Genomic DNA, 111318 nt, shown 5'->3' with positions numbered 1-111318 from the left:
TCTTGCCCTGCAGCGCCACCTTGCGGGTGTAGTCGCGCTCGGACAGGAAGCCCACCAGCCTGTCGCCCTCCATCACCATCAGCGCGCCGACCTCGAAGCGCGCCAGGGTGGCCAGCGCATCGAACACGCTGGTGTCGGGCGAGGTGCGCCAGGCCGCGGAATCGTGGCGCTTGAGCAGTTCGGAGACGGGTTTCATCGCGGTAACTCCATCAAAAAGTTTAGCTTCGACCGACGCGTCCATGCGCCGCACTCGGTCAAATGATAGGGGCGATAAGCGGTGGAACCGCCCCCCGCGATGCAAAAACCGCCAGGGAATTGCGCGCGTCGCGCCGGGATGTGTGCCGAGGCGAACTAAGGTGTTGGTGCGAGCACGCGGCTGAGCGCCACCGGGTCGCCCACCACGGTCTTGACCAGGCCCTTCCCGTCGAAGCTCACCTGGTACTCCGACCAGCTGTCGCGCCAGTAGCGCCAGGTGGGCGCATCGAGGCTGGGGTTCTCGCTGGCCACCGGGTAGCCGATGGCCATCAGCACCTGTTCGCGCGTCATGCCGGGCGCCACCTTTCCGGCGACGATGGCGTCGCGCACGGCGGGTGGGAAGGCCGCCATCTTCTGCTTCGGGTCTTCGGTCACCACATAGCGCTGCGCGAAGTCGATCAGGGCGATGTTGCGGCTGTAGTCGTTCTTGATGCGCTGGGGCTTGCCCGCGAGATCGAGGTTGAACCAGCGGAAGTCGTAGCCCGTGATGCGCGCCGGCGTGCCCACGGCCACGATGCTGGTGCCTTGCTCGTCGTAGTTGATGTCGCTGATCGAGTTGCCGTAGGTACGCATGTTGCAGCACAGGTAGCCGCTGAGCAGCGGGCCCGGCGGCGGCGAGGGACGCTGGGCGTGGACGACGGTCGCGGGAACGACGGTGGCTGCCAGCAGGGCGGCAGCGGCAAGGCGCTTGAACATGGATTTCCCTCGGTATTTATTGAAATTGGCTGCGGATGCAGCGCGCGGATTCTAGAGGGCGCGGTGCGCCCAGGCACAGGCAAAATGGACCTGTGCAGCTATGGAAAGCGTAGCGGCGTGATTTGGCGCACATCGCGGTCCACAATGCGCACCCGGCCCTTCAGGCCAGCACCTTCCCCCACAGAGCGAAAGAAAGAACATCCATCGATGGCGATCCAGTGGTTCCCCGGGCACATGTACACGACCCAGAAGGCCATCACCGAGCGGGTGAAGGACATCGACGTGGTCATCGAACTGCTCGACGCGCGCCTGCCGGGCTCCAGTGCCAACCCGATGCTGGCCGAACTCACGGCTGGCCGGCCCACGCTCAAGGTGCTCAACAAGCAGGACCTGGCCGACCCGGCGCGCACTGCGCTCTGGCTTGCGCACTACAACGCGCTGCCGGCCACGCGCGCCATTGCGCTCGACGCGAGCCTGACCACGCCCGCGCAGGCCATCGTGCGCGCCTGCCACGAGCTTTCGCCCAACCGCGGCGGCATGGCCAAGCCGATGCGCGTGCTGATCTGCGGCATTCCGAATGTCGGCAAGTCGACGCTCATCAACACGCTCACCGGCAGCCGCAAGGCCAAGACCGGCGACGAGGCCGGCATCACCAAGCTGGAGCAGCGCATCACGCTGGCCGACGACTTCTACCTGTGGGACACGCCCGGCATGCTGTGGCCGCGCATCCTGGTGCCCAAGAGTGGCTACAACCTGGCGGCCAGCGGCGCCGTGGGGCGCAACGCCTTCGACGAAGAAGAAGTGGCGCTGGAGCTGCTCAACTACCTGAAGACGCACTACGCGGCGGGCATCACCGAGCGCTTCAAGCTGGCCGAGCACGACGCCGCGGCCATCGCCGCCATGAAGGACGAGGAAGTGCTCGACGCCATCGGCCGCAAGCGCGGCGCGCTGCTGGGGAAGGGCCGCGTCAACCTGCAGAAGGCGGCCGAGATCGTGATGCACGAGTTCCGCGCGGGCAACCTCGGGCGCGTCACGCTCGAGACGCCCGAGGAGTTTGCAGGGTGGCTCGCCGAGGGGCTGCGCGCCGATGCGGAGCGTGCGGCAAAGAAGGCGGCACGCGGAAAGAAGCGCAAGCCGGCCGCCGAGTCCGCCGAGGGCGAAGGGCCACGGCCGGACTGACCCGCCGGAGGCCGCTCGCCCACTATCATCGAAACATGCAACGCCTCACGCGCCAACGCAACGCGGTCTTCTCCGCCTTCAGCGACACCGGTCTGGTGCTGACCGCGCCGGAAATCCTCGAGCGCGCCCGCGCCATCGTGCCCGAGATCAGCCTCTCCACCGTGTACCGCCAGGTCTCGATGCTGCTGGCCGACGGCGAGATCGCCAAGGTCGAGCTGCCGGGCGAGCCGGCGCGCTACGAAGTGGCATGCAAGCCCGATGCGCACCGCCATTCGCTCCCTCGGGGCGAAGAGGCCGACCACCACCATCACTACTTTCACTGCGGCAGCTGCGGGCAGGTCTTCATGCTGCATGCATGCCCCGGCCCCATGACCGACCTGGTGCCCAAGGGCTTCCAGGTGAAGAGCCATGAAGTGACGCTGCATGGCGTGTGCGCGGCCTGCGCCGGTGCCGCCCGCAAGGCGCGGTCGCCGAAGGCGCACTGACGCTCGGCGGCGGGTCAGCGCACCTGCAGGCGCGCGTCCTTCGGATAGCTGATGGTGTAGTCGGCCGCGACGCGCGCGGTCTTTCCGGGCTCCAGGTCGAAGCGCCACATGGCAAGCCCGGGCTGCTTGTTCCAGGCCAGTTCGCCGGGCTGCGGCGAGAACTGCGCGGCCACGCGCACCTGCTCGTCGACCGAGACGGGTGCGGCCTCGAGCACCTGCACCGCGATCGGCGTGCGGTGGCGGTTCTCCACCACGTAGGCGCGCTGCACCTTGCGCTCGGCGCGCGAGCCGGCGAAACCGCCCGTGCCCTGGCTGTCGCTCTCGGGCTCGGCCTGCACGCGCACCAGTTCGTCGCGGCCGAAGGAAAGCGTGAGCCTGGCGTCGCTCGGCGCGCTCCACCGGCCGCTGCCGACGAAGTTGCCGTCGCGATAGAGCTGCAGCGCACCGGCCGGCCATACGCCGGCCGGCTGCGCGAGCTCGGCCACCAGGAAGGCGCAGGCGTCCACGCGCGGGCTGGTGCGCGCGGCGAGCTTCGCCGTGTCCTCGTGCTGGCCCAGCGCCAGCGTCACGCGCTGGCCGCTGGAGGGCACGTCGATGCCCTGGGGCACCGCGAATTCGGTGGCAAAGCTGTTGTCGAACACGTTCACGTCGAACAGGGGCTCCGTGGCCTCGGCCATGGCGCGCCGGTCGGCGGATGCAGCGGGCGCGGCGGGCGCCGGCGCCATCATCGCGGCCATGCCCCCCTGAACACGCGGCGGCGGCTCGATGCCGATGCGCCACGCCGTGGGCATGCGGCCCGCGGTTTCGCGGCGCGGCTGGCCGGTAGAGAGCACCAGCTTCACGCCGCGCCAGTCTTCGCCCGTGGCCTGCGCCACCAGCGCCTGGCGCTCGATGCGCACCTTGCTCGTGGCGGTGTCGAGCAGCGCGCGGTAGCTGGGCGTCCAGCCGGGGCCGGCGACCTGGTAGCTCAGCTTCACGTCGGCATCGGCGCTGGCGGCCAGCGTCACGGTCACGGCCATCACCTGCGCGCCGTGGCCTTGCGAGCGCTTGCGTTCGGCCAGCAGCGGGTTCAGCTGCCGGTCGATGTCGGCCTGCTTGCGCTGGATCTGGTGCTGCTTGAGCAATGAGTCCTGCCCGGTGCGGCGCATCGCCTCGGCCATGGCGGCGAGGTTGCGCGCATCCATCGGCGCGCGGGCGCCCTGGGCCGATTCGCCGGCGCCGCCCGAGAGGCCTTTCAGGTAGCCCGTCACCATGCCCAGCGCATCGGTCTCGGCCTGCAGTGCGGCCTTCTGGTCTTCGAGTTCGCGGATGCGGCCGTCGAGCGCGCTGGTGGCGCAGCGGGGCGACAGTTCGCGCGCCTCGCTGAGCACCGAGGTCTCGCCCACGCGCACCGAGGCGCCGGCCGACACCTGCAGGCTCTGCACGTCGAGAGTCGCGGGCAGGCAGGCGAAGGTGACCGACCGGCTGCCGGCCGCCACCCGCGCCACGCGCTCCACCGTGGCGCTGCCGGGATAGACCTTGACCTGGGTGATGCGCGAATTGTCGGCTGCGGCTTGCGCATGGGCGCCGGCGCTCGCCGCCAGCCAGGCGGTGGCGGCGAAGCTGGCACGGAGAAGAAAGGCGGCGGAGGGTGCTTGCATGGAGAACCTTCGGAAGTGGGTGGATGGCTTGTCTCCACTCATACGGCCGGGCTCGCCCAACGGGGTCAAGGCATTGCGAATTTTTTTCAACGCGGGCGTTGCTGTCGCCAATGCAACCGCGGCGCCGGCGCCGGTCACGCGCGCGACGATGCGCAGCGGCTGCGCTTCATAAAGTGGGCCGTGCGCATCGCCCATGCATTTCCGCTCCAAGGAGACCTTTCATGCTCGACACCATCCAGGCCATCAACAAGACCGCTGCCTTCAACCGCTGGGCCGGCTTCGAGGTCACCCGCGCCGCTGCCGGCGAAGCCGAACTGCGCATGGAATGGCGCGAGGAAGACATGGGCCAGTACGCCGGCTTCCTGCATGCGGGGCTGATCGGCGCCATGCTCGACACGGCCTGCGGCTTTGCGGCCGCCACGGTGGCGGGCCGCGTGCTGGCCTCGCATTTCTCGGTGAACTGCTTGTCGCCTGCGCTGGGCCGTGCCTTCATCGCGCGCGGCAAGGTGGTGAAGGCGGGGCGAAAGCAGGTGTTCACCACCGCCGAGCTCTACGGCCAGGGCGATGGCGGCAGTCTCAAGCTCGTGGCGACGGGGAGTGCCATCCTGGTTCCGGTGGAAGAGCCTCCGCCGGCAAAGTGACAGCCGCCTCGGCACCTGCGCGCCGGCGCTTGAGCCCGAACAGCGGGCGCAGCCAGTTGAAGCGGCGAATCAACCCGTCGGTGAGCAGCCAGCAGCCCACGATGGTCAGCGCGACCAGCAAGGCCGGCTCCAGCACCGGCCCCAGCGCGAGCGGAGCCAGCAGCGCGACGCCCGCGATGATCAGCGTCTGGTGCAGCACGTACCACGGGTACACCGACTCGTTGGCCCAGCGCAGCCAGGGCCACGGGCGGTTCAGGTGGCGGTGGCCGTGGCCCAGGATGGTGGCGACCGCCAGCCACAGGTAGAGCATGCGCAAGCTGTCCATCAGCACGCCGGAGGGCGGCCCCTTGGCGCCGAGCCGCAGCAAGATGAAAGCGGTGATCGCCGCCGCGGCCAGCGCCAGCGACACCCGCCGCAGGCGCTCCAGTTCGCGCCACACGCCCGTGTCCACGCCCATCCAGTAGCCGTAGAGGAACACGGTGAAGTAGATGCTGTGCAGGTGAAAGTCGCGAATCAGGTTGTGCGTGGGCGGAAAGTGCCGGGCCAGCAGCATCGTCCAGACCAGCAGCGGAAGCGCCGGCAGCAACAGCAGCTTCCAGCCGCGCAGCCCGTTGAAGCGGCGGCGCATCCACAGGCCGGCCGGCGATTTCCACAGCGGCAGCGTCAGCGCGACGAGCGCCGTGTAGGTGAACAGGTAGGGCAGGTACCAGAGGTGGTTCCAGGTGATGCCGAACTCGGCACCGTCGAAAGCCGCCTTCGGCCACGGATCGCTCATGGAAAGATAGCGCAGCAGGAAAGCGCCGAAGCCCGGCGCCACCAGGCCGCTGGCCACGCCCTGGGCATAGGCCTGGTAAGGCACGATCACCGCCATGCCGAAGGCCAGCGGCAGCATCAGCCGCATGCCGCGGCCGCGCAGAAGGCCCCAGGTGCCCTGGCTGCGGCTCAGGAAGCCCAGCGACACGCCCGAGATCAGGAACACCAGGTCCATGCGCCAGAGGTTGAGCACGCGCATCGGCCATTGCAGCCATTCGGCCGCATGCGGACTCTTGAGGTGCCAGGGCCAGTCGGCCACGTAGTACATCGCCACGTGGTACAGGATGACCAGCAGGAAGGCCAGCGCGCGCAGCGCGTCGATGTCGTGCCGCCGGTCGGGCAGGGTGGCTGGGGTCGTGCTCATCGGGCGATGGTTGCGTCCATCCGCCGCGCGTGGCCTGCCCAAGGGATGGATCGCGGGCCTTTTGTGACGAGCGGTGCTCCCCAGGGACGAAATTCGCCCGTCCGGCCCGCGGATCGCGAGAATCCCGGGCATGGGAGATTCCCGAAAGAACCTGTACGAGCGCTACGAACCCATCCGCCGCCGCGTGGAAGTCGGCTTCTGGGTCGTCTTCATGGCGCTGCAGGCGGTGTTCAACACCATCGTGGCGCTGGTCGACGCGCGCGACCGCGCGGTGCCCCGCGCCGCTTGGGAAATCGTCACCTGGGAGGTGTCGAGCCACCTCGTGCTGTTGGCACTGGTGCCGGCCGTGGTGGCCGTCCAGCGCCGGCTTTCGCCGCTGGCGCGCTCCCATCTGCCGCGCTACCTGGGGTGGCACCTGGCCGCCAGCGTGGTCTTCAGCGTGGTGCACGTGGCGGCGATGTTCGCGCTGCGCGCCGCGGTCTATGCGGCGGTCGGCGAGCGCTACGACTTCGCGGGCTGGACCGGGCGCTGGGGCTACGAATACCTGAAGGACGTGCGCGCCTACCTGTCGATGGTGTTCGGCATCTGGGTCTACGGGGTATTCATGCTGCGGCTGCAGGGCGAGGCGCGCGTGCTCGACCAGCCCGAGGCGGCGGCAGCGCCCGCCGAGCCCACCGAAGCCCATCAGGCCGCACCGCCCGTGCGCCCCGAGCGCTTCCTGGTGCGCAAGCTGCGGCGCGAATTCCTCATTGCCGCCAGCGACATCGACTGGCTCCAGGCCGAAGGCAACTATGTCGGCCTGCACGTCAATGGCCACGACTACCTGCTGCGCGCCACGCTCACCGATTTTCTGGCGCAGCTCGACCCCGCCCACTTCGTGCGCGTGCACCGAAGCCATGCCGTCAACCTCGGCCGCATCAAGGAAATCGAGCCGCTCGACGGCGGCGATGCCCGGCTGCACATGCATGACGGCAGCACGGTGCCTTGCAGCCGGCGCTATCGCGATGCCTTGCGCGCCGGGGCGAGCTGACCCGGGCGGTGCGTCGATCTGTCCTATTCCGGTGCGGCCGCTGCACTTGTAACGCCCATTTTCGGCGGCAACGCACCACTAAAGAGCTTTCAGGCACCATTTTTGCTTTCTTGCGGTGCTGCCCCGAGCAATTCGGGTGCATGCACCAATTCAAACCAATAACTGCAAGAAGCTCCAATGGACGCACTCAAACAGGGCGCAGACGCGCTGTTCATCCTTCTCGGCGCGATCATGGTGCTGGCCATGCATGCCGGTTTCGCCTTTCTGGAACTGGGCACCGTGCGCAAGAAGAACCAGGTCAATGCGCTGGTCAAGATCCTGGTCGACTTCTCGGTTTCGACCATCGTGTACTTCCTGGTGGGCTATGGCGTGGCCTATGGCACCCACTTCTTCGTGGGCGCGACCGAGCTTGCGGCCAAGAGCGGCTACGAGCTCGTGAAGTTCTTCTTCCTGCTCACTTTTGCGGCGGCCATTCCGGCGATCATCTCGGGCGGCATTGCCGAACGCGCCAGGTTCTGGCCGCAACTGATTGCTACAGCGGTTATCGTCGGTTTTGTCTATCCGCTGTACGAGGGCATTGCCTGGAACAAGGCCTTTGGCATCCAGGCCTGGATCGCCTCGGCCACGGGCAGCGAGTTCCATGACTTTGCCGGCTCCGTCGTGGTGCACGCGGTGGGCGGCTGGCTGGCACTGCCGGCCGTGCTGCTGCTGGGGGCGCGCCGCAACCGCTACCGCGGCGACGGTTCGCTGAGCGCGCATCCGCCGTCGAGCATTCCTTTTCTGGCGCTGGGTGCCTGGGTGCTGTGCGTGGGCTGGTTCGGCTTCAACGTGATGAGCGCGCAGAGCATCGACAAGATCTCCGGCCTCGTGGCCGTCAACTCGCTCATGGCGATGGTCGGCGGCACGCTGGTGGCGCTGGCCCTGGGCAAGAACGACCCCGGCTTTGTCTACAACGGCCCGCTCGCCGGGCTGGTGGCCGTGTGCGCGGGTTCCGACCTGATGCATCCGCTGGGCGCGCTGGTGGTGGGCGGCGTGGCCGGCGCGATCTTCGTGGTGATGTTCACGCTCACGCAGAACAAGTGGAAGATCGACGACGTGCTCGGCGTGTGGCCGCTGCACGGCCTGTGCGGCACCTGGGGCGGCATCGCGGCCGGCATCTTCGGCACGCAGGCGCTGGGCGGCATCGGTGGCGTGAATGTCTGGGCGCAGCTCATCGGCACCTTGATGGGCGTGGCATGGGCGGCGCTGGCAGGGGCGCTGGTGTATGGGGCGCTCAAGGCGACGATGGGGCTGCGGCTGACGCAGGAAGAGGAATACGACGGCGCCGATCTGTCGATCCACCACATCTCGGCGACGCCGGAGCGTGAGGTGAACTGGTAGCGCGATCTGCTGAAGCGTTGCTGAAGCGTATTTGCTCCGAATACGCTTCAATTTTGAAGCGTATGCATCCGGCTTGCTCGAAAGAACGGGGCAGGGCAAGGCCACCCGGTATGCGCGCTCATCCGCTCGACGTAGCCGCGAGCGAGCAGCCCAAGAGCACAAAAGCGCGGCCTGTAGCAAACTCGCCCGACCGCTTCGCTTCCACTTTCAACCGACGCCAATGACCCAAGCTCCCCCCGCCCTCGAAGTCCTCCCCCGCGATCTCTCCGCCTACCGCAAGGGCAACGTCGGTATCGACTACGTGCACCGCTTCGAGTCCGGCAAGCCGGGCCCCCACGTGCTGATCAACGCGCTTACGCACGGCAACGAAATCTGCGGCATGACCGCCGCCACGCACCTGCTCGACACCAACGTGCGCCCGAAAATCGGCACGCTCACAGTGAGCTTTGCCAACGTCGAAGCGTATGAGTCCTTCGACCAGGCGCTACCTTTCGACAGCCGCCAGCTGGTGCACAACCTCAACCGCATCTGGTCGCCCGAATGGCTCGACGGCACCGAAGACAGCCCCGAGCTGCGACGGGCCCGCGTGCTGCGGCCGGTGGTGAGCGCGGCCGACCACATCCTGGACATCCACTCCACCAGCCAGCCGGTGATTCCGTTCTGGGTGTATCCCGCCTATGACCGCAATGCCGAGGCGGCGCTGGCCATCGGCCGCCCATCGGTGCACCTGGTGATGCCCGACGGCCTGGGCTCCGGCACGCCGCTGATCCAGCACGGCCGCCACGGCCAGACCGATGGCAAGGGCGTGGCGCTGGTGGCCGAGTGCGGCCAGCATTTCCTGCGCTCGGCTTCCGAGCTGGCCACCGCCATCTCGCTCGACTTCCTGGCGCACTTCGGCCTCATCGACAAGGAACCCACAGCGCCCGCGCCCGGCCCGCAGCGCCGCTTCGAGCTGCTGCAGACGCACGTCATCAAGTCGGAAGACTTCGCGTTCGTGCGCCCGCTGATCGGCTTCGAGACCTTTGCCAAGGGCGAACTGATCGCCACCAACGGCCCGGACGAGATCCGCGCGCCCTGCGACGAGTGCACGATCTTCATGCCCGCGCAGCGGGTGATCGTGGGGCGCGAGGCGGTGTACCTCACAAAGCCGATCTGAAGAGGGGGCCGGTTGGCAGACCCTGGCGGGCCGGTCTGTGTCTAGGCGGCAACGAACAGCGCCGGATCCACCATCGCCCGATTGAGCATCACGGACCAATGCAGATGCGGCCCCGTCACGCGCCCCGTGGCGCCCACGGCCGCCAGCTGCTCGCCGGTCTTCAGCACGTCGCCCGCCTTTGAATCGATGCGGCTCAGGTGGCAATACATCGTGAGCAAGCCGCCGCCGTGGTCGAGCCACACCGTGCCGCCGTTGAAGAAATAGTCGCCGGTGTCGATCACCCGCCCCGGCAGCGGCGCCAGCACGGGCGTGCCAGTGCCGGCTGCGATGTCCATGCCGCTGTGCGGATTGCGCGACTGGCCGTTGAACACGCGGCGCAGGCCGAACGAGCTGGAGCGGCGGCCCGGCACGGGGACGCGCATCTGCAGCGCGGCATCGGGCCGCAGGTCGGTGAAGGTGGCCATCACGGTGGCGAGGTGCGCGCGTTCGCGCTCGTAGCGCGCTTCGTCTTCCGGCGACAGATCGACGGTGCGCGGCGGCACCGTGAGGCGCTGCTCGCGGTATTGCTTGGGACTCACGGCGTAGGCGATCTGCTTTTCGTTGCCGCCCTCGGTGCGCACGACGATGCTCGCATCGCCCGGTACGGCCGCGAGCGGAATGCCTACGAGCGCCGTCCACTCGATGGCATCGCCCACCACCAGCAGCGGCACGCCGCCGGACAAGGCCTGGGGGCGCCTGGCCGATGGACCGAGCGACAGGCGGGCCACGCCGCCCGGCACCTGGGATGCATGCGGCCAGACCTCGGGCTGCTTCTTTTTGGTCGAGGAGGCCGCACCGGCGCGCGTCGAGGCCAATGCCATGAGGCCGAAGGTGCCGAGCAGGGCAGAGCGGCGGTCGAGGCCGGACGGGGCGGATTCGGAAAGCGGGGGATGCATGGCGTTGAACTCAAGGCTTGCGAAGCGAACAAACAAGGGCACAGCGAACACAGAGGAGCCGGAAATGAACATCCGAGCACTGGGCCGATGGGTCTTGATGGTAAGCGCGGGCGCGGTGGCTGTCGGGTGCAACAGCACCGCGATCCGTGTAGGCGGTGCGCCCGAGGCGAGCGTCAAGAACTGCGTGGCCGCGGCCTCGCGCGAATTTCGTGTGCCGGCGTCGAGCGTCGTTGCGGACAAGGGCACGACGCCGCGCGACGGCGTCTACGCAATCAACCTGAAGATCGGCCCGCAGGGACGCGCGGCGCTGTGCACGACGGATGAAAACAGCGCGGTGCTGGGCGTGGTCTACAAGCGGCCGGAATAAGCAATGAAAAAGCCGGCGCCATCGCGGCCGCCGGCTTTGCCCGAGCGGAGGGCTGCTACTTGCCCCAGCTGTCCCGCATGCCCGCAGCGCGATTGAACACGCGCTTGCCGCCGGCACTCGCCTTCGCATCGAGCACGAAGTACCCGTGCCGCTCGAACTGGAACGCCGCCCCGCCCTGCGCCTTGGCCAGCGACGGTTCGACGAACGCCGAGCAAACCTCCAGGCTCGCCTTGTTGAGCTCGTCGAGCAGCTCGCCACTGCCCGGATTCGCCGCCGCGAACAGCCGCTCGTACAGCCGCACCTCGGCCTCGACCGCATCGGCCGCGGCCACCCAGGTGATGTTGCCTTTTACCTTGATCGCATCCGCGCCCGGCGTGCCGCTCTTGGTGTCGGGAACCAGCGTCGCCTGCACTTCGACGAGCTTTCCGTTCGCGTCCTTGGTGCCGCCAGTGCACTCGATGACGTGGCCGTACTTGAGGCGCACCTTGTTGCCAGGGAACAGGCGGAAGAAGCCCTTGGGCTGCACTTCTTCGTAGTCGGTGCGCTCGATCCAGACCTCGCGGCCGAGCTTGAATTCGCGCTTGCCCATCTCGGGGTGGTGCGGATGCACGGGGGCGGAGCAGTCGTCGAGCACGTCGTCGCCGCCCATCAGTTCGCCCCAATTCGTGATCACCAGCCTGACCGGGTCGAGCACGGCCATGGCGCGCGGGGCGATGGGGTCGAGGGTGTCGCGCAGCGCGGCTTCCAGGCTCGCGTAGTCGATCCAGCCGCCGGACTTGGTGGTGCCGCTGCGTTCGCAGAACAGGCGCAGCGCCTCGGGCGTGTAGCCGCGGCGGCGCAGGCCCGCCAGGGTGGGCATGCGCGGGTCGTCCCAGCCGTCGACGTGCTTTTCCTCGACCAGCTGGCGCAGCTTGCGCTTGCTGGTGAGCACGTGGGTGACGTTGAGGCGGGCGAATTCGTACTGGCGCGGATGCGGGCTGGCGATGAGGCCGCCTTCGGCCAGGCGGTCGAGCAGCCAGTCGTAGAACGGACGCTGGTCTTCGAATTCGAGCGTACAGATGGAGTGGGTGATCTGCTCGAGCGCGTCTTCGATGGGATGCGCAAAGGTGTACATCGGATAGATGCACCACTTGTCGCCGGTGTTGTGGTGGGTGGCCCGGCGAATGCGGTAGAGCGCGGGGTCGCGCATGTTGATGTTGGGGCTCGCCATATCGATCCTGGCGCGCAGGATGGCGGCGCCGTCGGGCAGCTGGCCGTCGCGCATGGCGCGGAAGCGGGCGAGGTTTTCTTCCGCGCTGCGGCTGCGGAACGGGCTGTCGGTGCCGGGCGTGTTGAAGTCGCCGCGGTTGGCGCGGATTTCCTCGGCGCTTTGTTCGTCCACATAGGCCAGGCCGGCGCCGATCAGGTATTCGGCGGCGCGGTACATGAAGTCGAAGTAGTCGCTCGCGAAGTATTCATGCGGCTGCAGGGTGCCCGGTGCGCTCGGGCGGTCGGCCAGGCAGGTTTCGTAGCCGAGCCACTGGACGGCGTCGCGGATGGAGTCGACGAATTCCTGCTCTTCCTTCTCCGGGTTGGTGTCGTCGAAGCGCAGGTGGCAGACGCCGCCGTATTCCCTGGCCAGTTCGAAATTGAGCCAGATGCTCTTGGCGTGGCCGATGTGCAGATAGCCGTTGGGCTCGGGCGGAAAGCGCATGCGCACCTTGGCCGGGTCGGCCATGCCGTGGGCGTGATGGGCAGCGTCGCCGGGCGAGCCACCCCATTTGCGGCCAGAATAGGCCCCCTGCGCAAGGTCGTTTTCGATCACGTGACGCAGGAAATTGCTCGGTGCAGCGGCTGTTTTTGCGCTGTCTTTGTCGGTCGGGGAGGTCATTGCGGCATTCTAGAACGCACCCCCTGCCGGTTACCTTTGGCAACGTTCTTCACATTGCGGCGGGCAACCGCTTTGCATTTGGCGCGTTCAATACATACATGGGCGGGTAACGCCCCAACAAGGAGTCCAAAATCATGAGCCTCACACGTTCAACCTTCTTCAAATGGGTCGCTGCGGGTGTCGTGGCAGCCGGTGCATTGTTTGCGGCCACTTCGGCCAGCGCCCGCGGCGACGTGAGCTGGTCGATCGGCGTGGGTCTGCCAGGGGTGGCCGTGGGTGTGGGCGCTCCGGCCTACTACCCGGCACCGGTTTATTCGGCCCCCGCGCCGGTGTACTACGCACCGCCGCCCCCGGTGTACTACCGTCCGCCGCCGCCGGTCTACTACCGGCCGGCCCCGGTGTACTACGCCCCGCCGGCGTATTACGCGCCGCGCTACTACGGTCCGCGTGGCTACTATCGCGGCCATGGCCACGGTCACGGCCACTGGCGCTAAGCGGCACCTCGGCGGAATCCGCCATCTGAAAAAGCCGGTCCTGCTGGGGCCGGCCTTTTTTATGGTGTCGGCACCGCTCGATTTCACATGGCGCGAAACAGGTGGCCGTAAAGACGGCTGACGGGGATTTTTTCGGTCCGGCCGCGCAAGTCGAGGTGCAGCTTGCCGGCCTCGTCGCGGTGCACGGCCTCGATGGCCGAACTGCGCACCACCACGGCGCGATGCACCTGCCAGAAGGTCTCTGGGTCGAGCTGGGCCAGCAGCTGCTTGAGCGGCGTGCGGATCAGGTATTCGTGCGTGGCGGTGAGCACCCGGATGTATTTGTCGGCCGCCTCGAAATACAGCACCTCGCCGATCGGAACCATGCGCACGGTGCTACCGCCGGCTTCGCTGGCGGCAATCATCTTCAGCGGGGCGGTGGAAGCGGCGGGCGACGCCGACGCGCCGTTGCCTGCTGCGGCCGCAAGCACCTGGCGCCACTGCGCAAGGGTTCGCTCCAGCGCTTCGTCGGCGGCGGCGGCAGGGGCTGGCTTTGCCTGCTGCTGCGCAGCCAGCGCCTGCTGAAGCCGCAGCACGGTCTTGCGCAAACGCTCGGGCTGCACGGGCTTGAGCACGTAGTCGATGGCCTGCGTCTCGAAGGCGCGGGCGGCGTATTCGTCGTACGCGGTCACGAAGACCAGTTGCGGCATGGGCGCCTCGTCGGCGGGCCAGCGGTCGGCCAGTTCGGCGGCGGCGCCCAGGCCGTCGAGGCCGGGCATGCGGATGTCGAAGAACAGCACCTGCGGCAGCAGGCGCAGTGCTTCCCGCACGGCGCTGCGACCGTCGCCTGCGGTGGCGAGCACCTGCAGTCCGGGCCATGCGGCGGCGAGTTCGGCCTTGAGGGCCTGGGCGAGCAGCGGTTCGTCTTCAGCGATGAGGGCGGTGGAATTCATGGACGGGGCGGCAGGGGAAAGCTGAGTGTGGCAAGGGTTCCGCCCGAAGGCCCGGCGGCCAGGTTCATTCGGCCCTGGTCGCCATACACGGTGGCAAGCCGCTCGCGCACCTGCTCGAGCCCGAAGCCGCTGCCTTCGGAAGTTTGCGCCGCATCGAGGCCGACGCCGGTGTCGCTCACCTCGATGACGAGCCGGCCCGCGTCCTTGCGCGCGCGCACCGCGATCTGGCCGCCTTCGACCTTGGGCTCGAGCCCGTGGCGGATGCTGTTTTCGACCAGCGGCTGCAGCAGCAGCGGCGGCACCGGCGTGCCGCGCAGTTCATCGGGCAGATCGAGGGTGTAGCGCAGCCGCTCGCCCATGCGCACCGACATCAGCTCGAGGTAGTCGGCCAGCCGTTCGAACTCGGCCGACAGCGGATGCGCCAGGGCGCGCGAGCCGCTGAGCGTCATGCGCAGGTAGTTGTTGAGGCGGTCGAGCATGGCCACGGCGCGCGGCGGGTCGGCCGTGATCAGCACGCGCAGGTTGGCCAGCGTGTTGAACAGCATGTGCGGTTCGAGCTGGGTTTCGAGCAGCTTGAGCCGTGCCTCTGTGGCGTTGCGCTGCGCCAGGTCGATCTGGCGCCGCATGTGCTTGCTCCTGCCCAGGCTGTAGAAGAAGAAGCACATGCAGACGGTGGCCGTGACCGTGATGATGATCGTGGTCGCGAGCTTGCGTTCCGTGAAGCTGCCGAAGTCGAGCAGGGGCTGGTGGGTCCACGCGTCGCCGATGGCATTGCCCCCGAGGAAGCCCACCGTCACGCCGCCCGCCACCAGCAGATAGCCCCAGGGGCCGGACGACGGCCAGAGAATCTCCCGGTGGCCGCTGATCAGCAGCCGGCCCACGTCGATGAAGAGCCAGCTGATCAGCCCGATCGACAGCGAATACACCATCTGCGCGCCCCAGTCCCCGTGCTGCGTGATGGCCAGCGCCGCGGCGATGAAGCAGCAGAACACGACGGTGATCAGGCCATGCCGGAGCATGCCCCGGACGTTCTCTGCACGGAAACGGGGGAGCGCTTCGACGCTCATTGGTGCACCCTTGGCGCTGCGCGCCGTCCCGCCAAGCGGGAGCGAGCGGGCTTGGGGCGGCCCTGCGCTCCGCTCATCCGCGCTCCCCGGAGCGCAGCGCGCGCCGTTCGCGCTCCACCAGCCGGTCGTAGAGGCTGCCGCCGGGCGCGACGAACCAGATCACGGCGCCGTGGATCAAGAGGCCCAGGCCCCAGCCCATGAGCGGATAGACGGCCCAGGTGTGGCCGCGCGATGCGGAGAGCGCCACCAGGCCGAGGTTGACCAGCACGTAGACGAAGGCATGGATGTACCAGCCCATCTTGGCGCCGGCGCGGCGGCGGGCGAGCTTTTCGACGTCTGAGACGGAGGTGTTGGCTTGTGTGGAGTTCATGACGGTTGTCCGAATGGATGAATGATTGGAGGCGGTCGATGAAGCGGCCGGTGATCTTAGGCCGCGCGGGCGTCTGCGGCCATGGCGTTGGTGCTGATGGCCAGCCGCCAGAGCCGCACGGTGCGCGCCGCGAAGATGCCGCTGAAGGCGCCGTAAAGCATGGGAACCGCGACGGCGAAGCTGGCCTGCTGGCGCAGCTCGGGGTGCATGGCCAGGGACGCGCCCACTACGTACTTGGTGAAGAAGATGCCCATCATCAGCAGCAGCGGCACCGCGCTGCCGGCCACGTGGAACTCGCGCGCCGCACGGTCGTAGCGCGTGCTGGCGGGCAGCGGGCTCTGGAGCACCAGCAGCACCAGCGCGGCGGCCGCCACGGCCCAGCCGAGCAGGGCGCCAGGCGAGTCGCCGAAGGCCGAGATCACGCCGGCCAGCGAAAGGCCGGTCATGGCGATCGGTATCACGGTGACCTTGGTCAGGCTGACGCTGCCGGACAGCAGCTGCCTGCAGCCAAGCCACAGCAGGAGGGCGAAAACGGCGAAGACCCATTTCGGGGTGTGAAGAATGATCTGCAGCAGCACGGCGTTTCTCCGGTTGAAAGATGGTTCGATGGGCTGGACTGTGCCGGCGCCCCCGCGCCGCCGCCACGGCCCTGCGACGAAATGCGGATCGGCGGCGCCAGGCGCGGCGAGCCGGCGCGAAATGCAGCCCTTGTCCGCAGCTTTACCGGCGCTTTACGGTTCATAAGACAGGCGCGCTACGATCCGGCGCTCCACTAGCGGCTGTACTTGCGCATTGCCACACCCCATGGAATCTCCGAACTCCGAGCCCTCTTCCGGCGATTCGCCTGCTGTCCAACCGGCAACCCCACCTTCATCGTCTCCGCCTCCGCGGCCGCCTTCGCGCCGCAGGCTCTGGCTCGGCAGCCTGATCGCGCTCGTGCTGCTGCTGGTGCTGGGGGGCGGCGCCTGGTATCTCATCAACCGCAAGGGCAGCTCCGCCGGCGGGCCAGGCTTCGGCGGCGCGACTGTCACGGTCGGCAATGCGGCGGCGCGCGAGATCGAGCTGCCGGTGACCATCGATGCGCTCGGCACGGTCACACCGCTCGCGACCATCACGCTCAAGGCGCAGGTCGGCGGCGTGCTGACCGAGGTGCTGTTCACCGAAGGGCAGACCGTGGCAAAGAACCAGCTGCTCGCGCGCATCGATCCGCGGCCCTATGAGCAGGCGCTGATGCAGGCCCGCGGCACGCGCCAGCGCGACGAGGCGCAGCTCGAAGCCGCGCGTGTCACGCTGGCGCGCTACCGCACGCTGCTGGGGCAGGACTCCATCGCCCGGCAGGACGTCGACACCCAGGCCGCGCTGGTCCGGCAGCTCGAAGGCACGGTCACCACCGACCTGGCCGCCGAGGCCGCCGCCAAGCTGAACCTCGATTACACCCGCATCACCTCGCCGGTGGCCGGCCGCATTGGCCTGCGCGCGGTGGATGCGGGCAACACCGTGACGGCCAACGCGACCACGGGCATCGCGGTGATCACGCAGATGAACCCGATCGACGTGCAGTTCTCGGTGCCGCAGGACCGCGTGCCCGACATCCAGGCGCAGCTGGCCAAGGGCGAGCCGTTGCCGGTCACCGCCTTCGATCGGACCCGCGCCGCAACGCTCGACACCGGCACCTTCTCCACGCTCGACAACGTGATCGACACCACCACCGGCACGGTCAGGGCCAAGGCGCGTTTCGGCAATGCGCAGACCACGCTGTTCCCGAGCCAGTTCGTCAATGTGCAGATGCTGCTGCGCAAGGTGCGCGCGGTGGTGGTGCCGGTGACGGCGGTGCGCACCGGCCCGAACGGCGACTACGTCTATGTGATCAACGAAGACCGCACGGTGTCGATGCGCGCGGTGAAGCGCGGCGAGGCCAACGTCGAGGTGGTGGCCATCACCTCGGGCCTGAAGGCCGGCGAGAACGTGGTGACCGAGGGCGGCGACCGCATCAAGGACGGCGCGGTCGTGCAACTGCAGGGCGACCGGCCCGCGGCCGGCCCGCGCGCCGGGGCCTCGGGTCCGCGCGGACAGCGCGGCGAAGGCGGTGGAGAGCGGCGGCGCCAGCGTCCGCCGCAATGATGAAGAGCAACCGCCACAACAATCCACGGAACAAGCGAGCGCGTTCGCGATGAGCCCCTCCCGCCCCTTCATCGAACGGCCGGTGGCCACGGCGCTGCTGATGGTGGCCATCGTGCTGGCCGGCCTCGTGGGCCTGCGGCTCTTGCCGCTGGCCGCGCTGCCGCAGGTCGACTACCCGACCATTCAGGTGCAGACCCTCTACCCCGGCGCCAGCCCCGAGGTCATGAGCCGCACCGTCACGGCCCCGCTGGAGCGCCAGTTCGGCCAGATGTCGGGGCTCAACCGCATGAGTTCGGTGAGCTCGGCGGGCGTGTCGATCGTCACGCTGCAGTTCGCGCTCGACCAGACGCTCGACGTGGCCGAGCAGCAGGTGCAGGCCGCCATCAACGCCGGCGGTTCGCTGCTGCCGGCCGACCTTCCGGCGCCGCCCGTGTACGCCAAGGTGAACCCGGCCGACGCGCCCATCCTCACGCTGGCCGTGAGTTCCGGGACCATGCCGCTCACCGAGGTGCAGAACCTCGTGAACACGCGGCTCGCGCAGAAGATCAGCCAGGTCAGCGGCGTGGGGCTGGTGTCGCTCTCGGGCGGGCAGCGGCCGGCCGTGCGCATCCAGGCCGACACCAACGCGCTCGCGTCGGTGGGCATCGGGCTGGACACGCTGCGCAGCGCCATCACCGCGGCCAACGCCAACAGCGCCAAGGGCAGCTTCGACGGACCGCGGCGGGCCTACACCATCAACGCCAACGACCAGCTCGTGACGGCGGACGACTACAAGAACCTGATCGTCGCCTGGAAGAACGGCGCACCGGTGCGCATGACCGACGTGGCGCGCGTGGTCGACGGCGCCGAGAACACGCAGCTGGGCGCCTGGGCCGCGCTGCGCGCCGGCGACCACACCCCAACCCTCTATCCCGCGATCATCCTGAACGTGCAGCGGCAACCGGGCGCCAACGTGATCGGCACGGTCGATGCCATCAAGAAGCAGCTGCCCGAGCTGCAGGCCTCGCTGCCGGGCTCGCTCAAGGTGGAGGTGCTGAGCGACCGCACCACCGGCATCCGGGCCTCGGTCTCGCACGTGCAGCTCGAGCTCGGGCTGGCGGTGGTGATGGTGGTGCTGGTGATCTTCTTCTTCCTGCACAGCGTGCGCGCCACGATCATTGCCAGCCTGGCGGTGCCGATCTCGCTCGTGGGCGCCTGCGGGCTGATGTACCTGCTGGGCTACAGCCTGAACAACCTGAGCCTGATGGCGCTGACCATTGCCACCGGCTTCGTGGTGGACGACGCGATTGTGATGATCGAGAACATTGCGCGCTACCTGGAGGAGGGCGATCCGCCGTTCAAGGCCGCGCTCAAGGGTGCCACGCAGATCGGCTTCACCATCATCTCGCTCACGGTGTCGCTCATCGCGGTGCTGATTCCGCTGCTGTTCATGGGCGACGTGGTGGGGCGGCTGTTCCGCGAGTTCGCCGTCACCCTGGCCATCACCATCCTGATCTCCGCCGTGGTGTCGCTCACGCTGGTGCCGATGATGTCGGCGCGCTGGCTCAAGCCGCAGGCCGAGGAAGGTGGGCGCTTCGGCGCCAGCGTGCAGCGCTTCTTCGAACGTGTGATCGCCCGCTACGACGTGTGGCTGCAATGGGTGCTGCGCCACCAGCCGCTGACGCTCGTCGTGGCGGTGGCCACGCTGGCGCTCACCGTGCTGCTCTACGTGGTGATTCCGAAAGGGCTGTTCCCGACGCAGGACACCGGCCAGCTGCAGGCGCGCATCGAAGCCGCGCAGGATGTCTCGTACACGCGCATGGCCGAGCTGCAGCAGCAAGCCGCCAATGCGGTCCTGGAAGACCCCGAGGTGGCCAGCGTGAGTTCGGTGGTGGGCGTGGACGCCGCCAACAACACGGCGCTGAACACCGGCAGCATGCTCATCAACATGCGCGCCGACCGCGGCAACCAGGAAGCCGCGATGCAGCGCCTGCGCGAGCGGGTGCGGGCCGTGGCCGGCGTGACGCTGTACCTGCAGCCCACGCAGGACCTGACCATCGACGCCGAGACCGGCCCGACCGAATTCCGCGTCTCGCTCGAAGGGGTGGACACCAGCACCGTTGATGCCTGGGCGCAGAAGCTGGTGGAGCGCCTGCGTTCCGAGCCGCTGGTGCGCAACCCCACCACCACCGCGGGCGCGAAGGGCCTGGCCGCGTACGTGGACATCGACCGCAACACGGCCTCGCGCCTCTCGGTCACGGCCAGCTCGGTGGACGACACGCTCTACAGCGCGTTCGGCCAGCGCATCGTCTCGACCATCTTCACCGAGACCAACCAGTACCGCGTGATCCTGGAAGCGCAGCGCGAGGCCCTGGCCTCGCCGCAGCTGCTGGGCAACCTGCAATTGCGCACCGGCGGCGGCAGTGCGACCACGCTGTCGTCGATTGCCACGGTGCGCGAGCAGGCCGCGCCGCTGCAGGTGACGCACGTCGCGCAGTACCCGGCGGCCACGGTGGGCTTCGACACGGCCGAGAACGTGGCGCTCGGAAAGTCGGTGGCGGCCATTCGGGCGGCGGCCAAGGAAATCGGCATGCCGGCGAGCATGACGATGAGCTTCCTGGGTGCGGCGGGGGCCTACGAGAAATCGCTTTCCAACCAGCTGTGGCTCATTCTGGCGGCGGTGGTGTGCGTGTACATCGTGCTGGGCGTGCTGTATGAGAGCTACATCCATCCGCTGACCATTCTCTCGACGCTGCCCTCGGCCGGCGTGGGCGCGCTGCTGGCCTTGATGGTCACCGGCAACGACCTGGGCGTGATCGGCATCATCGGCATCATCCTGCTGATCGGCATCGTCAAGAAGAACGCGATCATGATGATCGACTTTGCCATCGACGCCGAGCGGCGCGAGGGCAAGTCGCCGCAGGAAGCCATTCACCAGGCGGCACTGCTGCGCTTCCGGCCCATCCTGATGACCACCCTGGCGGCGCTTTTTGCGGCACTGCCGCTGATGTTCGGCTGGGGCGAGGGCGCCGAGCTGCGCCGGCCGCTGGGCCTGGCCATCTTCGGCGGGCTGGTGGTGAGCCAGGTGCTCACGCTGTTCACCACGCCGGTGGTCTACCTGGCGTTCGACCGGATGGGCCGCCGATTCGGGCGCACGCGGGAGGCCGTGGCTGAATGAACCTGTCCAGGCCTTTCGTCGAGCGTCCGATAGCGACGGTCCTGCTGACCATCGGCATTGCCCTGGCCGGGATCGCGGCGTTCTTCGTGCTGCCTGTGTCGCCGCTGCCGCAGGTCGACTTTCCCACCATCTCGGTGACCGCCAGCCTCTCGGGTGCGAGCCCGAGCACCATGGCGTCGAGCGTGGCAACGCCGCTGGAGCGCCGGCTCGGGGTGATCGCCGGCGTCAACGAACTTACCTCGACCAGTTCCAACGGCTCGACCCGCATCAGCCTGCAGTTCGACCTCAAGCGCAACATCGACAGTGCCGCACGCGAGGTGCAGGCGGCCATCAACGCGGCGCGAGCCGATCTGCCGGCCACCCTGCGCAGCAACCCCATCTACCGCAAGCGCAACCCGACCGCCGCACCCATTGCGATCCTGGCGCTCACCTCCAAGACGCGCACGCCGGGCCAGATCTACGAGGCCGTGTCCAACATCGTGAGCCAGAAGGTCTCGCAGGTGGAGGGCGTGGGCGAGGTCGAGATCGGCGGCGGCTCGCTGCCGGCCGTGCGGGTGGAGCTGGAGCCGTTCTCGCTCAACCGCTTCGGCATCAGCAGCGAGGACGTGCGCGCCGCCATCCAGGCCAACAACGCCAACCGGCCCAAGGGCGCCATCGAGAACGACGAGCGCCGGCTGCAGATCTACACGCCCTCGCCGGGCCGCCACGCCGTGGAGTACCGCGACATGGTGATTGCCTGGCGCAACGGCGCGGCGGTGCGGCTGGGCGACGTCGCGCGGGTGATCGACAGTGTGGAGAACACGCGCACCCTGGGCCTCTTCAACGGCCAGCCCGCGGTGATTGTGCTGGTCACGCAGGAGCCGGGCGCCAACATCATCGAGACCGTGGACGGCCTGCGCGAACTGCTGCCCGAACTGCGCGCGCAGCTGCCGCAGGACATCGAGGTGCAGGTGGCCTCCGACCGCACCAACTCCATCCGCGCCTCGCTGCGCGAGATCGAGGCCACGCTCATGATCTCCATCGTGCTGGTGGTGCTCGTGGTCGGCCCGTTTTTGCGCCGCGCGCGCGCCACCATCATTCCCGCGGTGGCCACCGTGGTGTCGCTGCTGGGCACCTTCGGCGTGATGCACCTGCTCGGCTACAGCCTGAACAACCTGAGCCTGATGGCGCTCACGGTGGCCACGGGCTTCGTGGTGGACGACGCCATCGTGGTGCTGGAGAACACCAGCCGCCACATCGAGGCCGGCATGGGCCGCATCGAGGCGGCCTTGCGCGGCGCGCGCGAGGTGGGGTTCACCGTGCTGTCGATCAGCCTGTCGCTGGTGGCGGTGTTCATTCCGCTGCTGTTCATGGAGGGGCAGATCGGCCGGCTGTTCCGCGAATTCGCGGTCACGCTGTCGGCGTCGGTGCTGATATCGCTGGTCATCTCGCTCACCACCACGCCCATGATGTGCGCCATGCTGCTGCGGGCCGAGGAGCCCGGCGCCAAGCCGGCGGGGCGCCTGGCGCGCCTGGCGGAGAGCGTGTACCAGTGGAGCCTGCGCACCTATGCCCACAGCCTCGACTGGGCGCTGGCGAGCAAGGCCGTGGTCATGGTGGTGCTGCTGGCGGTGGTGGGCCTCAACGTGTACCTGTTCTCCGCCATTCCCAAGGGCTACTTCCCCGAGCAGGACAACGGCCAGCTCAACGCAGGCCTGCGCGCGGACCAGAGCATTTCGTCGGTGGCGCTGAGCGAGAAGCTGCGCCAAGCGGTCGACATCATCCACAAGGACCCGGCGGTCGACACCGTGGTGGGCTTCGCGGGCGGCAGCCGCTCGGGCGGCGGCTTCATGTTCGTCAATCTGAAGCCGCTGTCGCAGCGCACCGAGAAGACCGCCGCCGTCATCAACCGGCTGCGCCCGCAGCTCAACCAGCTCACCGGCCTGCGCGTGTTCCTGAGCCCGGTGCAGGACCTGCGCATGGGCGGGCGTTCGAGCAATTCCACCTACCAGTACACGCTCAAGGGCGACAATCTTGCCGACCTGCGCACCTGGACCGCCAAGCTGGCCGACAGGCTGCGCCAGGAAACTGCGCTGACCGACGTCGACAGCGACCAGGCCGACAACGGCGTGGAGACTTACGTCGATGTCGACCGCGAAAGCGCCGCGCGCCTTGGCGTGACGTCGAGCGCGGTCGACAACGCGCTCTACAACGCCTATGGCCAGCGCTCGGTGGCCACCATCTACGACGAACTCAACCAGTATTCCGTGATCATGGAGTGGGCGCCGCGCTACCAGCGCGCGCCCGTCGTGCTGAAGGACCTGTACGTGCCTTCGACGCTCACCACCAGCACCACCGCGAGCGGCGCCACCACGGTGAGTTCGCTGGCCAACACCACCGACGCGAGCACTGGAACCTCGACCACCACGTCGGCCAACCCCGGCCTGCGCACTGCTTCCACCGGCCAGGCGCTGGCGGCCAACAACACGCTCATGGTGCCGCTGTCGGCCATTGCCAAGGTGAGCGAGCGCGCGGTGCCAAGCTCCATCGACCACCAGGACACGGAGCTCGCAAGCACCGTCTCGTTCAACCTGGCCGAAGGCGCGACGCTGCAGGACGCGCGCCGTGTCGTCGCGCAGGCCGAGGCCGACATTGCGATGCCCGTCAACGTGCGCGGCAGCTTCCAGGGCACGGCGCTGGCGGCGCAGCAGTCGCAGGGGCAGCAGCTGGCGCTCATCCTGGCGGCGATCGTGGTGATCTACATCGTGCTCGGCGTGCTCTACGAAAGCCTGATCCACCCGATCACGGTGCTGACCACGCTGCCTTCGGCGGGCGTGGGCGCGGTGCTGGCGCTGCTGCTGTTCCGTATGGATTTCTCGATCATTGCGCTGATCGGGCTCTTCCTCCTGATCGGCATCGTGAAGAAGAACGCGATCCTGATCATCGACTTTGCGCTCGAGGCCGAGCGCGCACGCGGCATCTCGGCCGTGGAAGCGGTGCGCGAGGCCTGCATGCTGCGCTTCCGGCCGATCCTCATGACCACGCTGGCCGCCGCGCTGGGCGCGCTGCCGCTGGCCATCGGCTTCGGCCAGGGCGCCGAGCTGCGCCAGCCGCTGGGCGTGGCGATCATCGGCGGCCTGGTGGCGAGCCAGCTGCTCACGCTGCTGACGACGCCGGTGGTCTACGTGCTGCTCGACAAGCTGCGCCGGCGCTCGGGCAACGAGCGGCACCTGAGCCGCGCCGCCGGTTCGCCGACGTGAAGAGTAGAAGAATGAATGAAGCTGCCATGAAACACCGACAACGCATCCTTTCGCGTCTGCCCGGCAGGCTGTCCGCCTTCGCGTTGGCGGCCGCGCTGGCCGGCTGCGCCGTGGGCCCTGCCTACCAGGTGCCCACCGCGGCCATGCCCGCCGGCTGGAAGGAACAGAAGACCGCCGAAGGCTGGCTCCCGGCTGCGCCGGCCGATGCGCTCGACCGCGGCGAATGGTGGAAGCTTTTCGGTGATGCCACGCTCGACGAGCTGGCCTCCAGGGTGCAGGTGTCGAACCAGAACATTGCCGCCGCCGTGGCCAACTATGCGCAGGCCCAGGCGCTGGTGCGGGGCGAGCGCGCCGCGCTGTTCCCCACGGTTTCGCTCGACGGCAGCGGCCGGCGCAGCGGCAACATCGGCGGCACCAGCAATGCGGCCAACGCGTTTTCGGCAACGCTCGGCGTCGACTGGGCGCCCGACGTATGGGGGCGCCTGCGGCAGGCGGTGAGCAGTGCGCAGGCCAATGCGCAGGCCAGCGAGGCCGACCTGGCATCGGCACGCCTGTCGGCCGTCGGCGACCTGGCGACCAACTATTTTTCGCTGCGCGAAGCCGATGCCGAGATCGTGCTGCTCGACCAGACCATCGAGGGCTACCAGCGCGCCTTCGAGATCACGAGCAACCGCTACAAGGCCGGCATTGCCGCCCAGACCGACGTGCTGCAGGCACAGACCCAGCTCGTGAACGCGCAGGCGGAACGCGTGGGCCTGCAGCGCACCCGGGCCACGCTGGAGCATGCCATTGCCATGCTGGTGGGCGTGGCGCCTGCCGACTTCAACCTGCCCGCAGCGCAGTGGACGCCGACGGTGCCGGGCATTCCCGCAGGCGTGCCTTCCACGCTTTTGCAGCGCCGGCCGGACATTGCGGCGGCGGAGCGCGCGGTGGCTTCGGCCAACGCACAGATCGGCATTGCGCGTTCGGCGTACTTCCCCAACTTCGGGCTCAGCGCTTCGGTGGGCAGCAGCGCGAGCCGGGTGAAAGACCTGTTCAACGCATCCAATACGCTCTGGGCGCTCGGCCTGTCGGTGGCGCAGGTGGTGTTCGACGCGGGCGCCATCGGCGCGACCGTCGACTCTGCCAAGGCGGCCCACGAAGCCAGCGTGGCACGCTATCGCCAGACCGTGCTCACTGCCTTCCAGGCGGTGGAAGACCAGCTCACTGCCGGCGCCGCGCTGGCGCAGCAGGAGGGCCTGCGGCGCGAAGCCTCGGCCGCGGCCGACAAGACCGAGCAGCAGTTGCTCAATCGCTATCGCGCGGCCCAGGTGAGCTACACCGAGGTCGTCACGGCGCAGGCCGCCGCCCTCAGCGCGCGGCGCACGCTGGTGCAGCTGCAGGTGAATCGCCAGACTGCCGCGGTGGCGCTGATCCAGGCCCTGGGCGGCGGCTGGCAAGCCGGCTGGACGGGCGAGACGCCGCCCGCGGCACAGCCTGTCTCCCTCCGCTCGGCGGAGTGAAATAGCGGTCAGACGGGGATGGGCGGCTACCCATCCCCTCGGCCCCTCGGCGCGTTGCGTGCGGAGCCGCTTTTCACGACGCGATCGCCTGCGCGCTCAATGCGCGTGGCGATCCATGCTCCCGCCCAGGTAGTCCTTGTCGGTGACAAGCACCCACAGGGCGAGTACCAGGATGGCCGCAGCCACGAGCACCGCGTTGACCATCGCCTTCTCGACGGTGGCAAAGCCGAGCACCCAGGGTGACACGGCCAGCCAGATGGCGAGTGCGCCTTCGGTCCACTCTTCCCATGCACGCGGTACCAGGGTCGCCCCCAGCGCCACGGCGCCCAGCAAGACCCCTGTCGCCACTGCGCTCCACATCGCGGCTGTGACGCCCTGGAAGCCCAGGACCCAAGGCGAGATGATCAGCCACGCGCCCAGGGCGACGTTGACCGGATCTTGCCAATGCTTCACTTGCTTCATGGTCATTACCTCCTGTCGCGACACAAAACCGCGACAGTCGTTGGACCGTGCCGTTTCAGCGGGGTTCCGCGATGCGGCACTGCAGCATGCAATAGGACCTGCCGGGCCTAGCTTCCGCGCGCCACCGGCGCCACCAGATAGGCGCCCGACTCGAACAACTGCGCCTCGGCCTGGTCGATGCGCCGGATCACCGGCTTGCCCGCGCGGCTCGCGAGCAGCTCGACCAGTGCTTCGGTCACGGCCACGCCAGCCGCCACTGAAGGAAAGAACGAGGGGCTGTTGATCGTGAAGAGCAGCGTTTCGTCCGCCAGGAGCGACAGCGGCGAGGCCACGCTGTCGGTGATGGCGACGATGCGGCAGCCGGCCGCCCTGGCCGCCTCGGCCACCTGCAGCGCCTCGCGCGAGTAGGGCATGAAGCTGGCCACCACCAGTGCGTCGCCCTTGGCGAAGGCGCGCTGCTGCATCTCGAGCGAGCCGCCCTGGCCGTCGACCAGGTGCACGCTGGCGCGGAAGAGCCGGTACACGTAGACGAAAGAGAACGCGATCGGAAAGCAGGCCCTGAAACCCGCCGCATGCACCGCGGGCGCCTTCTCGATCAGCGCGCAGGCCTTTTGCAGCGCCTGCTCGCTCTGCTGGTGCGTGGCCTCGAGGTTGCGGCGCTGCACCTCGAACATCTCGGCCGTCAGGCTTCGGTCCTGCGCGCGGCCGATGAGCTGCTTGGCTCGCCCGCCGTAGGTTTCGCTGCCCAGGCCCATGTCGCCGGCAAAGGCTTCCTTCAGCTGCGGCCAGCCCGCATAGCCCAGGTGCTGCGCGAAGCGCACCAGCGTGGCGGGCGTGCTCTGCGCGCGCGTGCCCACGTTGCGCATCGACGCGGTCACCACTTCGTTGGGGTGGTCGAGCACATAGCGCGCCACCTGCTGCAGGGCAGGGCTCAGTTCGTTGAAACGCTGGCGGATCTGGTCTCTGGCGCCCATGGCGGTGTCTCTCTTCTGGCGGTCGTTGGAACGAATGTACCGGACATGGAACGACGGAACAGTTGACGGAACAAATGTTCCAAACAATAATCCATCGGAAACGTTAGTTCCAAGCCCGCATCCGCCATTCACCGCCGTCCGACCGCCATGACGCACGTCTTCCACCGCCATCTTCGCCACACCCCGCCCATTGCCGCCGGCTCCGGGGGCATGTTCATCCGCGACGCCGAAGGGCGCGACTACTTGGATGCCTCGGGCGGCGCAGCCGTGTCTTCGCTCGGCCACGCGCACCCCGAGGTGCTGGCCGCCATGCATGCGCAGCTCGACCGGCTGGCGTATGCGCACACCAGTTTCTTCACCAGCGAAGTGGCCGAGCAGCTGGCCGACGAGCTGATTGCTTCCGCGCCCGAGAGCATGAGCCATGTGTACCTGGTGAGCGGCGGCTCCGAGGCGGTGGAGGCGGCGCTCAAGATGGCGCGGCAGTATTTCGTCGAGACCGGCCAGCCGCAGCGCACGCACTTCATCGCGCGCCGCCAGAGCTACCACGGCAACACGCTGGGCGCGCTGGCCGTGGGTGGCAACGCATGGCGGCGCGAGCCATTCGCGCCCATCCTGGTGCCGGCCACCCATGTGGCGCCGTGCTACCCGTACCGCGAGCAGCGTGCCGATGAAAGTGCCGAGCAGTACGGCCTGCGTCTGGCGGCCGAGCTCGAGGCGGCCATCGTCGCGCAGGGCGCCGACCGCGTGATCGCCTTCGTGGCGGAAACGGTGGGCGGTGCCACGGCCGGCGTGCTCACGCCCGTGCCGGGCTACTTCAAGGCGGTGCGCGCGGTGTGCGACAAGTACGGCGTGCTGCTGATCCTCGACGAGGTGATGTGCGGCATGGGCCGCACCGGCTCGCTGCACGCCTGCGAGCAGGAGGGCGTGGTGCCCGACCTGATCACCATTGCCAAGGGCCTGGGCGGCGGCTACCAGCCGATCGGAGCGGTGCTGGCGCAGCGCAGGATCGTCGAGGCCATGTCCAGCGGCAGCGGCTTCTTCCAGCATGGCCACACCTACCTCGGCCATCCGATGGCCTGCGCGGCGGCGCTCGCGGTACAGCAGGTGATCCGGCGCGACGGCCTGGTCGCCAAGGTGCGCGAAGACGGGGCAGCCTTTGGCGCCATGCTGGCCGAGGCGCTCGGCGGTCACGCCCATGTGGGCGACATCCGCGGCCGCGGCTTCTTCTGGGGCATCGAACTGGTGGCCGATCGTGCGAGCAAGGCGCCGTTCGATCCGGCGCTGAAGGTCCATGCGCTGGTCAAGAAGGACGCCATGGCGCGCGGCCTGCTGTGCTACCCCTTCGGCGGCACGGTCGATGGCCGGCAGGGCGACCACGTGCTGCTCGCGCCGCCCTTCATTGCCACGCGGCAGGACCTGCAGGAGATCGCTGCCCGCCTCGCTGCTTCCATCGATGCGGTGACGCGCGCCGCCGCGCGCTGACCGCTTCGTTCCCGATTTTCTTTCGTCTGTTTTCTTCAACCGCCGTTCCGAGGAGCGCTTCCATGCCCAAGCTTCGTCTGCCGATCCCTTTCGGTGCTGCCGCTCTCGCGGTGGCCTTCGCCATCCTGTTGCCGCACGTGGCTGCGCAGGCCCAGGAGAACGACACGCTCGCCAAGATCAAGGCGAGCGGCGCCATCACCTTCGGCTACCGCGAGTCGTCGTTCGGCTTCTCGTACCTCGACGGCAACCTGAAGCCGGTGGGCTACAGCATCGAGATCTGCAACCGCATCGTCGAGGCGGTGAAGACCGAACTCAGGCTGCCGGCCGTCGAGATCAAGTACCAGGCCGTGACCTCGGCCAACCGCATTCCGCTGGTGCAGAACGGCACCGTGGACATCGAGTGCGGCTCCACCACCAACCTGGTCGAGCGCCAGAAGCAGGTGGCGTTCTCGCCCGACATCTTCCGCTACAACGTGCGCATGCTGGTGAAGGCCGATTCGGGCATCAGGAGCATTGCCGACCTGCAGGGAAAGACGGTGGTCACCACCACCGGCACCACCTCGTTCCGCCTGCTGCGCGAGGCCGACAAGGGCCGCAATCTCGAGGTGAACAACCTCGGCGGCAAGGACCACAGCGACTCCTTCCTGCTGGTCGAAAGCGGCCGTGCGCAGGCCTTCGTGCTGGACGACATCCTGCTGGCCGGCCAGATTGCGAATGCGCGTAATCCGAAAGATTTCATCATCACCGGCGAGAGCCTGCGCACCGAGAACCAGTCGCTCATGCTTCGCAAGGACGATCCGGCCTTCAAGGCGCTGGTGGACCGCGTGGTGTCGGGCATGATGAAGTCGGGCGAGATGGAGAAGCTCTACAACAAGTGGTTCATGTCGCCGATTCCGCCGAAGGGCATCAACATCAACTATCCGCTCAACGCCGAGACGAAGGAGGCCTTTGCCAACCCGTCGTCCAAGGGCATCTGACCATTCCTGCCGCATGACCCGCATCGCACTCATCCACGCGCTCTCGCACTCGGTCGCGCCCATCAACGCCGCCTTCGAGCGCGACTGGTCCGAGGCCGTGCGCATGAACCTGCTGGACGACAGCCTCTCGGCCGACCTGGCGCGCGGCGGCCGCGGGCTCGACGCCGCCATGCACGAGCGCTTTCAGCGGCTCGCGCAGTACGCGGTCGACACGGGTGCTGAGGGCATCCTCTTCACCTGCTCGGCCTTCGGGCCGTGCATCGAGGCGGTGGCGCGGCGGCATGCGGGCATTCCGGTGCTCAAGCCCAACGAGGCCATGGTGGCCGAGGCCGTGCAAGGGCAGCCGGGCCGCCTCGGGCTCATCGCCACCTTTGCGGCCACGCTGGTGTCGATGCCGCCGGAGTTTCCGCCCGGCATCGCGCTCGAGCCGGTGCTGGCCGAAGGCGCGCTCGACGCGCTGAACGCCGGCGACACGCAGCGGCACGACGCGTTGATCGCCGCCCAGGCGGTGGCGCTGCGCGAGCGCGGCTGCACGCGCATTGCGCTTGCGCAGTTCAGCATGGCGCGCGCGCGCGCCGCCTGCGAAGCGGCCAGCGGCCTGCCGATTCTCACTACTGTGGACAGTGCGGTGCGGGCCTTGCGGCTGCGCACGGATCAAGCTGCGCGATAAAGCCCGCGGATGCCAGGGGACAGCTGAACCCGGCCTGACTCGATGCCTCGCCATAATTGGTGCTCTTTAAAGGAGTAAGCGTGGACATCGTTTTGCTGGTGAAGGCCGCCGTCATGGGCATCGTCGAGGGGCTGACCGAGTTTCTGCCGATCTCGTCGACAGGGCATCTGATTCTTGCGGGCTCGCTGCTCGGTTTCGACGACGACAAGGCCAAGGTGTTCGACATTGCCATCCAGACCGGTGCGATCTTCGCGGTGATCCTGGTGTATTGGCAGAAGATCCACTCCACCGTGGTGGCGCTGCCGAGGCAGCCCAAGGCGAGACGCCTGGCCATCAACGTGGTGCTCGGATTCATCCCCGCCGTGGTGCTGGGGCTGGTGTTCGGCAAGATGATCAAGGCGCACCTCTTCACTCCCGTCGTCGTGGCAAGCACCTTCATCATCGGCGGCTTCATCATCCTGTGGGCCGAGAAGCGGCCGCCGGGCTCGGTGCGCATCGAGCATGTCGACGACATGACGATGTGGGACGCCCTCAAGGTCGGCCTGGTGCAGTGCTTCGCGATGATCCCGGGCACCAGCCGCAGCGGCTCGACCATCATCGGCGGCATGCTGCTCGGCCTGTCGCGCCAGGCGGCCACCGACTTTTCGTTCTTCCTGGCCATTCCGACGCTGATCGGCGCCGGTGCCTACAGCCTCTACAAGGAGCGCGCGCTGCTGTCGGTGGCCGACATTCCGCTGTTCTCCGTGGGGCTCGTGTTTTCCTTCATCAGTGCCTGGCTCTGCGTGCGCTGGCTGCTGAAGTACATCAGCACCCACGATTTCATTCCGTTCGCCTGGTACCGCATCGCCTTCGGCATCGTGGTGCTGGCCACGGCGTGGACCGGCACGGTGGTCTGGGCGGAGTGAGCATGATGGGCGGCGCTCAGGCGCCGCGCCCATCCCCGTGGCCCAGGATGGCACTGGCGGCACGGGCTTCCTGCCGCACCGCGGTGGCGATCGGGCCGTCGATCGCCGGGTCGAAGCCGCCTGTGGCGCCCAGCGCGGTCAGCACCGCGCACACCCGGCCCGCATAGTCGTAGACCGGCGCCGCCACGGCGCTGATGCCGCGCAGGTAGGTGTCCTTCACGCTCGCGCAGCGTGCCTCCTGCACCTCGCGCCGCAGCTGGCCGATGGGGTCCTTCGCGTCCAGCGTGGCCCGCATGTCTTCCGGTGATACGGCCAGTTCCTGCTCGGCCAGCGCCAGCACCCGCGACTCGTCGAGCAGGCCCAGGAACGCCCGTCCGGTGGCCGACCAGAGCATCGACATCACCGAGCCGGCGCGCACGTTCACCGTGACCGGCAGGCCCGGCTCCTCGAAGCGCACGATGGTCGGCCCCTTGTTGCCCATGACCGCGACGAAGCAGGTCACTTCCAGCGACTCGCGCAGCCGGATCAGGCTGGGCTCGGCCGCGCGGATCGGGTCGGCCTGGCGCATGGCGGCCAGGCCGATCTGGATGGCCTCCGTGCCCAGGTAGTAGTGCTGCGAGACGGCGTCCTGCAGCACCAGACCTTCCTCCATCAGGCTGGCGAGATAGCGGTGCACCTTGGCCGGACTCTCGGCGACGTGGGCCGAGAGGGCCGTGAGGCTGCTGCGGCCGCCCAGGTGGGCCAGGCCCTTGAGCACCGCCATGCCGGTTTCAGCCGATTGCACGCGCTGGCGACGTTCGCGGATGGCGGTGGGAATGGGGGAGGGCTCCGGAGCTTTGGTCATGTCGGCTTCATGTTAGGTGCTTGGGCTGGGTGCCGCGGCGCAGCGCGAGCCAAGGGTTAACCCGCAAATAGAGATTACGCAATGCGTATGATACTTACGCAATACGAAATCAATGCCGGAGACATCCATGAAAAACCGCCTTGCTCGGTGCCTTGCCGTTCTTTCCCTCGCTGCCGCGGCAAGCGCCAGTGCCCAGACCTTTCCCGCCAAGCCGATCCGCTGGCTCGTTCCGTACGCGGCGGGCGGCGGCTCCGACTTCCTGGCGCGCACGGTGGCGCAGACGCTCTCCACCCAGGTGGGGCAGCCGGTGCTGGTGGACAACAAGCCCGGCGGCAACACCGCGCTGGCCGCGGCCGAGACGGCGCGCGCGCCGGCCGACGGCTACACCGTGCTGTCGGCCGACAACGGCACGCTGGTGTTCAACCCGGCGCTCTACAAGTCGCTGTCGTACAGCCCGGCCAAGGACCTGGCACCCGTCACGCTGATGGGCAAGTTCCCGATGATCCTGGTGGTCGGCGCCAATTCCGGCATGGCCACGGCCAGGGATTTCATCGCCAGGGCCAAAGCCAAGCCGGGCGACGTGAGCTATGCCTCGGCCGGCGCGGGCAGCCCGCACCACCTGGCGATGGAACTGCTCAAGGTGGAGGCGGGCCTCTTCATGGTCCACGTGCCGTACCGCGGCGCGGCACCGGCGCTGGCCGACGTGGTGGGCGGACAGCTGCCGGCCATGATGGTCGACCTGGCGGCCGGCGCGGGCTTCATCAAGGGCGGCAAGGTCCGCGCGCTGGCGGTGGCCAACCCGACGCGCCTGCCGCAGCTGCCCGACGTGCCCACCTTCGCCGAGCTCGGCTACAAGAACGTCGAAGCCGCCGCGCTGGTCGGTGTGGTGGTGCCCTCGGCCACGCCGCCGGAGGTGGTGAACACGCTCAACCGCCAGCTCGTGGCCGCGATCAACGAACCCTCGGTGCGCACGCGCATGACCGACTTTGGCGTGGAGCCCGTGGGCAGCACGCCCGCGCAGTACGCCGCGCTGCTGAAGAGCGAGACAACCCGCTGGCACAAGCTGATCCGCGACCTGAAGATCACGCTGGATTGAGGACGCCCCCCGAAGCGCCTTCGGCGCCACCCCCCACTGGGGGGCGCACCCGGCGGCCCGGCGGAGCCGGTTCCGCGGGTACGCTGGGCTGGCGCATGTCGTTTTTAGAGATTGAAGGAAGCATCACCATGTCCGACACCGCCATTCCCCCGCACGCCTCCGGCTGTCCCGTCGCGCACGGGCCGCTGTCTTCCGAGCGCACGCCCACCGGCTGTCCCGTGAGCGAGCGCGCCGCGGGCTTCGATCCTTTCGAGGACGGCTACCAGCAGGACCCGCCCGAGTACGTGCGCTGGGCGCGCGAGAAGGAGCCGATCTTCTTCAGCCCGAAGCTCGGCTACTGGGTGATCACGCGCTACGACGACATCAAGGCGGTGTTCCGCGACAACATCACCTTCAGTCCTTCCAACGCCCTCGAGAAGATCACGGCCACCGGCGACGAGGCCAACGCCGTGCTCGCGTCCTATGGCTTCGCGCTGAACCGCACGCTGGTGAACGAGGACGAGCCCGCCCACATGCCGCGCCGCCGCGTGCTGATGGACCCGTTCACGCCCGAGGCGCTCAAGCACCACGAGCCGATGGTGCGCGAACTGGCGCGCAGTTATGTCGACCGCTTCATCGACGACGGCAAGGCCGACCTCGTCGACCAGATGCTGTGGGAAATTCCGCTGACCGTGGCGCTGCACTTCCTTGGCGTGCCCGAGGAAGACATGGACACGCTGCGCAAGTATTCGATTGCGCACACCGTCAACACCTGGGGCCGGCCGAAGCCCGAGGAGCAGGTGGCCGTGGCGCATGCAGTCGGCAATTTCTGGCAGTACGCAGGCAAGGTGCTCGAGAAGATGCGCCAGGACCCCGACGCGCCCGGCTGGATGCAGTACGGCATCCGCAAGCAGAAGCTGCATCCCGAGGTGGTGACCGATTCGTACCTGCACTCGATGATGATGGCCGGCATCGTGGCCGCGCACGAGACCACCGCCAACGCCACCGCCAACGCGATGAAGCTGCTGCTGCAGCATCCGCAGGTGTGGCGCGAGCTCTGCGAAGACCCGGGCCTCATTCCCAACGCGGTGGAAGAGTGCCTGCGGCACAACGGCTCGGTGGCCGCGTGGCGGCGCCTTGTCACCAGGGATACGCAGGTGGGCGGCGTGGACCTGCCGGCCGGCTCGCGGCTCTTGATCGTCACCTCGTCGGCCAACCATGACGAAGCGCATTTTTCCGATGCCGACCTGTTCGACATCCGCCGCGACAACGCCAGCGATCACCTGACCTTCGGCTACGGCTCACACCAGTGCATGGGCAAGAACCTGGCGCGCATGGAGATGCAGATCTTCCTCGAGGAGTTCACCCGGCGGCTGCCGCACATGCGGCTCTCGCAGCAGCGCTTCAGCTACGTGCCGAACACCTCGTTTCGCGGGCCCGAGCACCTGTGGGTCGAATGGGATCCTGCGGCCAATCCGGAACGCAGTAGTCCCAAGCTGCGCGATGTTCAGGTGCCGGTGCGCATCGGCGAGCCCTCACGGCACGCGATCGCGCGGCCCGTGGTGGTGGAGCGCGTGACGCCGGTGGCCGAGGGCATCGTGAAGCTGCGCCTGGTGTCGCCCGACGGCAAGCCGCTGCCGCGCTGGACCGCGGGCTCGCACATCGACGTGGAATGCGGCACGCCCGAACTGTCGCGCCAGTACTCGCTGTGCGGCGACCCCGACGAGGCCGGCGTGCTGGAGATCGCGGTGTTGCACGAGCCCGAGGGCCGTGGCGGTTCGGCCTGGGTGCATGCGCAGGTGAAGGCCGGCGACCGGCTGCGCATCCGCGGGCCGCGCAACCACTTCCGGCTCGACGAGTCGCTCCCGAAGGCGATCTTCGTTGCGGGCGGCATCGGCATCACGCCCGTGAGCGCCATGGCCCGCCGCGCGAAGGCGCTGGGCATGGATTACGAGCTGCACTACAGCGGCCGCAGCCGCAGGCGCATGGCCTTTCTCGACGAGCTCGCGGCGCTGCACGGCGAGCGGCTGCACGTCTATGCGCGCGACGAAGGCCGGCGCTGCGATCTGCCCGCGCTGCTCGCCGAACCGGTGGCTGGTGCGCAAGTCTATGCCTGCGGTCCGCTGCGCATGCTCGAGGCGCTCGAAGGCTGCTGCGCCGCCTGGCCCGAGGGTGCGTTGCGCGTCGAGCATTTCGAATCGACGCTCGCCACGCTCGATCCGGCCAGGGAGCATGCGTTCGAAGTCGAGCTGAAGGACTCCGGCCTGGTCGTCATCGTTCCTCCGGAGCAGACCCTGCTGTCCGCCTTGCGCGCCGCGAACGTCGACGTGCAGAGCGATTGCGAGGAGGGCCTCTGCGGTTCGTGCGAAGTGCGGGTGCTGTCCGGCCGGGTGGACCATCGCGACGTGGTGCTGACCCGCTCGGAACGCGAGGCCAACAACAAGATGATGGCCTGCTGTTCGCGCGCCTGCGAAAGCCGCCTGGTGCTCGAGCTCTAGCGTTCGTCAGCGCAGCAGCTCATGCCCGCCGGCCATGTGCGAGGCCTCGCCGCGCGAGCCGAGCGCGAGCTTTCTGTAGATGCCCTTGATGCGGCATTCCACCGCCAGCCGGGGCATGGCAAGCGCTTCGGCGATGTCGCGGTGGCCGAGGCCCTGTACCACGAGTTCGAGCGTCTTGCGTTCCTGCGGCGTCAGCGCCGCGTCGGAAACAGTCCCTGAATCGGCCGCGTGCCCCGCATGCCACGCGAGCACACGCCGTGCAATGGCCGGATCGACCGTTGCGCCGCCCTGCTCGATGCTGCGCAGGCCGATGCTGAGTTCGAGGTCGTCGCGCTCCTTCAGGAGATAGGCCACCGCGCCTGCACGAAGCGCCGAAAAAATGGACTCTTCGCTGCGGGACGAAGAAATGGCCACGGCCGGCACCTGCGGGTGGTGCGCCTGCAGCCACTCGATGAGTTCGATGCCGCTGTCGCCGGGCAGGCCGATGTCCACCAGCACGACGCCGAAGCTCGGCCTGTCGAGCAATTGCATGGCCGCCTCGCCATCGCCTGTCCAGGTGATTTGCGGCTCGTCGCATCCGAGGGTCGACAGGATGTAGCGCAAACGTTCCTGCATCGCCGTGTCGTTTTCGACCACGAGCGCCGGGCTCAGGGAGACGGCTTCCGAGGAGAACATTTGGGCGGCATTCTGGGGCTGTGGCCGGAATATTGGGACGTTTCGACTTATTTTGTACGAATGTTGCCGCAATTCACACTTATGTCCCTCGGTTTGCCCATGCCTTGGGCAGGGCCTTGCGCAGCTGGCTCGGCCCGGGCGCGCGCTGAGCTTCAGTTCGGCGCCGGCGCGTCACCGCCACATCCACCCGGTGGCTCGCGCTGTGCTTGCCTCTCGCCCTCCAAGGCTGGCAAAAAAAGAGCCGGTAGGCCGGGGGCTCAGCCCTTCGGGCGCAGCCTGCGCGCCTCCTGCGCCAGGAAGCGGTAGAGCTTCGGATCGTCGGCATAGCCCACGTTGAAGCGCAGCCAGGGCGTGGGCCGCAGGTCGGTGCGGAACAGGTCGCCCGGCGCGAGCAGGAAGCTCTCGGAGATGGCACGCTGCGCCAGCGCGCGCATGTCGACGTCATCGCGCTCGAAACGCGCCCACAGAAAAGGCCCGCCCGCGGGCCGCGTGAAGAGCTGCATGCCGGCGGCCTCCAGCCGGTCGCACACGGTGGCCTGCGCCGCCTGCAGCCGCTCGGCCAGGCGAGACAGATGCGCCCGGTAGCGGCCTTCCACCAGCACGCCGTGCAGCAGCCGCTCGGTGAGCTCCGACGTGGTCAGGCTGTTGACCATCTTCTGCAGGATGATCTTCTCGGCGAACTCCTCGTTGCAGGCCACGAAACCCACGCGCAGGCTGGGCGACACCGTCTTGGAAAAGCTGCCGACATGGATCACGCGCTGCAGCCGGTCGAGGCTCGCGAGCGAAGTGACGCCGGGCGGCTCGAGTCCGGCCATGGCGTCGTTGTCGACGATGCGGAAGTCGAGCTGCTCGGCCAGCCGCAACATCTGGTAGGCCACGGCCGGCGTGCACTGGCTGCCGGTGGGGTTGTGCAGGTTGGTGGTGGTGAAAAAGGCCTTGGCGCCATGGCGCTGCGCCAGCGCCTGCAGCGCCGCGAGGTCGGGACCGTTCACCGTGCGCTCCACGCCGATCAGCTTCAGGTCCATCGAGCGCAGCATCGCGAACAGGTTGGTCGACCCCGGCTCGTCCACCAGCACCACGTCGCGCGGCTGCAGCAGGCAGCGCGCCACCAGGTTCAGCGCCTGCGAGGCGCCGTGCGTCAGCACGATCTGGTGCGGCGCGGTCTCGATGCCCTTTTGCGCGAGCAGCGTCTGGATCTGCTGACGCAGCGGCAGGTAGCCGTAGGGCGTGCCGTAGTTCGCGAGCCCGGCGGCCTTGCGCGACAGCGCGGCCAGCGCGCGCCGCACGCCGTCTATATGCAGCATTTCGGGCGGAATCCAGCCGCAGCCCGCGTTGAGCAGGGTGCGGTCGTCTTCGTACACGTGCTTCAGCAGCCAGAGCGAGTCGACCGAGGTGCGCCCCAGGAAGGGCTTGCGCCGCGTGGCGGCGCGCTCCACCTCGGCGACGTAGTAGCCGCTGGCGCGCCGCGCCTCCACATGGCCCTCGGCGACCAGGCGCTGGTAGGCGTTGGTCACGGTCATGGTGCTCACCTCACAATCCTTGGCGAGTGCGCGCACCGAGGGCAGCTTGTCGCCGGGCTTCATCGCGCTCGATGCGATCTGCGCCAGCAGGGCGTCGTAGAGCTGGCGAACCAGGGGCATGGGCAGCGAAGGGTCGAGGGCGATCACGGCAAAGGCATGCACGGTTTGTGGGCGCAGAAAGCCCCAACAGGGGGACGGACGGCGACTGTTCTACTACAGAAGAATTCAACTGTATATATGCATTTTTCCTGCCGCCTGACCCAATGGAGCCCTCGCCGCCGCATGCCATCCGGGTGCCGGCACCGCGTTCCGTCACTTCAGGAAATTACATGCAACCGCAGTTCTTCTCGCACTCGCCCGCCCAGTCGGCCGGCTCCTTGTCGCGCCGCCTTGCCCGATGGGGCGCCGCCGCACTGCTGGCCGGCGCGGCCGCCGGAACCTTCGCTCCCGCGATGGCGCAGACCACCACCCTCAAGATCATTCCGAGCAGCAACATCACGGTGCTCGACCCGATCTGGACCACGGCCTATGTGACGCGCAACTTCGGCTACATGGTGTACGACACGCTCTTTGCCACCGACCTCGAAGGCCGCATCAAGCCGCAGATGGTCGACAAGTGGAAGGTGTCGCCCGACAACAAGACCTGGACCTTCACGCTGCGCGAGGGCCTGGAGTTCCACGACGGCAAGCCCGTCACCAGCGAGGACGTGGTGGCCTCCATCAAGCGCTGGGCCAGCCGCGACACCTTCGGCGCGCAGCTTTCCAAGGTGACCGAGCGCTACGAGACGCCCGACGCCAGGACCTTCTCCATCGTGCTGAAGGAGCCCTTCGGCCTGGTGCTCGAAGCGCTGGGCAAGCCTTCATCGAACGTGCCCTTCATCATGCCCAAGCGCGTGGCCGACACCTCGGGCGACACGCAGATCAAGGAGTCGATCGGCTCCGGCCCCTACGTCTTCAAGGCCGACGAGTTCCGCCCCGGCGAACGCGTGGTGTTCACGAAGAACACGCGCTACAAGCCGCGCGCCGAGGCACCCTCGGGCACGGCCGGCGGCAAGAACGTGTACGTGGACCGCGTCGAGTGGCTCATCATCCGCGACGCGCAGACGCAGATGAATGCGCTGCTCAACGGCGAGGCCGACATCCTGGAGCAACCCGCCTTCGAGCAGTACGCCACGCTGCGCACCAACCCCGACATCCAACTGGTCGACGCCCAGCCCGCGGGCAACCAGTTCATCCTGCGCTTCAACTTCCTGCAGCCGCCGTTCAACAACGAGAAGGTGCGCCGCGCCGCGCTGGTGGCGCTGGGGCAGGAAGCCTTCCTGCGCACGCAGGTCGGCACGCCCGGCCTCACGCGCTATTGCAAGAGCATGTTTCCCTGCGGCACGCTGTTCGAATCGGAGCAGACCGGCGACTACACCGGCGTCGCCAATCCGCAGAAGGCCAAGGCGCTGCTGCAGGAAGCCGGCTACAAGGGCGAGCCCGTGGTGCTGATGCGCCCGACCGACAACCCGACCATCGGCAAGCTGCCGATGGTGGCCAAGCAGCAACTGGAGCAGGCCGGCTTCAAGGTCGACATGCAGTCGATGGACTGGTCCACGCTGGTGGCGCGCCGTGCCAAGAAGGATGCGCCCTCGGCCGGTGGCTGGAGCGCGTTCATGACCTCGTGGACCGCGTCGGACATCCTCAACCCGATCACCATGGCCATGATGAACGCCACCGGCGACAAGGGTTGGTTCGGCTGGCAGACCGACGCGAAGCTGGAAGAAATCAAGGTTCAGTTCGCCCAGGCCAAGACCGACACCGAGAAGAAGAAGCTCGCGCAGGCCGCCCAGCTGCGCGCCTTCGAGACGGCCACGCACGTGCCCGTCGGCCAGTACAACCAGCCCGCCGCGGTGCGCAAGAACGTGAGCGGCCTGGTGCCGGCCGGTGCGCAGGTGTACTGGAACATCAAGAAGCAATAAGAGCGTCCGCCCATGCTGACCTTCCTCGGCAAACGCCTGCTCGCCACCATCCCCGTGCTGCTGGTCGTGGCGATCGCGATCTTCATGATCGTGCGCCTCACGCCCGGCGATCCCGCGGCCGTCATCGGCGGCAACAGCGCCACCAACGAAGACCTGGACCGCATCCGCGTGCAGCTCGGCCTCACCCGGCCGCTGTGGGAGCAGTTCGCGATCTGGGGCAAGGGCGTGCTGCACGGCGACCTGGGCTTCTCGTTCTTCCTGAACAAGCCGGTGCTGGAGCTCATCGGCCAGCGCATGGAGCCCACGCTCTCGCTTGCCGGCGGCACGCTGCTGCTGGCGGTGGCCATCGCGCTGCCCTTGGGCACGCTGGCCGCATGGCGCATGGGCGGCTGGCTCGACAAGGCCGTGATGGCCTTCTCGGTGGCCGGCTTTTCGGTGCCGGTGTTCGTGGTCGGCTATGTGCTGATCTACCTGCTCGCGATGAAGCTGCAGTGGTTTCCGGTGCAAGGCTACCGGCGCATTTCCGACGGCGTGGGGCCGTGGCTGAACCAGCTGGTGCTGCCGTGCCTCACACTCGCCATCACCTACGTGGCACTGCTCTCGCGGGTGACGCGTGCGGCGGTGAGCGAGGCGCTCACCGAGGACTTCATCCGAACCGCGCGCGCCAAGGGCATCACCGAGCTGGAAGTGCTCAAGCACCACGCGCTGCGCAATGCGGCCGTGCCGGTGGTCACGGTGATCGGTGTCAGCGCCGCACTGTTGCTGGGCGGCGTGGTCGTCACCGAGACGGTGTTCGCCATTCCGGGCCTGGGCCAGCTCACGGTCGATGCGGTGCTGAACCGCGACTTTCCGGTGCTGCAGGGCGTGGTGCTGTTCTTCGCCGTGGTCTACGTCGCGGTCAACCTGCTGGTCGACGTGAGCTATCTCTTCCTCGACCCCCGGATTCGCTACTGATTCCGCTACCGATCATGAGCACCCTCGAAAGACTCTGGCGCCACAGCGCCGTGCGCGGCGGCGTCGTCGTGCTGGCCGCGCTGGCGCTGATGGGCGTCCTCGCGCCCTGGCTCGGCACCTTCGATCCGTCCGCGATGGACCCAAGCTTCATCTCGGTTGGCGCGGGTACTGTGGGCCAGGTGACCATGCCCGACGGCGCACAGTTCGCCCACACCTTCTGGATGGGCAGCGACAGCGTCGGGCGCGACGTGTGGAGCCGCGTGCTCTACGGCACCCGCATCTCGATGACGGTGGGCCTGTTCACTGCGTTCGTCGCCATCGCCTTCGGCTGCCTGCTGGGCATGCTGGCGGGCTATTTCCGCGCGGTCGACGCCGTGCTGATGCGCGTGATGGACGGCGTGATGGCCATTCCCGCCGTGCTGCTCGCGATCACGCTGGTGGCGGTGCTCGGCGCGAGCCTGCCCACGGTGATCCTGGCCATCGCGGTGCCCGAGGTGCCGCGCGTCACGCGGCTGGTGCGGGCATTGGTGATGAGCCTGCGCGACGAGCCCTTCGTGGAAGCGGCCCGCGCGCTTGCCACCGCCGACGCCACCATCCTTTGGCGCGACATCCTGCCCAACGCGCTCGCACCGCTGATCGTGCAGGGCACCTTCATCGCGGCCTCGGCCGTGCTGACCGAGGCCATCCTGAGCTTCCTCGGCCTGGGCCTGCCGTCGGACGTGCCGACCTGGGGAAACATCATGGCCGAGGGGCGCGTGCAGTTCTCGCAAAGCCCCGGCAACGTGCTGTTCCCGGCGCTCTTCCTGGTGCCCACGGTGCTCGCGATCAACATGCTCGGCGACGGGCTGCGCGACGTGCTCGACCCCAAGTTTTCCAAACGCGTCTGAGGCGCCGAATTCCATGACCGATTCCAATCGAAGCGCCGCGATCCTCGAGGTGCGCGGCCTGCAGGTCGCGCTGCCTTCCGACGCCGACCGCCCGCATGCCATCGAAGGGCTGGACCTGCGCATCGAGGCCGGACGCACGCTGTGCATCGTGGGCGAATCCGGCTCCGGCAAGTCCGTGCTGGCCACGACCGTGATGGGGCTGCTGGCCAAGGGGCTGACGCTCAAGGCAGGCCAGGTGATCCTGTCCGGCGAAACGCTGGTCGAGCAGGGCCGCTTCGTCTCCGACAAGCGGCTGCGCCAGTTGCGCGGCACCGGCATGGGCATGGTGTTCCAGGAGCCGATGACCGCGCTGAACCCGGTGCTCACCTGCGGCGAGCAGGTCGACGAGCTGCTGCGTACGCACACCACCTGGAGCGCGGCCGAGCGCAAGGCGCATATCATCTCGATCTTCGAGCGCGTGCGGCTGCCCGAGCCGGCGCGCATCCATGCGAGCTACCCGCACCAGCTCTCGGGCGGGCAGCGCCAGCGCATCGTGATCGCGATGGCCATCATCCTGAAACCGCGCCTGCTGATCTGCGACGAGCCGACCACCGCGCTGGACGTGACCACGCAGGCCGAGATACTGAAGCTCATCGCCGAGCTGCAGGCAGAGCAGGGCAGCGCGGTGCTCTTCATCACGCACGACATGGGCGTGGTCGCCGAGATCGCCGACGACGTGATGGTGATGCACCGCGGCGCGCTGATCGAGCAAGGCCCCTGCGAACAGGTGCTGCGCAGCCCGCGTGAGGCCTACACGCGCATGCTGCTCGACGCCGTCCCGGGCATGACGCCGCCGCCCGCGCGTTCGCTGCCGGGCGGCAAGCCGCTGCTCAGCGGCACGGGTGTCGGCAAGGTCTACACGCGGCGCGACTGGATGGGGCGTGCAAAGCACAACACCGCGCTGCAGGACGCGAGCGTGTCGGTGCACCGCGGCGAGACGGTCGGCGTGGTGGGCGAGTCGGGCTCGGGCAAGTCGACCTTCGCGCGCTGCATGATCCGGCTGATTGCGCCCAGCGCGGGCAGCATCCTGTGGGGCGATGCCGAAGTGCGCGACCTGCCCGAAGGCCGCCTGCGGCCGCTGCGCTCGCGCGTGCAGGTGGTGTTCCAGGACCCGAACCGCTCGCTCAACCCGCGGCGCACCGTGGGCTCGTCGATGGTCGAGGGCGCGATGAACTTCGGCCTGAGCAAGCTGCATGCACGCCAGACTGCCGAGGAGCTGATGGACCGCATCCAGCTGCCGCGCACCGCACTGGAGCGCTATCCGCACCAGTTCTCCGGCGGCCAGCGGCAGCGCCTCGCGATTGCGCGCGCCATCGCGTGCCAACCGCAGGTGCTGGTGGCCGACGAGGCCGTGTCGGCGCTCGACGTCTCGGTGCAGGCGCAGATCCTCGACCTGCTGCGCGAGATCCAGCGCGACCTGGGGTTGGGCATCCTGTTCATCACGCACGACCTGCGCGTGGCCGCACAGCTGTGCGACCGCGTCATCGTGATGAGCCAGGGCCGCATCGTCGAGCAGGGGCCCACGGGGCAGGTGTTCAGCGCCCCGGCCAACGACTACACGCGGCGGCTGCTGGCGGCCGCGCCGCGCGCGGAACTGGCGAGCCGGCAGTGAGCGTGCGCAGTACCTGGCGCGCATCGATCGACGATCCGGCGTGGCGAGCCGCGTTCGCGCAGGGGCGGCGCGACATCGCCGGCGCCGCGCTCGGCACCATGGCCATGGGGCTCGTGGCCGGCGTGGCAATGGCCAAGAGCGGGGTCGGGCTGGGCGTGATCCTGGCCATGTCGCTGCTGGTGTTCGCCAGCGCCTCGCAGCTGGCCTGCCTGCCGCTGATTGCGGCCGGCGCGCCGCTGTGGGTGATCGTGGCGACCGCGTGCGTGCTGAACCTGCGATTCGTGGTGTTCAGCGCGAACTGGCGGCGCTACTTCGGCGGGCACCGCCGGCTGTCGCGCGTGCTGCTGTCGTACCTGGCGGGCGACCCGGTGTATGCGCAGTTCGTGCATCGGCATCCGCAGCCGTCGGCCACGGGGCGCGCCACGGCGCAGCAGCAGGGCTATTTTCTCGGCCTGGCACTGACCAACTGGGCGGCGTGGCACGTTGCGTCGCTGGCGGGCATCTTCCTGGCCGATGCCATTCCCGCGGCCTGGGGCCTGCGCTTCATCGGCGCGCTCGCCTTGCTGGCGCTCGCGCTGCCCATGCTCACCGACCGCGCCGTGCGCTGCTCGGCGCTGGCCGCGGGCGGCGTGGCGCTGGCAACGGCGTCGCTGCCGATGGGGCTCAACGTGGTCGCGGCCATTGCCACGGCCTTCGTGGCCGGCACCTGGGCCGACCGGCGGTGGAGCGCGCGTTGATGCACCTGGGGCATGAGGCGTACGTGTGGCTGGCGGTAGGCGCGCTGGTGGTGGTGACGGTGCTCACGCGCAGCTTCTTCCTGCTGCCCGACAGCGAACCGAAACTGCCGGGCTGGCTGTGGCGCGGACTGCGCCATGCACCTGTGGCAGCGCTGCTGGCGATGGTGGTGCCCGATGTCTTCCTGAGCAACGGGCGCCTGCTGGCCGACTGGCATGATGCGCGGCTCTTTGCAGTGGGCGCCGCATTGGCCTACTACCTTGTCCGGCGAAACGATGTCGCCGGGACGATCCTGGTCGGCACGGGTACCTTGATGTTGCTGCGGCTGGGCTTCGGCTGGCCGTGACTCGAATACTTTTGAAGCGAAATGGAGAACATGAGATGACGCTGGCAATGAGCTGGGACGAATGGGCCGCACACGACGGCATCGGTTTGGCCGAACGCGTGCGCAAGGGCGACGTGACGGCGGCGGAGCTGGCCGCGCAGGCCGCGGCCGGCATCGCGAAGGTCAACCCACGGCTGGACGCGGTGGTCGAGGTTTTCGACGACGTGGTGGCCGATCCGCTGAAGGACGGCATGAATCCCGAGGGCGTGTTCGCGGGCCTGCCCTACCTGATGAAGGATCTCGGGCCGACGCTGAAGGGCCGGCTGCAGGAGTTCGGCTCGATGATGATGCAGGGCCATCGTCCGGCGGCCGACAGCTTCCTGACCGGCAAGCTGCGGCAGGCGGGCCTGAACATCGTGGGCCGCAGCACCACGCCGGAGTTCGGCGTGTGCAGTTCGGCGGAGAACGCGCTCTACACCACGCGCAACCCGTGGGACCTCGAGTACACGACCTGTGGCTCCTCGGCCGGCACGGCGGCGGCGGTCGCGGCCGGCGTGCTGCCGCTGTCGCACGCCACCGACGGCGGCGGCTCCATCCGCATTCCGGCGGGCGTGAACGGCAACATCGGCCTGAAGGTGTCGCGCGGCGTGTTCTCGCTGGCGCCGGGCCTGTCGGACCTGTCCGGCCTCGTCTCGATCCAGGGCTGCCACAGTCGTACCGTGCGCGACACGGCCGCCTTCGTCGATCGCTGCCGCGGCGGTGCGCCCGGCGAGTTCATGCCCTTCTGGTCGCCGGCCGAGCCCTACAGCGAACTCATCCGGCGCGACCCGGGCCGCCTGCGCATCGCGCTGTCGCACGAGTGGGGCGACTTCCGCGCGACGCCGCATTTCGTGGCCGAGCTTGAGAAGGCGGGCAAGTTTCTCGAAGGGCTGGGCCATCACGTCGAGTGGGCCCTGCCGGAGGTGGACTTCCAGACGGCCTTCGACGCGCAGACCACCTGCTACATCAGCAACTTCGCGCAGGTCATCGACGGCCACCTGCACCGCCTGGGGCTGGAGCGCCCGCCGGCCGAGCTGCTGGAGCCGATCAACATCAAGATCTGGGAAGCCGGGCTGCACACCTCGTACACCGAGCGCTCGAAGATGCAGGCGGTGTTCAACACCACCTCGCGCGCCTTCGGCAATTTCTTCGAGCAGTGGGACATCATCCTGACGCCGGTCACCGCGCTGCCCACGCCCAGGGTGGGCACCAGCGAGTACCTCACGACCAGCACGAATCCTTCGGTCCAGGACTGGTTCGCCAACCTCTGGAAGAACTTCGCCTACACGCCGCTGGCCAACCTGTGCGGCATGCCGGGCATCTCGCTGCCGATGGCTGCGCAGGGAAACGGCCTGCCGCTGGGCATCCAGGCACAGGCTGCCCAGGCGAACGACGGGCTGCTGCTGCAACTGGCGGCGCAGATCGAGCGGGCGCTTGGGGGCCAATGGAATTCGGGCAAGCGGCCCGGGGTGCACGTCACTCAGGGGTGACGGCGCAGCGGCCGCTCAGAGCAGGTTGCGCAGCGCGGCCTCGACGGCCGCGGCCGTTGCCAGCGGCTTTTCCATCGGAAACAGGTGCGTGCCGTCGAGCATGGCGATGCGCCCCTTGGTGACCTGCTCGGTCATCGCCATGCCCACCTGCCTCATCTCCACCGACTGGCGCCCGCCGATGAATGCGACCTTGCACTTGAGCGGATGGCGTCGCAGCAGGGCACCGAGGTTGTGGGGCAGGGTGTTGTAGATGGCCGTTTCCACGTCGCGGTCGAAGCTCAGCTCGCGCGTGTCGTCGCGGTCGCTGGTGCCGTGGTCGATGTAGTCGTGCAGCACCTGCTCGTCCCACTTGGCAAAGGCCTTCTTGCTGCGGAAATGCTCGAACACCGCCTCGCGGTGCTCCCAGCTGTTGCGGCGTTTCCGGCTGATGGCGCCGGGCGAAATGCTCTTCATGAGCGGCGTGCGCTTGACGACGTTGAGCGTGTTCGCGCGCCAGCCGCTGAGGATCGGCGAGTCGAGCAGCACCACGCCGCAAGCGAGCGCCGGATGCAGCGCCGCGCACATCAGGCTCAGGATTCCGCCAAGCGAATGGCCGACCAGAAACACCGGCCTGCCGGCCCGGTCGGCATGCTGCTGCGCGAAGTCGGCCAACTGCTGCACCAGGTGCGGCCAGTTGTCGGTGACGGGGTACTTCGGGTCGTGCCCGAATTTCTCGATGGCGGCGACCTCGAAGCCGCGGTTGCGCAAGCTGTCGAGGACGACGCGGTAGGTGCTCGCAGGGAAGCTGTTGCCGTGCGAGAACACGACGGGAGGCATCGGCATGGCCGCGGTGGGCTTCAGATCAGCTTTTCGTCCGGCGTCGAGATCTTGCGCAGCGGGCTGTGCCGCGTGGCCGGCATCTTCAGCGGATGCTCGGTGGCGGAGTCGTCCCACACCGGGTCCTCGATGCTGTCGAACACCTCGCGCAGCTTCTGGCCCCAGCTGTTGTGCATCATGCGGTAGTAGGGGTTGTCGGCGTCGATGCAGATCACGCGGTCGGTCTCGAGCTTGTTGGCTTCGTACACCACCAGGTCGAGCGGCAGGCCCACCGAGAGGTTCGACTTCATGGTCGAGTCCATCGACACCAGCGCGCACTTGGCGGCTTCGTCGAGCGGGGTCTCGGGCGTGAGCACGCGGTCGAGCACCGGCTTGCCGTATTTCGATTCACCCACCTGGAAGTAGGGCGTCTCGGTGGTGGCCTCGATGAAGTTGCCGGCCGCATAGACCAGGAACAGGCGCATGCCTTCGCCCTTGACCTGCCCGCCGAAGATGAAGGAGACGTTGAAGTCCAGCCCCGCATGCTTGAGCGCCTCGGCGTCGCGGTCGTACACGTGGCGCACGGCCGAGCCGAGCACGCGCGCAGCATCGAACATGCTCTTGGCGTTCCAGATGGTGATGGGGTCGCCCTGGGAGCCGTCTTCGCGGGTCTCGCGCAGTTCCTCGATCTGCAGGATCTCGCGCACCGACTGCGAAATGCTCAGGTTGCCCGAGGACAGCAGCACCATGACGCGGTCGCCCGGCTGCTCGTAGACGATCATCTTGCGGAAGGTGCTGATGTGGTCCACGCCCGCATTGGTGCGCGAGTCGGAAAGAAACACCAGGCCGGCGTTGAGTTTGATGCCTACGCAATAAGTCATGAGTTCGTCTCGCATGAATCAGGCCCGCTCAGGCGGCACTGCGTTCACGCGTGTTCAGTTTTTGTAAGGCATAGAGCGCGTCGAGCGCCTCCCGTGGCGTCATCGCATCGGGGTCGAGCGCGGCCAGAGCGGATTCTACGGCGCTGGCCATGGGCGTTTCGGCCGCCGGGGGCGGGGCGAACAGGTCGACCTGCGCGCGTGTCTGGGCGTGCTGCGACTCCAGCGCCTCGAGCGCCTGCCGCGCATGGTTGACCACCGCCGCGGGCATGCCCGCGAGCCGCGCCACCTGGATGCCGTAGCTCTTGCTGGCCGGGCCGGGCTGCATTTCGTGCAGGAACACGATGTCGCGGCCCGCTTCGGTGGCGCTCACGTGCATGTTCACGGCGCCGTGGTGCGTGGCCGGGAATTCGGTCAGCTCGAAGTAGTGGGTGGCAAACAGCGTGAAGGCCTTGCTGCGGTCGTGCAACTGGGCCGCGATGCCCGCGGCCAGCGCCAGGCCGTCGAAGGTGCTGGTGCCGCGGCCGATTTCGTCCATCAGCACCAGCGACTGGGCGGTGGCGCTGTGCAGGATCTGCGCGGCCTCGGTCATCTCGAGCATGAAGGTCGACTGCGCGTTGGCCAGGTCGTCCGCGGCGCCGATGCGGGTGTGGATCGCGTCGATGGGCCCGAGCCGGCAGGCGGCCGCGGGCACGTGCGAGCCGATGGAGGCCAGCAGCACGATGATCGCCACCTGCCGCATGTAGGTCGATTTACCGCCCATGTTGGGGCCGGTGATCACCTGCATGCGCTGCTGGGGCCCGAGCTGCGTGTCGTTGGCGATGAAGCCACCCGACGATTTTTCGGCCAGCCGCGCCTCCACCACCGGATGGCGGCCCTGCTGGATCTCGATGCAGGGGTGCGACACGAAGCTCGGCGCGCGCCAGTGCAGCGTATGCGAGCGCTCGGCCAGCGCGCACAGCGCGTCGAGCGTGGCAATGGCGCCGGCCAGCTGCGTGAGCGCGGGCACCGAGGGCTGCAGCGCATCGAGCAATTGCTCGTAGAGCCACTTCTCGCGAGCCAGCGCGCGGTCCTGCGCGCTCAGTGCCTTGTCCTCGAAGGCCTTGAGTTCGGGCGTGATGAAGCGCTCGGCATTCTTCAGCGTCTGGCGGCGGCGGTAGTTGTCGGGCACCTTCGAGAGCGCGCTTTGCGTCACCTCGATGTAGAAGCCGTGCACGCGGTTGAACTGCACGCGCAGGTTGGAAATGCCGGTGCGCTCGCGCTCGCTGACTTCGAGCTTCAGCAGGAAGTCGTCGCAGTTCTCGCTGATGGCGCGCAGCTCGTCGAGCTCGGCGTCGTGGCCGATGGCGATCACGCCGCCGTCGCGCACCAGTGCCGACGGGTCGGGCTTGATCGCGCTCGCCAGCAGGTCGGCGCAGCCCGGCGGCGGCGCGAGCCGCTCGATGATGCGGCCCAGCAGCTCGCCGGACGCCGGAAGCGCCGGCGCCAGCTGCTCGGCCTTCGCGAGCGCGAGGCGCAGCGCCAGCAGTTCGCGCGGGCGCACCTGCCTGAGCGCGATGCGCGCCGCAATGCGTTCCACGTCGCTGGTGTTCTTGAGCTGCTCGCGCAGGGTGCGCCAGGGCGCAGCCGTGCCGCCCAGCACCGTGGACTGGAGCGCGGCAATGGCTTCGAGCCGGGCCTGCGCCTCGCTGCGGTCGCGCCGCGGCGAGAGCAGCCAGCGCTTCACGAGGCGGCTGCCCATGCCCGTCATGCAGGTGTCGAGCAGCGAGAACATCGTGGGCGAGTCTTCGCCGCGCAATGTCTGCACGAGTTCGAGATTGCGCCGCGTGGTGGGCGGCAGTTCGATCAGGTCGCCGTCGCGCTCCACCGAAAGGCGCTGCACGTGCGAGAGTGCGCGGCCCTGCGTGTGCTCGGCATAGCCCAGCAGCGCGGCGGCGGCGGCATGCGCGTTGGTGAGCGATTCGGCGTTCCAGGCGGCAAGGCTGTTGCTGCCCATCTGCTCGCTGAGCTTGCGCTCGCCCAGGCCGCCGTCGAACTGCCACGCGGGCCGGATCGAGAGCGTGAAAGGCGTGGCCGAACGCGCGGCCTTCAGGCGCTGCTCGAAGGCCGGCGTTACCTCGGCGCTGTAGAGCAGTTCGCTCGGCGCGATGCGTGCGATCCAGGCTTCGAGTGCGTCGGCCGGGCATTCGGCCAACCGCAGTTCCGCGCCGGTCACGCTGAGCCACGCCAGGCCGCAGAAATTGCGCGTGCCCGCATGCACCGCGAGCAGCAGCGATTCGCTCTTGTCGTTGAGCAGTTCCGAATCGGTCAGCGTGCCGGGCGTGACCACCCGCACCACCTTGCGTTCGACCGGCCCCTTGCTGGCACCGACTTCACCCACCTGCTCGCAGATGGCCACCGATTCGCCCAGCTTGATGAGCCGCGCGAGGTAGGTATCGACCGCATGGAAGGGCACCCCGCACATCACCACCGGCTGGCCGGCCGACTGGCCGCGCTGGGTGAGCGTGATGTCGAGCAGGCGGGCGGCCTTTTCGGCGTCGGCCCAGAACAGCTCGTAGAAATCGCCCATCCGGTAGAACAGCAGGGTGTCCGGATGGTTCGCCTTGAGGCCCAGGTACTGCGCCATCATGGGCGTGTGCCCGGAGAGGTCGCTGGTCGAGGGGGAGGTTTGCGCAGTCGTCATTTTCACTCGGACGATTATCGGGGACGGCGGCCGGCTCGGCCGGCGCTCACCCGCCGCTCTAAAATCCCCCGGCGCGAACCCCGCGTGAAGAACAAGGCGCCCATGGCCCACCCGGATGAATTCAAAGGCCCTGAAGCGGACGCGCTGCCCGACACCGCCACCTTGCCCGCCGAGCTCGCCGCGCTGTACCTCTGCATGTCGCCTGCCCAACTTGCGGACCTGCGCAAATCGAAACGGCCCGATGGGCGAGCAGGCAACGGCCCGCCCATCGTCAAGCCCGTGGAAAGCGGCGCAGCAGCCGGGCCGAAAGACCCGGTGCTCTACAAGCTCGGCGCCTTGCGCGACTTTGCGAAGTCGCACACCGCCCCGACTGCCTTCGACACCGCGTTGAACTCCGGGCTGCCGGGCTGGGTGTCCGCCAAGCTGCCTTTCTTCGCCGAGCGCGAACCCCGCGTCAAGCGCGGCCGGCGCGTGCTCATCGGCGGCGCCTGGGACCGGGCGGATCCCCTGCGGGAGAAGCGCTTCAACGACTTGGCGAAGGGGCGCATCCGCTTCACATCGCTGACATGCGCCGAAGCCGCCGCGAGCCTGTGGGCAGACGTTGCAAGCCACCGCGCATTCGCTGAAAAGGGCCTCGCCCTGCTCAGGGGCGTGACGCAGGCCATCGAGGCCGCGCTGGCCGACACCGGCCTGCTGGCCGCGGCTTCGGATCCGGATGCGGTGGCCTGACCCACCTCCTGCAAGATCGAACCTGGACGAGCACCGATGCTGATCAACTGCGTGGCCTACGAAAACGGCGCCAAGCTCGCCGACATTCCGGTCGAGGACATCAGCGAGTACATCTCTCGCCCCGGCTGCTTTGTCTGGGTGGCGCTGAGCGACGCCACGCCGCAGGAGCTGGCCCAGATGCAGGATGAGTTCAACCTGCATCCGCTGGCGGTGGAAGACGCCCAGCATGGCCACCAGCGGCCCAAGGTCGAGGAGTATGGCGATTCGCTCTTCGTGGTCATGCACCTCGTTGAGCCCTCCCCCGAGGGAGAGCACTGCGTGAACGTGGGCGAGGTCGATGTGTTCGTCGGCCGCAACTATGTGCTCTCGGTGCGCAACCGCAGCCAACGGGGCTTCCTGGGCGTGCGCGAGCGCTGCGAGCGCGAGCCCGAACTGCTGCGCAACGGCGCGGGCTTCGTGCTCTATGCGCTGATGGATGCGGTGGTGGACCGCTACTTTCCCGTCATCGATGCGCTCGAGGTGGAACTCGAATCCATCGAGCAGCAGATCTTCACCCAGGGCGGCGCAGCGCGCGACAAGATCAAGCAGCTGTACGACCTGAAGCGGCGCAGCTTGATCCTCAAGCGCGCCGTGGCGCCGCTGGTCGAGGCGGCGGGCAAGCTGCACGGCGGGCGGGTGCCGCAGATCTGCGTGACCTCGCAGGAATACTTTCGCGACGTGGCCGACCACCTGGGCCGCATCAACGGTTCGATCGATGCCATGCGCGACACCATCGGCACGGCCATTTCGGTGAACCTCTCGATGGTCACCATCGAGGAGAGCGAAGTCACCAAGCGGCTGGCGGCCTGGGCCAGCATCTTTGCAGTGTGCACCGCGTTCGCGGGCATCTGGGGCATGAACTTCGAGCACATGCCGGAGCTGAAATTCCGCTATGGGTATGCGGTGGCGCTGGGGCTGATTGCAACCACCTGCAGCTATCTCTACTACCGGTTCAGGCGTGCCGGCTGGCTCTGAGCAATACCAAAGGCGCTTACTCGTCGTGCGTATCGTGCGTGGCCGCCGCGCCGCGCCGCCAGTAGCCCGAGGCGCGGGTCCACTTGGGGTTTGCGTCGCGCTCGCTCACGAGGTGCGCACGCAGGGCCTTCGCAATCGCCGATTCGCAACCCACCCACGCGTGGAAGTCTCCGGGCGGCAGCTTCATTGCCTCGAGCGCATCGAGCAGCACCGGGCTCAGGCCCGGCTCGATGCCGTTGCGGTGCACCCACTTCAATGTGAGCTCCGCCTGCGTCTCGAACGGAATCCGGTCGGCTTCGCTGTCCACCTCGGCCAGCACCACCACTCGCGCACCGGCCGGCAGCTCGGCCAGGCGCCGCGCAATGGCGGGCAGGGCAGTGTCGTCGCCGATCAGCAGGTGCCAGTCGAACTCGGCCGGGACGATGAACGAGCCGCGTGGGCCACCCACGCCGAGCGTGTCGCCGGGCTTGGCCTGCTCGGCCCATTGCGTGGCGGGGCCAGCGTCGTGCAGCGCGAAGTCGAGTTCCAGCGTGTTGGCGCTGGCGTCGTAGCGGCGCGGCGTGTAGTCGCGCATGGTCGGCCGGCCGCTCGCGGGCCACACCGGACCGTCGGGCCCCACGGTCGGCAGCGTGAGCTGGCCGGTGGCCGTATCGGGGAAAAAGATCTTCGCGTGATCGTCGAATCCCAGGCTGGTGAAACCCGCGAGGTCGTCGCCCGTGAGCGTGATGCGGATCAGGTGCGGCGTCACGCGCTGCACGGTCTTCACCGTGAGCTGGCGAAAGCGAAGCTCGTGGCGCACGCGGCGCGGCGTGCGGTCGGGTGTGATGGAGGCAGAAGTGGTTGTGAAGTCGGTCATTTCAAAAGAAGAAGTTCAGATGCGCTCTAGCTGTTGTGCGGCACTGTCGAGCACCGCGGCGAAATCGTGGGCTTGTTGTTCGGTGAGGGGGGGGCCCGAGAGGCGCATGCGCATCGCGAGCTTCAGGTTCTCGATGGCGCGCGTGACCTGCGGCGGGCGTCCGCCGCGCGGGCCGGCGCCGTCGACGCCGCCGTTCATGCGGGCCATCATGGCGTCGGCCGTGTCGCGGTTGGCAGCCAGAAATTCCTGGCCGCTCGTGGTGATGCTGTAGCGTTTGCGCCCGCCCGTGTCGGCCGTTTCCACGCTCAGGTAGCCCATCTCCTCGAGCAGCGTGAGGGTGGGGTAGACCACGCCGGGGCTCGGCGCGTAGCTGCCGCCGAGGCGGTCTTCGATGGCCTTGATGAGCTCGTAGCCATGGGCAGGCTTGCCGGCGATGAGCCGCAGCAGCACGAAGCGCAGGCCGCCGTGGCCGAACACGCGCCCGCCGCCGCGTCCGCCGCGGCCTCCATGCATGCGCTCCTCGCCGCCGTGGCGGCCGCCCGACAGGCCGTCTTCGTGCTCGCCACGGGGGGCGTGGCAGTGGTGATGGTGGTGGCTGAAGTGGAAATGTCTCATGATTGGATAGCCTTTACGATGTGTATCTGAATTATTTTAGATATATCTAAATAAAAGTCAAACCGATAGGCATCCAGGCATCCAGAAGGCTGTCCTGTCGTCAGGGGCCCGGCGCTTCTGCGGCGGCCACGAAGCGCCGTTGCCGCATCCATTTGGTCGCCACCCATTTCTCTCCGCGCAGCACGGGCCCGCCCGCATGCAGCGATGCGTGGTCGACCTGTCCGAGGCTGTTGCAGTACTCGAAGTACACCGCGCTGCCGCGTTGCGGCGATACCGACCATCCCGTTTCCGGAAACACCGTTTCGCCGCCTTCTTCCACTTCGTTGAGGTAGCCCACGAGGGTGCTCACGCGCTGGCCGCTGCGTTCCAGCGAGGCCTGGTTGGCTGCGTTCGACGGCACCAGGAAGTCGAAGTGCGGCAGGCTCTGCGCGCCAGCGGGGTAGTGCAGCACCTGCAGGCCTTCGCCGTTTTCCACTGGCAGGTTCATGAGTTCGGACAGGCGCTCGTCGAGCCGCGCGATGAGGGCGTTTTCGCGCAGCCGGAAGAACATGCCCAGGCTGCTGCGCTGTGCGCCCACGCGGGCGCGTCCGGTCAGCGGATCGACGGTGGTCGAGGGCGCGAGCCGCGGCCCGGCCAGTGCGATCAGCGCTTCGCATTCCTGTGCGCTGAACACATCGTTCAGCACCGCCAGGGCCGGCTGCGCCGCGCGCGCCGCCACGCGCACGAGGCGGTCCGCCGTGCGGATCGACGTGCCCGGCGGCAACCGCGATGCTTCGTACCGGTACGCCGGCGCCACCGTGACCGAATCGGTCGGCACGGGGCTTCCGGTGCGCAGCGCGAACACGAAGGCATCGACGATGGCCCTGGCCGCATCAGGGGGCATGTCCTGGGCGCGCATGGCCTGCACCACCTGCGCGGCCGTGCACCCCTGGCGCAGGTTATGCAGCACCCAGTCGCTCAGCGCTGGCGAAAAGCGCAGCACGGCATCCATCGGCTCAGACGCCCTCCGGAACCCAGCCGGTCTGCGCGCGCCTGAAGTTCTGCTTCAGCTGCATCGTGCCGGCCCCGCGCACCACGCGGTCCACCATCGGAAAGACCTTCTGCACGTCGGCATCGCCGGTCCACGGCGCGGCGTCGATCTTGTAGGTGTAGGTGACGACGACGGCGGATGCGTCCTTCTCGTCCTTGCGCGCTTCCCAACCCACGATCTTGTCGAGCGCCAGGTGGGCGGCGCAGAAATCGCCCTGGGTCTCGCGCGGGTGGAAGTATTTCCTTCCTTCCTCGGTCAGCGCATAGCGCGTGACGGCGATCTCGGCGGGCTGTTCGCCTTCCTTGGCGTCCTGCACCTTGGCGGCGGATGCGCTCACGAGCCCCAGGTGCTCCAGCACCGGCATCTGCACCGCGTTGCGCGCGCGCGTGCCGGCTTCGCGTTGCGGCACGTCGATGGGCCATCGGGTCTTGCCCAGGCACAGGTCGCCCTTCTTCGCCAGGTAGGCATTCATTGCGGCCGTCAGGTTCTGCAGATTGGCCTCGGGCTGTTGCGGGCCGCAACCGGCGAGCACAGCCAGCGCGACCGCACCCAGTGCCTTGGAGATTTCTTTGTGGTTCATGAAAAGGGAAAGAGAAGGGATCAATTGACGCACGCACCCGGCTTTGCCGGCGTGGCGGGTTTCGTGTCCGCGTCGCTCAGGGTGTTCAGGAAGCAGACCAGGTCGGCCATGTCCTGCTCGGACATGGGGGGCGCTGAACCCGCGGCGCGGCCGTCCATCGGCAGTTGCGTGTCGATGTTCGGCGCGTAGGCCGTCGGGAGGTCGTCGTACTTCTGCACCTTGCCGCCCGTGTACTGCGTGGTGACGAGGCCGTAGCTGGGAAAACCGGGGTCGTTCTTCGCCTTCGGCGTGCCGCCCACGGTGGGATACCAGAGCTCGGGCTGCGTGTCGCGCGTGTTGTAGAAGCGGATGACCTGTTCCAGCGAATGCATCACGCCGTTGTGGAAGAAAGCCGTGCGCGTCGCCACGTTGCGCAGGGTCGGCGCCTTGAACATGCCGCAGAAGCCGTTCGCGGCATTGGGCGCGGCCGGCGCATGGTCGGTGCGCATCGGGCCGCACACGCCCATGTCGAAATACCGCAGGTCGTTGTCGGCGGGAATGCCGGCGTTGCGCGGCACGCCGATCGCCTCGTAGGAGAAATCGGTGAACAGCGCGGAGCTGCCGTTGAGGCCCGCGCCCTGGTAGTGGCACGACGCGCAGTTGCCCGTGTCCGGATTGGTGAACACCTTCAGGCCGCGCGTTTCCGCCGGCGTGAGCGCGCCGCCGATCTTGTTGCCCGCGTACAGGTCGAACTTGCTGCTGTACGGATGAAAGCTCTTGTCCTCGAGCTGGTAGGCCTGCAGGGCCAGCAGTGCATTGGCGAAGGCGGCGTCGCTGTCGTCGAAGGCCTTCGCACCGAAGGCCTTGGCGATGAGCGGCGCGTAGTCCGCGGCCTGGAGCTTCTTCACCACGTCGGCGCTGCTGGCGTTGGCCATCTCGACCGGGTCGAGCAGCGGAATGCGGGCCTGCGCGGCCAGCGTGTCGGCGCGGCCGTCCCAGGTGAGGCCGCCGCCGGGGCCCGGCACGCTGATGCCGTCGGGGTTGTCCAGCAGGTCGGCGTAGGCCGGGGTCACGTCCTTGTAGCGCAGCGAGGGCACTGCGCGCAGGCCGGCCTGGTCCATGCGGGCGCCGCCGAGCTGCACCGAAAGATCGTTGGCCGGCGCGTGCGCATGCGCCGGGTCGTGGCAGCTCGCGCAGGACATGGCGCCGGAGCCCGAGAGGTTCTTGTCGAAGAACATCTTCTGGCCCACCTGCGCCGCGAGGCTCAGCGTGCCGGACGGTGCGGGCGCCGCCGCAGGTGCGGCACCTGCAGCCGTGGCGGCCGAGCCGCTGCCGTTGCTGCCGCCACACGCGACGAGCATCGCGCCTGCGATGCCCGCCGCACCGAGCGCCGCCAGCGCGAGCCGGCCCGCGCGCGCCACCGCCGGCCCTCTCGGGTTCGAACGGTGAACCCTCATTGCTTCAGCGACCAGACATTGAGCTGGTTGGCATCCGGCCCGACCTGCGCCGTGGTCGACACGTCACCCGACTGCTTCTGCGTGTAGCCCGCCGGGAGCACGAAGGCATGGTTGATCGGCCGCACGCTGTCGAAGTGCGTGTCCGCGCTGCCTGCGTATTCCGGCAGGTTCATGATGTTCTGGGCGATGAAGGCCTCGGTGTACTTCGAGCGGTTCATGTACGTGCCGTCGACTGCAGGGTCGGCCAGCTGGAACATGTCCTGCAGCGTGCGCACGAACGAGAAGTGGCTGTAGGCATCGCTGTCTGATACGCCCTTGGGTGCGTTGGCCTGGTTGGTCAGGATGCCGAAGATGCTCTCGCCGTGGCCGCGGTTGCCCTTGGTGTAGTTGTTGATGCTCGCGTCCACCGACCAGGTGCCGTCCGCGTTCTGCTTGATCGGATTGGCGACCGTGCTGTTCGACACGTTCCAGCCGCAGCAGGAGTTGAAGCCGCTGGTGGCACTGCCTTCGTCGAACATCAGCACGATGGCCACGCGCTTTTGCGGGTTCTGCCACAGCGACGAAGCCTGGATGCGCTTCACCGTGTAGTCGACGTAGTTGTCGCCGCGCGTGATGATCGGCGAGACGGCGGTGGCCGACACGTTGTTGGCCACGCTGGCGCAGTCGCTCGCGGTGCCGATGCCGCCCGCGCCCTTCACGCTGATGCCGTGCATGTCGTCGCACTGGTCGGGCACCACGAAGTTCAGGTTGCCGACGTTGCCGCTCGCCAGGTCGGTGCCGAGCTGGTCGTAGTCGTAGTTCGCGGGAATGGCGTAGTCAGTGCTGTTCTTCAGCATCGCGTCCCACTGGCCGCCGCCCATGGTGCGGTTGCTGTACTTCCATTCGGGCGCGCTGCGCACGTTCTGGTAGGCCATGCCGGGGTGGTGCTTGGTCTTGTACAGGCCCGCGGGCAGCGGCAGCGTGAGCGTGGCGTCGCCAATGGCCGTGGTGTTGCCGCCCAGCGTGCCCGGCGCATAGACGTTGTCCTTCGCGGTGACGGCCGCATCGGCCACGCTGTCGGTGCGGAAGTCCTGGCCCGGGTTCATCGACTCGCTGTACGTGCGCCAGGTCAGGCCGGCGCTGGTGATCGCGTTGAAGAGATTGGGCTTGCCGACGATGTTGTGGTTCACCGCGGCTGCCTGCGTGCAGGTGGCTGCGAGCGGCGACTTGGCCAGGCCGGGCTGCGTGTTGTCGGGCACGGGCAGATCCTGCACGGCATTGGCGCCGGTGGCGTCGCAGTTCCACTGGCTGTCGTCGGTGATGCCCCAGTCGTCCGCGCCGCCGAGGGCCGTGTAGTTGGGCTCGCTCGGGTTGCCGGTGGCGTAGTAGCTCACCAGCTGATTGCCGGCCTTCAGGTAGCCGTTGATCTTGGGTGCGTAGGCCGAGTTCAGGATCGACATCGTGGCCTTGTTCTCGAGCATCACGATGAAGATGTTGTCGTAGCGCGGAATGCCTTCGACGTTGAAAGCCGCCTGCTGCGACTGCAGGAAGGTGATGGGCTTGCGGTTGTCCACGACGCTCGCCGTGGCCGTGGTCACGCCGGCCATGCTGGCGAGGCGCGGATCGCCGCCGGGGTTGGCCAGCGCGTCGGGGAACTTGTCGCCGCGGTCGAGCTTGGTGGTGGCGTAGGCGAAGCGGTTGTTCAGTGCATTGGCTTCGTTGAGCAAGGCGGTCTGCACGGCGCCGCTGGCGGCGTTGACGTCGCCGAGCAGGGAGCCGACAGGCATGCCCAGGCGCGTGGACAGGTTCTGCTTCTCGACGGCATAGCTCGTGCTGTTGGCCTCGACCAGTCGCGCCACTTCGGACGACAGCGGGCTGACCACCACGGCCGCGCCCTGTTCCTGCACCTGGTCGAGCATGGCGCGCAGCACTTCGCGCGTGGCCACGTTGGTGTTGGTCGCGGTGTTCCTGGCGTTGGTGCCGATGTCGGCAATGAGTGCCGACGCGCCGGACAGCGACAGGCTGAACTTGCCGTTGGCATCCGTGACCGCGGCAGGCTCGCCGGTGTCGCAGCGGCCGTTGCCGTTGCTGTCCACGCAGACGGTGGCGCCGGCGTAGTAGCCGGCGCCGATCACCGGGTCGGTGCTGCTGCCGGGCTTGAAGGCGCTGGCGGTGAGCACACCGCTGAAGGTGGTGTTGCCGGCGCCGGCGGGTTGGCTCGCGCCGGGCTGGTTCGCGGGCGGCAGGAATGCGATATGACCTGCGCCGTCGCTGCCGCCTCCGCACGCGGCCAGCAGCGAGGCTGCGAGCACGGTCAGGGTGGGGTACAGCAAGCCGGATCTGATGTTTGGAATGGCTTTCAATTTCTTCTTTCGACGTGGGGAGGGGCATGACGCAGCGCGGCGCAGGGTTGCGTCGGCACTGGGGACCGCGAACGAATCTAGGTTTGCCCTGTGTCAGTCGAAAGGCAGAAGACTTAGCTGCAAATGAGCGAGTGCAGCGGTCGGAGCGGGTGTTGCAAGACCCGCGCGAATCGAGCCCAACAGCGTCTGACCAACGCCTGACTGTGCCCCGTGCCGGGCGCTGGCCGAGACGGCAAGTCAACGGGCGGCAGGCGCCCGTCCGATGATCAGGCGATCATCGATTCCAGGTCGGATGCCAGCTCGCGCGGCGTTGGCATCTCCTGCACCACATCCTCGGAAATGCCGATCGCGTCCGCCGGCATGGCCGGCCAGACGTGCTGTGCGTCACCGATGCGCAGCCCTTCGTGCTCGAGGGCGACGCGCCAGACCGCCAGGTGCAGCACGTTGGCCAGCGGGTCGACGTGCTCGGTCTCCATCGGGTTGGCGAAGCAGGAGAGGGCGCTGACGAACTCGGGCGCGAATTCCCAGCGGGCGGCCAGCCGGGCGCCGACCTCGCCGTAGTGGAAGCCGAACTTCTGCCGTTCCACCTCGAGCCGCCCCATGCGGTCGAAGGGGTGCGCGGCGTTGAGCAGCGCCATCTGCTGCTTCATCGCGCCGGCCATGATCAGGTGGCCGATGGCGTGCATGCTGCCGACGGTGAATGCGAGGCTCTGGTCCACGCGACGGGTCTTGCCCGCCAGGTAGCGGGCCACCGCGGCCACGCGCAGGCTGTGCGACCAGAAGGCCGGCAGGTGCACGCCGTCGACCTTGCGGAACGTGCCGGTCAGGCCGGAGCTCACCACCAGGGAGCGGATCGAGGAGAAACCCAGCAACTGGATCGCGTCCTGGATCGACAGGATCTTGCGGCGCAGCCCGAAATACGGCGAGTTGGCCATGCGCAGCACCCGGGCCGTCAGCACCTGGTCGAGCTCGATCTTGCGTGCCACCACGGAAATGGCGGCGTCTTCGTTGCGAAGGAGCTCGATGAGATCGAACACCACCTTGGGCACCGTGGGAAGCAAATGGCTGTCGGCAAACAGTTCGTCCAGGGTCATGGCGATCTCGGGCTGTAGTTTTTCGCTGCCCGGGATTGTCCTGCAACCTTGGTGTTACATGTTGATGTCTTCGGAATCGGGCCTGTTCCCAGGGGCCCGGGTGCAGACTTCCAGCAACACCGATGAGGTTACGGGCGCGTCGTAAGCATATGTTTCATGACTGCTCGTGCTTGATCCATCTCAACACCGCCCGGAACCGCGCCGTGCAGCATCGCTCCCCAATGCCCTCACTCTCGCCGAGACAAATCGCGTGACGTTCTTGCACCGGCCATATATATTGCGCCAACGATACAACCTGTTGCGTTCTCTGCCGTGCCGCGCTGCTGCACACGGAGCCAACCGGCCTGTGCCGACGACAGGATCAAATCCGATGTCATCGTCCGTCTGGGTCAGGATTCGCTTGCCACTGGTAATTTTCGTGGTCGGCACGGCGCTATCGATCGCCCTCAGCGTCTCCGCGCGCCAGGAGATCGGGCGTAGTGCCCAAGCGCGCTTCGACGCAACTGCCTTCGATCTGGCACGCAAGGTCGAAGCCCGCTTCGACGACTACATTGCCGTCCTGATCGGACTGCGTGCGCTATTCAACACCTCCGAGACCGTGACGCGAAGCGATTTCAGGGACTACGTCGCGGGGCTGAACCTGGCGAGCGCCTACCCCGGTTTCCAGGCCGTCAACTATGCGCCCCGCATCGCGGTCAACGACAAGCAGGTCTTCGAGGAACAGGTCCGCGGTGATGCCAGCCTCGACGCTGGCGTTGCCTCCCGCTTCGCCATCAAGCCGCCCGGTGAGCGGGACACTTACTACCCGCTGGTGTACATCGAACCGCAGGCCGGCAACGAGAGGCTGCTCGGCAATGACCTGGGCGCGATGCCCGACAGAGGAGACGCGCTCGAGCAGGGGCGCGACACCGGCGGGCTCGTCACGTCAGGCCGCAAGGTCCGCATCGCGGGTCGCGAGTCCGACATTGGATTGGCGATGCGGCTGCCGGTCTATCGCCCGGGACAACCGCTCGATACGCTCGAGCAGCGGCGTAGCGCCTATATCGGTTCGGTCGGCTCGGGCTTCAGCGTCGCAGGGATGTTGAGCGATGTGGTGGGTACCGATGCCACGAGGACGTTCCGGTTGCGCTTGATCGATGCCGGGCCGAGTCGGGGGGCGATCGGGACACGCGTCGAGACCAGGTTTGTAACGACGACCTCGTTCGGCGAGCGGCAATTGCTGTTCGACAGCGCGGCCTTGGCCAAGCCCGCTGCTGCACCGGCGCGCAGCCTCGAGCGCATGCTCGGCTTCGAGTTGGGCGGTCACTCCTGGCTTGTGGAAGTCGGTCAAGACGAAAACCAGGTCTTCGGCCCGCTCGACAAGGCCATCCCGTGGTTCATTGTCCTCGGGGGGCTGGCCACCAGCATGCTGCTTGCCGGCATCGTCTTTTCGTTGACCACCGCACGCAGCCGGGCTCAGATCCTGGCGAACGAGATGACCCGCCACCTGCGCACCAGCGAACGGCAGTTGGAGGAGGCCCAGCACCTGGCAAGCCTGGGCAGCTGGATCCTCGATCCCGAAACCGGAGCCCTGCAATGCTCCGAAGAAGCCCGGCGCATCCTGGGCTTCGAGACTGGCCCCTTGCGGCCGGACCTGCCCGCGCTGCTCCTGCGTGTTCCGGCCGCAGAACGCCTCGCGGTCGAACAGCAGATCGCACTGGCCTCCCGGTCCATGGAGCGCAGCGAATTCGAGCATCGCCTGTGCCTGCCCGATGGCACCGAACGCTGGCTCCACGTCATCGCACAGTCGGCCGAAGAAGGCGGAAAGACGATGGTGCGCGGCACCGTGCGCGACGCCACGCGGCCGCGCAAGGATGCGTTGCGCCAGGGGCTCGAGTACAGGATCGCTCGGCTGCTTGCCGGCGATGGCAGGGCCGAGACGGTGATCACGCAAGCGCTGGAAGCCGTATGCACCGACCTGCGCTGGGAATGCGGCGCGTTGTGGAGCGTCGGCGAGGACGGCGTGGTTCGCTGCACCGCCGCCTGGCATGCCGACGACATTCCCCCGGCGGTGCGGCAATTCGTCGGCGACAGCCGGTCGTTCGAGTACCGGGCTGACGAAGGCTCGCTGGGCCGCGCCTGGAAAACCGGCGGCATCGTGCAAATCGACGTGCTGGCGGCTCCGAGCCATTTCGCGCGCGATGCGATGGCCCGCCAGGCCGGGCTGGCCGTTGGCGTCATCGTGCCGATGGTCGTTACCGGTTCGACCACGGCGCTGGAGCTCTTTGGCTCCAATCCGTACGCTGTCGACGCCGAGACGCGGGAGTCGCTGCGTGTGATCGCCTTGCAGATCGCCCAGTACAAGCAACGCAAGCTGGCGGAGAGAAGTCTTCGTTTCATGGCCAGTCATGACGAACTGACCGGGTTGTTCAACCGCGCCGCGCTGCAGCACGAGCTTGCTCGCGCCATCAAGCGCAGCAACCGCCATCAGAAGCAGTTCGCGGTGTTGTTCGTCGACCTGGATCGCTTCAAGCACATCAACGACACGCTGGGCCACGGTGTGGGCGACGAGATGATCAAGATCTGCGGCGAGCGCCTCACGGCGCTGCTGCGCGAGGCCGATGTCGTGGCGCGTTTCGGTGGCGATGAGTTCGTGCTGCTCCTGGAGAACCTGTCCAGCGCGAACGATGCCGCGGGGCTCGCCGCAAAAGTGCTGGCCTGTTGCGCCGAGCCTTTCTTCGTCGCGGGGCGCGAACTGCACGTCAGCGCCAGCGTCGGCGTGAGCGTCTACCCGGACAACGGCGGCGACGCCGAAGCGCTCTTGAAGAACGCTGATACGGCGATGTACCGGGCCAAGGAAAGAGGCCGCAACACCTACCGCTTCTACGCGGCGAAGATGAATGAGCAGAGTACCGAACAGCTGATGCTGGAAAGCGCGCTGCGCCATGCCCTAGAACGTGGCGAGCTGGAAATGCACTACCAGCCGAAGATGAATCTGCAGACCCAGCGCATCGTCGGTGTCGAGGCGCTGATGCGCTGGCACCATCCGGTTCTGGGCATGATTCCGCCGGTGCAGTTCATTCCGATCGCCGAAGAGCTCGGCTTGATCGTGTCCATGGGCAAGTGGGCGCTGGAGAGGGCTTGCGCCGATGCGCGTTCGTGGCAGAAACACGGTTTGCCGGAGGTGTTGGTGAGCGTCAATCTATCGCCGCGCCAATTCGAAAGCCGCACGCTCATCGATGACATACGGGCCGTCCTGGAAGACTCAGGCCTGGAGCCGTCGCTGCTGGAGTTGGAAATCACCGAAGGCGCGGTGATGGCGAACCCCGAGCACGCGGCGGAATTGCTCCGGACGATTCGAGGCATGGGCGTCGGACTCGCCATCGACGATTTCGGAACGGGCTATTCCTCGCTCTCTTACTTGAAGCACTTTCCGCTGTCGACGGTCAAGATCGACCGCTCCTTCATCAACGACCTTTCGCAAGACGCCGACGCACGAGCGCTCATCGACGGCATCATCACCCTGGCCCACGGATTGCGGATGAAGGTGGTGGCCGAGGGCATTGAGACCACGGCCCAGCTCGAGTACCTGCGCAGCCGCGGTTGCGACGAGGCCCAGGGCTATTGGCTGTGCAAGCCCGTGCCTGCCGACGAGGCGCGCAATTTCATGGCGCATCACCTGCGCAACCAGCTTGCTCCATCGGTGGCGGCTTGACGGCCGAACCTTTGAAGCATCGTCACCGGGCACGTTCGCTCGGACCTTCCCGCAACTTCACAGGAGCATTCATGATTCATTCCACCCAGCGCAAGACACCGGCGCAGACGATCGCCGCAATCGAGGGGCTCGACCTCACGCCGATCAAGTTCAAGGCCTGTCGCAAAGAGGATGGCTATGGCTGGTCGGCCGGCTACGCGGATCAGATGGAGGTGGCCTACAAGCGCTACTTGATACTGCACGCCAAGCACCCCGACCTGACGCTCGCTCCCGAGCAGGACGTCGACCGCTTCTGGCACATGCACATCCTCGACACGAGAAAGTACGCAGCTGATTGCGAAACCACTTTCGGCTACTTCCTGCACCACTTTCCGTACCTCGGCCTGCGCGGCGAGGAAGACGCCAAGGCGCTGCAAGCAGCCTTCCTGGAGATGGAGCGCTTGTCCGCCGAGGAATTCGGCGAGCCGACGCCCGCGCACCAACGCGAGCCGAGCAAGGATGCGGCCGCATGGTGCTCGCTCGAGGCAGGCAAACCCGCGGCCGCATGGTGCTCGCTCGAGGCGGACAAACCTGCAGCGGCATGGTGCTCGCTCGAAGCGGACAAACCTGCAGCGGCATGGTGCTCGCTCGAGGCGGGCAAACCTGCAGCGGCATGGTGTTCGCTGGAGGCGGGCAGTGCGGCCGATACTGCCTCCCGCGGCAGAGCCCCCGGCAGAGCCCCCGGCGAAGGCCAGCGCGTCTGAGCTGGCAGCTTCCGCGCGCAGGTTCGAGTTTGGCGTGAATAGATAAAGGATTGGCGCGGGGGCGAGGCGGGCCGCTCGTCCCCTCGCCCGGGTTCAGCGCTGCGGCATGTCCTTGACCGAGTAGCCCAGGCTCACCGTTGCATCCTCCGGAATCGCAGGCATCGTCGCATTCCAGGCCAGCCAGTCTTCCCGCATGGCCGCCAGCCGCTGCGGCTCCTTCTTCCCCAGGTTCGCCCGCTCGCGCTCGTCCGCCGGAATGTTGAACAGGTACTCGTTGCCGTCCACCTTCAGGTACTTCCAGTCGCCGTCGCGCATGGCCTGCTGGCCGCGGTGGTTCATGCGCCAGTGCAGCGGACGGCGGAAGCTGTGCCTGGCGTCCTTCAGCACGGGCATCAGCGACATGCCGTCCAGCGGGTAGTCCGCATCGGCCTTCACGCCGGCCGCGTCGAGCATGGTGGCGGACCAGTCCATGGTCATGCACAGCTGGCTGCTCTCGCCGCCCTTGGCAATCACCGCGGGCCAGTGCGCGATCCATGGCACGCGGATGCCGCCTTCGGTCAGGTCCATCTTGCCGCCGACCAGCGGCCAGTTGTCGGAGAAGCGCTCGCCGCCGTTGTCGCTGGTGAACACCACCAGCGTGTTGTCGGCCATGCCGTGCTTCTCGAGCGCGGCCATGATCCAGCCGATGCCTTCGTCCATGTGATGGATCATGCGGCGGTACACGTGGATGTTGCCGCCGGCCAGGTCGAACAGGTTGTCTTTCACCAGTGGCGCCTTCTCGGCGTCGTCGCGCGTTTCCCAGGGCCAGTGCGGGGCGGTGTAGTGCAGGCTCAGGAAGAAGGGCGCGTCCTGCCTTGCCATGCGCTCCACATAGTCGACGGCGCGCTTCGAGAGGATGTCGGTGAGGTAGCCCTCTTCCTGCTTGTCTTCCTCGCCGAACCACAGGTCATGGCGGCCGGTGGAGTCGCAGTGCGTGAAGTAGTCGACGCCGCCCGACATGGGCCCGAAGAATTCGTCGTAGCCCGAGCGCAGCGGCCCGAAGGTGGGCGGGTAGCCCAGGTGCCACTTGCCGATGAGCGCGGTCTGGTAGCCGTCGGCCTTCAGCAGCGAGGGCAGCGTGGGGTGCTCGGTCGGCAGGCCGAGCGTGGTGCTGCCGCGGCTCTTGCTGTTGATGGGCTCCTCGGCCGCGCCGCGCAGGCGGTACTGGTAGCGTGCGGTGATCATCGCGAAGCGCGTGGGCGAGCACACGGGCGAGTTCGAATAGCCCTGCGTGAGCTTCAGGCCGTTGGCCGCCAGGCCGTCGAGCACGGGCGACACGGGGCCGAAGGCGGCGTCGCGGCCGCCGTAGCAACCGAGGTCGGCATAGCCGAGGTCGTCGGCCACGATGAAGATGATGTTGGGTCTGGTCATGTCTCTGGAAAGGTTCAGGGCTGATAGCCGGATTTCTGCACGACGGGTGCCCATTGCGTGCGATAGGCCTTGAGCATTGCCATCGTCTGCGCCTGCGTGCTCACCACCGGCGTCATGCCGGCATCCTTGAACTTGCGCTGCGTGTCCGGGTCCTGCATGACTTCGCGGATGGTGATGGCCAGGCGCTCGACCTTGGCCTTGGGCATGCTGGCCGGCGCGAAGAAGGTGTTCCAGCCGGTGGCGGCCAGGTCGAGGCCGGCTTCCTTGAAGGTCGGAATGTTCGGCGCGAAGGGCGAGCGCTTTTCGCCCGACAGCGCCAGGATGCGCAGCTTGCCGGCGTTGTGCTGCGGCAGCACCACGTCCTCGGTATCGACGGAAATGGGCACCTGGCCGCCGATCAGGTCGTTCAGCAGCGGGGCCGAGCCGCGGTAGCCGATCACCTGCGTCTGCACCTTGGCCTTCTCGCCCACCATGAGGCCGAAGAAGTGCGGCAGGCTGCCGGTGGCCGGCACGCCCACGTTGGCCTGGTTGGGGTTGGCGCGCATCCACGCCAGCAGGTGGTTCAGTTCGCGCACCGGCAGCGTGGGCGACACCGACAGCGCGAAGTCGTAGCTGTTGACGTGCGACACGGGCACGAAGTCGCGCTCGGCATCGTAGTTGTTGTCCTTGAAGACGAGCGGCGCCACCACCATCACGGCCGGGTTGGCGAGCATCAGCACGTTCTGGCTGGCGGGCGTGTTCTTGACCTGCTGCGCGGCAAGGCGGCCGCCCGCGCCGGGCTTGTTGTCGACGACGACCGGCACGCCCAGCCTGGCGCCGAGCTTGTCGCCCACGATGCGCGCCACGCGGTCGGTGGCGCCGCCGGGGGCGTAGCCGACGATGATGTGCAGCGGGCTGTCGAGCGTCTGCGCGCCCGCGGTGGTGGCCATGGTGGCGATGGATGCCATGAAGCCGGCTGCGGCAAGCAGCGCGGCAAGGCGGCGGGTGATGGGGGTGGTCTTCAACATGTCGGGGTTCCTCCTCGTTCGATCGTTCGTTCGGTTGTTCAGTCGGTGGCCTGGAAATTCACGGCCTTCATGATGCCCGCCCAGCGTGCGGTGTCCTCGCGCATGGTCTTCAGTAGTGCCTCGCTGCCGTCGCCGACGGGGTACATGCCGTTCTGCAGCAGCAGCTGGCGCACCTCGCGCGCATTGACGGCCCGGGTGAACTCGGCGCGCAGCCTGTCGATGACGGGCTGCGGCGTCTTGAGCGGCGCATAGTAGGCGAACCACGCGGTGGCCACCACGTCCTTGTAGCCGGCTTCGACGAAGCATGGCAGGTTGGGCATGAGCGGCGAGCGCTTCTCGCCGCTGGTGGCCAGCACCTTCACGCGGCCCGTGGGCAGCATCTGCTGCGCGCCGCCGACGGTGTCGAAGTACACGGGCACGGTGCCGCCCATCAGGTCCTGCCGCGCGGGGGTGGAGCCGCGGTAGGGCACGTGCACCATCTTCAGCCCGGCCGTGCGGTTGAGCATTTCGCCGAGAAAGTGCGAGGGCGTGCCCGCGCCGTAGGAGCCGAAGCTCAGCTTGTCGCCCTGCGCCCTGGCCCAGGCGATGAATTCGGCCAGCGTGTTGGCGGGCACGTCCTTGTGCACGGTGAGCGCCAGCTCGAAGCGCGCCGCGTTGATGATCGGCACGAAATCCTTGACCGGGTCGTACGAGAGGCTGCGGTACGCGCTCGGGAACATGGTCATCATGCTGGCCGTGCCCAGCAGCAGCGTGTGGCCGTCGGGCGCGGCCGTCTTGACGGTTTCCGCCGCAATGCGGCCCGCCGCGCCCGCGCGGTTGTCGATGATGAGCGGGCCCAGCGTGGCGCGCACCTGCTGGGCGATGGCGCGCGTCAGCACGTCCTGCGTGCCGCCGGCGGGCACGCCGATCAGCACCTTGACCGGCTGGCCGGGCGTGAAGGCCTGGGCCCGCGCATCGAAGGCGAACGGCGCCAGGGCAAGCCCGCCCAGGGCGGCGAGTGCGCGGCGGCGGTCGAAGGCGGAAGGGGGCGTGGTGGGCATGGGGCGGTGTCTCCGGGTTCTTCTCGGGTTGGCGTTCGATCCCGAACGACTTTAGAGACGCTACATTCGATTGATCTAATCAACCATCCCCCGGACTAACCCCCAATGACCGCGCCGCCTCGCTCGCTGGACGACCTGCTGCTGTACCGGCTGTCGCGGCTGGTTGGGGTTGCGGGCGGCATGGTGATCCGGCTGTGCGAGGGCCGCTTCGGCATCACGCGGCGCGAATGGCGGCTGATCGCGGTGCTCGCGAGCCGCGGCGAACTGGGGTCCTCCCAGCTGGCCGAGCATGCCCAGCTCGACCGCGCCCGCACCTCGAAGGCCGTCGGTTCGCTGGTCCAAAAGCAGTTGGTCTCGCGCGTGGCCCGCGTGGGCGACCGGCGGCAGGTGCTGCTGGGCCTGACCGAAAGCGGGCAGGCGCTGTACGAGGAGCTTTTTCCGCTGGTCACGAAGATCAATGCCGAGCTGATGGGTGCGTTGAACAAGGAAGACGCGGCACGCCTCGACGAATCCCTGCATTGCCTGCAGGCGCGGGCCGAGCACATGGTGGAAGAGGCCGTGCTGCCCAAGGCGGACCGGGGGCGCCGCGGGGCGGGCGGTGTCAGTCCACCTTCATCCCGGTCGCCTTGACGATGCGGCCGTAGCGCGCCTGGTTGGTTGCCAGGTGCTCGACCGCGGGGCCGCCGGTCTCGCCGAGCGCCACCATGTCGAGCGAGGCCAGGCGCGCCTTGATCTCGGGCAGCGCCAGCGCCTTCTGCAGCGACTGGCGCAGCACCTGCATCACCGGCTCGGGCGTGGCGGCCGGCACCATCGCGAGGTAGAGCACCTCGAATTCCAGGTTCTTGAGGCCGAGCTCGCCCACCGTGGGCACCTCGGGCAGCAGCGGCGAGCGCTGGCGGCCGGTCACGGCCAGCGCGCGCAGCTTGCCGCTCTGCACCTGCGGCAGCAGGCCCGGCGTGGCAAGGATGCCGGCCTGCACCTCATTGCCCAGCAGCGCCATCACGGCCGGTGCATTGCCTTTGTAGGGCACGTGCGTGATCTTCGCTCCGCTCGCTCTGGAGAAGATCTCGGCCGCAAGATGCCCGGGGCTGCCGTTGCCGGCCGAGCTGAAGGTGGCGGCCTCGGTCCTGGCCTGCGCGATGAAATCGGGCAGCGTCTTCGCCTTCACGGCCGGCGCGACACCGAAGCTCAGGCCCGACGAGCTGAAGATCATCAGCGGCTTCAGTTCCTTGGCTGCAAAGGGCATCGACGCGTACAGGTGCGGGTTGATGGTGAAGGTGGTGTCGATGCTCAGCAGCACCGTGTAGCCGTCGGCCGGGCTCTTGGCCACGAGGTCGGCGCCGATGTTGCCGCCGGCGCCGGGCCGGTTGTCGACCACGAAGGGCTGCCTGAGCTCCTTCTGGAGCACGTCGCTCAGCGCGCGGCCGAGGATGTCGAGCGGGCCGCCGGCCGGGAAGTTGGTGATGAATTTCACCGGCTTCGCGGGGTAGGCCGCATCGGCATGTGCGGCCGGGCTGCCCAGGGCGAGGGAAAACGCCGCGCAGGCAGCGGCGGCAAGGGCCAGGCGGCGCGATGCGCCCGGGGCGTTCTTCTTCGAGAAACCGGTGGTCATGTCTTTGCTTGTCTCCGTATCGGAGGCCACTCTAGAAGGCAGAAGCCGCCCGCACAACTGAAAGCTCTTCTGCCAGCTATTCCATCTGGTTATATTTGAGCGGCCGCCTCACAGGGAAGACCCGCATGTCAGCCATGAACAACTTTACGCGCCTCAAGCTGCGCCACCTGCAATGCCTCGTGATGGTGGCGCAGGAGCGCAACCTCGTGCGTGCGGGCAAGGCCCTGGCGCTCACGCAGCCTGCGGTGTCCAAGACCATTGCCGAGCTTGAAGAAATCGTCGGCCGCCAGTTGCTGCTGCGCCGCCGCCGCGGCGTCGAGCTCACGCCGGCGGCCGAGGTGCTGGTGCGCCATGCGGTCTCCGCGCTGCGCGGGCTGCGCGAAGGCATGGGCCTGGCCATGGACCAGCCCGAAGCCGATCAGCTGCGCGTGGCCGTGGGCGTCCTGCCCAACATGGCGGCCAACCTGCTGCCTGAAGCCGTCGCACGTCTGAACGCATCGCACGCGGCGCTGCGCGTGCGCGTGGTGAGCGGCACCAATGCGCAGCTGATGACGCAACTGCGCCAGGGCGAGATCGACCTCGTGCTCGGCCGGCTCGCGCAAGCCTCGGCCATGGCCGACCTGGCGTTCGAGCAGCTCTACAGCGAACCGCTGCTGCTGGTGGTGCGCCCCGGTCATCCGCTTGCCGCGCGCCGCAAGCCGACGCTCGATGCATTGGCCGCCCATCCGCTGGTGCTGCCCGTTTCGGGCACCCTGATCCGGCACACGGCCGATGCCTTCCTGATCGCGCAGGGCATGGCGCTGCCCAACCGCCTGGTGGAGGCGACGGATACGAGCTTCGTGGTCGGGCTGCTGCAGCGCTGCGATGCGGTGTGGTTCGCCCCGCAGGGTGCCGTCGAGGGCTTCATTGCGCAGGGCGCGTTGAAGCGCGTGGCCATCGACACCTCCAGCACAGAAGGGCCGGTGGGCTTCACGGTGCGGCGCGGCGGCGAAGCGGGCGAGGGCGTGCGGCTGCTGGTCGAGGCGATCCGCGGAATCGTCGCGGCCGCGGTGCGCGGGGGACGGGCTGGTGCCAGACTCGGAAACACTGCATGAACACCGCTCCCAAAGACATGGCGCCCCATGACTCTCCCGTGCACAGCCCGGGCGGCGCCGCATCGAACGAACGCCAGCAGATGGTCGATGCGTTGCGCGGCTTCGCGCTGCTGGGCATCCTGGTGGTCAACATCGCGAGCTTCGCGTCGACCTACTACGGCCTGGGCGTTCCCGATCCGATGGGTGTCTCGCTGGCCGACCGCTGCGCGTCGTTCGTGCGGGCCTTCGTGTTCGAGAACAAGTTCTACCTGCTGTTCTCGTTCCTGTTCGGCTATAGCTTCACGCTGCAGATGCGGTCGGCGGAGCGCGACGGAAAAGCTTTCGTGCCGCGCATGGTGCGGCGGCACGTCGGCCTGTGGGTCATCGGCGTCGTGCATGCCGTGCTGCTCTACTACGGCGACATCCTCACCACCTATGCGGTGCTGGGCGCCGTGCTGCTCATGCTGCGCAGGCGCGGCGATGTGTTCCTGGCGTGCGCGGGCATCGCGCTGGTGCTGCTCACTTCATTGCTGTGGGCCGCCGTCGGCCAGATGTACACGCACATGGACATGCTGATGGCCACGCAGGCGGCGTACGCCGAAGCCGCCGCGGCGCTGGCCGCCTACCGCGCCACGCCCGCCATGGTGGTCGTGCAGCATTTGCGCGATCTCTCGCAGACGTGGTGGATCACGGGGCTGGTGCAGGCGCCGGAGGCGCTGGCCATGTTCTTCGCGGGCTTCATTGCCGGCAGGCGCGGGCTCCTGGCGCATGTCGAAGCGCATCGCGCCCTGCTGTGGCGCGTGCTGTTGTGGGGCCTCGTCATCGGCCTGCCGGGAGCGCTGGCCTACGCCTGGCCAACCCTCCGGCTGAACGACCCGGTGCGCGACATCCAGGGCCTCGCGGTCGCCCTGCTGACGGCGCCGTTCCTGTCTGCTGCGTACGCGGCCGGCATGCTGCTCGTTTTTCAGGCCGGGCGGGGTCGGTTGCTGGTGCAACTGCTGGCGCCGGCGGGCCGCATGGCACTGTCGAACTATCTGCTGCAATCGCTGGTCTGCGCGTGGATCTTCCTGGCCTACGGGCTGCGGTGGATCGGAACGATCGGGCCGCTGGCGACATTTGCGGTCGCGTTCGCGATCTTCGCGGGCAACCTGGCGCTGAGCTGGTGGTGGATGCACCGCTTCGCCTACGGCCCGGCGGAGTGGCTGCTGCGGGCGTTCACCAACCTCCAGCGCCCGCCGCTGCGCCGGCGCCGGCGTGCGGATCAGCGCGACAGCAGCGCCGAGAGCTGAAACACCGCAAAGCCCAGCAGCAGCGCGCCCGACAGCCGATTGATGGACTGCAGCACGCGCGCGCCGAGCTTGTGCCGCACCATCGACACGACGGTCGACAGGCCCATCCACCACAGTGCCGATCCGAGAAAAACGCCCACCACCATCGTCACGGCGGCGGCGGCGCCGCCGCTGCTGCCCGCATGTCCGGTGCCGATCGATGCGAACACCGCGACGAAGGACAGGATCGTCATCGGGTTCGCGAGCGTGAGCATGAACACCGACAGCATGGCTTTGAGCGGCGTGGCGGCGTCCTGCGCGGTCCGGGCCTGGGTGGCGGCCGGTGTGCGCAGCAGCTGCACGCCCATCCACGCCAGGAAGGCCGCGCCGCCGAGCGCCAGCGGCACGCGCGCCGCCACCATCGACGAGATGACTGCCGACACGCCGAACGCGCCGATGGCGCCGTAGCACGCATCCGCCAGCGCGGCTCCGAGGCCGCTGAGGAAACCGATGGCACGGCCGTGCGCGAGCGTGCGCTGGATGCAGAGCAGTCCGATGGGGCCCACGGGTGCGGCGATCGACAGCCCGATGACGAGGGCCTTGAGGAAAAGAGAAAAGTCCATGCCCGCAATTGTTCGGCGCGGCCTTCGTGGCGAGAATGACGAAATTCAGGCGCGCGGCGTGCCAAGCCTGAAATCGGAAGTGAAAATCCCAACTGCACCTTAGATTCATGGAAATCGACTCCAAGAACTGGCAAATCCTCGACGCGCTCCAGCAGGACGCGCGCACCTCGCTGACGGCGCTGGCGCGGCAGGTGGGCTTGTCCGTGCCCTCGACCTCGGAGCGCGTGAAGCGGCTCGAGGAGGCCGGCGTGATCGAGGGCTACCGTGCGGTGGTTCCGCCGCGCAAGGCGGGCTATACGGTGACGGCGCTGATCGGCATCACGACCGCGCAGCCCGACAAGGCCCGGCTGCTGAAGCTGCTCGTTGGCCGGCGCGAGGTGCTCGAGTGCTTTCACGTGACCGGGCAGGATTCCTATGTGCTGAAGGTGGTCGCCCGGGACATCGAGCATCTCGAGGCCTTCGTGAGCAGCATCAACCACCTGGGGGAGACGCGCACATCGATCGTCATGTCGGTGCCGATCCCGGCGCGCGCGGTGGCGGTGCCGGCGGGCACCGTGTCCGGATGATGCGCTGCCGTGCGCTTCTTCAGCCCGCCGCCGCGCCCTGAGGCGGATCGGCCTCGATGCGCATCCTCGGCAGGAACTGCGGGTACTCCCGCTGCATGAAGTCGAGGAGCCCTTCGCGCACGGTGCATCGCAGGTCGAAGGCCAGGCCCGAGGTGGCGGCGGTGCACAGCACGCGAACCTGCATGCTGCGCTCGGTCGCATCGGTCACGCGCATGTTGAAGAAGCGGCCGTCCCATTCGGGCGCCGCTTTCACGATGCGCTCGACCTCTTCGCGCAGCGGCGCCAGCGGCATGCCGTAGTCCACGTAGATGAAGACGGAGCCGAGCAGCTGCGACGAATGGCGCGTCCAGTTCTGGAACGGCTTCTCGATGAAGTAGCTGAGCGGCAGGATCAGGCGCCGGTCGTCCCAGATCTTGAGCACCACGAAGGTGCCCGTGATCTCCTCGACGCGGCCCCATTCGCCCTCGACCACCAGCACGTCGTCGATGCGGATCGGCTGGGCCAGCGCAATCTGCAGCCCGGCAATCAGGTTGCTGAACACCGGCTTGGCCGCCAGGCCGGCCACGATGCCGATCACGCCCGCGGAGGCCAGCAGGCTCGCGCCCACCTGGCGCGCGCCGGGAAAGGTCATGAGCATCATCGCGCCGCCGGCCACCAGCACCACCGACATGGCCGTGCGCGCGAGCACGCGCGTCTGCGTGAGCACGCGGCGCGCCTGGAGGTTGTCTGCAACGTCGGAGGGATGCTGCGCGAGCACGCCGTCGGCAAAGCCGCTGATGGCCCTCACCGCGAGCCAGGTGGTCGCGGCAATCAGCAGCAGCCCGTTGAAGTGCCGCACGCTGCCGAGGAAGCGCAGGTCCTCGGGTGCGGCCTGGAAGATGAGCAGCAGCGCCACCAGAGGCAGCACGAGCCGCGCCGGCGCGTTGCAGTTGACCACCATCGCGTGCACCGCGGGTGCGGGACGGGTGATCCGTTTCAGGATGAGGCCGCCGATGCGGTGGACCAGGAGAGCGAGCGGGACGGCGATGAGGACGGCAATCCAGGTGCCGAACCAGGGGTGGGCAAATATCTCTTGGGTCATCAGGCGGTGGTCGTCGTTGCTTCTGTTGTCTCGTTCAGATGTTGAAGAATGCGCGCCGCGTCGTCGCGCAGCTGCGTCGAAAGTGCCGTGGCCAGGTCGAGCCGGCGCAGCAGCCAGGGGCTGATGTCGTTGTCGAACGGGTCGGGCAGGGGAATCGGGCCGCCCACGGTCGTGGAGCCGGGGCTTTCGGGCAGCGAGGGGCCGGTGGTCGGCGCGGTGCCGATGGCGGCCTCGATGCGCTGCGCGGTGCGCGCGAGCGGGCCTTCGATCTCGGCGGCCGTGAGCCGGTCGCGCCGCAGCACGAGCATCGACTTGACGGCGCTGAGCTGCGCCAGCAACTGGTAGCTGTGCGCCTGCAGGTGTTCGAGCGGCTCCAGCGGCGGCTGCACCGCGCGCGGCTCCGACAGCGAGCGCTGCGTGGCCTGCACCAGCGCCGAGAGGCTGTCGTAGGCCTCGCGGCGCGCGAGCCGCCATTCGAGCTCGGGGCTGCTGTCGACGGCCTGCAGCTGGCCGAGGCCGAGCGCCAGGCGTGCGTGGCGCGCCTGCGCGGTGAGCGTGCGCGCCACCAGCGCCGGAATCTGCCCGCGCTCCCAGGAGGGCAGCACATAGCAGAAGCCCCAGGCCAGCGCGGCGCCGATCAGCGTGTCGGCAATGCGTTCGAACAGCGCGAAGATGGGCGCGGCGCCGGTGTTGAGCATGTGCGCCTGCACCAGGCCCAGCACCGTGGCGGCCACCGCCGTGATCAGGTAGCGCCGCACCGCAAAGCTGTGGGCGATGGCCTGCGCCACCGTGAGGATGATCAGCAGCATGAGCGGCGAAGGATGCGCGGAGAGCAAGCCCACCGCGAGCACGCTGCCCAGCAGCGTGCCGGCGACGCGGCTGTTGCGCCGCTCCAGCGTCTGCGAAAGGCTGCCGCGCAGCACCACCACGATGGTCAGCAGGATCCAGTAGTCGTGCGAACCCCAGGGCAGCGACACCGCAATCGTGTAGCCGGCCGCAATGGCCAGCGCCGCGCGAATGGCATGGCGCAAGGGCGGTGCGTCCCAGCGCCACAGCGTGAGAAAGGGCCGCAACGACCAGTCGGTCGGGCTCACGAACATCTGCCAGTTGGCGCGCACCACCGCAAGGTTGGGTTCGGCATCGCCGCGCGCCATGGCCGACAGGCGCAGCACCTCGTCGTTGATGTGGCCGATGCGGCTGGCCAGGCCGCGCGCGAGCATGGCGGCATTCGGGCCCGGCAGGCCGTGGCTCGCCAGATGGTCCTCGCCCGAAAGATGGATCGACGCGAGCCGCGGCCGCCGGTCGGCCACCACCTCGGGCTGGCGGCCCATCAGCAGCGCGTCGCCGAGCGCCGTGGTGTCGTCGGCCAGCTCCTCGAGCACGCGGCGCATCTCGATGAGCGCCTGCGCATGCGCGGGATGGCTCTTGAGCGCGTCCAGGTCGAGCTCGCTCGCGAGCAGCTGGTCGCGCATTTCGAGCACGATCACCAGCATGGCGGCCAGCCGCTGCCGGCGCGGCGTGCGTGGCGATTCGAGCACGATGTCGCGCGTGGCCTGCAGCTGATCGGCCAGCGCGGCCTGTTCACGCAGCAGCCGGCCCAGCAAAGGCGCGGGGGTTTCGCGGATGTCGTTGGTGTCGTCGCGCGGGGTGAACTGGCTGGCCTCGGTGCGCATCAGCGCGGCCAGCGAATACAGCACGTCCGAGATCGACTGCACGCGAAAGCGCGAATTCAGCGCATGGTTGGCGAGCGTGGCCCAGATCACGTAGAGCCCGGCGCCAAGCCCGAAGTGCCAGCTGCGTTCGAGCGCCTCGGCCATGCCGCTCGGCGCGGGCGTGGCCATCGAGAAGATCATCGAGAACATCACCGCGATGGCAATGGGAATGCCCCGCTTTCCCCATGCCATGGCCAGGAAGGCCACGAAGGTGGCGGGCACCAGCACCAGGCCGAGGCGGATCGGCGCGGCGTGCAGCAGCTGCACGAAGAAGAACAGCGGCAGCCCGATCAGCGGGGCCGGCAGCATCTGGAAGAACTTGCCGCGGCGCGGGCCGGGCAGGTCGGGCGGGGCCGTGACGATCACGCCCACCGCGGCGGCCGAGGCCGCGATGGCGCCGAGCCATAGGTGCACGCCGGCCGAGATGACGAGCAGGCCGAGCGCGACGGTGAGGCCGCTGGCGACGTACTGGCTCAGCGCGATGCGCAGCGCCGCACGGAAGCGGAGGGCAGCACCTGGCCCCTGCATCACTTGGCGGAAGCGCCGCCTTCGGAGGAGCCGCCGCCTGCAGGCGCGTCGCGGCGCACGCGCGTGAGCTTGCGCTGCACGGGGGCGGCCGGTGCGGCCGCGGGAGCGGGCGCCTCGCCGTCGAGCGGCGCGGCCGTCAGGTCGGTGACGGTGCTGCGGGCGTAGAGGTCGACCGAGGGGTCGGCGTCGGGCCGCGCGGCGGCCGACACGGCGCGCACGCGGTCGCTGGCGCGCATCTTGTCGTCGATGCCCGCGAACTTGGAGTACTTGGCGAGCAGCGGCACCAACTGGCCGTAGATGCGCGGTGCGCCGGCCAGGCATTCGCGCTGTTCGAGGAAGTCGGGCTCGCCCGTGAAGTTGCCGATCAGGCCGCCGGCCTCGGTGACCAGCAGCGAACCCGCGGCCACGTCCCAGGGGTTCAGGCCGGTCTCGAAGAAGCCGTCGGTGAAGCCGGCCGCCACGTAGGCCAGGTCGAGCGCCGCGGCGCCCGGGCGGCGCAGGCCCGCCATGCGGGGCATCATGTCGGCCATGATGGCCAGGTACTGCTTGAAGTTGTCGCCGCTGCGGAACGGAAAGCCCGTGGACACCAGGCATTCGCTGAGCCTGGTGCGCTTGGAAACGCGGATGCGGCGCTCGTTCATGTAGGCGCCGCGGCCCTTGGTGGCGGTGAACAGGTCGTTGCGGCTCGGGTCGTAGATGACCGCCTGCTCGATCTTGCCGCGCACCGACAGCGCGATGGACACGCAATAGACCGGGAAGCCGTGGATGAAGTTGGTGGTGCCGTCGAGCGGATCGATGATCCAGACGTAGTCGGAATCCTGGGCGCCATGCTGGGTGCCCGATTCCTCGGCCAGGATGCCGTGCCCCGGATACGCGCCAAGCAGCGTTTCGATGATGACCTGCTCGCTGGCGTGGTCGACTTCGGTGACGAAGTCGTTGACCTGCTTTTGCGAGATGCGCACGGCCTCGACGTCGAGGGCGGCGCGGTTGATGATGGCGCCGGCGGCGCGTGCGGCCTTGACGGCCACATTGAGCATGGGATGCAGGTTTGGGGACGACATTCTGGATTGTGAGAAGAACGGTGGGGTAGGTCCCCCGGAGGCGGTCCGGCGATGCGGGCGGCGAGAATCAGGCATTTTACCGGCTCCGCCCGTTAGTGTCTCCCAACCCGCCATGCGCACCCGTTTCATCCTGATCCAGACCAGCCACGCCGGCAATGTGGGCGCCGCCGCCCGCGCCATGAAAACCATGGGTTTCGACGACCTGGTGCTGGTCGCACCCCGATGGGCCAACGTGCTGCGGCGCGAGGAAACCATCCAGCGCGCGAGCGGCGCCCTCGACGTGCTGACCAATGCCCGCATCGTCGAGACGCTGGACGAGGCGCTCGACGGCGTGACCCACCTGTGCGCCACCGCCATGATCCCGCGCGACTTCGGGCCGCCCACGCGCACCCCGCGCGAGCACCTGGAGCCGCTGGCGAAGCAGGGCGACCAGCATGTGGCCTTCCTGTTCGGCTCCGAGCGCTTCGGCATGCGCAACGAGGATGTCTACCGCTGCAACGTGGCGCTCAGTATTCCGACCGATCCGAAGTTCGGCTCGCTCAACCTCGGCGCCGCGATCCAGGTGGTGGCCTACGAATGGCGGCTTGCGCTGGGCGGCTACGAGGTGCGCGACGCCACGGCGCCCATCGAGGCGGCCGATGCAAAGGCGGTGGCCGGCATGCTCGACCACTGGGAGCGTTCGCTGGTGGAGATCGGCTTTCTGGACCCGGCGGCGCCCAAGAAACTGATGCCGCGGCTGCAGCAGCTGTTCAACCGCGCTCAGCCCACGCCGGAGGAAATCCACATCCTTCGCGGCATCGCCAAGGCGATGGCCGATGCGGCCCGGGCGCCCCGGAACGGCTAAAACCCCCATCGTTCGTACGCGAAGAACCCGGGCTTTAGACTGCCGTCCCCATATCGATATAACGACAAAAGGCAGCGATGTTCTCTCGACTGCGCGCCGACATCCGGTGCATCCTCGAACGCGACCCGGCCGCGCGCAGCGCCTGGGAAGTGATCACGGTCTATCCCGGCTTCCATGCCGTGGTGCTGCACCGCTGGGCGCACGCCTGTTGGACGCATGGTTTCAAGTGGCCGGCCCGCTTCATCGCGCACGTGGCGCGCGGGCTCACGGGCATCGAGATCCACCCGGCGGCGAAGATCGGCGAGCGGGTGTTCTTCGACCATGCGATGGGCGTGGTGGTGGGCGAAACCGCCGAGATCGGCGACGGCTGCACCATCTACCAGGGCGTGACGCTGGGCGGCACTTCGCTCTACAAGGGCACCAAGCGGCATCCGACGCTGGGCAAGAACGTGGTGGTGAGCGCGGGCGCCAAGGTGCTGGGCGGCTTCCTCGTCGGCGACGGCGCCAAGATCGGCAGCAATGCGGTGGTCATCAAGCCGGTGCCGGCAGGGGCGACCGCGGTGGGCATTCCCGCACGCATCATCCCGTCGAAGGCCGGCGAGAGCGCCGATGTGGCCGCGCCGCAGAAGTTCTCCGCCTACGGCATCACGCAGGACGACGACCCGCTGAGCCAGGCGATGCGCGGGCTGATCGACAACGCCGCGGGCCAGGAACACCAGATCGCGCTGCTGTGGCAGGCCATCGAGAAGCTGTCGTCCCAGCCGGGCACCCAAGGACTGCGTGCCTTGCGACGCAGCGCTCGACGAGAGCTTCGAGGCGGAGAAGCTGACGCAGCTGATCGGCAAGTAGAGCGAGTTTTAGCACCCTGTTGTTCAGGGCGCGTGCACAGGCCACCGGGTACTCCCCTCCGCGAATGTCCCCCGGCCTTCGGCCTCCTCCTTGATTTCGCTGCGGGGAGCACCCGATGCCCTGTGCACGAGGGCACGCCTTGAATCAAACCTCAAGCCGAACGTTTCGCGGATGCGTTGTGCAGCGACCCATGTACATGCCCCGCGTGCTGCCCGAAGGGTTCGGTCGCGAGCGCAGCTGTGTCCAGCCCCTGCAGGATGCCGCAGTTCCGCGCCGATTCGGGGCCGCAGCATTGCTGGCGCAGCGCCTTCAGCTGCTTCTCCAGCGTCTTGAGTTCGGAGATGCGCGCGGCCACGTGGCCGATGTGGTCGTCGAGCAGCTGGTTGACTTCGCCGCAGTCTTCTCCCGGCGCATCACGAAACCGCAGCAGACTGCGAATCTCATCGAGCGTCATGTCCAGCGAACGGCAGCGGCGGATGAAGCCCAGGCGCTGCGCATGCTCGTCGTCGTAGATGCGGTAGTTGCCTTCGGTGCGCGCGGGCGCGGGCAGCAGCTGCTCGCGCTCGTAGTACCGGATGGTTTCGACCGGCGTGTTCGCGACCTTGGCCAGTTCTCCGATTTTCATGATGCGGCAAGAATGAAGTGGAGGAATCGTCGTTTGACTCTACACCTGCTTCAGGGTTTCCAATCGACCTCATGACGAACCAGAATGCCCTGAAACCGATGGCGCCGCATCCTCATCCCCATGCGCCAGCCGCTGCCGAAACGGCCTGCTGCGGCAGCACGGCCTGCGGATCGCCGGCCGCCTCCATCCACACCGCCGACATCCCGAAGGGCGCCTTGCTCTTCCGCATTCCGACGATGGATTGCGCAGTCGAAGAGTCTGAAATACGGCGCGCGCTCGAACCGGTCGCGGGTGTCCGGGGGCTGCGCTTTCGCCTCGGCGAACGCACGATGGCCATCACGGTCGACGACAGCGCCTTGTCCGGCGCGCTCGATGCCATCCGCAAGGCCGGCTTCAAGCCCGAACCGCTGAACGATTCGACAGGCAGTCCGGCTGCCGGTGCGCAGGCTGCACCCGCTCCCGCGGGCATCGCGGGCATGAGCAGCGGCCTCGTGCGCCTCATTGCCGCGCTGGTGCTGGCCATCGCGGCCGAGACGGTTTCCTTTCTCGCTCCGGAGGGCACCGGGCCCATGGTGGTGGAGATGGGGCTTGCGCTCGCGGCCATCGCGCTGGCCGGCCTCGACACCTACAAGAAGGGCTTTGCCGCGCTGCTGCGCGGGCGCCTGAACATCAACGCCCTGATGGCCGTGGCCGTCACGGGCGCATTCCTGATCGGGCAATGGCCCGAGGCCGCGATGGTGATGGCGCTCTATGCCATTGCCGAGCTGATCGAGGCGCGCGCCGTCGACCGCGCCCGCAACGCCATCCAGGGCCTCTTGGCGCTGGCCCCCGAACTGGCCGAGGTCAGGCAGCCCGACGGCAGCTGGAAGAGGGCCAAGGCCGATGCGGTGGCGCTCGGTGCCATCGTGCGCATCCGGCCCGGCGAACGCGTGCCGCTGGACGGCGTGGTGACCGAGGGGGCGAGCGCCATCGACCAGGCGCCGGTCACGGGCGAGAGCATCCCGGTCGACAAATCGGCCGGGGACCCGGTGTTCGCGGGCACCATCAACCAGACGGCCGCGCTCGAATTCCGCGTCACCGCCGTGGCGGCCAACACCACGCTCGCCCGCATCATCCATGCGGTCGAAGAAGCGCAAGGCACGCGCGCGCCCACGCAGCGCTTCGTCGACCGGTTCGCGGCCGTCTACACGCCTGCGGTCTTCGTGCTGGCGATCGCCATTGCGGCGCTCTCGCCCTGGCTCATGGGCTGGAGCTGGACCGAGGCCATCTACAAGGCGCTGGTGCTGCTGGTCATTGCGTGCCCATGCGCGCTCGTCATCTCGACGCCCGTCACGGTGGTGAGCGCGCTGGCCTCGGCTGCGCGGCGCGGCATCCTGATCAAGGGCGGCACCTACCTCGAAGAGGCGCGCAAGCTCAAGGCCGTGGCGCTCGACAAGACGGGCACCATCACGGAAGGCAAGCCGAAGCTGGTCGCATCGAGGTTGCTCGACCCCGCGGGCGACGAGGACGTGGTCTTTGCCATTGCCGCGAGCATCGCGGGCCGCTCGGATCATCCGGTGTCGAAGGCCATTGCCGAAGGCCTGAAGCGCGAGCGCCAGCCGGTCGGAGACTTCACGGCCTTGCCCGGACGCGGCGTGCAGGCCACGCACGAAGGCCGCAGCTATGTGCTTGGCAACCACCGCCTGATCGAAGAGCAGGGGCTGTGCAGTCCTGCGCTCGAAGCCGAACTGAAGCAGCATGAGGAAGCGGGGCGCACCGTCACGCTGCTGGCCTCCGGCCAGGCCGTGCTGGCGCTGTTCGCGGTGGCCGACACCATCAAGCCGTCCTCGCAGGCAGCCATGGCCGAACTGCGCGCGCTGGGCGTCACGCCCGTGATGCTGACCGGCGACAACGCCGCCACGGCCAGGGCGATCGGCATGCACGCGGGCATCGACGACGTGCGCGGCAACCTGCTGCCCGAGGAGAAGCTCGATGCCATCAAGGCGCTGCAGCAGCGCCATGGCATGGCCGGCATGGCGGGCGATGGCATCAACGATGCGCCCGCGCTCGCGCAGGCCGACATCGGCTTTGCGATGGGCGGCGCCGGCACCGACACGGCCATGGAAGCGGCCGACGTGGTCATCATGAACGACGACCTGCGGCGCCTGCCCGAAACCATCCGCCTTTCGCGCCGCGCGCATGCGGTGCTGTGGCAGAACATCACGCTGGCGCTCGGCATCAAGGCTGTGTTCTTCGTGCTCGCGGTGTTCGGCAGCGCCACGATGTGGATGGCCGTGTTTGCCGACATGGGTGCGAGCCTGCTGGTGGTGGCCAACGGATTGCGGCTGATGCGCTCCCCGAAGACCGACTGAGGAAATTCATCACCAGCGTGCCGCCCACTTCTCCAGCGGCACACGCGCGGCGTTGCACACATAGCTCACCGCGTGGTACCAGCCCGCGAGCATCATCAGCTCGATCAGCTGCGGCGGGCTCCAGTGGGCGCTCAGCGCCTCCCACAGCATGTCGTCCACGTGGCAGGTGTCGTGCAGCTGGTCCACCATCGACACCAGCAGCCGGTCGCGCGGGGCGAGCAGTTCCACGTCCTCGGCTGCCGACGCCATCACGCGCCGGTCGGTGGCGCTGAATCCGGCGGCATCGCCGAAGGCCGCCACGTGCACGCCCCATTCGTACTCGGCGCCGCAGCGGGCGCAGGCGCGCGTGATCACCACTTCGCGGTCGCGCAGGCCGATGGCTGCCTTTCGGCCCAGCAGGTAGCGGCCCAGGCCCAGCGTGCGCTCGGCCAGTTCGGGGTTGATGGCCAGCACGCGGAACAGCGCGAGGATGTCGGTGCGCCCAGGCGGATTCATCCGGTTCAGCAGGTCGGCGATGAGTTCGGGGAAAGGCGCTTCCAGCGGTGGGATGCGGGGCGCGGAGGCGCGGGGTGCAGCGAGGGTCGGCATGGGTCGGATCCTTCGTAGAATGCGATTGAAATCGCTACGCAATCCGTAGCGACCGAATCAGTTTATCGCTACGAAATACGTAGCGCAAGGGGCACGCGATCCTCCCAGGAAGACACAGGCATGAACGACGCTGAAACCTCGCAAGAACAGGAGGCCGCCGCCGCATCCCGCCGCCCGGTGATGCGCTTGCTGGAGCAACTGGGCCGCAAGGGCACGCTGCGAATCCTCTGGGAGCTGCGCGATGGCCTGCCGCAGAGCTTCAGGGCGCTGCGCACGAGCACGGGGGACATGTCGCCCTCGGTGCTGAACGACCGTCTCAAGGAGCTGCGCGCGGGCGGCATCGTCGCGCTGGCCGATGCGGGCTACGTGCTCACCGAATCGGGCAGCGAACTCGTCAAGCGCCTGAAGCCGCTCAATCAATGGGCCGACCGCTGGTTCGAGGCGCCCGAACAAAACTAACATCGAGTGCTTCGCTCATCCAGACCCTCGGTTTCATGTCCGCCACTTCGCTCCTGCTGCAACTCATCGTCATCCTGAGCACCGCGCGCATCTGCGGCTGGGTGCTGCGCCATGTCGGCCAGCCCGGCGTGGTCGGCGAAATGGCGGCGGGCCTCATGCTGGGGCCGGTGGTCATGGGGGCGCTGTTTCCTTCGCTGCATGCGCAGCTTTTCTCCAAGAGCCATCTCGAAGGCCTGTCTTCGCTCTCGACGGTGGGCCTGGTGCTCTTCATGTTCGTGGTGGGCCTGGAACTGCGGGCCACGCAGGGCGTGCGCGCGCAGCTGAAGGCGGCGGGCTATGTGGGTGCGCTCAGCGTCATCGTGCCGATGGTGCTGGGCCTTGCGATTTCGCCGGCGCTGCATCCGGCACTCGCGCCCGCGGGCGTGGGCTTCTGGCCGTTCGCGCTGTTCATGGCCGCGGCGCTGTCGATCACGGCCTTTCCGGTCATGGCACGTATCCTGAAGGACCGCGGCCTCACGCGCACGCCGTTCGGCCAGCTGGCGCTCGGCGCCGCGGCCGTGGTCGATGTGTTCGCCTGGATCCTGCTGGCGCTGGTGGTGGCGCTCGCGGGTGCGGGAGAGGGCTACACGGGCCTGCTCAAGACCACGGCCGGCGTGGCCGTGCTGCTGGCCGTGCTGTTCTTCGGCCTGAAGCCGGCCTTCGCATGGCTGCTGCGCACGCGCGCACCCGATGGCGAACCATCGACCACGGTCATGGCCTCGCTCATGATCGGCCTGCTGGCCTGCGCGATGGTGACCGAATGGCTGCATCTGCATGCCGTGTTCGGCGCCTTCCTGTTCGGCGCCTGCCTGCCGCGCGACGACCGCCTGCTGAGTTCGCTCACGGAGCGAATCGAGCCGATTTCCATCGTCGTGCTGATGCCGCTGTTCTTTGCGCTCGCGGGGCTCGGCACCACCACCAATGCCTTCTCGGGTGCGAGCATCGGCGCCATGCTGCTGATCGTCGCGGTGGCCACCATCGGCAAGTTGGCCGGCGGCGCCATCGGCGCGCGCATGGCGGGCTACGGATGGCGCGACAGCCTGGCCACCGGCTCGCTGATGAATGCGCGCGGACTGATGGAACTCATCGTGATGAAGATCGGGCTGGACGCCGGCCTGATCGGCCCCGAGCTCTTCACCATGCTGCTGGTGATGGCGCTCGTCACCACCGCGATGACGGGGCCGCTGATCAACCTGGTGATGGGGCGCGCCAAGGCTTCCACCGAGGCCGAAGAGGCCGAGGCACGCGCCAAGCCGTGATGCGCCGTCAGCGTGCGAGCGGCACCGCGAACCCGATGCGGGTCTCGCCGTTCGCGCTGGAGGCGAACACGCGGCCGCCATGCATGCGCGCAATGGCCTCCACGATCGAGAGCCCCAGGCCGTGGTGGCGCGCCGACCTGTCCCGTGCGGGGTCGGCGCGGTAGAAGCGCTCGAACAGGCGCAGCAGCGTCTCGGTCGCGATCGGTTCGCCGCGGTTCACGACGGTGAGCGTGGCTTCGTTCGGCCCCGTGCCGATCTCGATGCCGATGCGGGACGCCGGCGCCGCGAAGCGGATGGCATTGCCCAGCAGGTTGGAAAGCGCACGCCGCACCAGGGAGGCGTCGACGTCGGCCACAGCGTCGCCGGAGACCGCGGCCACGAGTCCGGCCTCCTCGAGCATGGCGTCGTGGAAGTCGATCACATCGCGCGCCTGCGCCGCCAGGCTCGTGCCGGCCTTCACGCGCAGGGGGGCGCCGCGCTCGGCCTGCGACAGAAAGAGCATATCGGTGACGATGCCCGAGAGCCTGCCGACTTCCTCGAGATTGGAGGCGAGAACGGCCTGCAGTTCCTCGTTCGGCCGTGGGCGCGACAGCGCAAGCTCGGTGGAGCCGATCAGGTTGGCAAGCGGTGTGCGCAGCTCGTGCGCGACGTCGGCATTGAACGATTCGAGCTGCACATAGGCCTTCTGCACGCGCAGGAGCAGGGCATTGAACTGCGTGATCCACGGGTGCAGTTCCTGCGCGAACGCCGATGCATCGATGGGCTGGTTGATGTGGTCCGGCGTCAATGCGGCGGTGCGCTCTGCCAGCGCCTCCAGCGGCCGCAGCCCGCGCCGCACCAGGTGCGCGCCGGTCAGCGACACCAGCAGCGTGCCCAGCACGGCGGCCGCAAGCAGTGTCCATGCAAGGCGGCGCAGCAGCACCACGTCCCTTGCCACGTCGATGCCGATGCGGATCGAAAGCGGCGTGCCGCCGCCCGCCTGGCTCCACGTGTGCACGAAGTCGCGCTGGATCCAGCGCCCGCCCGCGGGCGGTGCCGAGCGAAAGAGAACATTGCCGTCGGACTGCCGCGTGATCGACAGGCCGACGTCGTCCTGCAGCGAGAAGAAGTCCTCCAGCTTGTGGCGCAGGAAGGAAAGATCGCCGTCCTTCTCGCCTTCCTCGAGCAGGTGCCGCACCAGCTGCGCCTTGTGGTCGAGTTCGTCGTCCTGCTTTTCGCCGAAGCTCCATGCCGTCACCAGATAGACCGCGAGGCAGGCCACGCTGAGGCCGAAGAATGCCTGCGCGGCGAACCAGGATGTGAGCCGGTTGCGTATCGAGTGCGGCCTTGTGGGGCTCACGACCAGGAACGATCCTCGAGCACGTAGCCCATGCCGCGCACCGTGTGCAGCAGCTTGACGTCGAACGGATCGTCGATCTTGCTGCGCAGCCTGCGGATGGCCACCTCGACCACGTTGGTGTCGCTGTCGAAGTTCATCTCCCACACCTGCTCGGCGAGCGTGCTGCGCGAGAGTATCTGCCCGCGGCGGCGCAGCAGCACCACCAGCAGCGTGAACTCCTTCGCCGTGAGGTCCAGCCGCGTGCGGTTGCGAAAGCACTTGCGGCTGGCCAGGTCGAGCTCCAGGTCGGCCAGCCGGAGCACGGCGGACTCCTGGGGCTTGCCGCGGCGCAGCAGCGCCTGGATGCGCGCCAGCAGCTCGGAAAAGGAAAAGGGCTTGACGAGGTAGTCGTCGGCGCCTTGCTGCAGGCCGTTGACCCGATCCTCGACCTTGTCGCGGGCGGTGAGCACCAGCACGGGCACGTTGCTGGTGCGCCGGATCGCCTGCAGCACCGCGAATCCGTCGATGCCGGGAAGCATCACATCGAGCAGGATCAGCGCGTAGTCGCCCTCGGTGGCGAGGTAGCGGCCTTCGATGCCGTCGCGCGCAATGTCGACCACATACCCGTTCTCCTCCAGGCCCTTCTTCAGGTAGTCGCCAAGCTTGGGTTCGTCTTCAATGACCAGAATTCGCATCGATGGGATGTTAGCGATGGGGCAGGGGCCCGGAGGTTACGAATTCGTAATCGGTGCGACGGACAAAATCCCGCGCGCTTGTCGTACATTGCGCCGCAACCTGCAAACCGCAGGGGCATTGCAGAGCAGCATGCCACATGCCGTCGATATACTTTTTGGACCATGCGCCGCTGGCTTCTGATCTTCCTGCTGCTTCTGCTCCCGCTCCAGTCCAGCTGGGCGGCATCGGCCGCCTATTGCCAGCACGAACGCGATGTCCAGCCGCAGCACTGGGGCCATCACGAGCATGAACCGGACCGCAGCGCGGGCGGTTCCCGCACCGATGACGCGCAGAAGAGCCCCGGCACCCAGCCCAACGCCGTGCTCGGCGATTGCGCCGTCTGCCATCTGGGCCAGGCGCAGCACCTGCCGTCGGCGTCCGATCGAGTGAATGCGCTGCCGATGGCACGGGCGCTGCGCGCCGTGCCCGCTGAGCATTTCATCTCGCACATCTCGGAAGTGCCCGTGCCTCCCGCATGGCCTCTCGCCATTTGATTCGGCGAGAGAACCACCCATCCCCCTGATACCCGACATCAGCAGCTGAGCTCTCGCCGAATTCGTCCGTCCGTTGTTTTGCAACCCAGGAGAATTCGATGCGCACGCTCTTCGTGCCGCTGGCCTTGTTGGCCTTGGCGGCGCCCCCGGCTTTTTCACAACAGGTCGCAGTGTCGGCCGCTGCCGGCACGCCGTATTCACAGCAGTCCGGCGCGGCTGCCCGCACGCTGGAGCCTGCGGGCCCGCTGACCCTGCGCAACGCCATTGCGATGGCGTTGCAGGCCAACCCCGGCCTGTCTGCCGCATTCCGCGAGCAGGAGGCCACAGAGGCCGCCATCGTCCAGGCCGGCGCCTGGCCCAACCCCACGCTCGACGTGCAGGTGGAAGACTGGCGCCGCGACAACCGCACCACCACGCTGCAGCTGAGCCAGCCCCTCGAACTGGGTGGCAAGCGCGCGGCCCGCGTGACGGCGGCCGAACGCGCGCGTGACCAGGCCTCGTCGGCGCTGGCCGGCCGTCGCGCCGAGGTGCGTGCGGCGACCGTCACCGCCTTCTTCGACGTGCTCACCGCACAGGAGCGCCTGCGGCTCGCGCAGGATTCCGTGAGTCTTGCGCAGACGGCCACCCGCGCGGCGGCCAATCGAGTGGCCGCCGGCAAGGTCTCGCCGCTGGAAGAAACCAGGGCCCGCGTGGCCGAGGCTGGCATCCGCGTCGAGCTGATGCAGGCCGAAGGCACGCTGCGCTCGGCGCGCCAGCAATTGGCCGCGCTGTGGGGCAACCCGAATCCGCGCTTCATGCAGGTGGATGGCGCGGTCGACCAGTTGCCGGCAATGACGCAGGACGTGGCCAGCCGCCTGGGCGCGGCGCCCGTGGTGCAGCAGGCGCGGCTCGAAGTCGAGCGGCGCAAGGCGCTGTCCGACCTGGAGCAGGCCAAGCGTATCCCCGACGTGACTGTGTCGCTCGGCGCCAAGCGTGTGCCGGCATCCGAAGGCGAGACCGGCAGCAGCCGGCGCAACCAGGTGGTCGTGGGCCTGTCGATTCCGCTGCCGATCTTCGACACCAACCGCGGCAACGTGGCAGAGGCCCTGAGCCGCGAAGAAAAGGCGCGCGACGACCTCGCTGCCGCCGAGCTGCAGCTGGGCACCGATGTCGCGCAGGCTTCGGAGCGCCTGCGCTCCGCCCGCGCCACCGCCGAGACGCTGCAGCGCGACGCGCTGCCCGGCGCCGAGACCGCCTACAAGGCGGCCACCAAGGGCTTCGAGCTGGGCAAGTTCAGCTTCCTGGAAGCACTCGATGCGCAGCGCACGCTGTTCCAGGTGCGCGCGCAGTACCTGCTCGCGCTGGCCGACGCGCACCGCGCGGCCGGCGACCTCGACCGGCTGCTCGGAGCCGAAGGCAATGACATTTCTGCCGCGACAACGCCCGTCGCGCGCTGACAAGCAAGGAACTCCACAGATCATGAACACCGAAGAACGCAAACCTTTCGCCGAGCGCGTCGGCAAGAAGCAGTGGATCGCCATCGCGGCCGTGCTGGTACTGGGCCTGGGCGCCGGCGCGATGATCCTGCGCACATCACCCGCCAAGCCCGAAGCGGCCGGCCATTCGGAGGCTGCCGCGCATGGCGACGGCGAGCATCACGAAGAAGGTGGCAAGGAAGCCAAGGAAGAGGGCAAGGACCACGACCACGGTCACGGCGAAGCCAAGGGCCATGCCGACAACGAACACCACGAGAAAGGCAAGGAAAAGGACAAGGAAGAGGGCAAGAAAAAAGCCGCGACGTCGGAACACAAGGAAGACGAAGAAAAGATCGCCTTCACCGACGAGCAGATCAAGGCCGCCGACATGACCATCGAGAGCGCCGGCCCCGCGCGCATCAAGTCGTCGCTGCAGCTGCCCGGCGAGATCAAGTTCAATGAAGACCGCACGGCCCACGTGGTGCCGCGCGTGGCGGGTGTGGTCGACAGTGTGCCGGCCAACCTGGGCCAGGAGGTCAAGCGCGGGCAGGTGCTGGCGGTGCTGTCGAGTCCCTCGCTGTCGGAGCAGCGCAGCGAGCTGCAGTCGGCGCAGCGCCGGCTGGAGCTGGCCCGCACGACCTACGAGCGCGAGAAGAAACTGTGGGAAGAAAAGATCTCCCCGCAGCAGGACTACCTGCAAGCCCAGCAGGCGATGCAGGAAGCGCAGATCGCAGTGGCCAACGCCAACCAGAAGCTGCTGGCGCTCGGCGCCACGCCGGGTTCGTCGGCGCTGGGCCGCTACGAGCTGCGCGCACCCTTCGACGGCATGGTGGTCGAAAAGCACATCTCGCTCGGCGAATCGGTGGGCGAGGCCGTCAACGTCTTCACCATCTCCGATCTGTCGACCGTGTGGGCCGAGATCAGCGTGGCCGCCAACAACCTGAACCTGGTGCGCATCGGCGAGCCGGTGAGCATCCGCTCCAGCGCCTTCGACCAGACCGCGACCGGCAAGGTGTCCTACGTGGGCTCGCTGATCGGCGCGCAGACGCGCACCGCCACTGCACGCGTCACGCTGACGAACCCGCAGCGAATCTGGCGCCCGGGGCTGTTCGTGAACGTCGAGCTCGTGGCCTCCGAGATGGATGCGCCCGTGACCGTTTCGGCGGAGGCGGTGCAGACGGTGGAAGACAAGCCCACCGTGTTCCTGCGCGTGCCCGGCGGCTTTATGCCGCAGCACGTGCAGACCGGGCGCAGCGACGGCAAGCGCATCGAGATCGTGAGCGGCCTGAAGCCCGGTGCGGCCTATGCAGCCAGCGGCAGCTTCGTCGTGAAGTCGCAGCAGGGCAAGAGCTCGGCCACGCACACCCACTGAGGAAGCACGCATGTTCGAACGCATCATCCGCTTCTCCATCGAGCAGCGCTGGCTGATCCTGCTCGCCGTGCTCGGCATGGCGGCGCTCGGCATCTTCAGCTACCAGAAGCTGCCCATCGACGCCGTGCCCGACATCACCAACGTGCAGGTGCAGATCAACACCGCCGCGCCCGGCTACTCCCCGCTGGAGACCGAGCAGCGCGTGACCTACCCCATCGAGACCGTCATGGCCGGGCTGCCGGGCCTGCAGCAGACCCGCTCGCTGTCGCGCTACGGCCTTTCGCAGGTCACGGTGATCTTCAAGGACGGCACCGACATCTACTTTGCGCGGCAGCTCGTCAACGAGCGCATCCAGTCCGCGCGGGAGAGCATGCCCGGCGGCATCTCGCCGGTGATCGGGCCCATCTCGACCGGCCTGGGCGAAATCTACCTCTGGACCGTCGAGGCGGAAGAGGGCGCGAGGAAGCCCGACGGCAAGCCCTACTCGCCCACCGACCTGCGCGAGATACAGGATTGGATCATCAAGCCGCAGCTGCGCAACGTGGCGGGCGTGACCGAGATCAATTCCATCGGCGGCTACGCCAAGGAGTTCCACATCGCGCCCGATCCGGCCAAGCTGCTGGCCCACGGCCTCACGATGACCGACCTCGTCACCGCGCTGGAACGCAACAACGCCAACGTGGGCGCGGGCTACATCGAGAAGCGCGGCGAGCAGTACCTCATCCGCGCACCGGGGCAGGTGAAGTCGGCGGAAGACATCGCCAACGTCATCCTCGGCAACGCCAACGGCATTCCGCTGCGCGTGCAGGACGTGGCCGAGGTCGGCATCGGCAAGGAGCTGCGCACGGGCGCCGCCACCGACAACGGCCGCGAGGTGGTGCTGGGCACCGTGTTCATGCTGATCGGCGAGAACAGCCGCACCGTGTCGCAGGCTGTCGACAAGAAGATGCAGGAGATCAATCGCACGCTGCCCGCCGGCGTGAAGGCCGTGACGGTGTACGACCGCACCGTGCTGGTCGACAAGGCCATCGCCACGGTGAAGAAGAACCTGTTCGAGGGTGCGGTGCTGGTCATCGCGATCCTGTTCCTGTTCCTCGGCAACATCCGCGCGGCGCTGATCACCGCGCTGGTGATTCCGCTGTCGATGCTCTTCACCTTCACCGGCATGGTGAACCAGAAGGTCAGCGCCAACCTCATGAGCCTGGGCGCGCTGGACTTCGGCATCATCATCGACGGCGCGGTGGTGATCGTGGAGAACTGCGTGCGAAGGCTGGCCCATGCGCAGGCCCACAAGGGGCGGCCGCTGACGCGCAGCGAGCGCTTCCACGAAGTGTTCGCGGCCTCGCAGGAGGCGCGCCGGCCGCTGCTGTTCGGCCAGCTCATCATCATGATCGTGTACCTGCCGATCTTTGCGCTCACGGGTGTCGAGGGCAAGCTGTTCCACCCGATGGCCTTCACCGTGGTGATCGCGCTGCTGGGCGCGATGATCCTGTCGATCACCTTCATTCCCGCGGCCGTGGCGCTGTTCATCGGCAACAAGGTCAGCGAGAAGGAAAGCCGCCTGATGGTGTGGGCCAAGCGCGGCTACGAGCCGCTGCTGGCGCGCGTCATGGCGGCCAAGCCGCTGGTCATCACGCTGGCCGCGGTGGCGGTGGTGCTGTCGGGCCTGCTGGCCACGCGCCTGGGCACGGAGTTCGTGCCGAGCCTGAGCGAAGGCGACTTCGCCATTCAGGCGCTGCGCATTCCGGGCACCAGCCTCACGCAGTCGGTCGAGATGCAGAAGCAGCTCGAACGCACGCTGAAGGCGAAGTTTCCGGAGATCGAGCGCGTGTTTGCGCGCACCGGCACGGCCGAGATTGCATCCGACCCGATGCCGCCGAACATCTCCGACGGCTACATCATGCTCAAGCCCGAGAGCGAGTGGCCCCAGCCTCGTCGTACGCGCGACGAGCTCCTTGCGGCGGTGCAGGAAGAAGTGGAGAAGCTGCCAGGCAACAACTACGAGTTCTCGCAGCCGATCCAGCTGCGCTTCAACGAGCTGATCTCGGGCGTGCGCAGCGACGTGGCCGTGAAGATCTTCGGCGACGACATGGACGTGCTGAACAAGACGGCGGCCGAGGTGTCGGGCGTGCTGGGAAAGATCGCCGGCGCGGCCGAGGTGAAGGTCGAGCAGACCACCGGCCTGCCGATGCTCACCGTGAACATAGACCGCAACAAGACCGCGCGCTACGGCCTCAACGTGGGCGACGTGCAGGACGCGATCTCCATCGCGGTGGGCGGGCGCGAGGCCGGCACGCTGTTCGACGGCGACCGCCGCTTCGACATCATCGTGCGCCTGCCCGAGAACCTGCGCACCGACCTCGAAGCCATCAGGCGCCTGCCCGTGGCCCTGCCCAAGGGCACGGGCGCCGAAGGCCAGCGCACCAGCTTCATTCCGCTGGGCGAGGTGGCCACGCTCGACATCGCGCCCGGCCCCAACCAGGTGAGCCGCGAGGACGGCAAGCGCCGCATCGTGGTGAGCGCCAATGTGCGCGGGCGCGACCTCGGCTCCTTCGTGGCCGAGGCGGAGGAAGCGATGCGCAACGTGAAGATTCCCACCGGCTACTGGACCGTGTGGGGCGGCCAGTACGAGAACCTCGCTTCGGCCACGCAGCGGCTGCAGATCGTGGTGCCGGTGTCGCTGCTGCTGGTGTTCACGCTGCTGTTCGCGATGTTCGGCAACCTCAAGGACGGCCTGCTGGTGTTCACCGGCATTCCGTTTGCGCTTACGGGCGGCATCGTGGCGCTGTGGATGCGCGGCATTCCGCTGTCGATATCGGCGGCGGTGGGCTTCATTGCGCTGTCTGGCGTGGCGGTGCTCAACGGGCTGGTGATGATCTCGTTCATCCGCAACCTGCGCGAAGGCGGGCTGCCGCTCGACGCGGCGATCCGGGAAGGCGCGCTCACGCGCCTGCGGCCGGTGCTGATGACCGCATTGGTCGCATCGCTGGGCTTCGTGCCGATGGCCATTGCCACCGGCACCGGTGCCGAAGTGCAGCGGCCGCTGGCCACGGTGGTGATCGGCGGTATTCTTTCGTCGACCGCGCTGACGCTGCTGGTGCTTCCGCTGCTCTACCGCATCGCGCACCGGCGCGACGAAGAGGAGGAAGAAGTGCAGGAGCAGGTCCACGGCGCACCGCTGGATCCTGCACTGCAAGGTTCCCATGGCACATGAGCATTCACACGCTGTTGGCCCGCGCGCCCGAACCTGGCGATCGACGCTGGTCGGCGCATCCATCGGCTTCGGAATCGTGCTGGCATTTGCCATGAAGTGGCTCATGAGCTACCAGATCGACAGCGCGCAAGAGCGCCGCGTGCAGCAGAAAACCGTGCGGGCGGCTGCCGCGCGCTGCCATGAGCAGGCATCGAACGCGGCAATCAATGCCTGCCTGAAGGAGATCGAGGCCAGGAGCGCTCCGGCGCCGTGAAGGCGCGGGTAGTGCGCCAGCTCAGCGGGTGCGAATGGCCGACTTCGGCCGGAACGCCTTGCAGACCGTGTCGTCCGTTTCGAGGTACGGCCCGCCGATCAGGTCGATGCAGTAGGGCACCGCCGCGAAGATGCCGGGCACGACCTGCACGCCTTCGGTGTCTTTCAGCCCTTCGAGCGTTTCCGCGATCGACTTCGGCTGTCCCGGCAGGTTGATGATCAGGCTCTTGTCGCGGATCACCGCCACCTGGCGCGACAGGATCGCGGTGGGCACGAAGCACAGGCTGATCTGGCGCATCTGCTCGCCGAAGCCGGGCATTTCCTTGTGGGCCACGGCCAGGGTGGCCTCGGGCGTCACGTCGCGCAGGGCCGGGCCGGTGCCGCCGGTGGTCAGCACCAGAGAGCAGCCGGCGTTCACCAGCTCGATCAGCGTGGCGCTGATGAGGGCCGCTTCGTCGGGAATCAGCCGGGCCTCGAAATCGACCGGGTTCTTCAGCGCCCGGCCGAGCCAGGCCTGCAGCGAGGGCAGGCCCTTGTCCTCGTAGGTGCCGCTGGAGGCGCGGTCGCTGATGGAGACGATGCCGATGCGGACGGGGTCGGGTGCGCTCATGCGTCCTCTTCCCGGTCTTGCGCGGCAGCCTCCGCCGCGTGGTCCGCACCGCCGTGCACAGCGAGCTGCTCCCGCACCAGCTGGAAGATCTCGCGGTAGGCCTTGCCCTGGCGCGGCGCCTCGCCGGCCGGCCCGGCCTTCAGGTCCTTGCGGGCCTGGCGCACCAGGGCGCGCAGCTGCTGCGAATCGGTGGCGGGGTGGGTTTCGATCCAGCCGCCCAGCGCGTCGTCGTCGGCAATCAGCCGGTCGCGCCAGCGTTCGGCCTCGTGCAGCGCGGCGGTTTCGGCTGCGGGCACGCTGTTCTGCTCGGCGAGGGCGAGCCTCACGGCTTCGAGTACTTCGGGTTCGAGCTTGCGCATCAGCTTGCCGATGAACTGCATCTGGCGGCGCTTGCCCTCGAAATTGGTGATGCGCTTGGCTTCGGCGACGGCGTCGACCAGTTTTTCGCCCAGCGGGAGGGCATCGAACAGGCCGGCGCGCAGGCCGAGCAGTTCGGTGCCGAGCTTTTGCAGTTCATCGCTTTCGCGCTTGAGATCGGTGCGGCTGGCTTCGTCGGTGCCCTTGAGCTCGCGCTTGAGCTCCAGGTCGAGCTCGCTGCCTTCGGCAACGAACTGGCCACGGACGAAATAGCCTTTTTTGGGTTTGCGGGACATGGGGTGGATTCTGGGCCGCACCGTGCGGCGTTGCAACGCGTGCAATGCGCAACGGTAAGCCGGGGCAAAACGGGATATGGGGGGCGCAAGTATCATAGCCACCACATGACGACATCCTCCTCGCGCGCCGATTCCGGCTTCGCCTACAGCCGCTCCTTCTTCGAAAACCTGGTCGACACGGCCCTGGCCCACGCCAAAAAGCTCGGTGCCACCGATGCCGGCGCCGAGGCCTCCGAGGGCTGCGGCCTCAGCGTCTCGGTCCGCAAGGGCGAGCTCGAGAACGTGGAGCGCAACCGCGACAAGTCGCTGGGCATCACGGTCTACGTGGGCCACCGCCGCGGCAACGCCAGCACCTCCGACTTCTCCGAGGCCGCCATCGCCCAGACCGTGCAGGCCGCCTACGACATCGCCCGCTTCACTGCCGAAGACCCGGTCAGCGGCCTTCCCGACGAAGAGGATATTGCCAAGGAGCACCCCGAGCTCGACCTGTTCCATCCCTGGAGCGTGACCAGCGAGCAAGCGGCCAAGCTCGCGCTCGAATGCGAAGAGGCGGCGCTTTCGACCGACAAGCGCATCACCAACAGCGAAGGCGCGGGCGTCTCGGCCCAGCAGAGCCACTTCTTCAGCGCCCACACCCACGGTTTCCGCGGCGGCTATGCCAGCTCGCGGCATTCGATCTCGGTCGCGCCCATCGCCGGCAAGGGCGACGACATGCAGCGCGACTCCTGGTACAGCTCCATGCGCTCGGCCGACGAGCTGGCCAGCCCGCAGGCGGTGGGCCGCTATGCCGCCGAACGGGCGCTGAGCCGGCTCAAGTCGCGCAAGATCAAGACCACCGAGTGCCCGGTGCTGTTCGAGTCGCCGCTGGCCGTGGGCCTCCTGGGCGGGCTGGTGCAGGCCGTGAGCGGCGGGGCGCTGTACCGCAAGAGCAGCTTCCTGCTCGATTCGCTCGGCAAGCCGGTGCTGCCGAAGCATGTCGACGTGGCCGAAGACCCGCACATCCTGCGCGGCAAGGGCAGCTCGCCCTTCGACGACGAAGGCGTGGCGACCCGTGCGCGCAAGGTGGTGGACGCCGGCCGGCTCGAAGGCTACTTCCTGTCGACCTATTCCGCGCGCAAGCTCGGCATGAAGACCACCGGCAACGCCGGCGGCTCGCACAACCTGATCCTGAGCTCGCGCCTCACCAAGCACACCGACGACCTCGACGCCATGCTCGCCAAGCTCGGCACCGGCCTGTTCGTGATCGAGCTGATGGGTCAGGGCGTGAACTACGTCACCGGCGACTACTCGCGCGGCGCGAGCGGCTTCTGGGTCGAGAAGGGCAAGATCGCCTTCCCGGTGCACGAGATCACCATTGCCGGCAACCTCAAGGACATGCTGATGGGCATCGAGGCCATCGGCGCCGATGCCTACACCTTCGGCGCCAAGACCACGGGCTCGGTGCTGGTCAACCGCATGAAGGTGGCCGGCAGCTAGCTGGCCGGCGCATCCATCAGACGATGCGCACCGACAGGTTCGGCAGGCCGTCGATGTGGATCTCGATCAGGTCGCCGCGCACCACTGGACCCACGTTCTCGGGCGTGCCCGAGTAGATGATGTCGCCGGGCATCAGCTCGAAAGCCTGCGACAGGCGGCTGATCTGCTCCGCCACCGACCAGATCATGTACTTGAGCGTGGCGTTCTGCTTGGTCTGGCCATTCACCTTGAGCCAGATCGCGCCGTCGGTGTAGTGGCCGACCTTGGCCACGGGATGGATCGGCCCGATGGGTGCCGAATGGTCGAAGCTCTTGCCGATTTCCCAGGGCTTCTTCTGGTCGCCCATCTCGCGCTGCAGGTCGCGCCGGGTCATGTCCAGCCCGAGCGAGTAGCCGTAGACCAGGCCCAGCGCATCCGCTGCCGCGATGTTGCGCCCGCCCTTGCCGAGTGCGACCACCAGTTCCACCTCGTAGTGGTAGTTCTTCGTCAGCGAGGGATACGGATGGTCGGCCACGGTGCCGGGCGTGACCACCTGGATCGCGTCCGCCGGTTTCTGGAAGAAGAAGGGTGGTTCGCGGTTGGGGTCGGAGCCCATCTCGCGCGCATGGGCCGCATAGTTGCGGCCGATGCAGTAGATGCGGCGCACCGGAAACGCCTGCTCGCTGCCGACGATCGGCACCGTGGTCTGCGCCACCGTGAAGGGCGTTTGCACCGAGCGCGATGCGCCGGCAGGCAGCGCGCAGCCGGCCATGGCGCTGGCAGCCACGGCGGCGGAGCCGGCCAGCAGGCCGCGTCGTGAATTGGACATGGTCTTTGTCTCCTGGATCTTTTATGAAAGGCGATGAAGGCCGGCCGCAGCCAGCCGGGCCATTCTGGAGCGCGCGGCGGCGGCGCTTGCGTACGCATCTACGCAAAAACAGGACGCAAGCAACACCGGACCGCCTGCAGGGCCGCCCTGGGCAGGGGCTTACCATCGCGCCATGTCGGCCCTTCCATCCAGCAGCCTGCGCCTCTATGGCATGCAGGAGCGCGCGAACCACCTCGACTTCGACATCCGCTTCGAAGGCGCACGCGACGTGCTGGCGCGCCCGCACCGGCACGAGTATTTCCAGATCCAGGTCAGCATCGACGGCGGCTCGCAGCAGGTGATCGGCGGCGCGGTGCGGCCGTTCACCGCGAGGCACCTGAGCTTCGTGCTGCCTTACCGCGTGCACGTGGTGCCGCATCCGCCCGGCGCGCGCTATGCCATCGTGAACTTCGACCAGGGCTTTCTCTGGCCCGAACTGGCGGTTGAGGCGCTCGACCTGGAGGAGGTGCCGGCCGCGCGCCAGCCCGAGCTCGCGCCCTTCCTGTTCCAGGAGTGGGTGGACTTTCACTTCGGCGACGCCGATTTCGCGCGCATCCTCGGATGGCTCGATGAGCTCGCCGCGCTGAACCGGGAACGGCGCTTCGGCGCCGTGGGCGCGATCCGCGGCATCCTGCTGCAGCTGATGGCGCTGGCCTGCCGCCGGCACGAGGCGCCGCTGCTCGCCCAGGCGGCGCTGCAGAGCGGCCGCAGCGCGGGCCACGATGCGCTGCAGCGCGTGATGCGCTACGTGCGCGAGCACCTGGCCGAGGAGGTGTCGCTCAACGATGCCGCGGCGGCGGCCATGCTCTCGCCCAACTACCTCGCGCACCTGCTCAAGAAACAGACCCAGCGCACCTTCACCGAGCTGGTGACCGAACGGCGCCTGGAACGCGCGAAGGAACTGCTGGTGACCTCGAACGCCCGCATCGGCGACATCGCGCGGCAGTGCGGCTTCGGCGACTCGGTCTATTTCAGCCGCCGCTTCAGGCTGCAGAACGGCGTCACGCCGCGGCAGTTCCGCAGCCAGGCCGATGCCGGACTGGCCAAAGCGGCACAGGAGCTTTCCAGCCGCTAGGGCCGCGCGTTGCGAAGCGCTTCGGTCATTGCGTCCACGATGGTCGCGTTGGCCGCATCCTGCAGCCGCACCACACCCACGGGCGGCAGGTTCCACTGCAGGCGCTGGGGCATCACGCGGGCGCCGCTCGCATCGGCCACCTCCTGCGCAATGTCGTCGGGCAGGATGGTGATCGCGTCGGGCATGTGCCGCAGCACCGATACCAGCGTCTTGTGCGCGTAGGCCTCCAGCAGGGGCACCGGCACCGGCTGCCCGGCCGAGGCGAAGATCGAATGGATCATCTGGCGGATCGGCGTGTCCGCCGGCGGGAAGATCCAGTGCAGGGACACGAAGGCCTCCCAATCCAGTCCGCGCCGCAGCAGCCGCTGGGCGGCTGTGCGCGACACCACGAGGCGCGGCTCCTGCTCGTAGAGGAACTGCTGTGCCAGCCCGGCTTCGGCGCTGGCCGGTGTGAAGCGGCAGATCGCGCAGTCCAGCGTGCGCGCCTGCACGGCCTGTACGAGCGCATGGGTCGTGGCCTCTTCGACCACGAAGCCCAGGCGCGGCCGCACCGCCAGCAGGTGTTGCCAGACGGCGTCCTGCGTGACGCGCGAAAGAAAGGGAATGACGCCGATGCGCAGCCGCCCCTGCAGCCCCGTGCCAAGCGCTGCCAGGTCCTGCCCCAGCGATTGCGCATCGGCCAGCGCAACCCGTGCCCGCGCCAACACCAGCAGGCCCGCGGCCGTGGGCTCCAGCCCGCGTCGGCCGCGGGTGAACAGCGGCGTCATGAAGATGTTCTCGATCTCCCCCAGCGCACGCGTGACGGTGGGCTGGCTCAGACCGAGGTGCTGCGCCGCGCGGCTGACCGAGCGCTGGCGCTCGAGCTCCGCGAGAAGGGCGAAGTGGCGCAGCTTGAGCCGCGGCGTGAGGTGTTGCAGTGTCGGCGGCGGCATGCCGCCATCCTATGCGAGAGGTATAGCAGTCAATGCATGCATTCATAAGAAAATATGCGTTATTGGCTATTCGTTGTTTCTACACTCGGCCGGATGTTCACGACCCGTCCTGAAATCGCCGGTACCTTCGGCGTTGCCTCTTCGACCCACTGGCTGGCCTCGCAAACCGCGATGGGCGTGCTCGAACGCGGCGGCAACGCCTTCGACGCCGCCGTGGCCGCGGGCTTCGTGCTGCAGGTGGTCGAGCCGCACCTCAACGGCCCCGGCGGCGAGGCGCCGATCCTGCTGTGGAGCGAACGCGAGCGGCGCATGCATGCCATCCGTGGACAGGGCTGCGCGCCGGCCGAGGCCAGCGCCGCGGCGTTCCGCGCGCTCGGTTTCGAGCAGGTGCCGGGCATCGGCCTCCTGGCGGCCACGGTGCCGGGCGCGTTCTCCGCCTGGCTCACCCTGCTGCGCGAGCACGGCACCTGGTCGCTCGCCGGGGTGCTGGCACCGGCGATCGGCTATGCGCGCGACGGCTTTCCGCTGGTACCGCGCGTCGCCGAGGCAATTTTTGCCGTGCGCGGCCTGTTTCTCGAACATTGGCATTCGTCGGCCGAGGTGTGGCTGCCCGGCGGCAATCTGCCCCAGCCGGGTTCGCTGTTCCGGCTGCCGGCGCTGGCCGCCACCTACAGCCGCATCGTCGAAACCGCCGAGCGCGAAGGCAGCGGCCGCACCGGCGTGATCGATGCGGCGATCCGCACCTGGCAGCAGGGGTTCGTGGCGCGCGAGATCGACGGCTACTGCCGCGGCACGGCCGTGCGCGACAGCAGCGGCGAGGCGCACACCGGCCTGCTGCGCTACGAGGACATGGCCGCATGGCGCGTTGCCACCGAGGCGCCGCTCACGGCGCAGTTCGGCCGCTACACGGTCGCGAAGTGCGGCTTCTGGAGCCAGGGACCGGCGTTCCTGCAGCAGATTGGCATGCTGCGCCATGCGGGGCTCGAGCACCATGCGCCCGGCACGGCGGGCTTCGTGCACCGCATCACCGAAGCCGCCAAGCTGGCCTTGGCCGACCGGCTGGCGTGGTATGGCGCGGCGTCCGGCGCGCGTGCCGATGCGCAGCAGGCGCTGCTGTCGGATGCCTACCTGCGCGAACGCTGGGCCATGGTCGATCCAGGGCGCGCGTCCGACGTGCTGCGGCCCGGCGAGCCGCTCGGCCTTGCCCCGCGCCTGCCCGACCTGGACGCGAGTGCGCGGACCCTGCGCACGGCCGACACGCGCTTCGGCGTCGGCGAGCCCACCTTCGCCGCGCTGCCGCCGGTCGCCGAATGGGCGGAGCGCGAGATCTTCGTGGGCGACACCTGCCACATCGACGTGATCGACCGGCACGGCAACATGGTCGCGGCCACGCCTTCGGGCGGCTGGCTGTCCTCGAGCCCCGCGATTCCGGCGCTGGGCTTCGCGCTGAACACGCGGCTGCAGATGAGCTGGCTCGACGAGGGGCTGCCCAGCTCGCTCGAGCCGCGCGTCGCGCCCTGCACCACGCTGTCGCCGTCGATGGCGCTGCGCGACGGCGAGCCCTACATGGCGTTCGGAACACCCGGCGGCGACCAGCAGGACCAGTGGTCGGTCGGCTTCTTCCTGCGCCATGCGGTGCACGGCCTCAACCTGCAGCAGGCCATCGACGCGCCGGCCTGGCACGTCAAGCACGCCCCCGGCTCCTTCTGGCCGCGCCAGACCACGCTCAACACGCTCACGCTGGAATCGCGCTTCGACCCCGAGGCGCTCGAACAGCTGCGCGCAATGGGCCACCAGGTGCAGGTCGGCGATGCCTGGTCCGAAAGCCGCATGTCCGCCTGCAGCCGCGAACACGACGCGCAGGGCCGGCTGGTGCTGCGTGCCGGCGCCAACCCGCGCGGCATGCAGGGCTATGCCGTGGGCCGCTGATTTCCGTCGTCTTGCTTCAACTTCCTCACCTTCGTTCCAAGGACATCACCATGCTCCAACGTGCCTTCTGGGGCCTGCTTCTGCTGGCTCTCTCATGCGCCGCGCAGGCTGCCCTGGCTGCCTACCCCGAGAAGCCGATCACGCTGATCGTCCCCTGGGCCGCCGGCGGCTCGACCGACATCCTGGCGCGCGCCATTGCCGAGCAGCTCGGCAAGTCGATGGGCCAGCCGGTGGTGGTCGACAACCGCGTCGGCGCTTCCGGCAACATCGGCTCCAACTTCGTCGCCAAGGCCAGGCCGGACGGCTACACGCTCCTGATCGGCTCGATGAGCACGCACGCGATGAACCCCACGCTGATGCCTGGCATGCCCTTCAAGGGCGCGGATGACTTCACGCCCATTGCGCTGGTGGCCAACGTGATCAACACGATGGTGGTCAACCCCTCGGTGCCGGCGAAGGACCTGCGCGAGTTCATCGCCTACGCCAAGGCCAACCCCGGCAAGCTGGCGTACGCCTCGGCCGGCGGCGGCTCCACCAACCACCTGAGCGCCGAGATGTTCAAGAAGGCGGCCGGCATCGACATGCTGCACGTGCCGTACAAGGGCGGCGCGCCGGCCGTGCTCGACACGGTGGGCAACCAGACCCAGGTCCTGTTCTCCGCCGGCACGCAGACGCTGCCGCACGTCAAGGCGGGCAAGCTGCGCCTCCTGGCCGTGACGGAGCCCAGGCGCTCCGCGCTGCTGCCCGACACGCCCACCGTCGCCGAGACGCTGCCCGGCTATGAGATGAGCGTGTGGTACGCCGCATTCGGACCCGCGGGCATGCCCGCCGAGCTGGTCACGCGGCTCAATACCGAGATCAACAAGGCCCTGGCGGTGCCCGAAGTTCGCGCCCGCATGGATGCGATCGGCGTCGAGCTGGTGAAGAGCACGCCCGAGCAGCTGGCCGCCGCGCTCCGCAGGGACACCGAGCGCTATGGCAAGGTCATCAGGGATCTCGGGATCAAGCTTGACTGAGGTGCTGTCCCTCGAAGTGTGCGAACGGCTCTGCGACGCGCTGCCGCGGGCCGCCACGGTCGATGCCGCGCTGGGGCACATCGAGTCGGCGCGCCGGGCGCTACTCGGTCCGGGGCTGCTCACGGTGAACCTGAACGCGACGGCCCCGGACGATCCGCCCGACGAAGTGCAGCTGCAGCGCCTCTGGTCGTCCGACCCGCAGGCCTACCCGGTGGCCGGCCGCAAGCGCAAGAGGCTCACGCGCTGGACGCAGCAACTGCTGCTGCGTGCCGAGGTCTTCGTCGGTGAAGGCGAGACGGCGCTGGCCGAGGTGTTCGACGACCACGCGCTCATTGCCGCGCTGGGCCTGCGCGCGGTGGTGAATGTGCCGCTGCTGGAAGACGGCCGATGTGCGGCCACCTTCAACGTGCTGGGCACGCGCGCGCGCTGGACGCAGCAGGAGATTGCGCTGGTGCGGCTGCTGGCTCTGCTGGCCACGCCGTGGGTGTTGCGCGCGCGCCGCGATGCCTGGGCATCGCAGCCGGGGCCGCCGGGCTCCCGGCCTCCCTTCACCGTGGCGTAAGTCCTAAGTCCTATAAGCATTCGCCGCGCGCAGACTCGCTCTTGCCGGTCCCCCATGGCCGGCAAAGCACAAGGAGCGGCATGGCTACGCTGGACCGGATGGGCTGTCATCGCTGCGGGCGTGTACGCCTGCACACCGATGCGCCATGTCCGGCCTGCGGCGCAGCGCCGATCGCAAAAGCGGCCGTCGCGGGCGCGAGCGAGCCCTTCGTCGGCCGCCGCGGCGAGCTACAGCTGGCGCACGATGCGCTTGGCGGGGCGCTGGCCGGGCGTGGCCGCGTCGTCATGCTGAGCGGCGAGGCCGGCATCGGCAAGACGCGGCTGGCCCAGGAGGTGGCAACACTGGCCCTGCGGCGCGGCATGCTGACCCTGTGGGGCCGCTGCCTCGAGGAACCCGGCGCGCCGCCCTTCCTGCCGTGGACGCGCGCGATGCAGGCCTGCCTGCGGGCCTGCCGCGACGAGCGCCTACCCGCGCTGCTCGGCCGCGAGGCCGCCGCGGCGGTCGAGATCGCGCCCGAACTCGCCGAGCGGCTGCCCCCCGGCACCGCGGTGCCGGCGATCGGCGAGGGCGACCAGGCACGCTTCCGGCTGTTTGCCGCGGTCGCGCATTTCTGGCGCCAGGCGGCGGCGTTGCGGCCGCTGCTGCTGGTCCTGGACAACCTGCACTGGGCCGACGCATCGTCGCTGCGGCTGCTGGCCTTCATCGCCCAGGACGTGGGCGAATCCCGCATCCTGCTGCTCGGCTCCTACCGCGAGGCCGGCCTGTCGCGCCAGCATCCGCTGGCCGCGACCCTGGCCGAGCTGCTGAACACGCGGCAGTTCTGCCGCCTGCCGCTGCAGGGCCTGAGCCTCGACGAGACCGAGCGGATGGTCGCCGCGGCCAGCGCCGTGACGCCGCCGCCAGCCGTCATCGCAACCATGCACCGCCGCACCGAGGGCAATCCGCTGTACCTGGTCGAGACGCTGCGTTTCCTGCACCAGGGGCCCTGCGGCGACGATCCGCACGCCGCCGCGGCGCGGGTCGAAACCGTGCCGAGCGGCATTCGCGCGGTGATCGGCCAGCGGCTCAACCAGCTCTCGGCGCCGTGCTGCGAACTGCTCGCGATCGCCGCGTGCATCGGCCGCGACTTCGACCTGCCGCTCCTGGCCGAGCTGGCCGGCGCCGGCAGCGAGGCCGCACTGCTGGGCAGGCTCGACGAGGCGCTGGCGCAGCGCGTCATCGAGCTCGTGCCGCCCGGGCCGCAGTACCAGTTCAGCCACGTGCTGATCCGCGAGGTGCTGTACGACGAGCTGCCCGCGTCGCGCCGCGTCGCGCTGCACGGGCGCATCGCCGAGTCGCTCGAGGCGCGCCACGCCGGCGGCCTCGATGCGGTGCTGGCGCAGCTGGCCTACCACGCGGCCGCGGCCCTGCCCGCGGGCAACGCGGCGCGTGCACTGGACATCGCGCAGCAGGCTGCCGCGCGGGCCGTCGCGCTGATGGCGTACGAAGAGGCCCTGCGCTGCTACCGGCTCGCGTTGCAGCTGCAGGAGCGCTGGCTGCCGGCCGAGCGTGCGCGCCATGGGGCGCTGCTGCTGGCGCTCGGCGCGGTGCAGACCCACGCCGGCGAGAACGACGCCGGTGCCGTCACCTTTCTCGAAGCGGCCACGCTGGCGCGCACGCTCGGCGACGCGGACCTGTTCGCGCAGGCGGCGCTCGGCTTCGAGAACAACGGCTGGCGCATCAGCCGCCCGGGCGAGCAGGCAGCGGCCCTGCTCGAAGAGGCGTTGGCGGGCGAAGACGGCTTCGATGCCGCGCTGCGGGTCGATCTGCTGGCCGCGCTGTGCCGCGCCTGCATCTTCTGCGGCCGCCAGCCGCAGGCCAACGCGTCGCAGCGCCGCGCCGTGGCACTGGCGCGCGAGCTGGCGATGCCGCAGCCGCTGTTCAAGGCGCTGGCGGCGATCCTGCCGGCGCGCGCCGATCCCGCCCAGCTCGACGAGCGCCTGCGCTGCGCGCGCGAGGCACTCGAGGTGGCCGAGCGTGCCGGCCACATGGAATGGGTCGACGCGCTGACCGGCTGGCACTTCGGCGACCTGGTCGAGAAGGGAGAACTCGACGCGGCGCGCCCGCTGGCCCAGGTCCACGCGCGGGTGGCGGACGCGATCCGCCAGCCCTTCATGCAGGCCATGGGGCTGGCCAGCCTCACGCTGCTCGCCGCCTACGAAGGCCGCTTCGCGGATGCCGAGCGGCTGGCCGGCGAGACCTTCACGATCGGGCAGCGCTTCCTGCCCGGCAACGCGCAGGGCGCCTACAGCCTGCAGATCTTCGTGCTGCGGCGGCACCAGGGCCGCCTCGGCGAGGTGCTGCCGGTGTTGCGCGGCCTGGTCGGCAGCGTGCCGCGCGACAGTCTCTGGCAGCCCGGCCTCGCGCTGATCTGCGCCGAACTCGATCTGCACGAGCCGGCCCGCGAGGCCTACGAGGCGCTCGCGGGCGACGGCTTTGCCGGCATTGCGCGCGACGGCATGTGGCTGACCAACATCGTCTTCACCGCCGAGGTCTGCGCCCGCCTCGGCGACCGGCCGCGCGCAGCGCTGCTGTACCGGCTGCTCGCGCCCTATGCCGGCCGCAACGTGGTGACCGGCACCAACATCGCCTGCTTCGGTGCCGTGGACCGCTACCGGGGCATGCTGGCCGCGTTGGCCGGCGACGATGCGAACGCCGCGGCGCATCTGGAGGCTGCGGTCGCCCTGGACGAGCGCTGCGGCGGCCGCCCCTGGCTGGCGCACAGCCGCTTCGAATGGGCGCGCTGGCTGGCCGCATGCGGCGAAGCAGCGGCTGCGAGCACGCAGCTCGATGCGGCACTCGCGCTCGGCCGCGAACTGGGCATGGCCGGCCTGGCGCGGCGCTGCGAGGCGCTGCAGCGCGAACTAGAAGGCGCCGGCGCGGCAACGCCTTCGGCCCCCGAGGGCCTGAGCCGGCGCGAGCTCGCCGTGCTGCGGCTGCTCTGCGCCGGCTGCAGCAACCAGGCGATCGCCGAGCGCCTGTTCATCAGCCCGCACACGGTGGCGCACCACGTGCGCCACATCCTGTCCAAGACCGACTGCCGCAGCCGCACCGAAGCCGCGGCCTGGGCGCACCGCCATCGCGTCGCGGCCGAAGGCCGGGAGCAACTCTGAGCGCTTGGGCGGCGCGGCCCGAAATGGTCAATTCGGGCGATGCGCGGCCGCGCGCCGAAGCCTAACTTCGGGTCTCGGGCTCGGCGCCGCCGGGCCCTCAACCCGAAGGAGTGCCCCACATGCCCGCAACCCTGTACGAACGACTTGGTGGTGAGGAGCGCATCCAGCGGCTCGTCACCGACGTCGTCGAGAACCACTACAGCAACCCGCTCATCCGTTCCCGCTTCGCGAACAGCAACCGCGCCGAGGTCGAGCGCCACGTCGTCGAGTTCCTCTGTGCCGGCAGCGGCGGCCCGCAGTGCTACACCGGCAAGGACTTGGTGTCGGCCCACAAGGGCATGAACATCAGCGAACAGGAACTGGTCGCCGCGATGGACGACATCGTCGCGGCCATGACCAAGAACGGCTACGACCAGGCCGAAAAGAACGAGGTGGTCGCGATTCTCTATTCGTTGAAGGGCGACGTGGTGCGGCTGTAGACGCAGCGGCCGATCTCGCCAACGCCCCGGCGGCGCTTCGCCGGCGACACGGAAAGGAACCTGACCATGACACGCCAACCATTTGCCGCCTGGGCGATCGGCGCAGCCCTGATCGCAGGCATCGCCACCAGCTGGGCCCAGTCCGGCGACCACCGGATGATCTCGCCCTCCGACCTGAAATGGGCCGACGTTCCGTCGCTGCCGCCCGGCGCGAAGCTCGCGGTGATCGAAGGCCCCATGAGCGAGGCCGTGCCTTTCACGGTGCGCATCAAGGTGCCGGCCAACTACCGGATTCCGTCGCACTGGCATCCGGCCGTCGAGCGGGTGACTGTGCTCTCGGGCACCTTCCACATGGGCCTGGGCGACAAGCTCGACATGCAGAAGTCGATGCCGGTGGTCGCGGGCGGCATGATGATCCTGCAGCCCAAGACGCCGCACTTCGCCTGGACCAGCGAGGAAACGGTGGTGCAGCTGCACGGCACCGGCCCCTGGGGCGTCACCTACGTCAATCCGGCGGACGACCCACGGGCGAAATGAACGGACGCAGAACGCCTCGCGCCGCCGGTTCGGTCAGGCCGATACGAGGTCGGCCGGCAGCGGCGGCGGGCGCAGTTCGTCGACCTCGATCACCACGTCGGCCGGCAGTCCGTTGCGCCGCGCCGCCTCGCGGATCAACTCGATGCCGGGGGCTTCGTACAGGCAGTACGTCTTCTTCTTGTCGGCGCTGAGGAACGAATACAGCCAGCGCACGCCGACGTCGTCGTTGACGCGGATGATGCCGGCCGCGGCCTCGGGCGAGACCTCGAGTTGATCCGCGAAATTGCGCTCGATCAGATAGAGAGGCATGGCAGCTCCTTCGTCGTGATGGTGCATCCATCGTAGTACGACGGGCAGCAAAAATCTAAGATGTGCCCTTCATGGACACATCCCCCGAGAACCCGACGCGCCCGCGGATCTACCTTGCCGGCCCGGACGTCTTTCGCCCCGACGCCAGGGACCACTTCGTGCGGCTCGCGGCGGCTTGCGAAGCGCTGGGGCTGGCGGCCTTGCTGCCGGCCGACGGCAACGAGGAACCGGGTGAAGAGGCGCCGGAAAGGCAGATCTACCAGGCCAACATGCAGCGCCTTCGCGGCGCCGATGGCGTGCTGGCCAACCTCGCGTGCTTCCGCGGCCTGGAGCCCGATTCGGGCACGGTGTTCGAGGTTGGCGCCGCGGTGGCGCTGCAGATTCCGGTCGTGGCCTATGGCGTGCCCGCAGGCAGCTATGCGGACCGCGCCCGCTCTGCGCTGCAGTGCGCGCCGGATGCGGCCGGGGTGCTGCGCGAGCACGGCAGCGGCATTGCGGTCGAGGACTTCGGGCAGCCGCTGAATCTCATGCTGGCCTGTTCGATCCACATCGCGCCGACGCCGGAAGCGGCGCTGCAAAAGATGGCGGAATTGCTCGCCGTGCTTCGGCGCTGAGCCGCCGCGGGGAAGAGAAGGGCGCGGCTACTTCGCCGCCGCTGGTTCCACCGGCGCCGCCAGGTGTTCGAGCATGCGCCGCGCATTGAGCGGCAGTTCCTGCGACGAGCGCACGCACGCCATCAGCGTGCGCTCGGCCCAGGTGTCGCCGAGCGCGGTGCGCGCGATCTTCATCGAGCGGGCGCAGCGTTCGGCCGCCGTCTGCGGCACGATGCCCACGCCGATGCCGTGCTCGACCATGCGGCACACGGCCTCGAAGTTGCCCACGCGCACGCGATAGGCCAGGTGCCTGCCGAGCGCGCGTGCATGCTGCGTCAGAAGCAGCTGCAGTGCGCTGTCGGCGGGCAGGCCGACGAATTCGCTGTCGATCACCTCGGCCAGCATCACGCGCCGCCGTCCGGCCAGCGCATGGCCGCGCGGCATCACCAGCACCAGATCGTCGCGGCGGAACGGGTGGCATTCGAGGCCCTCGGTGTCGATGGCGTCCGAGACGATGCCGATGTCGCACCGGCCGCCGCGCAGCGCGTCGACGGTGTCCGGGCTGGGGCGCTCCTCGAGGTCGACCGAGATGCGCGGATGCTGCATGAGAAAGCGGCTCAGCACCTCGGGCAGGTGCTCGGTCAGTGCCGAGGTGCCGCACATGAACCGCACGTGGCCCTTGAGGCCCTGGCCGTACTCGCCGAGCTCGCCGCGCAGGCGCTCCATCTGCTGCAGCACCACGCGCGCATGGTGCAGCAGCGTGCGGCCGGCCTCGGTGGGGCGCACGCCCTGCGCGTGGCGCGTGAGCAGCGGGCTGCCGAGGGCGTCTTCCATGCCGCGCACGCGCTGGCTGGCCGAGGCGAGCGTCATGTGCGAGCGCGCCGCGCCGGCCGTGAGGCTGCCGGCCTCGACCACATGGAGAAAAAGCCGCAGGTCGGTGAGATCGAATCGCATGGTGAGGCCGCAAGGTAGCACGGGAGCCTCAGCCTGTGCCTGAGGCCGGCTGCGCGAATGCCGCATTTCCAGGCGCGGATGTGGCCGGCAGACTGCGCCGCAATGACGATTTCGAACGAACTGGCAGAACTGGCAACGGGCCACTGGGCGGCGGCTGCCCTGGTATTTCTCCTGGCCGGCGTGATCAAGGGCGTGATCGGGCTCGGGCTGCCGACGGTGTCGATGGCGCTGCTCGCGCTCTGGATGCCGCCGGTGCGCGCGGCGGCGCTGCTGATCGCGCCGTCGCTGGTCACCAACCTCTGGCAGACCGGGCCGCGCGCGAGCTTCTGGCCGGTGCTGCGCCGCATCGGCGGCATGCAGGCGGGCATCGTGGCGGGCACCCTGGGCGGCGCGCTGTGGCTCGGCGTGCCGGCGGGCACCTGGGCTTCGATCGCGCTGGGGGTGGCGCTGGTGGCGTATGCGCTCTGGGGGCTCACGGGCCGGCAGCTGCATGTGCCCGCGGCGCATGAGCGCTGGCTCGGGCCGGTGGTGGGCGCAGCCACTGGGTTGGTCACGGCGGTGACCGGCGTGTTCGTGGTGCCGGCCGTGCCCTATCTGCAGGCCCTGCGCTTCCAGCGCGACGCGCTGATCCAGGCGATGGGAATCTCGTTCACCACCTCGACCGTGGTGCTCGCCATCGGGCTCGCGGGCAACGGCGGCTATCCGATGGCGGCGGTGGGAGGATCGCTCGCGATGCTGGTGCCGGCCCTCGGCGGCATGGCGATCGGCACCTGGTTGCGCAAGCGGTTGCCGGTGGCGGTGTTCAGGCGCTGCTTCCTGGCCGGGCTGGCACTGCTGGGGCTCTACATGGTGGCTCGCGCGCTGGCGTGAGCCCGAAGAACCCGACGGTGCCCTACGCTGTGAGCAGGGCCGCGCGAACGCGCGCAATGGCCTGCCGATAAGGCAGGGCGAAGTTATCGATGCCGTCGCCGGCCGCCAGCCAGCTGAACGAGAACACCAGGCCGTCTTCCTCGGGGCTGCCCATGGCCACGTGGTCGAAGGTTTCGGGCAACGGGCCATCGGCGCGCATCAGGAACAGATGCCACAGCTGGGGGTGGCGCAGCGTATTGCCTTCGATGCCGGCTTCGCAATCGCGCTGGAGGGTGCCGAGCGGATGCAGTTCGCCGACGTGGTCGATGCCCGATTCCTCCAGCAGCTCGCGGCGCACCGCCACCTCGGGCGATTCGCCGGGCTCGATGGTGCCCTTGGGCAGCTGCATGTTCCCGTCGCCGGGATGGCGGAACACCAGCAGCCGGCCCCGAGCATCGACCAGGCAGGCGCAGGCCTTCGGGATCGCGGTGGCGCAGCCGCCGCCGGCGTGCATCAGGCGCTCGCGAGAGCTGCCTTGACCGCAGCGCTCACCTGGCCCATGTCGGCCTTGCCCGCGAGGCGGGTCTTGACCGCGCCCATCACCTTGCCCATGTCGCCGGGGCCCTTGGCGCCCAGTTCGGCCACGATGGCCTTCACTTCGGCGGCCACTTCGTCGGCGCTCATGCGCTGCGGCAGGTAGACCTCGAGCACCTTGATCTCGGCGGCTTCCTTGTCGGCCAGGTCGGTGCGGCCGCCGGTCGTGAACGCGGCGATCGAGTCCTTGCGCTGCTTGACCATCTTGTCGACGATGGCGATGACCATGGCGTCGTCGAGCTCGACGCGCTCGTCCACTTCCTTCTGCTTCAGCGCGGCCAGCAGCAGGCGGATGGTGCCCAGGCGCTCCGCGTCCTTGGCGCGCATCGCCGTCTTCATGTCTTCGGTGATCTGTTCTTTGAGTGTCATTCGGCACAACCTTTCGGAAAAAACAAAAGCCGCGGCAGGTTTCCCTGGCGCGGCTGGGGCAACGGAGCGCTGGCGGTGACTTTCGTCGACGGCCGGGCCCGGAGTGTTGCTTAGTACAGCTTCTTGGGCAGCTGCATGCTGCGCACGCGCTTGTAGTGGCGCTTGACGGCGGCTGCCTTCTTGCGCTTGCGCTCGGCGGTCGGCTTTTCGTAGAACTCGCGGGCACGCAGGTCGGTCAGCAGGCCGAGCTTTTCGATGGTGCGCTTGAAGCGGCGCAGGGCGACGTCGAAAGGCTCGTTTTCTTTAACGCGGATGGTGGTCATTGATGAATCGTTGAACTGAATTTGGCTCGGGGAGATCGAGGCCCCAAGCCGGGGTTCCTCAACTGAAAAATTTTTGCGGCCGTTGAGGGAAGGCCAGAGTTAGCCCGCGATTATAGCGCGGTTGCGCACGCATGTGCACTCGCCCAGGCCCATTGGAAGTTGTACCCGCCCAGCCAACCCGTCACATCGACCACTTCGCCGATGAAATACAGGCCCGGCTGCTTCGATTCCATGGTCTGGGAGGACAGATCGCGGGTGTCGACGCCGCCGGCGGTGACTTCGGCCTTTTTGTAGCCCTCGGTGCCGCTGGGGGTGATCTGCCAGCGGGCAATGCGCTCGGAAAGCGCCGCCAGGGCCTTGTCGGCGGCCTCGTTGACGGGGCGCTGCAGGGCCGGGTCCTGCCCGACCCAGGCATCCGCCAGCCGGGAGGGCACCAGCGCGGCCAGCTCGTTGGCGATGCGCTTCTTCGAGCGAAGCTTGGCTTCGCCCAGGGCTTGCGCCACCTCCACGCCGGGCGCGAAGTCGAGCGTGAGCGGGGTGCCGGGCTTCCAATAGCTCGAAATCTGCAGCACGGCCGGGCCGGAAAGGCCGCGGTGGGTGAACAGCAGGTCTTCGAGGAAGGCCATCTTTTCCTTCTTGGACCCGGTCTCGATGCGCACCGGCAGCGCCAGCCCGGCCAGTCCGGCATACGGCGTCCAGGCTTCGCCGCCGAAGGTCAGCGGCACCAGGGCCGGCCGCGGCGTGACGACGCGCAGGCCGAACTGCTCGGCCAGGCGGTAGCCGAAATCGCTGGCGCCGATCTGCGGAATCGACAGGCCTCCGGTGGCGACCACCAGCCTGGGCGTTTCGATGGGGCCCTTGGTGCTATCGATCTGATAGCTGCCCGCGCCAGTTGTGTCGGCTCCGGAAGCCGAGAACA

The 111318-nt window shown here is 68.3% G+C and carries 99 protein-coding genes and 1 pseudogene (2 of these 100 running past the window's edge); 53 read left to right on the top strand and 47 right to left on the bottom strand.

Translation table 11 applies throughout. From position 1 onward, the window contains the following. Positions 1 to 196, bottom strand: partial view of a CBS domain-containing protein gene (locus VAPA_RS18500; protein ID WP_021008290.1) — the 5' end (the start) only. 233 nt of this gene lie to the left of the window's left edge; the window shows 196 of its 429 coding nt (coding positions 1–196); the start codon lies at positions 194 to 196; the stop codon falls past the left edge of the window. Between the two features lie 155 nt (positions 197 to 351). After that, positions 352 to 951 carry an outer membrane protein assembly factor BamE domain-containing protein gene (gene bamE, locus VAPA_RS18495; RefSeq protein WP_021008289.1) on the bottom strand — a complete coding sequence of 200 codons (600 nt, stop codon included), beginning with the start codon at positions 949 to 951 and terminating at the stop codon, positions 352 to 354. 207 nt (positions 952 to 1158) lie between these two features. Here bamE and ylqF point away from each other — a divergent pair, with 207 nt between their 5' ends. Continuing rightward, positions 1159 to 2130 carry a ribosome biogenesis GTPase YlqF gene (gene ylqF / locus VAPA_RS18490; protein WP_021008288.1) on the top strand — a complete coding sequence of 324 codons (972 nt, stop codon included), beginning with the start codon at positions 1159 to 1161 and terminating at the stop codon, positions 2128 to 2130. A 35-nt stretch (positions 2131 to 2165) separates the two neighbouring features. After that, positions 2166 to 2615: a Fur family transcriptional regulator gene (locus VAPA_RS18485; RefSeq protein ID WP_021008287.1), complete on the top strand. Its 450-nt coding sequence runs from the start codon at positions 2166 to 2168 to the stop codon at positions 2613 to 2615. 14 nt (positions 2616 to 2629) lie between these two features. Here the strand turns inward: VAPA_RS18485 and VAPA_RS18480 are convergent, their stop codons facing one another. Beyond that, entirely contained in the window at positions 2630 to 4255 is a 1626-nt protein-coding gene (locus VAPA_RS18480) for a DUF4139 domain-containing protein (RefSeq protein WP_021008286.1), read from the bottom strand. Positions 4256 to 4476: 221 nt separating this feature from the next. Here VAPA_RS18480 and VAPA_RS18475 point away from each other — a divergent pair, with 221 nt between their 5' ends. Further along, positions 4477 to 4896: a PaaI family thioesterase gene (locus VAPA_RS18475; RefSeq protein WP_021008285.1), complete on the top strand. Its 420-nt coding sequence runs from the start codon at positions 4477 to 4479 to the stop codon at positions 4894 to 4896. On the opposite strand, the gene VAPA_RS18470 is transcribed toward VAPA_RS18475, so the two are convergent. Continuing rightward, positions 4832 to 6073, bottom strand: coding sequence for an acyltransferase family protein (locus VAPA_RS18470; protein ID WP_021008284.1), 1242 nt, complete (start codon positions 6071 to 6073; stop codon positions 4832 to 4834). The genes VAPA_RS18475 and VAPA_RS18470 overlap by 65 nt on opposite strands. A gap of 130 nt (positions 6074 to 6203) precedes the next feature. Here VAPA_RS18470 and VAPA_RS18465 point away from each other — a divergent pair, with 130 nt between their 5' ends. From VAPA_RS18465 to VAPA_RS18455, 3 genes are all read left to right on the top strand, one after another. Beyond that, entirely contained in the window at positions 6204 to 7103 is a 900-nt protein-coding gene (locus VAPA_RS18465) for a LytTR family DNA-binding domain-containing protein (RefSeq protein WP_021008283.1), read from the top strand. Between the two features lie 177 nt (positions 7104 to 7280). After that, complete coding sequence (locus VAPA_RS18460) at positions 7281 to 8483, top strand: ammonium transporter (RefSeq protein WP_021008282.1); 1203 nt, start codon at positions 7281 to 7283, stop codon at positions 8481 to 8483. Positions 8484 to 8703: 220 nt separating this feature from the next. Further along, positions 8704 to 9639, top strand: a complete 936-nt coding sequence (locus tag VAPA_RS18455) for a M14 family metallopeptidase (RefSeq protein ID WP_021008281.1) — start codon at positions 8704 to 8706, stop codon at positions 9637 to 9639. Between the two features lie 41 nt (positions 9640 to 9680). Here VAPA_RS18455 and VAPA_RS18450 read toward each other — a convergent pair whose 3' ends face one another. Continuing rightward, positions 9681 to 10574 (bottom strand): M23 family metallopeptidase, encoded by an 894-nt coding sequence (locus tag VAPA_RS18450; RefSeq protein WP_041946514.1) that lies wholly within the window; start codon positions 10572 to 10574, stop codon positions 9681 to 9683. Positions 10575 to 10638: 64 nt separating this feature from the next. On the opposite strand from VAPA_RS18450, the gene VAPA_RS18445 reads away from it, so the two are divergent. After that, positions 10639 to 10941 carry a hypothetical protein gene (locus tag VAPA_RS18445; RefSeq protein WP_021008279.1) on the top strand — a complete coding sequence of 101 codons (303 nt, stop codon included), beginning with the start codon at positions 10639 to 10641 and terminating at the stop codon, positions 10939 to 10941. A 55-nt stretch (positions 10942 to 10996) separates the two neighbouring features. Here the strand turns inward: VAPA_RS18445 and VAPA_RS18440 are convergent, their stop codons facing one another. After that, a complete protein-coding gene (locus VAPA_RS18440) occupies positions 10997 to 12811 on the bottom strand; it encodes a glutamine--tRNA ligase/YqeY domain fusion protein (protein ID WP_021008278.1) in 1815 nt (604 codons plus the stop codon). Positions 12812 to 12945: 134 nt separating this feature from the next. Between VAPA_RS18440 and VAPA_RS18435 the strand changes: the two genes are divergently transcribed. Next, positions 12946 to 13305 carry a hypothetical protein gene (locus tag VAPA_RS18435; RefSeq protein ID WP_021008277.1) on the top strand — a complete coding sequence of 120 codons (360 nt, stop codon included), beginning with the start codon at positions 12946 to 12948 and terminating at the stop codon, positions 13303 to 13305. 83 nt (positions 13306 to 13388) lie between these two features. On the opposite strand, the gene VAPA_RS18430 is transcribed toward VAPA_RS18435, so the two are convergent. The 4 genes from VAPA_RS18430 to VAPA_RS18415 form a co-directional block, all read right to left on the bottom strand. Further along, positions 13389 to 14237 carry a LytR/AlgR family response regulator transcription factor gene (locus VAPA_RS18430; protein WP_021008276.1) on the bottom strand — a complete coding sequence of 283 codons (849 nt, stop codon included), beginning with the start codon at positions 14235 to 14237 and terminating at the stop codon, positions 13389 to 13391. Continuing rightward, complete coding sequence (locus VAPA_RS18425) at positions 14234 to 15304, bottom strand: sensor histidine kinase (protein ID WP_021008275.1); 1071 nt, start codon at positions 15302 to 15304, stop codon at positions 14234 to 14236. Before VAPA_RS18425 ends, VAPA_RS18430 begins: the two co-directional genes overlap by 4 nt. 73 nt (positions 15305 to 15377) lie before the next feature. Continuing rightward, positions 15378 to 15674: a 2TM domain-containing protein gene (locus tag VAPA_RS18420; RefSeq protein ID WP_021008274.1), complete on the bottom strand. Its 297-nt coding sequence runs from the start codon at positions 15672 to 15674 to the stop codon at positions 15378 to 15380. Positions 15675 to 15730: 56 nt separating this feature from the next. Next, positions 15731 to 16252 carry a DUF6622 family protein gene (locus tag VAPA_RS18415; protein ID WP_021008273.1) on the bottom strand — a complete coding sequence of 174 codons (522 nt, stop codon included), beginning with the start codon at positions 16250 to 16252 and terminating at the stop codon, positions 15731 to 15733. Between the two features lie 226 nt (positions 16253 to 16478). Between VAPA_RS18415 and VAPA_RS18410 the strand changes: the two genes are divergently transcribed. From VAPA_RS18410 to VAPA_RS18395, 4 genes are read left to right on the top strand one after another with little or no spacing between them, the layout of a single operon-like run. Continuing rightward, the gene (locus VAPA_RS18410) at positions 16479 to 17795 is read left to right on the top strand and encodes an efflux RND transporter periplasmic adaptor subunit (protein ID WP_021008272.1); all 1317 of its coding nucleotides are present in this window, start codon (positions 16479 to 16481) and stop codon (positions 17793 to 17795) included. A gap of 49 nt (positions 17796 to 17844) precedes the next feature. Beyond that, a complete protein-coding gene (locus VAPA_RS18405; RefSeq protein WP_021008271.1) occupies positions 17845 to 20952 on the top strand; it encodes an efflux RND transporter permease subunit in 3108 nt (1035 codons plus the stop codon). Continuing rightward, positions 20949 to 24191, top strand: coding sequence for an efflux RND transporter permease subunit (locus VAPA_RS18400; RefSeq protein WP_021008270.1), 3243 nt, complete (start codon positions 20949 to 20951; stop codon positions 24189 to 24191). Before VAPA_RS18405 ends, VAPA_RS18400 begins: the two co-directional genes overlap by 4 nt. An 11-nt stretch (positions 24192 to 24202) precedes the next feature. Next, positions 24203 to 25693: an efflux transporter outer membrane subunit gene (locus VAPA_RS18395; RefSeq protein ID WP_021008269.1), complete on the top strand. Its 1491-nt coding sequence runs from the start codon at positions 24203 to 24205 to the stop codon at positions 25691 to 25693. Between the two features lie 96 nt (positions 25694 to 25789). On the opposite strand, the gene VAPA_RS18390 is transcribed toward VAPA_RS18395, so the two are convergent. Then, complete coding sequence (locus VAPA_RS18390; RefSeq protein WP_021008268.1) at positions 25790 to 26155, bottom strand: SPW repeat protein; 366 nt, start codon at positions 26153 to 26155, stop codon at positions 25790 to 25792. Between the two features lie 107 nt (positions 26156 to 26262). Next, positions 26263 to 27129: a MurR/RpiR family transcriptional regulator gene (locus VAPA_RS18385; protein WP_021008267.1), complete on the bottom strand. Its 867-nt coding sequence runs from the start codon at positions 27127 to 27129 to the stop codon at positions 26263 to 26265. 147 nt (positions 27130 to 27276) lie between these two features. On the opposite strand from VAPA_RS18385, the gene VAPA_RS18380 reads away from it, so the two are divergent. From VAPA_RS18380 to VAPA_RS18365, 4 genes are all read left to right on the top strand, one after another. Then, positions 27277 to 28611: an aspartate aminotransferase family protein gene (locus VAPA_RS18380; protein ID WP_021008266.1), complete on the top strand. Its 1335-nt coding sequence runs from the start codon at positions 27277 to 27279 to the stop codon at positions 28609 to 28611. 62 nt (positions 28612 to 28673) lie between these two features. Next, complete coding sequence (locus tag VAPA_RS18375; protein WP_021008265.1) at positions 28674 to 29588, top strand: transporter substrate-binding domain-containing protein; 915 nt, start codon at positions 28674 to 28676, stop codon at positions 29586 to 29588. Positions 29589 to 29601: 13 nt separating this feature from the next. Then, positions 29602 to 30258: an aspartate/glutamate racemase family protein gene (locus VAPA_RS18370; protein ID WP_021008264.1), complete on the top strand. Its 657-nt coding sequence runs from the start codon at positions 29602 to 29604 to the stop codon at positions 30256 to 30258. 80 nt (positions 30259 to 30338) lie between these two features. Beyond that, entirely contained in the window at positions 30339 to 31163 is an 825-nt protein-coding gene (locus VAPA_RS18365; protein WP_021008263.1) for an undecaprenyl-diphosphate phosphatase, read from the top strand. 16 nt (positions 31164 to 31179) lie between these two features. Here the strand turns inward: VAPA_RS18365 and VAPA_RS18360 are convergent, their stop codons facing one another. After that, positions 31180 to 32007: an IclR family transcriptional regulator gene (locus tag VAPA_RS18360; protein ID WP_021008262.1), complete on the bottom strand. Its 828-nt coding sequence runs from the start codon at positions 32005 to 32007 to the stop codon at positions 31180 to 31182. A gap of 127 nt (positions 32008 to 32134) precedes the next feature. Between VAPA_RS18360 and VAPA_RS18355 the strand changes: the two genes are divergently transcribed. Next, the gene (locus tag VAPA_RS18355; RefSeq protein WP_021008261.1) at positions 32135 to 33103 is read left to right on the top strand and encodes a Bug family tripartite tricarboxylate transporter substrate binding protein; all 969 of its coding nucleotides are present in this window, start codon (positions 32135 to 32137) and stop codon (positions 33101 to 33103) included. A 128-nt stretch (positions 33104 to 33231) separates the two neighbouring features. Continuing rightward, entirely contained in the window at positions 33232 to 35580 is a 2349-nt protein-coding gene (locus tag VAPA_RS18350; protein WP_021008260.1) for a cytochrome P450/oxidoreductase, read from the top strand. 6 nt (positions 35581 to 35586) lie between these two features. Here the strand turns inward: VAPA_RS18350 and VAPA_RS18345 are convergent, their stop codons facing one another. Together VAPA_RS18345 and VAPA_RS18340 are read right to left on the bottom strand one after the other, a co-directional pair. Continuing rightward, positions 35587 to 36255 carry a response regulator transcription factor gene (locus tag VAPA_RS18345; protein WP_021008259.1) on the bottom strand — a complete coding sequence of 223 codons (669 nt, stop codon included), beginning with the start codon at positions 36253 to 36255 and terminating at the stop codon, positions 35587 to 35589. 257 nt (positions 36256 to 36512) lie between these two features. Next, positions 36513 to 37937, bottom strand: a complete 1425-nt coding sequence (locus VAPA_RS18340; protein WP_021008258.1) for an aminotransferase-like domain-containing protein — start codon at positions 37935 to 37937, stop codon at positions 36513 to 36515. Between the two features lie 167 nt (positions 37938 to 38104). Between VAPA_RS18340 and VAPA_RS18335 the strand changes: the two genes are divergently transcribed. From VAPA_RS18335 to VAPA_RS18305, 7 genes are read left to right on the top strand one after another with little or no spacing between them, the layout of a single operon-like run. Further along, positions 38105 to 39736, top strand: a complete 1632-nt coding sequence (locus VAPA_RS18335) for an ABC transporter substrate-binding protein (protein WP_021008257.1) — start codon at positions 38105 to 38107, stop codon at positions 39734 to 39736. A 12-nt stretch (positions 39737 to 39748) separates the two neighbouring features. After that, positions 39749 to 40690, top strand: a complete 942-nt coding sequence (locus tag VAPA_RS18330) for an ABC transporter permease (protein WP_021008256.1) — start codon at positions 39749 to 39751, stop codon at positions 40688 to 40690. 14 nt (positions 40691 to 40704) lie between these two features. Continuing rightward, positions 40705 to 41577: an ABC transporter permease gene (locus VAPA_RS18325; RefSeq protein WP_021008255.1), complete on the top strand. Its 873-nt coding sequence runs from the start codon at positions 40705 to 40707 to the stop codon at positions 41575 to 41577. Positions 41578 to 41590: 13 nt separating this feature from the next. Continuing rightward, entirely contained in the window at positions 41591 to 43228 is a 1638-nt protein-coding gene (locus VAPA_RS18320; RefSeq protein WP_021008254.1) for a dipeptide ABC transporter ATP-binding protein, read from the top strand. After that, positions 43225 to 43965: an AzlC family ABC transporter permease gene (locus VAPA_RS18315; protein ID WP_021008253.1), complete on the top strand. Its 741-nt coding sequence runs from the start codon at positions 43225 to 43227 to the stop codon at positions 43963 to 43965. The genes VAPA_RS18320 and VAPA_RS18315 overlap by 4 nt, the downstream gene beginning before the upstream one ends. Then, complete coding sequence (locus VAPA_RS18310) at positions 43965 to 44309, top strand: AzlD domain-containing protein (RefSeq protein ID WP_021008252.1); 345 nt, start codon at positions 43965 to 43967, stop codon at positions 44307 to 44309. The genes VAPA_RS18315 and VAPA_RS18310 overlap by 1 nt, the downstream gene beginning before the upstream one ends. Before the next feature lie 35 nt (positions 44310 to 44344). Then, positions 44345 to 45817 carry an amidase gene (locus tag VAPA_RS18305; RefSeq protein ID WP_021008251.1) on the top strand — a complete coding sequence of 491 codons (1473 nt, stop codon included), beginning with the start codon at positions 44345 to 44347 and terminating at the stop codon, positions 45815 to 45817. 15 nt (positions 45818 to 45832) lie between these two features. Here the strand turns inward: VAPA_RS18305 and VAPA_RS18300 are convergent, their stop codons facing one another. Genes VAPA_RS18300 through mutS form a run of 3 tightly spaced genes read right to left on the bottom strand, consistent with a single transcriptional unit; the run spans position 45833 to position 50173 of the window. Continuing rightward, positions 45833 to 46639 carry an alpha/beta hydrolase gene (locus VAPA_RS18300; protein WP_021008250.1) on the bottom strand — a complete coding sequence of 269 codons (807 nt, stop codon included), beginning with the start codon at positions 46637 to 46639 and terminating at the stop codon, positions 45833 to 45835. Between the two features lie 14 nt (positions 46640 to 46653). Further along, entirely contained in the window at positions 46654 to 47493 is an 840-nt protein-coding gene (locus VAPA_RS18295) for a proteasome-type protease (RefSeq protein WP_012748685.1), read from the bottom strand. A gap of 28 nt (positions 47494 to 47521) precedes the next feature. Continuing rightward, positions 47522 to 50173, bottom strand: coding sequence for a DNA mismatch repair protein MutS (mutS, locus tag VAPA_RS18290; protein WP_196232515.1), 2652 nt, complete (start codon positions 50171 to 50173; stop codon positions 47522 to 47524). 102 nt (positions 50174 to 50275) lie between these two features. On the opposite strand from mutS, the gene VAPA_RS18285 reads away from it, so the two are divergent. After that, the gene (locus tag VAPA_RS18285; protein WP_021008248.1) at positions 50276 to 50902 is read left to right on the top strand and encodes a hypothetical protein; all 627 of its coding nucleotides are present in this window, start codon (positions 50276 to 50278) and stop codon (positions 50900 to 50902) included. Between the two features lie 36 nt (positions 50903 to 50938). Next, entirely contained in the window at positions 50939 to 51916 is a 978-nt protein-coding gene (locus tag VAPA_RS18280; RefSeq protein WP_021008247.1) for a magnesium and cobalt transport protein CorA, read from the top strand. Between the two features lie 16 nt (positions 51917 to 51932). Here the strand turns inward: VAPA_RS18280 and VAPA_RS18275 are convergent, their stop codons facing one another. The 7 genes from VAPA_RS18275 to VAPA_RS18245 all read right to left on the bottom strand — a co-directional run bounded on the left by VAPA_RS18275 (position 51933) and on the right by VAPA_RS18245 (position 59869). Continuing rightward, a complete protein-coding gene (locus VAPA_RS18275) occupies positions 51933 to 52772 on the bottom strand; it encodes a siderophore-interacting protein (protein WP_021008246.1) in 840 nt (279 codons plus the stop codon). A gap of 15 nt (positions 52773 to 52787) precedes the next feature. Continuing rightward, entirely contained in the window at positions 52788 to 53387 is a 600-nt protein-coding gene (locus VAPA_RS18270; protein WP_021008245.1) for a PadR family transcriptional regulator, read from the bottom strand. 100 nt (positions 53388 to 53487) lie between these two features. After that, complete coding sequence (locus VAPA_RS18265) at positions 53488 to 54378, bottom strand: 2OG-Fe(II) oxygenase (RefSeq protein WP_021008244.1); 891 nt, start codon at positions 54376 to 54378, stop codon at positions 53488 to 53490. 4 nt (positions 54379 to 54382) lie between these two features. Further along, positions 54383 to 54997: a hypothetical protein gene (locus tag VAPA_RS18260; protein WP_021008243.1), complete on the bottom strand. Its 615-nt coding sequence runs from the start codon at positions 54995 to 54997 to the stop codon at positions 54383 to 54385. Positions 54998 to 55017: 20 nt separating this feature from the next. Next, complete coding sequence (locus VAPA_RS18255; RefSeq protein ID WP_021008242.1) at positions 55018 to 56433, bottom strand: cytochrome-c peroxidase; 1416 nt, start codon at positions 56431 to 56433, stop codon at positions 55018 to 55020. Beyond that, positions 56430 to 58745 carry an alkaline phosphatase family protein gene (locus tag VAPA_RS18250; protein ID WP_041946155.1) on the bottom strand — a complete coding sequence of 772 codons (2316 nt, stop codon included), beginning with the start codon at positions 58743 to 58745 and terminating at the stop codon, positions 56430 to 56432. Before VAPA_RS18250 ends, VAPA_RS18255 begins: the two co-directional genes overlap by 4 nt. A gap of 296 nt (positions 58746 to 59041) precedes the next feature. Then, on the bottom strand, positions 59042 to 59869 hold the full coding sequence (locus tag VAPA_RS18245) for an HDOD domain-containing protein (RefSeq protein WP_021008240.1): 828 nt from the start codon (positions 59867 to 59869) through the stop codon (positions 59042 to 59044). A gap of 370 nt (positions 59870 to 60239) precedes the next feature. On the opposite strand from VAPA_RS18245, the gene VAPA_RS18240 reads away from it, so the two are divergent. Both VAPA_RS18240 and VAPA_RS18235 read left to right on the top strand, forming a co-directional pair. Continuing rightward, positions 60240 to 63563 carry a bifunctional diguanylate cyclase/phosphodiesterase gene (locus VAPA_RS18240; protein ID WP_021008239.1) on the top strand — a complete coding sequence of 1108 codons (3324 nt, stop codon included), beginning with the start codon at positions 60240 to 60242 and terminating at the stop codon, positions 63561 to 63563. Positions 63564 to 63634: 71 nt separating this feature from the next. Next, on the top strand, positions 63635 to 64306 hold the full coding sequence (locus VAPA_RS18235; RefSeq protein ID WP_021008238.1) for a glycine-rich domain-containing protein: 672 nt from the start codon (positions 63635 to 63637) through the stop codon (positions 64304 to 64306). Positions 64307 to 64399: 93 nt separating this feature from the next. Here VAPA_RS18235 and VAPA_RS18230 read toward each other — a convergent pair whose 3' ends face one another. From VAPA_RS18230 to VAPA_RS18220, 3 genes are read right to left on the bottom strand one after another with little or no spacing between them, the layout of a single operon-like run. Then, complete coding sequence (locus VAPA_RS18230) at positions 64400 to 65716, bottom strand: sulfatase family protein (protein WP_021008237.1); 1317 nt, start codon at positions 65714 to 65716, stop codon at positions 64400 to 64402. Between the two features lie 14 nt (positions 65717 to 65730). Then, complete coding sequence (locus tag VAPA_RS18225; protein ID WP_021008236.1) at positions 65731 to 66723, bottom strand: Bug family tripartite tricarboxylate transporter substrate binding protein; 993 nt, start codon at positions 66721 to 66723, stop codon at positions 65731 to 65733. A 38-nt stretch (positions 66724 to 66761) separates the two neighbouring features. Next, positions 66762 to 67763 carry a Bug family tripartite tricarboxylate transporter substrate binding protein gene (locus VAPA_RS18220; protein ID WP_021008235.1) on the bottom strand — a complete coding sequence of 334 codons (1002 nt, stop codon included), beginning with the start codon at positions 67761 to 67763 and terminating at the stop codon, positions 66762 to 66764. 105 nt (positions 67764 to 67868) lie between these two features. On the opposite strand from VAPA_RS18220, the gene VAPA_RS18215 reads away from it, so the two are divergent. After that, a complete protein-coding gene (locus VAPA_RS18215; protein WP_021008234.1) occupies positions 67869 to 68393 on the top strand; it encodes a MarR family winged helix-turn-helix transcriptional regulator in 525 nt (174 codons plus the stop codon). Here the strand turns inward: VAPA_RS18215 and VAPA_RS18210 are convergent. Further along, a complete protein-coding gene (locus tag VAPA_RS18210; RefSeq protein ID WP_021008233.1) occupies positions 68365 to 69375 on the bottom strand; it encodes a Bug family tripartite tricarboxylate transporter substrate binding protein in 1011 nt (336 codons plus the stop codon). The genes VAPA_RS18215 and VAPA_RS18210 overlap by 29 nt on opposite strands. A 134-nt stretch (positions 69376 to 69509) precedes the next feature. On the opposite strand from VAPA_RS18210, the gene VAPA_RS18205 reads away from it, so the two are divergent. Then, complete coding sequence (locus VAPA_RS18205; protein WP_230558892.1) at positions 69510 to 70469, top strand: LysR substrate-binding domain-containing protein; 960 nt, start codon at positions 69510 to 69512, stop codon at positions 70467 to 70469. 17 nt (positions 70470 to 70486) lie between these two features. Then, a complete protein-coding gene (locus VAPA_RS18200; protein ID WP_051255336.1) occupies positions 70487 to 71737 on the top strand; it encodes a DUF418 domain-containing protein in 1251 nt (416 codons plus the stop codon). Here VAPA_RS18200 and VAPA_RS18195 read toward each other — a convergent pair. Then, on the bottom strand, positions 71710 to 72339 hold the full coding sequence (locus tag VAPA_RS18195) for a LysE/ArgO family amino acid transporter (protein ID WP_021008230.1): 630 nt from the start codon (positions 72337 to 72339) through the stop codon (positions 71710 to 71712). The genes VAPA_RS18200 and VAPA_RS18195 overlap by 28 nt on opposite strands. A 107-nt stretch (positions 72340 to 72446) precedes the next feature. Between VAPA_RS18195 and VAPA_RS18190 the strand changes: the two genes are divergently transcribed. Next, positions 72447 to 72905, top strand: coding sequence for an Lrp/AsnC family transcriptional regulator (locus VAPA_RS18190; RefSeq protein WP_021008229.1), 459 nt, complete (start codon positions 72447 to 72449; stop codon positions 72903 to 72905). A gap of 19 nt (positions 72906 to 72924) precedes the next feature. Here VAPA_RS18190 and VAPA_RS18185 read toward each other — a convergent pair whose 3' ends face one another. Genes VAPA_RS18185 through VAPA_RS18175 form a run of 3 tightly spaced genes read right to left on the bottom strand, consistent with a single transcriptional unit; the run spans position 72925 to position 77287 of the window. Further along, positions 72925 to 73986, bottom strand: coding sequence for a mechanosensitive ion channel family protein (locus tag VAPA_RS18185; protein ID WP_021008228.1), 1062 nt, complete (start codon positions 73984 to 73986; stop codon positions 72925 to 72927). Beyond that, positions 73986 to 76226 carry an FUSC family protein gene (locus VAPA_RS18180; RefSeq protein ID WP_021008227.1) on the bottom strand — a complete coding sequence of 747 codons (2241 nt, stop codon included), beginning with the start codon at positions 76224 to 76226 and terminating at the stop codon, positions 73986 to 73988. Before VAPA_RS18180 ends, VAPA_RS18185 begins: the two co-directional genes overlap by 1 nt. Then, positions 76226 to 77287: an inositol monophosphatase family protein gene (locus tag VAPA_RS18175; protein WP_021008226.1), complete on the bottom strand. Its 1062-nt coding sequence runs from the start codon at positions 77285 to 77287 to the stop codon at positions 76226 to 76228. The genes VAPA_RS18180 and VAPA_RS18175 overlap by 1 nt, the downstream gene beginning before the upstream one ends. Before the next feature lie 112 nt (positions 77288 to 77399). On the opposite strand from VAPA_RS18175, the gene VAPA_RS18170 reads away from it, so the two are divergent. Together VAPA_RS18170 and cysE are read left to right on the top strand one after the other, a co-directional pair. Then, positions 77400 to 78131 (top strand): RNA methyltransferase, encoded by a 732-nt coding sequence (locus VAPA_RS18170; RefSeq protein ID WP_021008225.1) that lies wholly within the window; start codon positions 77400 to 77402, stop codon positions 78129 to 78131. A 77-nt stretch (positions 78132 to 78208) separates the two neighbouring features. Beyond that, a pseudogene (cysE, locus tag VAPA_RS18165) lies at positions 78209 to 78980 on the top strand (serine O-acetyltransferase). Positions 78981 to 79131: 151 nt separating this feature from the next. On the opposite strand, the gene cadR reads toward cysE, so the two are convergent. Further along, a complete protein-coding gene (cadR, locus tag VAPA_RS18160) occupies positions 79132 to 79605 on the bottom strand; it encodes a Cd(II)/Pb(II)-responsive transcriptional regulator (RefSeq protein WP_021008223.1) in 474 nt (157 codons plus the stop codon). A gap of 71 nt (positions 79606 to 79676) precedes the next feature. Here cadR and VAPA_RS18155 point away from each other — a divergent pair, with 71 nt between their 5' ends. Beyond that, positions 79677 to 81956 carry a heavy metal translocating P-type ATPase gene (locus VAPA_RS18155; RefSeq protein WP_021008222.1) on the top strand — a complete coding sequence of 760 codons (2280 nt, stop codon included), beginning with the start codon at positions 79677 to 79679 and terminating at the stop codon, positions 81954 to 81956. Positions 81957 to 81965: 9 nt separating this feature from the next. On the opposite strand, the gene VAPA_RS18150 is transcribed toward VAPA_RS18155, so the two are convergent. Continuing rightward, on the bottom strand, positions 81966 to 82544 hold the full coding sequence (locus VAPA_RS18150; protein WP_021008221.1) for a carboxymuconolactone decarboxylase family protein: 579 nt from the start codon (positions 82542 to 82544) through the stop codon (positions 81966 to 81968). 120 nt (positions 82545 to 82664) lie between these two features. Between VAPA_RS18150 and VAPA_RS18145 the strand changes: the two genes are divergently transcribed. Continuing rightward, positions 82665 to 83003, top strand: a complete 339-nt coding sequence (locus VAPA_RS18145; protein WP_021008220.1) for a winged helix-turn-helix transcriptional regulator — start codon at positions 82665 to 82667, stop codon at positions 83001 to 83003. A 35-nt stretch (positions 83004 to 83038) separates the two neighbouring features. Then, a complete protein-coding gene (locus tag VAPA_RS18140) occupies positions 83039 to 84301 on the top strand; it encodes a cation:proton antiporter (RefSeq protein ID WP_021008219.1) in 1263 nt (420 codons plus the stop codon). Between the two features lie 7 nt (positions 84302 to 84308). Here the strand turns inward: VAPA_RS18140 and VAPA_RS18135 are convergent, their stop codons facing one another. Both VAPA_RS18135 and VAPA_RS18130 read right to left on the bottom strand, forming a co-directional pair. After that, positions 84309 to 85640, bottom strand: coding sequence for a heavy metal sensor histidine kinase (locus VAPA_RS18135; RefSeq protein ID WP_021008218.1), 1332 nt, complete (start codon positions 85638 to 85640; stop codon positions 84309 to 84311). Further along, complete coding sequence (locus VAPA_RS18130; protein ID WP_021008217.1) at positions 85637 to 86314, bottom strand: heavy metal response regulator transcription factor; 678 nt, start codon at positions 86312 to 86314, stop codon at positions 85637 to 85639. Before VAPA_RS18130 ends, VAPA_RS18135 begins: the two co-directional genes overlap by 4 nt. Positions 86315 to 86476: 162 nt before the next feature. On the opposite strand from VAPA_RS18130, the gene czcI reads away from it, so the two are divergent. The 5 genes from czcI to VAPA_RS35205 all read left to right on the top strand — a co-directional run bounded on the left by czcI (position 86477) and on the right by VAPA_RS35205 (position 93141). Continuing rightward, entirely contained in the window at positions 86477 to 86848 is a 372-nt protein-coding gene (gene czcI, locus VAPA_RS18125) for a cation efflux protein, CzcI family (RefSeq protein WP_021008216.1), read from the top strand. 98 nt (positions 86849 to 86946) lie between these two features. Continuing rightward, positions 86947 to 88284, top strand: a complete 1338-nt coding sequence (locus VAPA_RS18120) for a TolC family protein (RefSeq protein WP_021008215.1) — start codon at positions 86947 to 86949, stop codon at positions 88282 to 88284. Positions 88285 to 88306: 22 nt separating this feature from the next. Beyond that, a complete protein-coding gene (locus VAPA_RS18115) occupies positions 88307 to 89674 on the top strand; it encodes an efflux RND transporter periplasmic adaptor subunit (protein ID WP_021008214.1) in 1368 nt (455 codons plus the stop codon). Between the two features lie 10 nt (positions 89675 to 89684). After that, the gene (locus VAPA_RS18110) at positions 89685 to 92888 is read left to right on the top strand and encodes a CusA/CzcA family heavy metal efflux RND transporter (protein WP_021008213.1); all 3204 of its coding nucleotides are present in this window, start codon (positions 89685 to 89687) and stop codon (positions 92886 to 92888) included. A gap of 91 nt (positions 92889 to 92979) precedes the next feature. Next, the gene (locus tag VAPA_RS35205) at positions 92980 to 93141 is read left to right on the top strand and encodes a general secretion pathway protein GspL (RefSeq protein WP_230558891.1); all 162 of its coding nucleotides are present in this window, start codon (positions 92980 to 92982) and stop codon (positions 93139 to 93141) included. A 21-nt stretch (positions 93142 to 93162) separates the two neighbouring features. Here VAPA_RS35205 and mog read toward each other — a convergent pair whose 3' ends face one another. Then, complete coding sequence (gene mog, locus VAPA_RS18100; RefSeq protein WP_021008211.1) at positions 93163 to 93750, bottom strand: molybdopterin adenylyltransferase; 588 nt, start codon at positions 93748 to 93750, stop codon at positions 93163 to 93165. Beyond that, the gene (gene yjgA / locus VAPA_RS18095) at positions 93747 to 94403 is read right to left on the bottom strand and encodes a ribosome biogenesis factor YjgA (protein WP_021008210.1); all 657 of its coding nucleotides are present in this window, start codon (positions 94401 to 94403) and stop codon (positions 93747 to 93749) included. The genes mog and yjgA overlap by 4 nt, the downstream gene beginning before the upstream one ends. Before the next feature lie 105 nt (positions 94404 to 94508). Here yjgA and pmbA point away from each other — a divergent pair, with 105 nt between their 5' ends. Then, positions 94509 to 95879, top strand: a complete 1371-nt coding sequence (pmbA, locus tag VAPA_RS18090) for a metalloprotease PmbA (protein ID WP_021008209.1) — start codon at positions 94509 to 94511, stop codon at positions 95877 to 95879. Between the two features lie 16 nt (positions 95880 to 95895). On the opposite strand, the gene VAPA_RS18085 is transcribed toward pmbA, so the two are convergent. After that, positions 95896 to 96687 (bottom strand): fumarylacetoacetate hydrolase family protein, encoded by a 792-nt coding sequence (locus VAPA_RS18085; protein ID WP_021008208.1) that lies wholly within the window; start codon positions 96685 to 96687, stop codon positions 95896 to 95898. Between the two features lie 211 nt (positions 96688 to 96898). On the opposite strand from VAPA_RS18085, the gene VAPA_RS18080 reads away from it, so the two are divergent. Continuing rightward, positions 96899 to 97801 (top strand): helix-turn-helix transcriptional regulator, encoded by a 903-nt coding sequence (locus VAPA_RS18080; RefSeq protein ID WP_051255392.1) that lies wholly within the window; start codon positions 96899 to 96901, stop codon positions 97799 to 97801. Here the strand turns inward: VAPA_RS18080 and VAPA_RS18075 are convergent. Next, the gene (locus VAPA_RS18075; protein ID WP_021008206.1) at positions 97798 to 98733 is read right to left on the bottom strand and encodes a LysR family transcriptional regulator; all 936 of its coding nucleotides are present in this window, start codon (positions 98731 to 98733) and stop codon (positions 97798 to 97800) included. The genes VAPA_RS18080 and VAPA_RS18075 overlap by 4 nt on opposite strands. A gap of 93 nt (positions 98734 to 98826) precedes the next feature. On the opposite strand from VAPA_RS18075, the gene VAPA_RS18070 reads away from it, so the two are divergent. The 6 genes from VAPA_RS18070 (at position 98827) to VAPA_RS18045 (ending at position 106408) form a co-directional block, all read left to right on the top strand. Further along, the gene (locus VAPA_RS18070) at positions 98827 to 100662 is read left to right on the top strand and encodes a gamma-glutamyltransferase family protein (protein WP_021008205.1); all 1836 of its coding nucleotides are present in this window, start codon (positions 98827 to 98829) and stop codon (positions 100660 to 100662) included. Between the two features lie 50 nt (positions 100663 to 100712). Further along, complete coding sequence (locus VAPA_RS18065) at positions 100713 to 101678, top strand: Bug family tripartite tricarboxylate transporter substrate binding protein (protein ID WP_021008204.1); 966 nt, start codon at positions 100713 to 100715, stop codon at positions 101676 to 101678. Between the two features lies 1 nt (position 101679). Further along, complete coding sequence (locus tag VAPA_RS18060; protein ID WP_230558890.1) at positions 101680 to 102240, top strand: GAF domain-containing protein; 561 nt, start codon at positions 101680 to 101682, stop codon at positions 102238 to 102240. Between the two features lie 80 nt (positions 102241 to 102320). Then, positions 102321 to 105392: a helix-turn-helix transcriptional regulator gene (locus VAPA_RS18055; protein ID WP_021008202.1), complete on the top strand. Its 3072-nt coding sequence runs from the start codon at positions 102321 to 102323 to the stop codon at positions 105390 to 105392. Positions 105393 to 105511: 119 nt separating this feature from the next. Next, positions 105512 to 105871, top strand: coding sequence for a group I truncated hemoglobin (locus tag VAPA_RS18050; protein WP_021008201.1), 360 nt, complete (start codon positions 105512 to 105514; stop codon positions 105869 to 105871). A gap of 66 nt (positions 105872 to 105937) precedes the next feature. Continuing rightward, the gene (locus tag VAPA_RS18045; protein WP_021008200.1) at positions 105938 to 106408 is read left to right on the top strand and encodes a cupin domain-containing protein; all 471 of its coding nucleotides are present in this window, start codon (positions 105938 to 105940) and stop codon (positions 106406 to 106408) included. A gap of 33 nt (positions 106409 to 106441) precedes the next feature. Here VAPA_RS18045 and VAPA_RS18040 read toward each other — a convergent pair whose 3' ends face one another. Continuing rightward, positions 106442 to 106717, bottom strand: a complete 276-nt coding sequence (locus VAPA_RS18040; RefSeq protein ID WP_021008199.1) for a DUF4242 domain-containing protein — start codon at positions 106715 to 106717, stop codon at positions 106442 to 106444. Between the two features lie 71 nt (positions 106718 to 106788). On the opposite strand from VAPA_RS18040, the gene VAPA_RS18035 reads away from it, so the two are divergent. Then, a complete protein-coding gene (locus VAPA_RS18035) occupies positions 106789 to 107331 on the top strand; it encodes a nucleoside 2-deoxyribosyltransferase (protein WP_021008198.1) in 543 nt (180 codons plus the stop codon). 27 nt (positions 107332 to 107358) lie between these two features. Here VAPA_RS18035 and VAPA_RS18030 read toward each other — a convergent pair whose 3' ends face one another. Beyond that, positions 107359 to 108264, bottom strand: coding sequence for a LysR family transcriptional regulator (locus tag VAPA_RS18030; RefSeq protein ID WP_021008197.1), 906 nt, complete (start codon positions 108262 to 108264; stop codon positions 107359 to 107361). 102 nt (positions 108265 to 108366) lie between these two features. Here VAPA_RS18030 and VAPA_RS18025 point away from each other — a divergent pair, with 102 nt between their 5' ends. After that, positions 108367 to 109134, top strand: a complete 768-nt coding sequence (locus tag VAPA_RS18025) for a sulfite exporter TauE/SafE family protein (protein WP_196232514.1) — start codon at positions 108367 to 108369, stop codon at positions 109132 to 109134. Positions 109135 to 109156: 22 nt separating this feature from the next. Here the strand turns inward: VAPA_RS18025 and VAPA_RS18020 are convergent, their stop codons facing one another. From VAPA_RS18020 to VAPA_RS18005, 4 genes are all read right to left on the bottom strand, one after another. Beyond that, a complete protein-coding gene (locus tag VAPA_RS18020; RefSeq protein ID WP_021008195.1) occupies positions 109157 to 109627 on the bottom strand; it encodes an NUDIX domain-containing protein in 471 nt (156 codons plus the stop codon). Then, the gene (locus VAPA_RS18015; protein ID WP_021008194.1) at positions 109627 to 110076 is read right to left on the bottom strand and encodes a GatB/YqeY domain-containing protein; all 450 of its coding nucleotides are present in this window, start codon (positions 110074 to 110076) and stop codon (positions 109627 to 109629) included. The genes VAPA_RS18020 and VAPA_RS18015 overlap by 1 nt, the downstream gene beginning before the upstream one ends. Positions 110077 to 110186: 110 nt before the next feature. Beyond that, positions 110187 to 110399, bottom strand: a complete 213-nt coding sequence (gene rpsU / locus VAPA_RS18010) for a 30S ribosomal protein S21 (protein WP_007833691.1) — start codon at positions 110397 to 110399, stop codon at positions 110187 to 110189. A 110-nt stretch (positions 110400 to 110509) separates the two neighbouring features. After that, positions 110510 to 111318 carry the 3' portion of a BaiN/RdsA family NAD(P)/FAD-dependent oxidoreductase gene (locus VAPA_RS18005; RefSeq protein WP_021008193.1) on the bottom strand. It continues 433 nt past the right edge of the window, so only the last 809 of its 1242 coding nucleotides appear in the window; its start codon lies beyond the right edge, outside the window; the stop codon is at positions 110510 to 110512.

The sequence above is a fragment of the Variovorax paradoxus B4 genome, assembly GCF_000463015.1.
Classification (GTDB): Bacteria; Pseudomonadota; Gammaproteobacteria; order Burkholderiales; family Burkholderiaceae_C; genus Variovorax; species Variovorax paradoxus_E.
This window is presented reverse-complemented; position numbering and strand designations above follow the sequence as displayed.

Excerpts from the sequence above, each read along its gene's own strand:
- bamE (WP_021008289.1), bottom strand. The coding sequence starts at position 951 with ATGTTCAAGCGCCTTGCCGCTGCCGCCCTGCTGGCAGCCACCGTCGTT.
- ylqF (WP_021008288.1), top strand. The coding sequence starts at position 1,159 with ATGGCGATCCAGTGGTTCCCCGGGCACATGTACACGACCCAGAAGGCC.
- VAPA_RS18485 (WP_021008287.1), top strand. The coding sequence starts at position 2,166 with ATGCAACGCCTCACGCGCCAACGCAACGCGGTCTTCTCCGCCTTCAGC.
- VAPA_RS18480 (WP_021008286.1), bottom strand. The coding sequence starts at position 4,255 with ATGCAAGCACCCTCCGCCGCCTTTCTTCTCCGTGCCAGCTTCGCCGCC.
- VAPA_RS18475 (WP_021008285.1), top strand. The coding sequence starts at position 4,477 with ATGCTCGACACCATCCAGGCCATCAACAAGACCGCTGCCTTCAACCGC.
- VAPA_RS18470 (WP_021008284.1), bottom strand. The coding sequence starts at position 6,073 with ATGAGCACGACCCCAGCCACCCTGCCCGACCGGCGGCACGACATCGAC.
- VAPA_RS18465 (WP_021008283.1), top strand. The coding sequence starts at position 6,204 with ATGGGAGATTCCCGAAAGAACCTGTACGAGCGCTACGAACCCATCCGC.
- VAPA_RS18460 (WP_021008282.1), top strand. The coding sequence starts at position 7,281 with ATGGACGCACTCAAACAGGGCGCAGACGCGCTGTTCATCCTTCTCGGC.
- VAPA_RS18455 (WP_021008281.1), top strand. The coding sequence starts at position 8,704 with ATGACCCAAGCTCCCCCCGCCCTCGAAGTCCTCCCCCGCGATCTCTCC.
- VAPA_RS18450 (WP_041946514.1), bottom strand. The coding sequence starts at position 10,574 with ATGCATCCCCCGCTTTCCGAATCCGCCCCGTCCGGCCTCGACCGCCGC.
- VAPA_RS18445 (WP_021008279.1), top strand. The coding sequence starts at position 10,639 with ATGAACATCCGAGCACTGGGCCGATGGGTCTTGATGGTAAGCGCGGGC.
- VAPA_RS18440 (WP_021008278.1), bottom strand. The coding sequence starts at position 12,811 with ATGACCTCCCCGACCGACAAAGACAGCGCAAAAACAGCCGCTGCACCG.
- VAPA_RS18435 (WP_021008277.1), top strand. The coding sequence starts at position 12,946 with ATGAGCCTCACACGTTCAACCTTCTTCAAATGGGTCGCTGCGGGTGTC.
- VAPA_RS18430 (WP_021008276.1), bottom strand. The coding sequence starts at position 14,237 with ATGAATTCCACCGCCCTCATCGCTGAAGACGAACCGCTGCTCGCCCAG.
- VAPA_RS18425 (WP_021008275.1), bottom strand. The coding sequence starts at position 15,304 with ATGAGCGTCGAAGCGCTCCCCCGTTTCCGTGCAGAGAACGTCCGGGGC.
- VAPA_RS18420 (WP_021008274.1), bottom strand. The coding sequence starts at position 15,674 with ATGAACTCCACACAAGCCAACACCTCCGTCTCAGACGTCGAAAAGCTC.
- VAPA_RS18410 (WP_021008272.1), top strand. The coding sequence starts at position 16,479 with ATGGAATCTCCGAACTCCGAGCCCTCTTCCGGCGATTCGCCTGCTGTC.
- VAPA_RS18405 (WP_021008271.1), top strand. The coding sequence starts at position 17,845 with ATGAGCCCCTCCCGCCCCTTCATCGAACGGCCGGTGGCCACGGCGCTG.
- VAPA_RS18400 (WP_021008270.1), top strand. The coding sequence starts at position 20,949 with ATGAACCTGTCCAGGCCTTTCGTCGAGCGTCCGATAGCGACGGTCCTG.
- VAPA_RS18395 (WP_021008269.1), top strand. The coding sequence starts at position 24,203 with ATGAATGAAGCTGCCATGAAACACCGACAACGCATCCTTTCGCGTCTG.
- VAPA_RS18390 (WP_021008268.1), bottom strand. The coding sequence starts at position 26,155 with ATGAAGCAAGTGAAGCATTGGCAAGATCCGGTCAACGTCGCCCTGGGC.
- VAPA_RS18385 (WP_021008267.1), bottom strand. The coding sequence starts at position 27,129 with ATGGGCGCCAGAGACCAGATCCGCCAGCGTTTCAACGAACTGAGCCCT.
- VAPA_RS18380 (WP_021008266.1), top strand. The coding sequence starts at position 27,277 with ATGACGCACGTCTTCCACCGCCATCTTCGCCACACCCCGCCCATTGCC.
- VAPA_RS18375 (WP_021008265.1), top strand. The coding sequence starts at position 28,674 with ATGCCCAAGCTTCGTCTGCCGATCCCTTTCGGTGCTGCCGCTCTCGCG.
- VAPA_RS18370 (WP_021008264.1), top strand. The coding sequence starts at position 29,602 with ATGACCCGCATCGCACTCATCCACGCGCTCTCGCACTCGGTCGCGCCC.
- VAPA_RS18360 (WP_021008262.1), bottom strand. The coding sequence starts at position 32,007 with ATGACCAAAGCTCCGGAGCCCTCCCCCATTCCCACCGCCATCCGCGAA.
- VAPA_RS18355 (WP_021008261.1), top strand. The coding sequence starts at position 32,135 with ATGAAAAACCGCCTTGCTCGGTGCCTTGCCGTTCTTTCCCTCGCTGCC.
- VAPA_RS18350 (WP_021008260.1), top strand. The coding sequence starts at position 33,232 with ATGTCCGACACCGCCATTCCCCCGCACGCCTCCGGCTGTCCCGTCGCG.
- VAPA_RS18345 (WP_021008259.1), bottom strand. The coding sequence starts at position 36,255 with ATGTTCTCCTCGGAAGCCGTCTCCCTGAGCCCGGCGCTCGTGGTCGAA.
- VAPA_RS18335 (WP_021008257.1), top strand. The coding sequence starts at position 38,105 with ATGCAACCGCAGTTCTTCTCGCACTCGCCCGCCCAGTCGGCCGGCTCC.
- VAPA_RS18330 (WP_021008256.1), top strand. The coding sequence starts at position 39,749 with ATGCTGACCTTCCTCGGCAAACGCCTGCTCGCCACCATCCCCGTGCTG.
- VAPA_RS18325 (WP_021008255.1), top strand. The coding sequence starts at position 40,705 with ATGAGCACCCTCGAAAGACTCTGGCGCCACAGCGCCGTGCGCGGCGGC.
- VAPA_RS18320 (WP_021008254.1), top strand. The coding sequence starts at position 41,591 with ATGACCGATTCCAATCGAAGCGCCGCGATCCTCGAGGTGCGCGGCCTG.
- VAPA_RS18310 (WP_021008252.1), top strand. The coding sequence starts at position 43,965 with ATGCACCTGGGGCATGAGGCGTACGTGTGGCTGGCGGTAGGCGCGCTG.
- VAPA_RS18305 (WP_021008251.1), top strand. The coding sequence starts at position 44,345 with ATGACGCTGGCAATGAGCTGGGACGAATGGGCCGCACACGACGGCATC.
- VAPA_RS18300 (WP_021008250.1), bottom strand. The coding sequence starts at position 46,639 with ATGCCGATGCCTCCCGTCGTGTTCTCGCACGGCAACAGCTTCCCTGCG.
- VAPA_RS18295 (WP_012748685.1), bottom strand. The coding sequence starts at position 47,493 with ATGACTTATTGCGTAGGCATCAAACTCAACGCCGGCCTGGTGTTTCTT.
- mutS (WP_196232515.1), bottom strand. The coding sequence starts at position 50,173 with ATGACGACTGCGCAAACCTCCCCCTCGACCAGCGACCTCTCCGGGCAC.
- VAPA_RS18285 (WP_021008248.1), top strand. The coding sequence starts at position 50,276 with ATGGCCCACCCGGATGAATTCAAAGGCCCTGAAGCGGACGCGCTGCCC.
- VAPA_RS18280 (WP_021008247.1), top strand. The coding sequence starts at position 50,939 with ATGCTGATCAACTGCGTGGCCTACGAAAACGGCGCCAAGCTCGCCGAC.
- VAPA_RS18275 (WP_021008246.1), bottom strand. The coding sequence starts at position 52,772 with ATGACCGACTTCACAACCACTTCTGCCTCCATCACACCCGACCGCACG.
- VAPA_RS18270 (WP_021008245.1), bottom strand. The coding sequence starts at position 53,387 with ATGAGACATTTCCACTTCAGCCACCACCATCACCACTGCCACGCCCCC.
- VAPA_RS18265 (WP_021008244.1), bottom strand. The coding sequence starts at position 54,378 with ATGGATGCCGTGCTGCGCTTTTCGCCAGCGCTGAGCGACTGGGTGCTG.
- VAPA_RS18260 (WP_021008243.1), bottom strand. The coding sequence starts at position 54,997 with ATGAACCACAAAGAAATCTCCAAGGCACTGGGTGCGGTCGCGCTGGCT.
- VAPA_RS18255 (WP_021008242.1), bottom strand. The coding sequence starts at position 56,433 with ATGAGGGTTCACCGTTCGAACCCGAGAGGGCCGGCGGTGGCGCGCGCG.
- VAPA_RS18245 (WP_021008240.1), bottom strand. The coding sequence starts at position 59,869 with ATGACCCTGGACGAACTGTTTGCCGACAGCCATTTGCTTCCCACGGTG.
- VAPA_RS18240 (WP_021008239.1), top strand. The coding sequence starts at position 60,240 with ATGTCATCGTCCGTCTGGGTCAGGATTCGCTTGCCACTGGTAATTTTC.
- VAPA_RS18235 (WP_021008238.1), top strand. The coding sequence starts at position 63,635 with ATGATTCATTCCACCCAGCGCAAGACACCGGCGCAGACGATCGCCGCA.
- VAPA_RS18230 (WP_021008237.1), bottom strand. The coding sequence starts at position 65,716 with ATGACCAGACCCAACATCATCTTCATCGTGGCCGACGACCTCGGCTAT.
- VAPA_RS18225 (WP_021008236.1), bottom strand. The coding sequence starts at position 66,723 with ATGTTGAAGACCACCCCCATCACCCGCCGCCTTGCCGCGCTGCTTGCC.
- VAPA_RS18220 (WP_021008235.1), bottom strand. The coding sequence starts at position 67,763 with ATGCCCACCACGCCCCCTTCCGCCTTCGACCGCCGCCGCGCACTCGCC.
- VAPA_RS18215 (WP_021008234.1), top strand. The coding sequence starts at position 67,869 with ATGACCGCGCCGCCTCGCTCGCTGGACGACCTGCTGCTGTACCGGCTG.
- VAPA_RS18210 (WP_021008233.1), bottom strand. The coding sequence starts at position 69,375 with ATGACCACCGGTTTCTCGAAGAAGAACGCCCCGGGCGCATCGCGCCGC.
- VAPA_RS18205 (WP_230558892.1), top strand. The coding sequence starts at position 69,510 with ATGAACAACTTTACGCGCCTCAAGCTGCGCCACCTGCAATGCCTCGTG.
- VAPA_RS18200 (WP_051255336.1), top strand. The coding sequence starts at position 70,487 with ATGGCGCCCCATGACTCTCCCGTGCACAGCCCGGGCGGCGCCGCATCG.
- VAPA_RS18195 (WP_021008230.1), bottom strand. The coding sequence starts at position 72,339 with ATGGACTTTTCTCTTTTCCTCAAGGCCCTCGTCATCGGGCTGTCGATC.
- VAPA_RS18190 (WP_021008229.1), top strand. The coding sequence starts at position 72,447 with ATGGAAATCGACTCCAAGAACTGGCAAATCCTCGACGCGCTCCAGCAG.
- VAPA_RS18185 (WP_021008228.1), bottom strand. The coding sequence starts at position 73,986 with ATGACCCAAGAGATATTTGCCCACCCCTGGTTCGGCACCTGGATTGCC.
- VAPA_RS18180 (WP_021008227.1), bottom strand. The coding sequence starts at position 76,226 with ATGCAGGGGCCAGGTGCTGCCCTCCGCTTCCGTGCGGCGCTGCGCATC.
- VAPA_RS18175 (WP_021008226.1), bottom strand. The coding sequence starts at position 77,287 with ATGTCGTCCCCAAACCTGCATCCCATGCTCAATGTGGCCGTCAAGGCC.
- VAPA_RS18170 (WP_021008225.1), top strand. The coding sequence starts at position 77,400 with ATGCGCACCCGTTTCATCCTGATCCAGACCAGCCACGCCGGCAATGTG.
- cadR (WP_021008223.1), bottom strand. The coding sequence starts at position 79,605 with ATGAAAATCGGAGAACTGGCCAAGGTCGCGAACACGCCGGTCGAAACC.
- VAPA_RS18155 (WP_021008222.1), top strand. The coding sequence starts at position 79,677 with ATGACGAACCAGAATGCCCTGAAACCGATGGCGCCGCATCCTCATCCC.
- VAPA_RS18150 (WP_021008221.1), bottom strand. The coding sequence starts at position 82,544 with ATGCCGACCCTCGCTGCACCCCGCGCCTCCGCGCCCCGCATCCCACCG.
- VAPA_RS18145 (WP_021008220.1), top strand. The coding sequence starts at position 82,665 with ATGAACGACGCTGAAACCTCGCAAGAACAGGAGGCCGCCGCCGCATCC.
- VAPA_RS18140 (WP_021008219.1), top strand. The coding sequence starts at position 83,039 with ATGTCCGCCACTTCGCTCCTGCTGCAACTCATCGTCATCCTGAGCACC.
- VAPA_RS18130 (WP_021008217.1), bottom strand. The coding sequence starts at position 86,314 with ATGCGAATTCTGGTCATTGAAGACGAACCCAAGCTTGGCGACTACCTG.
- czcI (WP_021008216.1), top strand. The coding sequence starts at position 86,477 with ATGCGCCGCTGGCTTCTGATCTTCCTGCTGCTTCTGCTCCCGCTCCAG.
- VAPA_RS18120 (WP_021008215.1), top strand. The coding sequence starts at position 86,947 with ATGCGCACGCTCTTCGTGCCGCTGGCCTTGTTGGCCTTGGCGGCGCCC.
- VAPA_RS18115 (WP_021008214.1), top strand. The coding sequence starts at position 88,307 with ATGAACACCGAAGAACGCAAACCTTTCGCCGAGCGCGTCGGCAAGAAG.
- VAPA_RS18110 (WP_021008213.1), top strand. The coding sequence starts at position 89,685 with ATGTTCGAACGCATCATCCGCTTCTCCATCGAGCAGCGCTGGCTGATC.
- VAPA_RS35205 (WP_230558891.1), top strand. The coding sequence starts at position 92,980 with ATGAAGTGGCTCATGAGCTACCAGATCGACAGCGCGCAAGAGCGCCGC.
- mog (WP_021008211.1), bottom strand. The coding sequence starts at position 93,750 with ATGAGCGCACCCGACCCCGTCCGCATCGGCATCGTCTCCATCAGCGAC.
- yjgA (WP_021008210.1), bottom strand. The coding sequence starts at position 94,403 with ATGTCCCGCAAACCCAAAAAAGGCTATTTCGTCCGTGGCCAGTTCGTT.
- pmbA (WP_021008209.1), top strand. The coding sequence starts at position 94,509 with ATGACGACATCCTCCTCGCGCGCCGATTCCGGCTTCGCCTACAGCCGC.
- VAPA_RS18085 (WP_021008208.1), bottom strand. The coding sequence starts at position 96,687 with ATGTCCAATTCACGACGCGGCCTGCTGGCCGGCTCCGCCGCCGTGGCT.
- VAPA_RS18080 (WP_051255392.1), top strand. The coding sequence starts at position 96,899 with ATGCAGGAGCGCGCGAACCACCTCGACTTCGACATCCGCTTCGAAGGC.
- VAPA_RS18075 (WP_021008206.1), bottom strand. The coding sequence starts at position 98,733 with ATGCCGCCGCCGACACTGCAACACCTCACGCCGCGGCTCAAGCTGCGC.
- VAPA_RS18070 (WP_021008205.1), top strand. The coding sequence starts at position 98,827 with ATGTTCACGACCCGTCCTGAAATCGCCGGTACCTTCGGCGTTGCCTCT.
- VAPA_RS18065 (WP_021008204.1), top strand. The coding sequence starts at position 100,713 with ATGCTCCAACGTGCCTTCTGGGGCCTGCTTCTGCTGGCTCTCTCATGC.
- VAPA_RS18055 (WP_021008202.1), top strand. The coding sequence starts at position 102,321 with ATGGCTACGCTGGACCGGATGGGCTGTCATCGCTGCGGGCGTGTACGC.
- VAPA_RS18050 (WP_021008201.1), top strand. The coding sequence starts at position 105,512 with ATGCCCGCAACCCTGTACGAACGACTTGGTGGTGAGGAGCGCATCCAG.
- VAPA_RS18045 (WP_021008200.1), top strand. The coding sequence starts at position 105,938 with ATGACACGCCAACCATTTGCCGCCTGGGCGATCGGCGCAGCCCTGATC.
- VAPA_RS18040 (WP_021008199.1), bottom strand. The coding sequence starts at position 106,717 with ATGCCTCTCTATCTGATCGAGCGCAATTTCGCGGATCAACTCGAGGTC.
- VAPA_RS18035 (WP_021008198.1), top strand. The coding sequence starts at position 106,789 with ATGGACACATCCCCCGAGAACCCGACGCGCCCGCGGATCTACCTTGCC.
- VAPA_RS18030 (WP_021008197.1), bottom strand. The coding sequence starts at position 108,264 with ATGCGATTCGATCTCACCGACCTGCGGCTTTTTCTCCATGTGGTCGAG.
- VAPA_RS18025 (WP_196232514.1), top strand. The coding sequence starts at position 108,367 with ATGACGATTTCGAACGAACTGGCAGAACTGGCAACGGGCCACTGGGCG.
- VAPA_RS18020 (WP_021008195.1), bottom strand. The coding sequence starts at position 109,627 with ATGCACGCCGGCGGCGGCTGCGCCACCGCGATCCCGAAGGCCTGCGCC.
- VAPA_RS18015 (WP_021008194.1), bottom strand. The coding sequence starts at position 110,076 with ATGACACTCAAAGAACAGATCACCGAAGACATGAAGACGGCGATGCGC.
- rpsU (WP_007833691.1), bottom strand. The coding sequence starts at position 110,399 with ATGACCACCATCCGCGTTAAAGAAAACGAGCCTTTCGACGTCGCCCTG.